At 63.5% G+C, this 81,456-nt stretch carries 73 protein-coding genes, 2 tRNA genes and 1 riboswitch; of the genes, 16 read left to right on the top strand and 59 right to left on the bottom strand.

Annotation, left to right across the window (positions count from 1 at the left end; all coding sequences use genetic code 11):
- From OOZ51_RS16385 to fabF, 6 genes are all read left to right on the top strand, one after another.
- Positions 1–183: hypothetical protein (locus OOZ51_RS16385; RefSeq protein WP_265980844.1), on the top strand; the 183-nt coding region annotated here is incomplete at its 5' end.
- Between the two features lie 190 nt (positions 184–373).
- A complete protein-coding gene (locus OOZ51_RS16390) occupies positions 374–1,618 on the top strand; it encodes a PucR family transcriptional regulator (protein ID WP_265980845.1) in 1,245 nt (414 codons plus the stop codon).
- Between the two features lie 88 nt (positions 1,619–1,706).
- Complete coding sequence (locus OOZ51_RS16395; RefSeq protein ID WP_265980846.1) at positions 1,707–2,636, top strand: ACP S-malonyltransferase; 930 nt, start codon at positions 1,707–1,709, stop codon at positions 2,634–2,636.
- Entirely contained in the window at positions 2,633–3,694 is a 1,062-nt protein-coding gene (locus OOZ51_RS16400) for a beta-ketoacyl-ACP synthase III (RefSeq protein WP_265980847.1), read from the top strand. Before OOZ51_RS16395 ends, OOZ51_RS16400 begins: the two co-directional genes overlap by 4 nt.
- A gap of 107 nt (positions 3,695–3,801) precedes the next feature.
- A complete protein-coding gene (locus tag OOZ51_RS16405; protein ID WP_184737393.1) occupies positions 3,802–4,047 on the top strand; it encodes an acyl carrier protein in 246 nt (81 codons plus the stop codon).
- 140 nt (positions 4,048–4,187) lie between these two features.
- A complete protein-coding gene (gene fabF / locus OOZ51_RS16410) occupies positions 4,188–5,423 on the top strand; it encodes a beta-ketoacyl-ACP synthase II (protein ID WP_265980848.1) in 1,236 nt (411 codons plus the stop codon).
- 137 nt (positions 5,424–5,560) lie between these two features.
- Here the strand turns inward: fabF and OOZ51_RS16415 are convergent, their stop codons facing one another.
- The 17 genes from OOZ51_RS16415 to OOZ51_RS16495 form a co-directional block, all read right to left on the bottom strand.
- On the bottom strand, positions 5,561–6,064 hold the full coding sequence (locus OOZ51_RS16415; protein WP_265980849.1) for a DUF3145 domain-containing protein: 504 nt from the start codon (positions 6,062–6,064) through the stop codon (positions 5,561–5,563).
- 272 nt (positions 6,065–6,336) lie between these two features.
- Positions 6,337–7,302, bottom strand: coding sequence for a tyrosine recombinase XerC (locus OOZ51_RS16420; RefSeq protein WP_416346400.1), 966 nt, complete (start codon positions 7,300–7,302; stop codon positions 6,337–6,339).
- 74 nt (positions 7,303–7,376) lie between these two features.
- Positions 7,377–8,519 carry a DNA-processing protein DprA gene (gene dprA / locus OOZ51_RS16425; RefSeq protein ID WP_265980905.1) on the bottom strand — a complete coding sequence of 381 codons (1,143 nt, stop codon included), beginning with the start codon at positions 8,517–8,519 and terminating at the stop codon, positions 7,377–7,379.
- A 137-nt stretch (positions 8,520–8,656) separates the two neighbouring features.
- On the bottom strand, positions 8,657–10,198 hold the full coding sequence (locus OOZ51_RS16430; RefSeq protein WP_265980851.1) for a YifB family Mg chelatase-like AAA ATPase: 1,542 nt from the start codon (positions 10,196–10,198) through the stop codon (positions 8,657–8,659).
- Complete coding sequence (locus OOZ51_RS16435; protein WP_265980852.1) at positions 10,199–10,555, bottom strand: YraN family protein; 357 nt, start codon at positions 10,553–10,555, stop codon at positions 10,199–10,201. It lies immediately after the preceding gene.
- A gap of 112 nt (positions 10,556–10,667) precedes the next feature.
- Entirely contained in the window at positions 10,668–11,012 is a 345-nt protein-coding gene (locus OOZ51_RS16440; protein WP_059387678.1) for a DUF2469 domain-containing protein, read from the bottom strand.
- 78 nt (positions 11,013–11,090) lie between these two features.
- Positions 11,091–11,846 carry a ribonuclease HII gene (rnhB, locus tag OOZ51_RS16445; protein WP_416346402.1) on the bottom strand — a complete coding sequence of 252 codons (756 nt, stop codon included), beginning with the start codon at positions 11,844–11,846 and terminating at the stop codon, positions 11,091–11,093.
- Entirely contained in the window at positions 11,846–12,781 is a 936-nt protein-coding gene (gene lepB / locus OOZ51_RS16450; protein WP_265980854.1) for a signal peptidase I, read from the bottom strand. The genes rnhB and lepB (OOZ51_RS16450) overlap by 1 nt, the downstream gene beginning before the upstream one ends.
- Complete coding sequence (gene lepB, locus OOZ51_RS16455) at positions 12,782–13,459, bottom strand: signal peptidase I (protein ID WP_265980855.1); 678 nt, start codon at positions 13,457–13,459, stop codon at positions 12,782–12,784.
- Between the two features lie 77 nt (positions 13,460–13,536).
- On the bottom strand, positions 13,537–13,896 hold the full coding sequence (rplS, locus tag OOZ51_RS16460) for a 50S ribosomal protein L19 (protein WP_265980856.1): 360 nt from the start codon (positions 13,894–13,896) through the stop codon (positions 13,537–13,539).
- Positions 13,897–14,185: 289 nt separating this feature from the next.
- Complete coding sequence (trmD, locus tag OOZ51_RS16465) at positions 14,186–15,037, bottom strand: tRNA (guanosine(37)-N1)-methyltransferase TrmD (protein WP_265980857.1); 852 nt, start codon at positions 15,035–15,037, stop codon at positions 14,186–14,188.
- Positions 15,038–15,598 carry a ribosome maturation factor RimM gene (gene rimM, locus OOZ51_RS16470; RefSeq protein WP_265980858.1) on the bottom strand — a complete coding sequence of 187 codons (561 nt, stop codon included), beginning with the start codon at positions 15,596–15,598 and terminating at the stop codon, positions 15,038–15,040. It lies immediately after the preceding gene.
- A gap of 129 nt (positions 15,599–15,727) precedes the next feature.
- Positions 15,728–15,970 carry an RNA-binding protein gene (locus tag OOZ51_RS16475; RefSeq protein ID WP_028267532.1) on the bottom strand — a complete coding sequence of 81 codons (243 nt, stop codon included), beginning with the start codon at positions 15,968–15,970 and terminating at the stop codon, positions 15,728–15,730.
- 1 nt (position 15,971) lies between these two features.
- A complete protein-coding gene (gene rpsP / locus OOZ51_RS16480) occupies positions 15,972–16,394 on the bottom strand; it encodes a 30S ribosomal protein S16 (RefSeq protein WP_184737373.1) in 423 nt (140 codons plus the stop codon).
- Positions 16,395–16,589: 195 nt separating this feature from the next.
- Positions 16,590–17,033 carry a hypothetical protein gene (locus tag OOZ51_RS16485; protein ID WP_265980859.1) on the bottom strand — a complete coding sequence of 148 codons (444 nt, stop codon included), beginning with the start codon at positions 17,031–17,033 and terminating at the stop codon, positions 16,590–16,592.
- A gap of 118 nt (positions 17,034–17,151) precedes the next feature.
- Positions 17,152–18,024, bottom strand: coding sequence for a VOC family protein (locus OOZ51_RS16490; protein ID WP_265980860.1), 873 nt, complete (start codon positions 18,022–18,024; stop codon positions 17,152–17,154).
- Positions 18,025–18,102: 78 nt separating this feature from the next.
- On the bottom strand, positions 18,103–19,197 hold the full coding sequence (locus OOZ51_RS16495; RefSeq protein WP_265980861.1) for an amidohydrolase family protein: 1,095 nt from the start codon (positions 19,195–19,197) through the stop codon (positions 18,103–18,105).
- A 93-nt stretch (positions 19,198–19,290) separates the two neighbouring features.
- A riboswitch (TPP riboswitch) is annotated at positions 19,291–19,398 on the top strand.
- Between OOZ51_RS16495 and thiC the strand changes: the two genes are divergently transcribed.
- Positions 19,394–21,223, top strand: coding sequence for a phosphomethylpyrimidine synthase ThiC (gene thiC, locus OOZ51_RS16500; protein WP_323054776.1), 1,830 nt, complete (start codon positions 19,394–19,396; stop codon positions 21,221–21,223). Its footprint overlaps the riboswitch before it by 5 nt.
- Here thiC and OOZ51_RS16505 read toward each other — a convergent pair whose 3' ends face one another.
- Both OOZ51_RS16505 and ffh read right to left on the bottom strand, forming a co-directional pair.
- Positions 21,224–21,973, bottom strand: a complete 750-nt coding sequence (locus OOZ51_RS16505) for an alpha/beta fold hydrolase (protein WP_265980862.1) — start codon at positions 21,971–21,973, stop codon at positions 21,224–21,226.
- A 44-nt stretch (positions 21,974–22,017) separates the two neighbouring features.
- The gene (ffh, locus tag OOZ51_RS16510) at positions 22,018–23,589 is read right to left on the bottom strand and encodes a signal recognition particle protein (protein ID WP_265980863.1); all 1,572 of its coding nucleotides are present in this window, start codon (positions 23,587–23,589) and stop codon (positions 22,018–22,020) included.
- A gap of 151 nt (positions 23,590–23,740) precedes the next feature.
- Between ffh and OOZ51_RS16515 the strand changes: the two genes are divergently transcribed.
- Complete coding sequence (locus OOZ51_RS16515; protein ID WP_265980864.1) at positions 23,741–25,141, top strand: glucose-6-phosphate dehydrogenase; 1,401 nt, start codon at positions 23,741–23,743, stop codon at positions 25,139–25,141.
- Positions 25,142–25,238: 97 nt separating this feature from the next.
- On the opposite strand, the gene OOZ51_RS16520 is transcribed toward OOZ51_RS16515, so the two are convergent.
- Positions 25,239–25,577: a P-II family nitrogen regulator gene (locus tag OOZ51_RS16520; RefSeq protein WP_028264639.1), complete on the bottom strand. Its 339-nt coding sequence runs from the start codon at positions 25,575–25,577 to the stop codon at positions 25,239–25,241.
- Positions 25,574–26,908 carry an ammonium transporter gene (locus OOZ51_RS16525; protein ID WP_265980865.1) on the bottom strand — a complete coding sequence of 445 codons (1,335 nt, stop codon included), beginning with the start codon at positions 26,906–26,908 and terminating at the stop codon, positions 25,574–25,576. Before OOZ51_RS16525 ends, OOZ51_RS16520 begins: the two co-directional genes overlap by 4 nt.
- Before the next feature lie 225 nt (positions 26,909–27,133).
- Between OOZ51_RS16525 and OOZ51_RS16530 the strand changes: the two genes are divergently transcribed.
- Positions 27,134–28,378, top strand: a complete 1,245-nt coding sequence (locus OOZ51_RS16530) for an MFS transporter (protein WP_265980866.1) — start codon at positions 27,134–27,136, stop codon at positions 28,376–28,378.
- 67 nt (positions 28,379–28,445) lie between these two features.
- Here OOZ51_RS16530 and ftsY read toward each other — a convergent pair whose 3' ends face one another.
- The 10 genes from ftsY to coaD form a co-directional block, all read right to left on the bottom strand.
- Positions 28,446–29,669, bottom strand: coding sequence for a signal recognition particle-docking protein FtsY (ftsY, locus tag OOZ51_RS16535; protein ID WP_265980867.1), 1,224 nt, complete (start codon positions 29,667–29,669; stop codon positions 28,446–28,448).
- 20 nt (positions 29,670–29,689) lie between these two features.
- Positions 29,690–33,283, bottom strand: coding sequence for a chromosome segregation protein SMC (smc, locus tag OOZ51_RS16540; RefSeq protein ID WP_265980868.1), 3,594 nt, complete (start codon positions 33,281–33,283; stop codon positions 29,690–29,692).
- 98 nt (positions 33,284–33,381) lie between these two features.
- Positions 33,382–34,449: a TolB-like translocation protein gene (locus OOZ51_RS16545; protein WP_265980869.1), complete on the bottom strand. Its 1,068-nt coding sequence runs from the start codon at positions 34,447–34,449 to the stop codon at positions 33,382–33,384.
- 41 nt (positions 34,450–34,490) lie between these two features.
- Positions 34,491–35,771, bottom strand: a complete 1,281-nt coding sequence (locus OOZ51_RS16550; RefSeq protein ID WP_265980870.1) for an MFS transporter — start codon at positions 35,769–35,771, stop codon at positions 34,491–34,493.
- Positions 35,772–35,999: 228 nt separating this feature from the next.
- Positions 36,000–36,437, bottom strand: coding sequence for a hypothetical protein (locus tag OOZ51_RS16555; protein WP_265980871.1), 438 nt, complete (start codon positions 36,435–36,437; stop codon positions 36,000–36,002).
- A gap of 61 nt (positions 36,438–36,498) precedes the next feature.
- Complete coding sequence (mutM, locus tag OOZ51_RS16560) at positions 36,499–37,476, bottom strand: bifunctional DNA-formamidopyrimidine glycosylase/DNA-(apurinic or apyrimidinic site) lyase (protein WP_265980872.1); 978 nt, start codon at positions 37,474–37,476, stop codon at positions 36,499–36,501.
- Positions 37,477–37,481: 5 nt separating this feature from the next.
- The gene (gene rnc / locus OOZ51_RS16565; protein ID WP_265980873.1) at positions 37,482–38,231 is read right to left on the bottom strand and encodes a ribonuclease III; all 750 of its coding nucleotides are present in this window, start codon (positions 38,229–38,231) and stop codon (positions 37,482–37,484) included.
- Between the two features lie 24 nt (positions 38,232–38,255).
- The gene (gene rpmF / locus OOZ51_RS16570; protein ID WP_028264646.1) at positions 38,256–38,459 is read right to left on the bottom strand and encodes a 50S ribosomal protein L32; all 204 of its coding nucleotides are present in this window, start codon (positions 38,457–38,459) and stop codon (positions 38,256–38,258) included.
- 32 nt (positions 38,460–38,491) lie between these two features.
- A complete protein-coding gene (locus OOZ51_RS16575; RefSeq protein ID WP_265980874.1) occupies positions 38,492–39,019 on the bottom strand; it encodes a YceD family protein in 528 nt (175 codons plus the stop codon).
- A 147-nt stretch (positions 39,020–39,166) separates the two neighbouring features.
- Positions 39,167–39,652, bottom strand: coding sequence for a pantetheine-phosphate adenylyltransferase (gene coaD / locus OOZ51_RS16580; RefSeq protein ID WP_265980875.1), 486 nt, complete (start codon positions 39,650–39,652; stop codon positions 39,167–39,169).
- A 105-nt stretch (positions 39,653–39,757) separates the two neighbouring features.
- Here coaD and OOZ51_RS16585 point away from each other — a divergent pair, with 105 nt between their 5' ends.
- Both OOZ51_RS16585 and OOZ51_RS16590 read left to right on the top strand, forming a co-directional pair.
- Complete coding sequence (locus tag OOZ51_RS16585; protein WP_265980876.1) at positions 39,758–41,014, top strand: aminotransferase class I/II-fold pyridoxal phosphate-dependent enzyme; 1,257 nt, start codon at positions 39,758–39,760, stop codon at positions 41,012–41,014.
- 2 nt (positions 41,015–41,016) lie between these two features.
- Complete coding sequence (locus OOZ51_RS16590) at positions 41,017–41,805, top strand: spermidine synthase (RefSeq protein WP_265980877.1); 789 nt, start codon at positions 41,017–41,019, stop codon at positions 41,803–41,805.
- A 61-nt stretch (positions 41,806–41,866) separates the two neighbouring features.
- Here OOZ51_RS16590 and rsmD read toward each other — a convergent pair whose 3' ends face one another.
- The 5 genes from rsmD to OOZ51_RS16615 form a co-directional block, all read right to left on the bottom strand.
- Entirely contained in the window at positions 41,867–42,433 is a 567-nt protein-coding gene (gene rsmD / locus OOZ51_RS16595) for a 16S rRNA (guanine(966)-N(2))-methyltransferase RsmD (protein WP_265980878.1), read from the bottom strand.
- Between the two features lie 51 nt (positions 42,434–42,484).
- A complete protein-coding gene (locus OOZ51_RS16600) occupies positions 42,485–44,764 on the bottom strand; it encodes an ATP-dependent DNA helicase RecG (protein WP_265980879.1) in 2,280 nt (759 codons plus the stop codon).
- Positions 44,754–45,800 (bottom strand): DAK2 domain-containing protein, encoded by a 1,047-nt coding sequence (locus tag OOZ51_RS16605; RefSeq protein WP_265980907.1) that lies wholly within the window; start codon positions 45,798–45,800, stop codon positions 44,754–44,756. Before OOZ51_RS16605 ends, OOZ51_RS16600 begins: the two co-directional genes overlap by 11 nt.
- A gap of 22 nt (positions 45,801–45,822) precedes the next feature.
- Positions 45,823–46,830, bottom strand: a complete 1,008-nt coding sequence (gene thiL, locus OOZ51_RS16610; protein WP_265980880.1) for a thiamine-phosphate kinase — start codon at positions 46,828–46,830, stop codon at positions 45,823–45,825.
- 111 nt (positions 46,831–46,941) lie between these two features.
- Positions 46,942–49,596: a hypothetical protein gene (locus OOZ51_RS16615; RefSeq protein WP_265980881.1), complete on the bottom strand. Its 2,655-nt coding sequence runs from the start codon at positions 49,594–49,596 to the stop codon at positions 46,942–46,944.
- A 269-nt stretch (positions 49,597–49,865) separates the two neighbouring features.
- On the opposite strand from OOZ51_RS16615, the gene OOZ51_RS16620 reads away from it, so the two are divergent.
- Positions 49,866–50,381, top strand: coding sequence for a DUF3515 family protein (locus OOZ51_RS16620; RefSeq protein ID WP_265980882.1), 516 nt, complete (start codon positions 49,866–49,868; stop codon positions 50,379–50,381).
- Between the two features lie 41 nt (positions 50,382–50,422).
- Here the strand turns inward: OOZ51_RS16620 and OOZ51_RS16625 are convergent, their stop codons facing one another.
- The 6 genes from OOZ51_RS16625 to leuC form a co-directional block, all read right to left on the bottom strand.
- The gene (locus tag OOZ51_RS16625) at positions 50,423–51,589 is read right to left on the bottom strand and encodes a D-alanine--D-alanine ligase family protein (protein ID WP_265980908.1); all 1,167 of its coding nucleotides are present in this window, start codon (positions 51,587–51,589) and stop codon (positions 50,423–50,425) included.
- A gap of 17 nt (positions 51,590–51,606) precedes the next feature.
- A complete protein-coding gene (locus tag OOZ51_RS16630) occupies positions 51,607–52,659 on the bottom strand; it encodes an NAD(P)H-dependent glycerol-3-phosphate dehydrogenase (protein ID WP_265980883.1) in 1,053 nt (350 codons plus the stop codon).
- Complete coding sequence (locus OOZ51_RS16635) at positions 52,656–53,429, bottom strand: lysophospholipid acyltransferase family protein (protein WP_265980884.1); 774 nt, start codon at positions 53,427–53,429, stop codon at positions 52,656–52,658. The genes OOZ51_RS16630 and OOZ51_RS16635 overlap by 4 nt, the downstream gene beginning before the upstream one ends.
- Before the next feature lie 11 nt (positions 53,430–53,440).
- A complete protein-coding gene (gene murA / locus OOZ51_RS16640) occupies positions 53,441–54,766 on the bottom strand; it encodes a UDP-N-acetylglucosamine 1-carboxyvinyltransferase (protein ID WP_265980885.1) in 1,326 nt (441 codons plus the stop codon).
- A 164-nt stretch (positions 54,767–54,930) separates the two neighbouring features.
- A complete protein-coding gene (gene leuD / locus OOZ51_RS16645; protein ID WP_265980886.1) occupies positions 54,931–55,533 on the bottom strand; it encodes a 3-isopropylmalate dehydratase small subunit in 603 nt (200 codons plus the stop codon).
- A 10-nt stretch (positions 55,534–55,543) separates the two neighbouring features.
- The gene (leuC, locus tag OOZ51_RS16650; RefSeq protein ID WP_265980887.1) at positions 55,544–56,998 is read right to left on the bottom strand and encodes a 3-isopropylmalate dehydratase large subunit; all 1,455 of its coding nucleotides are present in this window, start codon (positions 56,996–56,998) and stop codon (positions 55,544–55,546) included.
- Between the two features lie 112 nt (positions 56,999–57,110).
- Here leuC and OOZ51_RS16655 point away from each other — a divergent pair, with 112 nt between their 5' ends.
- Positions 57,111–57,830, top strand: coding sequence for an IclR family transcriptional regulator (locus OOZ51_RS16655; protein WP_028264661.1), 720 nt, complete (start codon positions 57,111–57,113; stop codon positions 57,828–57,830).
- 63 nt (positions 57,831–57,893) lie between these two features.
- Positions 57,894–58,460, top strand: a complete 567-nt coding sequence (locus OOZ51_RS16660) for a DUF1697 domain-containing protein (RefSeq protein WP_265980888.1) — start codon at positions 57,894–57,896, stop codon at positions 58,458–58,460.
- A 320-nt stretch (positions 58,461–58,780) separates the two neighbouring features.
- Here OOZ51_RS16660 and OOZ51_RS16665 read toward each other — a convergent pair.
- Positions 58,781–58,853: transfer RNA gene (locus tag OOZ51_RS16665), tRNA-Glu, on the bottom strand.
- A gap of 129 nt (positions 58,854–58,982) precedes the next feature.
- Positions 58,983–59,054: transfer RNA gene (locus tag OOZ51_RS16670), tRNA-Gln, on the bottom strand.
- A 332-nt stretch (positions 59,055–59,386) separates the two neighbouring features.
- Here OOZ51_RS16670 and OOZ51_RS16675 point away from each other — a divergent pair.
- Positions 59,387–60,850: a hypothetical protein gene (locus tag OOZ51_RS16675; RefSeq protein ID WP_265980889.1), complete on the top strand. Its 1,464-nt coding sequence runs from the start codon at positions 59,387–59,389 to the stop codon at positions 60,848–60,850.
- 38 nt (positions 60,851–60,888) lie between these two features.
- On the opposite strand, the gene OOZ51_RS16680 is transcribed toward OOZ51_RS16675, so the two are convergent.
- The 4 genes from OOZ51_RS16680 to OOZ51_RS16695 form a co-directional block, all read right to left on the bottom strand.
- A complete protein-coding gene (locus OOZ51_RS16680; RefSeq protein WP_265980890.1) occupies positions 60,889–61,602 on the bottom strand; it encodes an HAD family hydrolase in 714 nt (237 codons plus the stop codon).
- 12 nt (positions 61,603–61,614) lie between these two features.
- The gene (gene gltX, locus OOZ51_RS16685) at positions 61,615–63,138 is read right to left on the bottom strand and encodes a glutamate--tRNA ligase (RefSeq protein ID WP_265980891.1); all 1,524 of its coding nucleotides are present in this window, start codon (positions 63,136–63,138) and stop codon (positions 61,615–61,617) included.
- An 85-nt stretch (positions 63,139–63,223) separates the two neighbouring features.
- Positions 63,224–64,000 carry a fumarylacetoacetate hydrolase family protein gene (locus OOZ51_RS16690; protein WP_265980892.1) on the bottom strand — a complete coding sequence of 259 codons (777 nt, stop codon included), beginning with the start codon at positions 63,998–64,000 and terminating at the stop codon, positions 63,224–63,226.
- A gap of 72 nt (positions 64,001–64,072) precedes the next feature.
- Positions 64,073–64,855 (bottom strand): MBL fold metallo-hydrolase, encoded by a 783-nt coding sequence (locus OOZ51_RS16695; protein ID WP_265980893.1) that lies wholly within the window; start codon positions 64,853–64,855, stop codon positions 64,073–64,075.
- Positions 64,856–65,187: 332 nt separating this feature from the next.
- Between OOZ51_RS16695 and OOZ51_RS16700 the strand changes: the two genes are divergently transcribed.
- The gene (locus OOZ51_RS16700; RefSeq protein WP_265980894.1) at positions 65,188–65,763 is read left to right on the top strand and encodes an SGNH/GDSL hydrolase family protein; all 576 of its coding nucleotides are present in this window, start codon (positions 65,188–65,190) and stop codon (positions 65,761–65,763) included.
- Between the two features lie 110 nt (positions 65,764–65,873).
- Here the strand turns inward: OOZ51_RS16700 and OOZ51_RS16705 are convergent, their stop codons facing one another.
- The 11 genes from OOZ51_RS16705 to OOZ51_RS16755 all read right to left on the bottom strand — a co-directional run bounded on the left by OOZ51_RS16705 (position 65,874) and on the right by OOZ51_RS16755 (position 81,010).
- Positions 65,874–66,986 (bottom strand): branched-chain amino acid aminotransferase, encoded by a 1,113-nt coding sequence (locus tag OOZ51_RS16705; protein WP_265980895.1) that lies wholly within the window; start codon positions 66,984–66,986, stop codon positions 65,874–65,876.
- Positions 66,987–67,121: 135 nt separating this feature from the next.
- The gene (locus OOZ51_RS16710) at positions 67,122–68,186 is read right to left on the bottom strand and encodes a 3-isopropylmalate dehydrogenase (protein WP_416346401.1); all 1,065 of its coding nucleotides are present in this window, start codon (positions 68,184–68,186) and stop codon (positions 67,122–67,124) included.
- A gap of 68 nt (positions 68,187–68,254) precedes the next feature.
- Positions 68,255–68,965 (bottom strand): class F sortase, encoded by a 711-nt coding sequence (locus OOZ51_RS16715; RefSeq protein ID WP_265980897.1) that lies wholly within the window; start codon positions 68,963–68,965, stop codon positions 68,255–68,257.
- Positions 68,966–69,037: 72 nt separating this feature from the next.
- Positions 69,038–69,820, bottom strand: a complete 783-nt coding sequence (locus OOZ51_RS16720; protein ID WP_265980898.1) for a hypothetical protein — start codon at positions 69,818–69,820, stop codon at positions 69,038–69,040.
- Positions 69,821–70,285: 465 nt separating this feature from the next.
- The gene (gene metG, locus OOZ51_RS16725) at positions 70,286–71,845 is read right to left on the bottom strand and encodes a methionine--tRNA ligase (protein ID WP_265980899.1); all 1,560 of its coding nucleotides are present in this window, start codon (positions 71,843–71,845) and stop codon (positions 70,286–70,288) included.
- Positions 71,846–71,922: 77 nt separating this feature from the next.
- On the bottom strand, positions 71,923–72,678 hold the full coding sequence (locus OOZ51_RS16730; RefSeq protein WP_265980900.1) for an ABC transporter ATP-binding protein: 756 nt from the start codon (positions 72,676–72,678) through the stop codon (positions 71,923–71,925).
- The gene (locus tag OOZ51_RS16735) at positions 72,675–75,479 is read right to left on the bottom strand and encodes an ABC transporter permease (protein ID WP_265980901.1); all 2,805 of its coding nucleotides are present in this window, start codon (positions 75,477–75,479) and stop codon (positions 72,675–72,677) included. Before OOZ51_RS16735 ends, OOZ51_RS16730 begins: the two co-directional genes overlap by 4 nt.
- A gap of 210 nt (positions 75,480–75,689) precedes the next feature.
- The gene (gene serA, locus OOZ51_RS16740; protein ID WP_265980902.1) at positions 75,690–77,285 is read right to left on the bottom strand and encodes a phosphoglycerate dehydrogenase; all 1,596 of its coding nucleotides are present in this window, start codon (positions 77,283–77,285) and stop codon (positions 75,690–75,692) included.
- A gap of 185 nt (positions 77,286–77,470) precedes the next feature.
- Complete coding sequence (gene ilvC / locus OOZ51_RS16745; protein ID WP_265980903.1) at positions 77,471–78,496, bottom strand: ketol-acid reductoisomerase; 1,026 nt, start codon at positions 78,494–78,496, stop codon at positions 77,471–77,473.
- A gap of 97 nt (positions 78,497–78,593) precedes the next feature.
- Positions 78,594–79,106: an acetolactate synthase small subunit gene (ilvN, locus tag OOZ51_RS16750; protein ID WP_236811607.1), complete on the bottom strand. Its 513-nt coding sequence runs from the start codon at positions 79,104–79,106 to the stop codon at positions 78,594–78,596.
- A 2-nt stretch (positions 79,107–79,108) separates the two neighbouring features.
- Complete coding sequence (locus OOZ51_RS16755; protein ID WP_265980904.1) at positions 79,109–81,010, bottom strand: acetolactate synthase large subunit; 1,902 nt, start codon at positions 81,008–81,010, stop codon at positions 79,109–79,111.
- Positions 81,011–81,456 lie beyond the last annotated feature (446 nt).

An 81,456-nucleotide genomic window follows, 5' to 3' on the forward strand; every position in this document is an offset into this window, starting at 1 on the left:
GACACCCGCCAAGCCGCCCGACGCTACTTCAAAAACGACACCCACTCCATCGTCACCAAGGCCCTGCAGTTGCTCGCCCGCCGTGGCGAAGTGGACGCCCAGGCTCCGGCCCAGGCAATCGAGAAGTACCGTCTTCTCGATGTCAACGCCGGAACCACCGGCGGCGCAGGCGGCGAAAGCTAAGCCTCGAGCGAAGCGAATCAAAGTCATCAGGCCACGACGGCGGTCCACACCGAAAGGTGCGGGCCGCCGTCGGGCTTTAACAATCTCCGCACGGCGCTACACGGCCCGGCCACTCGCGTGACCCACACCAAACGCAGTTGTAGCCTTCGCACAAATGGAGCTTCTGGATGATGCGCCGTATGCTCAAGGAATGGCAGAGCCGATTCAAACCCCCGCGAAACGCAAAGCGGCTGCGCGCGCGGTAACACCTGAAAAGGCGGAGACCTTGAAGCGGCTCCGCGCCAATGTAGGGCAACTGTCCACCACCACCATGCGCAAGCTCGAGAAATCACTGCCTTGGTACAGCCGGTTGAGCTCCGACGAACGTTCAGCTCTGGGCTTGGTTGCCCAAAACGGAATCGCGGCTTTCGTGACGTGGTACGAACGGCCCAGCTCACCGTCGTGGATCCTGACGGATGTCTTCGGAAATGCTCCCACCGAGCTGACGCGCTCCATCAGCCTGCAAAAAGCCCTCCAGTTGATCCGGATCGTGGTTGAGGTAGTAGAGGACCAGGTGCCCGTGATCGCGCCTGAAGCCGATCAGCCTTCCTTGCGCGAAGCGGTCCTGCGCTACTCACGGGAGGTGGCTTTCGCGGCCGCGGACGTCTACGCCCGGGCCGCGGAATCGCGCGGTTCCTGGGACACCCGGCTCGAGGCCTTGATTGTCGACGCCATCCTCCGCGGCGAGAACACCGATGCCCTTCGCTCACGCATTGCAGCCCTCGGCTGGAAGGCCCAGGAACGCTTCACTGTGATGGTGGGAAATTCGCCGTCGGAACCGAGCGCAAGCTATGTGAGCGAGTTGCGCCGAACGGCCGGACGCTACGCAGAGGATGCTTTGGTTGGCATCCAGGGCGATCGCCTCATCCTTATTCTGGGAGGTGTTCAGGACCGTGATACTGCCTATTTGAAGCTCAGCGAACTATTCGCCCCGGGCGCGGTGGTCTATGGACCGGAGGCCGGCTCCCTGCTGGAGGCAAGCAGCTCTGCGCAAGCAGCCTTTGCGGGGCTCACCGCGGCCAAAGCTTGGCCCGCGGCTCCGCGACCGGTAGCCGCGGACGACTTGCTCCCGGAACGCGTAGTCTCCGGCGACGACGCCGCGCGCCGTTCCCTCATCAAGAACATCTACCGGCCACTGCTTGCCGCCTCCAACGGGCTCGTTGAGACACTGAGCACCTATTTGGAACTCGGCCATTCCCTCGAAGCAACGGCCCGCGAGTTGTTCGTACATGCGAATACGGTGCGGTATCGCCTCAAGCGCGTCTGCGACGTCACAGGGTGGGATCCGCTCCTGCCCCGGGAGGCTTTTGTGCTCCAAACTGCCCTGGTTGTGGGCAGGCTTTCGGCTCAGCCGAAGGCGACGTCGGAGCGTCACGGTTCCCGATCCGCGGGTTGAACCGTTGTAGACTTCCTACAAACTGACCCAGTGAGCTTGGTGTACGCAAACACCAGTAGTTCGCGCGGCAATTTGGAAAGCTGGTTACGTGCTTGCAATCGTCTGCCCTGGACAGGGCTCCCAGACCCCTGGATTTTTGGCCCCTTGGCTGGAGCTCCCTTCCGTAGAGGGCCATTTGGCCTCCCTGAGCGAAATCGCAGGCATCGACCTCAAGGCCCACGGCACCACCTCCGATGAGGAAACCATCAAGGACACCGCTATTGCGCAGCCCTTGATCGTCGCCGCCGGACTTGTGGCAGCGAAGTCGCTGTTCGACGTCGAACTCAGCACCCTTCCAGTCGTTTTGGCCGGGCACTCGGTCGGTGAGATCACTGCCGCGGCACTTGCGGGTGTCCTCAGCGAGGAAGAAGCCATGACGTTCGTCCGAGAGCGGGCCAACAACATGGCGGCCGCCGCCGCCGTCACCCCCACCGGGATGAGCGCCGTCGTCGGCGGGGACCCGGCTGAGGTTCTTTCTGCGATTGCGGCCGCGGGCGCAACTCCCGCGAACGTCAACGGCGCCGGGCAAACCGTTGCCGCGGGCACCTTCGAACAACTTCAGGCCCTCGCTGACAACCCGCCGGCCAAGGCCAGGGTCATCCCACTGAAGGTCGCCGGGGCGTTCCACACCTCCCACATGGCCCCGGCCGTGAAGGCGCTTGAAGCACTCCGGCCTTCGCTCAAGCCGCAGGCCCCCACGGTTCCCTTGCTCTCGAACTTCGACGGCCAGGAAGTGACGGACGGCGGCGCCGCCGTCGAGAGCCTGATCGCCCAGGTCTCGCGCCCGGTTCGCTGGGATCTCTGCATGGAGAACCTGGTCCAGCGAGGCGTCACCGGACTCATCGAACTGGCGCCGGCCGGCACTCTGGCAGGGCTCGCCAAGCGCGGCATGCCGGGCGTCAAAACCGTTGCTGTCAAGACCCCGGACGACTTGTCCGCGGCACTTGCCCTTTTCGCGGAACTGGAGGGAGAAGCATGAGCGCCCCAGTACTCAAGCAGGCGCGGGCCCGCGACTACTCACGCATCGCAGGCATCGGGGCATACCGCCCGGACATCATCGTCACCAATGACGACGTCTGCCAGTGGATCGACTCCTCGGACGAATGGATCCGCCAGCGCACCGGAATCGTGACCCGTCACCGTGCGGCGGCCAATGTCAGCGTCATCGATATGGCCGAGGGAGCCGCCCGCGAGGCGCTCAAGCGAGCGGGCATCGAGGCTTCGCAGCTGGGCGCCGTGATTGTTTCCACCGTTACGCACCCGTATGCCACACCGTCCGCAGCTGCCGCGCTCACCGACCGCCTGGGCGCAACGCCGGCACCGGCGTTCGACATCTCCGCGGCTTGCGCGGGCTACTGCTACGGCATTGCCCAGGGCGATGCCCTGGTCCGCTCGGGCGCAGCAGAATACGTTTTGGTGGTAGGCGCCGAAAAGCTCTCGGACGTCATCGACAACCACGAGCGAACCATCTCCTTCCTCCTCGGCGACGGAGCCGGCGCAGTGGTCATCGGTCCGTCCGAGACGCCCGGCATTGCCCCTTCCGTCTGGGGGTCGGATGGAAGCAAGTGGAACGCGATCGGCATGACGCATTCCCTCGACGACGTCCGCACCCTTGGCGAGACTGCTCGCCATTCGGATGAATCCGATGATCAGGCCATTATTTCCGCGGCACAGGATGTTTGGCCGACGCTCCGCCAGGACGGCCAAACGGTCTTCCGCTGGGCTGTCTGGGAAATGGCGAAGGTTGCCCAGCAAGCCCTCGACGCCGCCGGGATAGAAGCCTCGGACCTTGCGGCCTTTGTCCCCCACCAAGCGAACATGCGGATCATCGATGAGATGGTCAAGAAGCTCAAGCTCCCTGAGACCGTTGTGGTTGCGCGGGATATCGCGGATGCCGGCAACACCTCTGCCGCTTCCATTCCGCTGGCCACGCACCGTCTTTTGCAGGAGAACCCCGGACTCAGCGGCGGCCTCTCCTTGCAGATCGGGTTCGGTGCCGGCCTGGTCTTTGGTGCCCAGGTAATCGTTCTTCCCTAGTTTCGACTGCTTCACCCCCAATTGAATAGTTCTTTGAAACCCAAACCGTATCCGCGGTTTGCCCCCATTTCCGGCAGCAGCCGGCACAACAAGAAAAGGAGCCAACAATGGCTAGCAACGAAGAAATCCTGGCCGGCCTGGCTGAAATCGTGAACGAAGAGACCGGCCTCGCCACCGACGCCGTCGAGCTGGACAAGTCCTTCACCGAGGACCTGGACATCGACTCCATCTCCATGATGACCATCGTGGTCAACGCTGAAGAGAAGTTCGGCGTCCGCATCCCGGACGAAGAGGTCAAGAACCTGAAGACCGTCGGCGACGCCGTCAACTTCATCTCGAACGCACAGGCCTAGCCTGGCCTCAACTGTGCCGGACTTCGGGTGCGTCCTGTTGCATCCGAAGCCCGGCACGGCTGCTTTATCTCCTAGAGTTTTTTCCTGCCGCCCCAGTGAGAACAGCGCTTGGGTTGGCTGATCCGACAGAGAGTGATCGCATGGCACGCAAAGTAGTCATAACCGGTCTGGGCGCTACAACGCCCATCGGCGGCGACGTCCCCACGATGTGGAAGAACGCGCTCAAAGGGGTCTCCGGTGCCCACACACTCGAGGACGAGTGGGTTGCCAAGTATGACCTTCCGGTCCACTTTGCCGCCCGGTGCTCGACGCCGGCCCTCGAGGTTCTGAGCCGCGTTGAAGCCAAGCGCATGGACCCGTCCACGCAGTTCGGTGTCATCGCCGCCCGCGAGGCCTGGGCGGATTCCGGCATCACCGAAATCGACCACGACCGCCTTGCCGTGGCTTTTGCCACAGGCATCGGTGGCGTCTGGACGCTCCTGGATGCTTGGGACACACTGAGGGAAAAGGGACCCCGCCGGGTTCTTCCCATGACGGTCCCGATGCTCATGCCGAACGGCGTCGCCGCTGCGGTCAGCCTTGACCTCGGCGCCCGCGCCGGTGCGCACACCCCGGTTTCTGCTTGCGCATCCGGCACCGAAGCCATGCACCTCGGCCTGGAGCTCATCCGCTCGGGCAAGGCCGACGTCGTCGTCTGCGGTGGCGCAGAAGCCGCCATCCACCCGATGCCCCTCGCCGCGTTCTCCTCGATGCAGGCACTCTCCCGCCGTAATGACGATCCCGAGCACGCTTCGCGGCCATATGACCGCGACCGCGACGGCTTTGTCATGGGTGAAGGAGCGGGCGCCCTGGTCCTGGAAGCCGAAGAGCACGCGATCGCCCGCGGTGCGCGCATCTACGCTGAGCTCGCCGGCACTTCGGTCACGGCGGACGCCTACCACATCACGGCACCGGACCCGGAGGGCCTGGGCGCTACCCGCGCTTTGAAGGCTGCCATGTTCGATGGCCGCATTCAGGCCGAGGACGTCGTGCACGTCAACGCCCACGCCACCTCGACGCCCGTCGGTGACAAGCCCGAGTACACGGCGCTCCGTGCCGCACTGGGCGCCCACGTCGACAATGTGGCGGTCTCTGCCACCAAGTCGCAGATGGGCCACCTGTTGGGTGCCTCTGGGGCCGTGGAAGCCGTACTGACGGTGCTCGCGGTCTACGAACGCCAGGCTCCGTTGACCATCAACCTCGAAAACCAGGATCCGGAGATCCCGCTCGACGTCGTCACTTCTGCACGCAAGCTGCCTGCCGGTGACATCGTTGCGTTGAGCAACTCCTTCGGCTTCGGCGGCCACAACGCCGTCATCGCCGTCCGCAACGTCTGACAGCTTCCTGCCAGTTCGGCGCACAACCGGTGCACAAGAGGAGGGCCCCACCACGGTGGGGCCCTCCTCTTTGCTATGGAAATGCCGTCTTTGCTCCTTCGCGGCGGGGCTTAGCTGCGGAGCTTAGCCGGCGGAGCTTAGCCGACCTGGTGGAGCCAGCGGACAGGTGCGCCTTCGGCAGCGTGGCGGAAAGGCTCGAGTTCTTCGTCCCAAGCCTCGCCGAGCGCCAGGGAAAGCTCGTGGTAAACAGCCGCAGGGTCCCCTGCCGCCGACTCATAGGCGTAGCGAATGCGGTCCTCGGTCACCATGATGTTGCCGTGGACATCCGTGACGGCATGGAAAATGCCGAGCTCCGGCGTGTGGGACCAACGCGCACCGTCCACGCCTTGGCTGGGCTCCTCGGTGACTTCGTAGCGAAGGTGCGCCCACCCACGCAAGGCCGACGCCAGTTGCGCGCCTGTACCCGGGACTCCTGCCCATGACAATTCGGCGCGGAACATTCCGGGCGCGGCCGGTTGAGGGGTCCACTCTAGATCGGTCCGCTTGTCAACGACCGATCCGATGGCCCACTCGACGTGAGGGCACAACGCGGTAGGGGCCGAGTGCACAAACAAGACACCGCGGGTTGTTGCAACAGACATTCCATCCTCCATAGCTGTAGGTACGTCTTCCCCAACGACCTCTGCCTGGATGAAAAGTTTGCTGCGCGCGTGCCGCGCTGTTCCGGTTTCCCTAGCTTTCTATGATTTTTTCCGCAACGGAAAAACATTCAAGTTGAAGTTGAAAGTTCCCCGACATTGCTTTCATTTTGCCGTACGGACCGGAATTACGCCAGTGCGATTCCCGGATACACCGATTTCGCCTCTGCAGGGGCTCTTCAGACCGCTGCAGGGTTTCTCCAGACGGCGTTCTTTTAGGCACGCGGATGGGCCTGTTGATAGCTCTTGCGGAGCCGGTCCACCGACACGTGAGTGTAGATCTGGGTTGTTGCGAGACTACTGTGTCCAAGTATCTCCTGGACTGCGCGCAGATCCGCACCGCCGTCCAACAAATGGGTGGCAGCGGTGTGGCGCAGGGCGTGGGGCCCTGTTGCAGCGGTATCCCCAAGCTCCGCCAGGAGGTCATTGACCACGCTGCGTGCCTGGCGTTGGTCGACCCGGTTGCCCCTCGAACTGAGAAACAGGGCCGGCCCGCTCCGCTCGGTAACCAGCCGCGGACGGCCGCGACGGAGCCAGTCGTCGACGGCGAGCGCAGCCGGGACCCCGTAAGGGACAGTACGTTCCTTGTTGCCTTTGCCGAGCACGCGAAGGGTCCGACGATCGGGGTCGAGATCGTCGATGTCGAGGCCGGCCAGTTCGCCAACACGGATTCCCGTGGCGTAGAGCAGTTCGACGACGGCACGGTTACGCAGCGGCATCGGGGAACCATCCGCGGCCGCCTCGGTGAGGTTTTCGAAGATCCTGGCGACTTGCTGTTGGTGAAGCACTCCGGGAAGAGTCCGATCTCGCTTGGGGGCTTGGAGGCGAAGGGCCGGGTCCGATGCAATCAGTTCCTCCCTCAAAGCCCAAGAGGTGAATGCCCGGGCGGTGGCGGCATGCCGTGCCAGAGTCGCTCTCGAGCTGCCAGCTTCGCTTTGTGCACCCAGCCAGCGACGTAATGTGCCAAGTTCCAGAGCCGCGAGCTCCCCCACGCCCTCCGCGGCGGCAAAGCACAGTAAGTTCTCGACGTCTGCGATGTACGCCCTCACAGTGTGGGCCGATCTGGCCCGTTCGCCCTCCAGGTAACGCCGGAAGTCCTGAACAGACCCGGCGAGTGCTGCGGGGAGCGGTTTCTCTTGCACCTCTCCACTGTGCCAGCCGAGGGGCTGTGAGGGTGGCATCGCCACGTTCTGAGCCGAGAGGGAGATTCGGGTCGGCCGGATCCCGCTAAGCCCGCACCGCCTCGACCGTTTGCTCACCCCCGATTCCCTGACCTCTTCCAGGCGCCGCGCTCCGATGCTGCCAGTCCCAGCAATCCAAGCCGTCCAAGCCCTGCCCGCACCGACTCCGGGCTGAGTCCCGCAACCACGGCGAGCTTCTCCACTGAGCTAGTTGAACGGACTGGTAGGGCATCCAGCAGGATAAGGTCCTCAAGCGTGAGCCCGTCATGATCGGAAGGATCCGTTTCCTTGTCCTCGGCGAGCGCTTCACCGCTGGACCCGGCCAGTTCGGCAATCTCGCCGATATCCGTGACGCAAACAGCCCCGCCGTCCCTCAGAAGCCGGTGGCAGCCCGCCGAGTTGGCACTGTGGATGGATCCCGGAACCGCCGCGACGGCCCTGCCTATGGATTCGGCATGATGGGCAGTATTCAGCGCGCCCGAACGCCAGCGTGCCTCCACCACAACCGTCACACCCGCCAAGGCGGCGATAATTCTGTTGCGCTGGAGGAACCGGTAGCGAGTGGGCGCCGAACCTGGGGGAACCTCTGCGATGACCGTACCCTGGTTTGCCACGGCCCGCAGCAAATCCTCATTCCCGGACGGATAATACCTGTCCACTCCCCCGGCCATCACCGCGATGGTCGGCATGTGGTTGGTACCCCCGGTGAGCGCCCCACGATGGGCATGGGCATCTATTCCGTACGCACCTCCCGATACGACGGTATAGCCGCGCTGGCCCAACCCATACGCGAAGTCACCCGTGACTGAGGCCCCGTAACTCGTGCTGTCCCGTGAGCCGACAAGGGCCACGACGCGCCGCAGGGGTGGGAACTCCAATTCGTGTCCACGCCACCACAAGCACAATGGTTCGTGCAGGCCAAGGTCGGCCAACTGGGATGGCCACATCGGGTCGCCCGGGATGATCATGCGGCCACCCAGGCGCTGCATCGTGGCAAGATCCCGTTCGGGTGCCAGATCCGGGATCCTAGGCGCCCACCGACGCAGCGCGGAGGCCAATCCGGTCCATGCTGCGGAAACCCCGTTGTCGCCAAGCAAGGAAGCCACTTCCTGCTCAAGCTCAGGACCAGGCGCGAGCCCCCCGGTGGCTATCCTGAGAGCATCAACGGCTCCCGCGGCTTGCACCAACGCGAGTCCGGCCGCGTCCTGAGGCTCCATCAGCCTCGACAGCGCGGCCCGGGCCGGGCGTTCTTTCGACCGGTTCGGGCTTCCGATTCCATGCAAGGACGGAGCTGCGTCCGAGGGGGGCGTTTCGCATAGCGGCTGCGGGTGGTTCTCAGTCATAGCGTGTCCTTTCATGCGGCCGCAACCGCCTGCCGCAAGCCAAGGGCCTGCCCGATGTCGTCGTTGTGGGGCTGTTCCCTGTGGCCTAGATCCGCAAGTGTCCAAGCCAAGCGCAGGACGCGGTCGTAGCCTCTCGCGGTGAGGATTCCACGCTCCAGGGATGTGTCCAGAATCTTCGTGGTCGAGGAAGGGAGGCGTAGTTCGCCGCGCAGTACACGCCCGGGAACCTGCGAGTTGGTTTCCATCCCGAACCTCGCCAAGCGTTCGCGTTGCCGTGACCTGGCGGCATGGACTCTCCCTGCGACAGTAGCTGTGTCCTCCTCCGCGCCGGATTGGCCGAAATCTGCGAGGGATACGCGTTCTACTTGAAGCTGGATGTCCACCCTGTCCAATAGCGGTCCTGACATGCGCCCGAAGTAGCGCCGCCGCATCACTGGAGTGCAGGTGCAATCGACGCCCTTGCCGGTGGCTTTTCCGCACGGGCAAGGATTCGCTGCAAGGACCAGTTGGAAACGGGCAGGGTATGCCGCGGTACCGGCCGAGCGGTGGATGACCAGTTCACCGCTCTCCAGGGGTTGCCGCAGGGCGTCCAGAACGCGGCGTTCGTACTCGGGCGCCTCGTCAAGGAACAAGACGCCACGATGGGCCCGGGATGCCGCTCCAGGCCGTGGCAGGCCAGAACCACCGCCGATGATGGCTGCGGCAGTCGCACTATGGTGGGGGTTCTCAAAAGGTGGGCGGCGCAACAGCTGCACCGAGTCAACGTGGACAGCCGAGAGCGAGTGGATCGCTGTGACTTCCATGGCTTCCTGGTCGCCGAGATCCGGCAAGAGCCCCGGGAGCCGCTCTGCGAGCATGGTCTTGCCGGCACCGGGTGGGCCGCACAGCAGCACATGGTGTGCCCCGGCCGCCGCAACCTCCAGGGCACGGCGGGCATCGCCTTGCCCCGAGACCTCGCAAAGGTCTGGAACAACTCCGGCGCCGCTGTTGCCGTCGCCACTGGCTTCACCATCCGAGGGATCGTAGTCCAGGGCCAGGTCCTGGGGATCGGCCCCGAAATCAAAGGCCAGACGGGCCAAGGTCTTGTATCCACGAACCACCGCCCCAGGAACCAGCTTCGCTTCTGCGACGTTCGCTTGGGCCACCACAATCTCACGGTGCCCCGCCTGCACGGCAGCCATGACTGCCGGCAGGATGCCGCGAACCGGCCTCAACCTGCCATCCAGTCCCAATTCCGAGATGAAGACCGTGTCCTCGGCAGAACGGATGTCACCAGCAGCCCGCAGTACCGCCATGGTGATCGCAAGGTCGAACCCCGAACCACGCTTCGGCAACGAGGCCGGAATCAGATTGGCAGTGATCTTTCGACGGCTCAGGGGGATGCCGGAATTCTGGGCGGCGGAGCGAATACGCTCCTTGGCTTCGTTCAAGGACGCATCGGGCAAGCCCAGGATCACGAAGTTCGGGAGGGTCTGCCCAATGTCGGCCTCAACCTCCACGATGTAGCCGTTCAGGCCCAGCAGCGCTACCGAATAGCTTCTGCCCACGCCCATCTAGCCCACACCCCTGAGGTGTTCCAACTTCGGTTCGCCTACGCCGTCGTCGATGACTCCTACGACGTCCACCCTGCGACGCAAGGCGCGCAGCTCGTGGTCCCGGCACCATGACGAGGCCAAACGGTGCAGCCGAGCAAGCTTAGCGGCATCAACGGCTTCGAAAGGATGCCCGTAGGCCAAGTTCTTCCGGGTCTTCACCTCGGCAATCACCAAGATGTCGCCGTCGAGCGCCACAATGTCGATCTCGCCCTCCGGGCATCTCCAATTGCGATCGACAATTCGCATCCCCTGGGTTTCAAGGAACCCGGCTGCCAGCGTTTCACCGTGCTGGCCCAATAGGTCTTTGGCTTTCATAACCACCTCCGTTACCAGCGTGGAGGCGCGGAGAGTCCAAAGACAGGGAGGAGTTTGGCTATGTGGGAAACTCCGTCAAAGGGACTGTGTGGAGGAGAAGTTGGCGAGCCTCCTAGTTGCCCAGGTTGCCGAGATCACCAAGGTCGCCGTCCTTCGGCAAGGAAAGTTCCTCGCTCCGCGGCAGTTCTTCGACGTTGACGTCCTTGAACGTGATCACCCGGACGTTCTTGACGAAACGGGCCGAACGGTAGACGTCCCAAACCCAGGCATCCTGGAGCGTCAGGTCGAAATAGACCTCGCCGTCGGCACTGCGGGCTTGCAGGTCGACGTGGTTTGCCAGATAGAACCGTCGCTCGGTCTCGACAACGTAGCTGAACAACCCGACAACGTCACGGTATTCGCGGTAGAGCTGAAGCTCCATGTCGGTTTCGTAGTTCTCAAGATCCTCGGCACTCATAGTTCCATCTTGCACCATGGAGCGGACACACGCCGCAACGCTGGCACGGCCAGGGTCCGCCACAGGGAAAAGCGATCGCTAGAGCAGGTTCCAACTGGTCCGGTGGTACCGCGTAGGGCCTAAGGAACGGATGGCTTGCCGGTGCGAGGAAGTGCCGTAGCCCTTGTTCTCATTCCAACCGAAGGCGGGATATTCCTCGTGGAGATCAACCATGATGTGGTCCCTGGCTACTTTGGCCAGCACGCTGGCGGCTGCCACACTGAGACAGCTCATGTCCGCCTTCACCCGGGTGTGTACCGGCGCCTCACAGGCGGGCCCGGAAGGCTCGGCGTCGAACAACGAACCTTGGCTTTGCGGAGAGAGCCAGTTGTGGCTCCCGTCCAGCAGGACGAGGTCCGGACGCACGCCCGCGGCGAGGATCTCGAACCAGGCGCGTGTTCCGGCAAGGCGCAGGGCACCCACAATTCCCAGCGCATCGATCTCGGACGAACTTGCGTGGCCCACTGCGGAGCCAACCGCCCATTCGCGTACCAGCGGTTCCAGTCGCTCACGGTCTTCGGGCTTGAGCAGCTTGCTGTCGCGGACATCGGCGAGCAAACCGTGGTCCCGGAGGTCGACGACGGCGATCCCCACCGACACCGGACCGGCGAGGGCTCCGCGGCCTACTTCATCGACGCCGGCCAGGAGCGTGACTCCCGGGGACAGGAAACCCCGTTCAACGTCCAGGGTCGGAAAGCCGGCATGCTGTTTGGGCTTGGTCCCCACGGTCTTCCCCGCTCCAGCAGTCTGCCGTTTTCCAGCGGACGCAGCCGTCCTGGTCCCCGCGGGGGCCATCATTTGCTCGCTGGAGCCGTGGGCGAGGCCGTGTTCTGCGGCGACGGCGCGGGGACAGTGCGGAAGACATCGGAGTGGTTGTCGAGGATCTGCCAACGGTTGACAGGCCAGGCAATAACGGTGGCTTTACCCTCCACGTCGGCGATGTTGATGAACCCGCCATTGACAGCTTGGTGTTCGCGGGAGTCTGCCGAGTTGTTGCGGTTATCGCCCATAACCCAAATTTTCCCCTCCGGGACCACCACATCGAAAGACTTCGCCATCGGAACCTGGGCCGGGTTGATGTAGCTTTCGTTGAGAACCGTGCCGTTGACGCTGACCCTAGCGGAACTGTCACAGCATGAGACCCTGTCCCCTGGCAGGCCGATCACACGCTTGACGAGATGCTGATTGGTCTCATCCGGGAGCAGGCCGACAAAGACCAGGCCATCCTGGAACCACTTGAAGGGCCCGGGCGCCGTTTTCTGCGTGGGCGGCAGCCATCCCTGAGCGTCCTTGAAGACCACAACGTCGCCACGTTCCAACGCAAACGGCTTCGGGACGAGCAGGTTGACGAAGATCCGATCGTCAACGTCGAGGGTGTTGACCATGGACTCCGAAGGGATGAAGAAGGCACGGAACAGGAATGTCTTGATCAGGAAGGACAACACGACCGCGATGACCACTACGGTGCCGATTTCCTTGAGCCAACTGAGGAACGGACTGCCGTGGGTCTTGGCGACGGCATCGGGCTCATCGGTTTCGTCGGCGGCCCGCCGCGCGGCCCGGCGAGGAGACTCCTGTCCGGCCGGCAGCGCCCCCGCTTGGACCGTCGGCACCGAGGAGGCCGGGCCGGCGTCGTCCCCTGCAAGCTCCCTGGCGGGAGCGGACGGTCCGTCCAGGAGCCGGGCGTCGTCGTCGTGCCGTTCTGGCTTCCCGGGAGTTGTCTCCGGCATCTACTGTCCGTTCTTCGAGGTTGTACCGGCCTGCGCAGGGCGAGGCAGTTCTGCAAATCTATCAAGCGGCCAGATGATCCGGACCGGACGGCCGACGACACGCTCCAGCGGCACCATCCCTCCACCGGGTGCGCCCAGAAGACTACGCGAATCGGCCGATCGTGAACGGTGGTCCCCCAAGAGCCACAATCGGTCATTCGGGACGATGACGTCGAATTTCTGCTCGCTCGGCGTGTCGCCGGGATACAGATAGCCTTCCTCAAGCGGCTGACCGTTGACTGTGAGTTTGCCATCGGTGCCGCAACAGACAACGTGGTCTCCGGGAAGTCCGATGACGCGCTTAACGTAAGTGGTGTCACTTCCCGTCAATCCCAGCCAATGGCCCACGGCTGCCACCGCGTCGGCAAATGGGCCTTTGCCACTGTTGAGCGGGGCAAAAGTGCCCCTGCCGTCGAAGACCACGATGTCTCCGCGGCGGATGGGATCTGCGGAAAAATCGGACCTCGACACAAGGATGCGGTCTCCGGTGCCCAGGAGCGGCTCCATGGATTCAGAGGGGATGAAGTAGACGTCGATCCATAATGATCGAACAAGCCCGCTGATGGCCACGGCCAGGACAAATGCGAGCAAAACAAAACGCCAGCCCTGTTTCCGGGGCTGGCGTCTTGCGTGGTCCATGATTCGTTTCCTGTTGCGTTACGGATTTCTCCGGCGCAGGCCGGACACGAATCCAGGACCCGCTTGTGGTCGAAGACCTACTTGCCGGTGGCGAAGTCGCGCTTTTCCTTGATCTTCGCAGCCTTACCGCGCAGTTTACGCATGTAGTAGAGCTTGGCGCGGCGGACGTCACCCTTGGTGACGACCTCGATCTTGTCGATGATCGGGGAGTGAACCGGGAAGGTACGCTCTACGCCGACACCGAAGGAGACCTTGCGGACGGTGAAGGTTTCGCGAACGCCGTCACCCTGGCGGCCCAGGACGAAGCCCTGGAAAACCTGGACACGGGAGTTCTTGCCTTCGATGATGTTCACGTGAACCTTGATGGTGTCACCCGCGCGGAACTCGGGAACATCGTTACGCAGCGAAGCTGCATCTACGTTATCGAGGATATGCATTAATCCACTCCTGGTGAACGCCACAGGTCATCCACTTTGGGTCACGGCGGGCAAGCCCGGGGCGCGTGGCCGTCCGGAAATTACCGCCGAAGATTTTCAAAGTCCAGCACCACCACTGATTGGTGGTTCCGGGTTGTCAGGCTGTTGGCTACGCTCCCCCTGTGGCAGGCGCGAACCCAGTAGACACAAGGGTTAATTCTGCCATACCCCGGGAGTTCCGGCCAATCCCGCGGTTGCGGTCCGGTTTTCGCGGTCCAGCCGTGGCGAGCACTGCCCGACGGCGGCAGGCTCAGGCCGGGCCGTCGTCGTCAGGGCGGTGCCGCAATTGGCCGTTAACGACGTCGTACCCCAGATCCCCGAAAGCCGTGCGGTCCGCGCGGGTCAGGCGGCCGGCGTCGAACCCTGCCAGCAGATCCGGGCGGCGTTCCGCCGTACGGCGGAACTGTTCGTGGCGACGCCATTGGGCAATCTTGCCGTGATTGCCGCTCAAGAGGACGGCAGGCACGTCACGATCGCGCCATGATGAGGGCTTCGTATAGACCGGGTACTCCAACAGGCCGTCCGAATGGGATTCCTCCACCAGGGATTCGGGGTTCCCGACAACGCCTGGAAGCAACCGCCCGATCGCCTCGACCATGGCCAGGACTGCGACCTCGCCGCCGTTGAGGACGTAATCGCCCAGGCTGACCGGACGGACCGTGAAGTGTTCGGCCGCCCATTCCATGACGCGCTCGTCGATGCCTTCATAGCGGCCGCAGGCGAAAACGAGCCGTTCTTCCTCGGCGAGCTCGTAGGCAAGTGCTTGGTTGAAGCGCTCCCCCGCCGGTGACGGGACAATCAGGACCGGCTTCTTCGCGGACTCGTCCTGCGAAGGAACCCCTTCAGCCGCGGCACGTTCGCCTGCAGCAAGCCGCTCACCTGCAATGGACTCCAAGGCCTGGGCCCAAGGCTCGGGCTTCATCACCATTCCTGCTCCACCACCGTACGGAGTGTCGTCCACGGTGCGGTGCTTGTCCGTGGTGAAGGTCCGTAGGTCATGGACATTCAGCTCCAGGAGCCCATCCTGGCGAGCCTTGCCTATGAGGGAAAGTTCGAGGGGCGCCAGGTACTCCGGAAAGATGCTGACGACGTCGATGCGCATCTAGGCATCGTCCTTGTCTTCGGTGTCCTCGGCCTCATCGTCGGCGGATGAGTCCGTGTTCAGCTCGAAGAGGCCGGGCGGAGGCGTGAGCAGCACGTAGCCGTCCTCGACGTTGACCTCGGGCACGATCTCTTCGACGAAGGGCACCAGGATTTCCTTGCCATCCGCGTCTTCAATCACCAGCAGGTCCTGGACGGGCATGGTGTTGAGCCCGGTCACCTTGCCCACGGTCCGGGAGCCGACACGGACTTCAAGGCCGACGAGTTCGTGCTCGTACCAGCCCTCGTCGTCGTCCTCGTCCAGTTCTTCCGTCTCGATGAAGAGCTTCGCGCCGCGGATTTCCTCGGCCTGGTTGCGGGTGGAGATCCCTTCGAATCCGAGCAGGAGGATGTCTTTGTTCCACCGCGCGCTGCTGATGGTCAAAGGACCGGCTTTTGCGGGCTCCACCACGAATTCGGTCCCGGGGACAAAACGATCGCCCGGCGCGTCAGTGAGCACCTGGACGGTGACTTCGCCGCGGATTCCGTGGGGCTTGCCAATTCGGGCAACCTGGAGCTGCATGGGATTCCTCTGATTTCTTCGCTGGGACCGGATTCGGGACCAATGCTGGACTTTGCTCGTAAAACAATCCGGCCCCTCCACCATAATCTGGTGAAGGGGCCGGATCTAAGACAAGTATTGCTGGGCGCGTTACCGGCGACGGTCGGTGTCGACGACGTCGACCCTGACCTGCTCGCCGCCTGCCAATGCCGCAATCACCGTGCGCAAAGCGCGAGCGGTACGGCCCTGGCGTCCGATTACCCGTCCGAGGTCGTCCTGGTGAACACGTACCTCGAGGGATTCCCCGCGGCGGTTGTTCTTGGCACTGACCTTGACATCCTCAGGGCTGTCAACGATCCCACGGACCAGGTGCTCGAGCGCTTCTGCCAGCAATTTACTCAGCCTCGGTGGTCTCTGCTTCAGCGTCAGCGGGAGCTTCAGTTGCTTCCGACTGCTTGGCCTTCTTGGTGATGGCTTCCGGGATGATGACGGAACCCTTCTCCGGAGCAACGAAAGCAGGCTTGGCGACCTTGGTCTTCAGCGTGCCTTCCTGGCCCGGGAGACCCTTGAACTTCTGCCAGTCACCGGTGATCTTGAGGATCGCAGCAACCTGCTCGGTCGGCTGGGCGCCGACGGACAGCCAGTACTGTGCACGCTCGGAGGCGACCTCGATGTACGAGGGCTCTTCGGTGGGGTGGTACTTGCCGATCTCTTCGATCGCACGGCCATCGCGCTTGGAGCGGGAGTCCATGACGACGATGCGGTAGTACGGTGCGCGCATCTTACCGAAGCGCTTAAGGCGAATCTTTACGGCCACTTTTGTGGTCACTCCTGTTTCTGAAACGGGGTTGAGCCCGTCGTTCTGCACCCGTGGGGCGGGCCATACTTGAGGGTTCGAAGGACAAGATGCACACACGGAGAGAGGGGCCGCGCGGATCGAGTACCTGTCCATTGTGCCAGATGGCCGACTGTATTTCGAACTACGTGCCCGTGTGGCGGGTTTCCTGCGGAATTACTGCTCGGCTGACCAGACGTAAAGACCAGCGCGCTCGGCATTTTCGACGTCGCTGGCGAGTGCCGCCAACTGCTGGACATAAAGGCGGGACTGCTGGGCATCGAAGGGCATATCCTCTTGGGCTGCCCAGCGCTCGGCGACGTCGTCCAGGACACTGCCGTCACCCTCAGTCTCGTAGCTGAGAAGTTCGGACAATGCACGCACCATGGCTTCGGGAACACCGAGCAGCGCGTCACTGGTCACATCCACCAGGGCCAACTCGTAGTCAGCGCCGGCCGCGTGCACGGCAGTGCCTGCCAAGTCGCCGAGCTGTTCTACTTCGAAATCGCTGATTCCCGGGATCCGTACCGCGGCCCCGGAAACGTCACTGCCCTTCTCCAGGGCAGCGGCCCTCTTGAGTGCTTCATCGTGGGTGGCAACAAAGATTTCAGCAAAGCCCATGGAAACAACCCTCATTCATTCGTGCCGACGGAGCTTCGGCGTGGCCGAAAAGATGCGCCACGCCGTCGAGCCCAAGTCTAACGGCAGAGCGGAGCGAGGTTGGGGAGCAAATTGGACGCTAGCGGACAGTGACCCGCAGCCGGTTCCGCCACGGGTCCTCGAAGCGCAACTCCAACCCGGTGTGGCGGGCCGCAACACCGGCAACCTTGAGGCGGTCGGCGAGCGCGCCGACGTCGTCCCCTGACGGCACTTCAATCACAACCTCGCCCAGACCCAGCGTGTCCTTGCGCGGGCCCGCACCACGGCTATTCCAGACATTCATGGCCATGTGGTGGTGGTAGCCGCCTGCGGAGACGAACAACGCCTGCCCGTGCCAACCGGCGGTTTTCTCGAAGCCCAAGGTATCAACGTAGAAATCGTTGGCGGTCTGCACGTCGCCCACTTGGAGGTGGACGTGCCCGACGCCGGCGCCCGCCTCATGCTGGCCGGTCACCGCTGCTTCGTTCAGGTACTGCTGGAGGTAGCGCTGCGGCGGGAGGGGCAGGCTGTCCATGACAACCAAGCTGCCGTTCCATTCCCAGCCTTCGCGGGGCTTGTCGTAGTAGAGCTCGATGCCGTTGCCCTCGGGATCGGTGAAGTAGAAGGCCTCACTGACCAGGTGGTCGGCACTGCCGACGAATGCGTGGGGCTCGTACTGCGCGGCCGAGGCAACGGTGGCGGCGAGCGAGGACTGGTCCTCGAAGAGCAAAGCTGTGTGGAAGAGTCCAGCTTCTCCGCGGCCGGGGATCTGGAGTCCGGAGGCCGGGGCCAAGTGCACCAGCGGCTTGCCGACCCTGCCGAAGTAGAGTCCGCCGTCCTGTTCGGCGACGACGTCCAGCCCGAGGGCCCGCTGGTAGTAGTCGCTCATGAGCTTCATGTCCCCCACCTTGAGCATGACGGTACCCATGGTGAGTTCGGCAGGAAGGAGATCCTGGCTGGATGTGATGGTCATGTGAAACTCCCGGCTTTTTGTGGCGCCGCCCTTCGGCAACCTCTATCTATCTAAATTACTTGAAGCTTCAATTTATTCCTAATGCTTGCCGCTTCCTGAAATATGCCCCCTGAGTACGATTACCTTCGGTTTCAGCACGGCCTCCAGGAAGGCCCGCGGATCCTTCTCGTACAGCACGACGTCGGCACTGGCACCTTCGCTGATGCCGTCGGCACCCAGCCACTCGCGGGCGGACCAGCAGGCCGCGTCGAGGGCGGCGGCCGCCGGAAGTCCCGCCTGGTGCAGTTCCAGGATTTCCTCGCCGATCCGGCCGTGCTTGATGACGCTGCCGGCGTCGGTCCCGGCGAACACCCGAACTCCCGCCTCGAATGCCTCGGCGACGCGTTCATGCCTGCGCTCCCACAGTCTGGTCATGTGGGTGGCGTAACGCGGGAACTTCGCTTCCGCCTGCTTCGCGATGTCCGGAAAAGTCGCAATGTTGATGAGAGTGGGGACGATCGGCACATCCTGGTCCAGCAGCCGGGGAATATGGTGCGGCAGTAGACCGGTGGCGTGCTCGATGCAGTCGATGCCGGCGTCGAGCATGTCGTCGATAGTCGCTTCGGCGAAGCAATGGGCAGTCACCCGGGCACCTTCGTCGTGTGCCGCCGCGACGGCGTCCTTGACGATACCGCCCGGAAAGGACGGGCTAAGATCCCCGGCGGAGCGGTCGATCCAGTCTCCTACGATCTTGACCCAGCCGTCTCCGGACCGTGCCTGCTTGCGCACCGCCTCCACCAGATCCTCCGGCTCGACTTCCTCGGCCAGCCCGGGGATGTACCTGCGCTGCCTGGCGATGTGCCTGCCTGCGCGGACAATCCTGGGCATGTCCGTCCGGTGCTTCAGCCACCGCGTGTCGCTTGCGGATCCGGCGTCGCGGATCAACAGCGTCCCGGCGTCCCGGTCCTCCGTCGCCTGCAGGCGGGCGGTCTCTTCGTCCACTGCTCCGCCCTTGCCCAGTCCAACATGGCAATGCGCGTCGACAAGGCCGGGAAGCACCCATCCGTCCAGGACGACGTTCGGCGCGGCAGCAGGCCGCAGAAAGGTCAGCCGTCCGTCGACCGACCAGAGGCCGCGCTGTTCATCTTTCGGTCCGGTGAGGACGGCGCCGCTGAACTCGATGATTTCTGCCATGATTCCACCCTAAACTCCGACACCGTTGCCGGCTCGGTCACATCTGTCCTCGGTCACATCTGTCCTGGGCACCAACGGCTGTGGTAGCTTCGTTTACGACCACACGGGGGCCCTTGCAAGGGCTGAGATCGGGCTAACGCAGCCTGCGACCGTTGAACCTGTCCGGGTAATGCCGGCGAAGGAAGTGAGTAATCCTTTGAGCACCAAAGAAACACAGCTGAGCCCTACCCAAAACGGATCAGCGCAAGAGGTGACACAGTCCCTCAAGTCGCATTCCCTCGCATTCTTGGAGGACACCGAGACGGGAATCCGGGTTCCGGTCACCGAAATCGCCCTGGAACCATCCCCCAACGGCGAGGCCAACGCCCCTTTCCAGGTGTACCGCACCGCAGGGCCCGGGAGCGATCCCGTGGTCGGCCTCGAACCGTTCCGCAGCGAGTGGATCGAAGCCCGCGGCGACACCGAGCCATACAGCGGCCGCGAACGGAACCTGCTCGACGACGGCAAGTCGGCCGTGCGCCGCGGCGCCGCCTCCGCGGAGTGGAAGGGCGCACAGCCGGTGCCCCGCCGCGCCGTCGACGGCAAGACCGTGACCCAGATGCACTATGCCAAACAGGGCATCGTGACGCCCGAAATGCAGTTCGTGGCGCTTCGCGAGAACTGCGATGTTGAACTGGTCCGCAGCGAAGTCGCCGCCGGCAGGGCCATCATCCCCAACAACATCAACCACCCCGAATCCGAACCAATGATCATCGGCAAGGCCTTCCTCGTGAAGATCAACGCCAACATCGGCAACTCCGCCGTCACCAGTTCAATCGCCGAAGAAGTGGACAAGCTGCAGTGGGCCACGCAATGGGGCGCGGACACGGTCATGGACCTGTCCACAGGCGACGATATCCACACCACCCGCGAATGGATCATCCGCAACTCCCCCGTGCCGATCGGCACCGTGCCGATCTACCAAGCCCTGGAAAAGGTCAACGGCGAAGCCAACAAGCTCACCTGGGAAATCTTCCGCGACACCGTCATTGAACAATGCGAGCAGGGCGTGGACTACATGACCATCCACGCCGGCGTACTGCTGCGCTACGTTCCGCTGACCGCCAACCGCGTGACCGGCATCGTTTCCCGCGGCGGCTCCATCATGGCGGGCTGGTGCCTGGCCCACCACGAGGAAAACTTCCTCTACACCCACTTCGACGAGCTCTGCGAGATCTTCGCCAAGTACGACGTCGCGTTCTCCCTCGGCGATGGGCTGCGCCCTGGAGCGACGGCGGACGCGAACGACGCCGCGCAGTTCGCCGAGCTGGACACCTTGGCCGAGCTGACTATGCGGGCCTGGGAGTTTGACGTACAGGTCATGGTCGAGGGGCCGGGCCACATTCCGTTCCACTTGGTGCGGGAAAACGTGGAACGCCAGCAGGAACTGTGCAAGGGCGCCCCCTTCTACACCTTGGGTCCCCTGGTCACCGACGTGGCCCCGGGCTACGACCACATCACTTCGGCGATCGGCGCTACGGAGATTGCCCGCTATGGAACAGCGATGCTTTGCTACGTCACGCCCAAGGAGCACTTGGGCCTGCCAAACAAGGACGACGTCAAGACCGGTGTGATCACGTACAAGATCGCCGCCCATGCTGCCGACCTCGCCAAGGGCCACCCAGGCGCACACGAACGCGACGACGCCCTATCCAAGGCCCGCTTTGAGTTCCGCTGGCGCGACCAGTTCGCGCTCTCCCTGGACCCCGTGACGGCAGAGTCATTCCATGACGAGACGCTCCCGGCCGAACCAGCCAAGACGGCGCATTTCTGTTCCATGTGCGGGCCGAAATTCTGTTCCATGCGCATCAGCCAAGACATCCGCGATGAATACGGTTCAGCGGATTCCCAAGCAGCCATCGCCGAAATGTACAGCGGCATGCGCGAAAAGAGCGAGGAGTTCCTGGCATCCGGAGGCAAGGTCTACTTGCCCGAGCTCGAGGTTCCCGCGGGAAAACCGGGAGCGAAGTCAGGAAGCCTGAACTGATCAGGAAGCTTGGACTGATCCGGCGCGGCTGACGTCGGCAATGAAGGAACGGACTATCCGGTCTCCTTCGACTGAGTCATGAGGCCGGTGTCCTCCTGCCGCAACGCGGTGGAGGGCGCCGGTTTCCTGCAGGTAGCCGGCGATCTCTTCGTAGAGCGGTTCCCAACCACCGGTCAAGACAAGCGTGGGAACTCCCGGCACGATGTGCAGGGGGGCCTCCCAGGGCGGCGCCTGCAGCCGCAGGCGCCGAGCAGTACGCCGGGCCTCCGGGGTACTGAGGACTGCAGCCTCCGAGGAAAACGCCCGGCGGACGAACTCCCGTTGGTAATCGTCATCGCTGAGTTCGTGCCGGACCCGGAATAGGGGCTCCATGAGAGCCCGGTAGGCAGCGGTGGCGGGCAATTCAGCCGTCAAGGAAAGGCACGCCGGCTCCACCAGCACAAGGGAACGGACCAGATCCGGCCTCTCCACTGCGGCCAGCATGGCGGAAATCGCGCCTTGGGAATGCGCTACCACATGGCCACCACGAGCCGGGCCGGAGGATGATGCGGTCTCCCGCGCTCCCAGGCACTCCAGCACGATGTCCACATCGGCGGCGACATCGGATTCCAATGGCTCCGCCTGCGCATCGAAGCCGTGGCGTTTCAGGAAGAGTGCGTCGTACTCCAGCGCCATGCCGTGTTGCTTCGGCCAAGCGGCAGCGCCGAATGTGCCTGCTCCGTGGACGAACACAACGCGCTGCTTTTGCATTCATCCACCCTATGGCACGGGACTGACAACCTTGAGCGGGAGGGCTACTTGCCGCCGAGGAACTTGTCGAAGCCCTTGGGCAGGTTCAACTGAGAGGGATCGAAGTCGCCGCCGGTCTGACCGAATGCCGCGCCCGTGGGGACGGCGTTCGCCCGCTTGCTCTCGGCATCGCGCAGTTCCTGGGCCGCCTTGGCAGGGTTGCCGGAACGTGCCTTCTTCTTCGGCGCGCTCTTGCCACCCTTGCGGGAACCCCCGCCACCGAGGCCGGGCATACCCGGCATCCCGGGCATGCCGCCACCCTGCGCGAGCTTCTTCATCATCTTCTGGGCCTGCGCGAAACGCTCCAGGAGGCCGTTGACCTCGGAGACGTGCACACCGGAACCACGGGCAATGCGGGCGCGACGGGATCCGTTGATGATCTTCGGAGCCAGACGCTCGTGCGGGGTCATGGAGCGAACGATGGCTTCCACGCGGTCGATTTCGCGCTCGTCGAACTGCTCCAGCTGCTGGCGGATGTTCTGCGCACCCGGCATCATCATGAGCATCTTCTTCATGGAGCCCATGTTGCGGATCTGCTGCATCTGGGCGAGGAAGTCATCCAGGGTGAAGTCTTCCTGGTCGGCGAACTTCTTCGCCATCCGGGCCGCTTCGTCCTTGTCCCAGTTCTTCTCGGCCTGCTCGATCAGGGTGAGAACGTCACCCATATCGAGGATGCGGGATGCCATACGGTCGGGGTGGAACAGTTCGAAGTCGTCGAGGCCCTCGCCGGTGGACGCGAACATGACCGGCTTTCCGGTGACGGACGCGACCGAGAGAGCGGCACCGCCGCGGGCGTCGCCGTCGAGCTTTGAGAGCACGACACCCGTGAAGTTGACGCCTTCATCGAAGGCAACCGCCGTATTGACAGCGTCCTGGCCGATCATGGAGTCGATCACGAACAGCACTTCGTTCGGGATGATCGCCTGGCGGATACGGCGCGCCTGGTCCATCATCTCGGCGTCGACACCGAGGCGGCCTGCGGTGTCCACGATCACGACATCGTGCAGCTTCTGGCGGGCTTCGTCGACGCCGGCGCGTGCGACGGCGACGGGGTCGCCTGTGGGGACATCCAGGTCAGAGGTGGTACCGGGGTGCGGCGCGAAGACATGGACGCCGGCGCGCTCACCGACGATCTGGAGCTGCGTCACGGCGTTGGGACGCTGGAGGTCGGCGGCAACAAGCACTGGGCTGTGTCCCTGGGCCTTGAGCCACTTGGCCAGCTTGCCCGCGAGGGTGGTCTTACCAGCACCCTGCAAGCCGGCGAGCATGATGATGGTGGGGCCGGTCTTCGCCAAGCGGATACGGCGGGTCTCTCCGCCGAGGATCTCCTGGAGTTCCTCGTTGACGATCTTAACGATCTGCTGGCTCGGGTTCAGGGCAGCGGAAACCTCGGCACCCAAGGCCCGTTCACGGATACGCCCCGTGAACTCGCGGACCACGGAAACGGCAACGTCCGCGTCCAAAAGGGCACGACGGATCTCCCGGACGGTGGCATCGACGTCGGCCTCAGTGAGGCGACCCTTGCCACGGAGATTCTTGAAGGTTGCTGTCAACCGGTCAGAGAGTGAATTGAACACGCGCCGTGCACTTCTTTCAATGGTCTACGAATGGCGGCCGTTCCGGCGCACCAACATCTTGACGATTCCTGCCCCAAACAAATCTGACTCAACTGGGGGACTCGACTATCTAGGGTACCAAGACGCGCCTGCAAGATGGCATGCTGGCACAGTGACCAGCAAAACTACAGTCAAAACGTTGCTCATCCTAGGTGCCTCCGGAGACCTGACAGGCCGGTTGCTGTTGCCGGGCCTTGCCAGGCTTGTAGCCGGCGGGCTCGCGGACGGCCTCAAGCTTGTGGGAGCCGGCTCCGACCCCTGGACCCCGCAGCAATGGACAAAACGGGTGCATGACGCCTTTAAGGACGCTGGGAAGGACGCCGGTGCCGCAGGGAAGAAGGCAATCGCGGCCGTGGAGGACAACACCGCCTACCATCAGCTGGATGTCACGGCCGATGGCCAGCTCGCCACGCTGCTGGCCGGACTCGAAGCACCGGTAGCCGTCTACTTTGCCTTGCCGCCACACATCAGCCAAAAGGCCTGCGAAGTACTCAACGCCGCAGATCTGCCTGCCGGGACGCGCTTGGTGATGGAGAAGCCGTTCGGCTCCAGTTCGGAATCGGCCCGGGACCTCAACAAGACCCTTGCAGCCTTGGTCCCGGAGGACCACATCCACCGCGTGGACCATTTCCTTGGCAAAGCCACCGTCCTGAACATCCTGGGCTTGCGCTTCGCCAACAGGTTCCTCGAACCCGTGTGGAACCGGGACCACATCGAAAAGGTGGAGGTCATTTTCGACGAAGACCTCGCCCTCGAAGGGCGTGCGCGCTACTACGACAACGCGGGCGCCCTGAAGGACATGATCCAGAGCCATTTGCTGCACATCATGGCGCTCCTGGCCATTGATGCCCCCGCCACCATCGACGAGCGCGATCTCCGCGGCGCGATCGCAACTGTGCTGCGTGCGAGCAGCATCAGCGCGCCCTACCGGAAGACCACGCGCAGAGCCCGCTACAGCGCCGGCCGAAGCGGCGGGCATCCGGTTCCGGACTATGTCAAAGAGGAAGGCGTGGATCCTGCCCGGAACACCGAGACGCTCGCTGAAGTCGAAGTGTCGATCGACAACTGGCGCTGGAAGGGGGTCCCCTTCATCCTGCGCTCAGGCAAGGCCCTGGGCCGCGCGCGCAAGGAAGCCATCATCACCTTCCGGCCCGTTCCGCACCTGCCGTCCGGGTTCCAAGGCGTGGACTCCCCCAACCAGCTGCGCATCGGATTCGGTCCAGACACTCTGCAGCTCGACGTTGACGTCAACGGCCCCGGGGACATCTTCACGCTTGATCGCGTGACGCTCAACTCCGACCTGAACGCTTCCGATCTCCTGCCCTACGGAGAAGTCCTGGAGGGGGTCATCACCGGTGATCCCCTGCTTTCCGTCCGCGGAGACACTGCCGTGGACTGCTGGCGGATCGTTGAGCCCGTGCTCAAGGCCTGGGCCAGGGATTCAGTGCCGCTTGAAGAGTACGACGCCGGCGGCTCCGGTCCCGCGGACTGGCCCACCGCCGTCGGGGGCTGAGCCGGCCGGACTACTGACTGAGCTCCTGCGGAAGCAGACATGCAAGAGGGGGCCGGGTACCTTTCCAGGTACCCGGCCCCTCTTTGCGTTGGGTGCTTTAGATGGCTGCTGCGCCGCGCTCGCCCGTGCGGACACGGACTGCTTCGTAGACGTCCACGGTCCAGACTTTGCCGTCTCCGGCGCGGCCTGTGTTGGAGGAAGCGATCAGGACATCGAGGATGTCGTCGGCCTGCTCATCCGTGGCCAGGACCTCAACGCGGATCTTCGGAAGCAAATCCACGTTGTACTCGGCTCCGCGATACACCTCGGTGTAACCTCGCTGCCGGCCGTAGCCGCTGGCCGCGCTGACCGTCAGTCCCTGCACACCGTAGGCTTCGAGCCCCTCTCGGATGGCATCGAGCTTCTCCGGGCGGACGATCGCCGTGATGAGTTTCATGCCTGGACACTCTCCTTGCCTGATACGGCTGCTTCGTCAGTTGCTCCGGCCGATGCCTTGCCGGTGATGAGGTCGTGCAGGGGCTGGAAGCTGCCGCCGTGGCCGCCGACGCCGAACTCGTATGCCGTTTCGGCATGCAGGCTGAGGTCTGCACCGGCGATCTCCTGGCGTTCGGAGATCCGGAAGCCCATAAGCTTGTGGATCGGGTAGGCGATGATGAATGTCATGACGCCGGTGAAGACGATCGAGCAAAGCGCTGCGAGGGACTGCGCAACCAGCTGGGTGGTACCGCCGCCGTAGAACAGGCCGGCCGGACCCTGGGTCGGGGTGGCGAGGAAGCCGATGGCCACAGTGCCGACGATGCCGGACACCAGGTGGACGCCCACGACATCGAGCGAGTCGTCGTAGCCAAGCTTGAACTTCAGGCCGACGGCGAGAGCCGAGGCAACGCCGGCTGCGATACCGAGCGCAATGGCGCCCAGCGGGGAAACGTTGGCACAAGCCGGGGTGATGGCGACCAGACCGGCGACGACACCCGAAGCAGCTCCGAGCGAGGTCGGGTGGCCGTCACGGATGCGCTCCACAACAAGCCATCCGAGCATGGCCGCTGCAGGCGCGGCGAGGGTGTTGATCCAGATGAGGCCTGCCTGCTCCACCGTTGCTGCTGCGCCGGCGTTGAAACCGAACCAGCCGAACCAGAGGATCGCCGCACCCAGCATGACCAGCGGCACGTTGTGCGGGCGGTGGTTCGGGTCCTTGCCGAAGCCCTTGCGGTTACCGATGATCAGGACGAGGATCAGGCCAGCAACACCGGCGTTGATGTGCACCACGGTGCCACCGGCGAAGTCGATGACCGGAGCGAAAGTCTGGCCGAACCAGCCATCCTTGGAGAAGAGCCCGCCGCCCCACACCATGTAAGCCATCGGTGCGTAGACCAGGGTGGCCCAAATCGGGGTGAAGAGCGTCCAGGCCGAGAACTTGGCCCGGTCCGCGATTGCACCGGAGATCAGTGCCACAGTGATGATCGCGAAGGTGGCCGCGTATCCAACGTGGAGGAGGTCTGCGGGATCCGTGAAGTTGTGCAAGCCGAAGTGGCTGAACGGGTTTGCGAAGAGCTGGAAGAAGTTGTCAGTGTTGCTTGTGGACATCGACGCGCCCCACAAGACCCAGACGATGGTCACTGTGCCGATGGCGATGAAGCTCATCATCATCATGTTCAGGGCGGCTTTGGCACGGGTCATGCCGCCATAGAAAAATGCCAGGCCCGGGGTCATGAACAGCACGAAGGCTGACGCGACCAGGAGCCAAACGAGACCGGCGCTGAATTCCATGTCTACGTCCTCTCTGCTCTTTGTTGCGGACTTTGCCGCCTGTCCCAACGCATTTGCGTTCTATGTAAGAGTTTTGCGGGGCAGTGTTTCACCTGCGAAGGTTTTAGATTGCGGGGCTGTTACAAGAACTTCTCGAACGTAAATGGTGGATATCACCCTTGTTACGGATATGTTTCGTCAGTTCCACATTCCCCGCACCAACACGACCCGGAGGACCTCAACACGATGACCGCAAGCCCCAAATCCCGCGCAAACCAAGGGGCTCGGGCCACGAAGGCTGCCATGCCTCGGGACATCAAGGTGATGTTGGTGGCCGCGTTCCTGATCGCACTGGGTTTTGGCCTCGTAGCGCCCGTGCTCCCGCAGTTCGCCACCACATTTGACGTCGGAGCAACGGCGGCCGCCGTGATCGTGAGTATCTTCGCCTTCATGCGCCTGGTATTCGCTCCAGCCGGCGGCGCCCTGATGGGCCGCTTCGGCGAGCGCCCCGTGTACATCGCGGGGTTGCTGATTGTGGCGGCCTCCACGGCGGCCTGCGCCTTCGCCCAAAGCTACTGGCAACTGCTGGTGTTCCGAGGCCTCGGCGGGGCCGGTTCCGTGATGTTCACGGTCGCAGCGATGGGCCTGTTGATCCGCCTCGCTCCCCCGGAAAGCCGCGGGCGGGTCTCCGGCGCTTACGCTTCTGCGTTCCTGATAGGCAGCGTCCTCGGCCCCGTGGTTGGTGGACTGCTTGCCGGATTCGGGTTGCGCGTCCCATTCCTTGCTTACGCGGCTGCCCTGGTGCTCGCGGCCCTTGTCGTGCGCACGCAACTGAGGGGCAGTTCAAAGGGAGCGAGCCAGGGAAGCGCGGCGGGGCCGGCAATGCAACTGAAAGAAGCCCTGGGCGATTCTGCATACCGGGCCGCGCTGTTCTCGAGCTTCAGCAACGGCTGGGCGACATTCGGGGTGCGCATGGCCACTGTGCCATTGTTCGCCGTGGTTGTCCTGGCAGCGGGTGCCAGCTCGGCGGGCTGGGCGCTGGCAGTATTCGCAGGGGGCAACGCGCTGGCGCTGACCTTCTCCGGTCGCTTGGCCGACAGTTTCGGCCGCAAGCCCATGATGTTGCTGGGCCTGATCGTCACGGGCTTGGCCACTGCCACCATCGGCTTGACGAGCAGTCTTCCCGCGTTTTTCGCGGCTTCCGCTGTTGCCGGTTTCGGCTCGGGTTTGCTGAACCCTGCCCAGCAGGCCGCCGTCGGGGACATCATCGGTCGCGGCCGTTCAGGGGGAAAGGTACTGGCGGCCTTCCAGATGGCCTCCGATGCCGGAGCGATCGTCGGGCCTGTTCTGGTTGGCCTCCTGGCCGACGGTTTCGGCTACGGCTGGGCGTTCGGCGCAACCGGCGGCATCCTCCTGCTCTCCGCCGTCGGCTGGTCCGTGGCCCGCGAGCCGATGCAGCGCACACCGGAGCCAATCGACTCACCCAACTGACTCGCAGTTAATGTCGCTTTGAGGGCTTAAAACGACAACAAATGCGAGCCAGTTGGGCGGGATGCGGCTAGTTCAGGAGCGCGTCGACGAAGGCTTCCGCCTCGAACGGGGCGAGGTCGTCCGGGCCTTCGCCAAGGCCAACAAGCTTGACCGGGACGCCGAGAGCCTTTTGGATCGCGACGACGATGCCGCCCTTCGCGGTGCCGTCCAGTTTGGTGAGCACGATTCCCGTGATGTTGACCACCTCGGCAAAGACCTTGGCCTGGTTCAGGCCGTTCTGTCCGGTGGTCGCATCCAGCACCAGCAGGACCTCGTCCACTTCAGCCAGCTTCTCGATGACCCGCTTGACCTTGCTGAGTTCGTCCATGAGGCCGACCTTGTTCTGCAGGCGCCCAGCGGTGTCGATCATGACGACATCGACTTCCTGCTCGATGCCGGATTTGACGGCCTCATACGCGACAGAGGCGGGGTCCGCGCCGTCGACGTGGGACCTGACCGTCGCGACGCCGACGCGCTGCCCCCAGGTGGCAAGCTGTTCCGCGGCAGCCGCACGGAAAGTATCGGCAGCGCCCAGGAGGACGTCCTTGTCCTCTGCGACGAGAACACGCGCCAGCTTGCCCACGGTGGTGGTCTTGCCGACACCGTTGACGCCGACCACGATCATGATGGCGGGGTGGTCTCCCTTGCGGTCCACGTTCAGGCTGCGGTCCATGGTGGGGTCCACGAGCTTAATGAGTTCCTCCCGCAGGAGGGCTTTGACTTCTTCCGGGTTGCGGGTGCCTTGGACCTTCACCCGTTCACGCAGTGCATCCACCAGCTGCATGGTGGGCTCGGTGCCAAGGTCTGCAAGGAGCAGCGTTTCTTCGACTTCGTCCCAGACGTCTTCGTCGATCTTGTCGCTCGCAAGCAGCGCCAGGAGTCCCTTGCCGAGGATGTTGTTGGATTTGACCAGCCGCGCCCGAAGCCGGTTGAGGCGGCCCTCCACCGGCGCAGGGGTCTCCACCTCGATGAGTTCCAGTCCCGCGGCGTCGTCAGGAACGTCGGTCTCGGGAACGGCAAGGTCGGCGGGCTCGACGACGATACCGGGCGCCGGGCGTTCCCGCACGACACCGGCGGCGTCGTCGACAATCGTTCCGCCGCCTGCCGACCCCGTATTGGCAGGATCGTTGGCGTCGCGTGTTCCGGCGTACGTCGAGGAGGACTTCCGCGCCTTGAGCAGGACAGGAATCAGCCCTCCGACCACCACAATGGCAGCGACAATGGACAGAATAATGGGGAGGAGATCATTCACTCCCCTAGCTTCTCACAAAGCTAGACCTCGGCACCGAGCCTCTGGCTGATGACGGTAGACACCCCGTCGCCCCGCATTGTCACTCCGTACAGGGCGTCCGCGACTTCCATGGTCCGCTTCTGGTGGGTAATGACAATCAGCTGGCTGGACTCGCGCAGTTCTTCGAAGATCGTGATCAGCCTACCCAGGTTCGTATCGTCCAGCGCAGCTTCCACCTCGTCCATGACATAGAACGGGGAAGGCCTCGCCTTGAAAATCGCAACAAGCAGGGCGACAGCTGTCAGCGAACGTTCGCCGCCTGACAGCAAAGACAAGCGCTTGATCTTCTTGCCGGCAGGCCGTGCCTCAACCTCGATGCCGGTGTTCAGCATGTCGTCCGGGTCGGTGAGCACCAATTTGCCCTCCCCGCCGGGAAAGAGCCGCGCAAAGACGTGGTCAAACTGTTTGGACGTATCGGCGAAGGCTTCAGCGAAGACCTGCTGGACGCGGTTGTCCACTTCCTTGATGATGTCCAGAAGGTCTTTTCGGCTGGACTTGAGGTCTTCGAGCTGCGTGCTCAGGAATTGGTGCCGTTCCTCGAGTGCCGCAAATTCCTCAAGCGCCAAGGGGTTTACTTTGCCGAGCGCGGCGAGATCCCGTTCGGCCTTCCGCAGCCTTTTCTCCTGCTCAGCGCGGACAAAAGGAACACCCTCGACAACAGGGTTTCCGTCTTCGTCCACCGGGGCGCGAAGTTCGGCCCATTTGTCCGTGGCGGCAGCGGGCATCGGAACGGGCTGCTCCGGACCGAAGTCGGCCACGAGTTGCTCCGCCGACAGGCCAAGTTCTTCGATGGCGCGCGTTTCCAGGGCTTCGATCCTGAGCCTCTGTTGGGCTCGCGCGAGTTCGTCGCGGTGCACGGAATCCGTCAGTCCGGCCAGTTCCTGGGCCAAGGCGTCGTTACTGCTCCGGACATCGGCAAGTTCCCTCTCCCGCTGTTCGCGGACCGCCTCAGCGAGGTCTCGGGCGCGGGCGGCCAAGTCCACCGAAACGTCAACGAAGCGAACCGTCTGTTCGACGGCGGAGGCCACTGCCGAGGCCCGCTCGGCTTGGGCTTTGCGCCGCAGTGCCCGGCGCGCCGCCTCCTCACGGGCACGCCGTTCGCTTGCGGCGGCCCGTTCCAAGGATGCAGCCCGGTTGCTGGTTGCGGCGAGCTGTTCCTCGGCACTGCGCAACCCGAGCCTGACCTCCATCTCATGGGACCGGGCTTCGCTGGCAGCCCTCGACAACGCGTCCCGGTGCTCCGTGGAAGGCTCTTCTTCCTGGGGGGCTTCTTGTGCCGCGGCCAGCCGTTCCGCGGCAAGCTCAAGGGATTCCTCGGCGACGGCGATGTTCATTTCGGCCTTGGCCAAAGACTCCGCCAGGCGATCGCTTTCCGCGACGGCGCTGCGCAACTGGGAATTCAGGTGGCCAAGCCGTTCGGCCACGGCAGCCAGCCGGGCATCCGAGTCATGGAGTTTGTCCAGGGCAGCGTCCGCGCGTTCCTGCGCGTCGGCCCGGCGGGCTTCGGCCCCCGCCAGTGCGAACTTGCCACGTTCAAGACAGGTGGTGAGCTCCAGAAGCCGCGCTTCGGCGTCGTCCACTGCGGCTTGGACCTCAAGGAGCGACGGCGCCGTGGCCGATCCGCCGTCCACGGTCAGGGCCCGGAAGACGTCCCCTTCGAGGGTTACGGCGGTGAGTCTCGGGTTGCCGGCAATGAGGCTTGCCGCCGCGCCCAGTCCGTCGACGACGGCGGTGAGGGCCAGGAGGGCCACGGCACCACTCGCTTCAGGACCATCGGCCTGAACCAACTCAGTAGCCCAACGCGCACCGTCCGGCAGCGCCGGCACTTCCGGCAAATGAAGCTCGGGAGCGGCGGACGGTGCCGCGCCCGCCAGCAAAAGGGAAGCGCGTCCGGCGTCGGCGTCTTTCAGCAACTGCATCGCGGCGACGGCTCCCGCGCCGTCAGCCACGACGACCGCGTCGGAGGCGCTGCCGAGCGCCGCGGCCACTGCGGCCTCATAGCCGGGCTCGACTGTCAGAAGCGAGGCCAACGAACCCACGACCCCGGGGTGGCCCGAGGACAGGATCCGCGAAGAGCCATCCTTGCGGTTGAGTCCTAGTTGCAGGGCATCACGGCGGGCGATGAGGGCATCGCGTTCGCGGACTTCGTCCCGTTCGGCGGCTTTCAACGCCTCGATCTCGGCGTTGATCTCGTCGAGAAGGGCGGTGGCGCCCTCGTATTCGGCGTCGAGGCTCTCCTCGCCGTCTTCAACCCCGGCCACTTGTGACTCGAGGGCCGTGAACTCGCTTTGCGCGTGGCGACGACGCTCCTCACCGGCAGAAAGCGATTCCCTGAGCCTGCCTCGTTCGGCCTCGGCCGCCTCCGCCCGGGAACGCGCGGCAGCCAACTGTCCAACGAGTTTCGCGAGTCCCTCACGGCGATCGGCCGCCGCGCGCAGCACGGCTGTCAGGCGCTTGTCCTCGGCCGCGGCCAGGTTCTCGGCTTCCTGTTTGACGGCGGTGGCCTCGAGAAGAGCTGCCTGCTTCGCCAGGATGTCGTGCTCGAGTTCCGACTGTTCCTGCCGTACCCGGGCCGCCTGCCGGTCGAGGTGGTCCGGGTCGCGGCCGGAATCGGGGGCAGCATCTGTGGATCCGAGGAGACGGCGACGCTCCGTGGCGAGCGATCCCAAGGCTCTAAGCCGGTCCCTGGTGGCGGACAATTGATACCAATTGTCTCGGGCCGCATTGAGCCTGGGCGTCGCCTCAGCTGCGAGTTGCTCGAGACGGAGCTGGCGTTGGCGACCTGCGCCGAGTTCCGATTCAACTGTCTCGCGGCGTTCCTTCAACGCAGCTTCATCCGCGACATCTTTCTCCAAAGCTTTAGTAAGCTGCACGAGTTCGTCCGCCAACAGCCGGGACTTGGCATCACGGACGTCGAACTGCACGGTCTGGGCCCGGCGGGCGACTTCAGCCTGCTTGCCCAGGGGCGTGAGTTGTCGGCGGATTTCTGCCGTGAGGTCGCCAAGGCGTTGCAGGTTCGCCTGCATGGCTTCCAGCTTGCGGACAGTCTTTTCTTTACGACGCCGGTGCTTCAGGATGCCTGCGGCCTCTTCGATGAATCCCCTGCGGTCCTCGGGAGTGGCGTGCAGGACCCGGTCCAACTGCCCCTGCCCCACGATCACATGCATTTCCCGGCCCAGGCCTGAATCCGAGAGGAGTTCCTGGATATCCAGCAGACGGCATGGCGAGCCGTTGATGGCGTACTCGGATCCGCCGGTCCGGAAGAGCGTGCGGGAAATGGTGACTTCGCTGTATTCGATCGGCAAGGCACCGTCTGCATTGTCAATGGTCAGCGAAACATGCGCGCGGCCCAAGGGCGGCCGCCCCGATGTCCCGGCGAAAATGACATCTTCCATCTTGCCGCCGCGCAGGGTCTTTGCGCCCTGTTCGCCCATCACCCAGGCCAGCGCGTCAACCACATTGGACTTGCCCGAACCGTTGGGGCCGACAACGGCAGTGACGCCCGGCTCGAAGTCGAACGTCGTGGCCGACGCGAACGACTTGAATCCCCGGACAGTCAAACTTTTCAGATGCAAGGTGTTTCGGTTCTCTTTCAATGGCGGCAGTGGCTGCTTTACGGCCTAAATCTACCGCCCTCCCGCCGAATGGCCCGGATTGGCTGCGGCCGGGCGCACTACCGGACAACTGACGGAGACCATGCATGCTCAATGAAGAGGGCAGGCGGCGCGGACGGGTCGGTCCTAATCGACCAGATGTCGCTGTCAACTTCAGAGCCGTTACGGGGAAGACCGTATATCAGGGTGGAGTCATCCAGCCACTCAATCTGGTCGTCGATGCTCTGCTGCTCGGACAGCACGGTCTCCTTGCCCCTGGCGAGGTCCAGGACGGCGATACGGCGGTGGCCGGTCAGGGATCCCGTGTCACTCTTCTTATAGGCGATGCGGGTGCCGTCCGGCGATACCGAGGGGCATTCAATCCCGGAGCGGACCACAGTGAGCGTCCGCCCGGCGATGCTCCCCTTGACCAGCCAAATTTGGCCTTGGGAGGAGGCTGTGGCATAGAAGGCATCGGGCTGCCGGGGAACGAAGGTGACGCCCCAGATGTTCCTGTCGGTGGCCTTGATCCTGTTTCCGTCCAAAATCAGGGCGAAGCCTTCGAGGTTTCCGGTGACCGGGCCAGCCCGGTCCCGGATGACAGTTTCCGTGGAGAATCCGGCTGCGGAGTAGGCATGGCCGGATACGAAAACGGTGGAGGCCGTCAGCGAACCGTCGGCATTGGTCCGCGCCCGGCTGGGGATGCCTGGAAGAGGCCAGCTGGCCGTCTGCTTCCACTGGCTGTCGTACACCGAGGCCTGAAAGTTTGTAGCCAGCTCGTGTTTGGTCTGCAGGCAGAAGGTCACCTCGGACGTACCATAGACGCGGTCGCAGGCTATTCCGCTCAGTGCACGCGGGCCACCTGGGACCGTCAGCGGCACTGTCGCAGCGTCGCCGAAGCCCTGGCCCGGGGCGGTGTTGCGGAAGAGAACGAAAGGTGCCACCGGCAAGGCCTCGGACCTGGTGACTTCAACGGGCGGCGGCGCGGCTTGGCTCGCCTTGGCACCCTGGAATTCCAGAGCCGCATAGATTCCAGCGCCCGCGATGGCGGTCACGGTGACAACCAGCAGCGTTATGAAGCGCCGCCTGCTGATCATCAACCGATTCCCTGTTGATTCGCCGATCCGTTCATGAGTGGTGGACCGCATTGCGGCTCCCCGCTTTGCGGCCGGCTTCCGGCTGCGCCGAGTCAAGCGTCGGCCGCCTGTTTCTGTGACGCGCCCATCAGCACGGCCGTGGCAGCCAGCACCGCAGCCAACACGACGGCGGCTGTCAGCATGGCGGCTGATGCGCCGATGGCGAACCAGAGGATGCCGAAGCCAGCCGACGCCGCCATCCGGCACAGAGCGACGACGGTTTGCGCGGCGCCGATGCCGGTGGCCACTTTCTCCGGGCTGACCAGCCGGCTGGCCAACGCAGCCAGTACGCCGTCGGTTGCGGCGTAGAACAGCCCCAACAGCATCAGGCAGGCCACGGTGACACCGATCCCTCCGAGGGGTGCCGCGGCCAGCACATAGCAGGCAAGGAGCGCAACGTGGCCACCGAGGAACACCCGGACCCGGCCCCATCGGTCCGCGAGCCGCCCCATTGGAACCGCCAGGACGACGTATGCGACGTTGGTTCCCACATAGAGCAGGGGGAACCATTGCACGGCGAACGAGTCCCGGTCCTGCAGGACTAGGTAGATGAAGCCGTCCCCTACAGTCAGCAGGGCAAGCAGTCCGGCCGTCACGAGCAGTCGAGTGAGCCCGGGTTCCTTCAACTGGCGCCATCTGGAGGCAGTACGTGTGCGTGTCGGCGTTTCCGCCGCGCGGGCCATCCTCCGGTCCGGGACCACCAGGACCAGGACAGCGACGCCGATCACTGCGAATGCGAGCGAAACCGCAAACACCACTCCGAACCCGTTCGGGATGAGCAGCAGGATCAGGAACGCCAGCATCGGCCCGGTTGCGGCGCCGATGTTGTCCAGCATCCGGTGCACACCGAAAGATCTGGCCAGATGTTCCGGCTGGGCTTCCGCCGAGATCAGGGCATCCCGTGGCGCAGTGCGGATGCCCTTGCCGATCCGGTCGCCGGTGACGATCCCGATGAGCGACCAGAATCCGCCGGCGAACAGGAGCCCAGTCCGTGCAAGCATGGACAGACCATAGCCGGCCACGGCCACCCGCTTCGGGTGTCCGGTGCGGTCGGATGCCCAGCCGGCAGCAATTCGCACGACGGCGCTGGCGCCCTGGTTGAGCCCGTCAATGAACCCGTAAGCGATGGTGGAGAGCCCTAGGAACCCTGTGACGTATAGCGGGAGGATGGCCGAGACGGACTCGGAGGAAATATCTGTGGCCATGCTGACGATTCCGAGCCAGAGGATGACAGGCGACAACCGGAAGGCCACCCCCTGACCGGCCGGCAGTTTCGCGTCTGCCGTGCCGGGGTCCGTCTTACCGCCGGTGCGGTCAGCCATCGAAATGTACACAGGCGACCCCCTATCTCGTCTCCGAAGCCGTGGTGTCCGTCACGTCCGACTCACTGGCGATCCCGACAGCCTTGGCTTCCATGGCGGCAGTCTGTCACCGGGATCAAGGAATTGAGTAGCGTAGTACTACCTGTTTTACGTGCCCATCCCGGATTTCCGGGCCGCTACGAGCCACCGTTGCGCGGCTTCGGCTGGCTGACCGTGGGCGGCGTTCCTGATGCAGGTAATTCAGGGCTGTTGCCTGCGCCTGATCCCGGCACGCCCGATCAACGCCGCGGCCCTGGCCTCAAGGCTGTCCTCCACGAAGTTGTAGATCAGGGACGCGAGCCAAATCACCACGGTGGCTGCAACCCAGCCCCCGATTCCGTTGATCTGGAAGCCGCTGGAGAAGATGCTGGTGACGATCAGGATGCCGAGGGTTGCCAACAGGCCGGCGGCGGCGCTCAGGAGCTTTCCCGAACGCCTTGAGCGGGAAAGGAGACTGGCTCCGCCGATGGCGATCAGTGCAGTCATGCCGGGCTTGATCAGCAGCGTGGCAGCGGTGAAGACCACGACTGCCCAAAGGAATCCGCCACCAAGCCGTACTCCGGGGAGGATGGAAGCCGCCCAGAAGGTGATGGCATTGAAGAAAAATGCGATGCCTATCCGGATGACCCAGGCTCTCATGCCCACAGTCTGCCACCGTGGCCCGGTAATGGAAACGGCGCGGATTTCCGGGCGAAAAGCGCTACCAGCGGCCGTTGCGCGGCTTCGGCTGGCAGACGGGGCAGGTGTAGGAAGACCGGTTCATGAACTGCTCGCGTTTGATCACACCCGGCAGCCCGGCAGCGGCGCAGCGCCTGCATGGTTCGCCGGCCCGCCCATAGGCCTCGAGGGACCGGGCAAAGTATCCGGAAGCACCATTGACGTTGACATAGAGCGAATCGAAGCTCGTACCGCCAGCTGCCAGGGCGTCCAGCATGACTTCCCGGGCAGCATCCACAATCCGCACGGCGTCGGCCCGCCGGAGGGTCTCCGTCGGCCTGGCATAGTGGAGTTTGGACCGCCAGAGGGCTTCGTCGGCGTAGATGTTGCCTATCCCGGAAATGACGCCCTGGTCCAACAGCACACGTTTGAGCCCGGTCTTGCGGGCTTTGACCTTGCGGTAGAAATCGTCAAAGGAGAAGTGGGGATCCAGCGGATCGCGGGCAATGTGGGAGGCTTCTTCGGCAATTTCCGGAAGGGGCGTCTCGCCCTCGCCGCCGGGACCGCCGTCGCCCGTTGGCACAAGGGACGTGACAAACAGTCCGCCGAAGATCCGCTGGTCCACAAACCGCAATTGCTCGGGCATGCCCTCGGACTGGCTCAGGCTGATGCGGACTTTGAGGTGCTTCTCGTCCGGAACGCCGGGATCCTGCATGAGCAACTGGCCGCTCATCCCAAGGTGCGCCATGAGCGCGACACGGGGCAGCCGATCTGCATCGGTACTGCGGGCACCATCGGCGCCGCGAGGCTCGTCAGTCTGCAACGGCATCCAGAGGAACTTGCCCCGTCGGACGACGTCCAAAACCGTGGCATGCTCCAGGTTGCCGACGAAGTCTTCCGTGCCCAGCGCGTGGCGGCGGATGGAGCGCGGGTCCAGGACGTCCACGGACGTGATGGTCCGGCCCCGCACCCAGCGCGCCAAACCGCGGCGTACCACCTCGACTTCGGGGAGTTCCGGCATGGGACTCAGGCGCCGTGCGCGGAATCCGCCGGGGCGTCAGCCTTGCTGGTCGCTGCGACCTTGCTGCCCAGATTGACCTTGCTGTTCAGGGCGCGCCACGCATCTGCGGCAGCCTCCTGCTCGGCTTCCTTCTTGGAGTGGCCCGAGCCCTTGCCGTAAGCGGTGCCGCCGATCTGCAGCACTGCCTCAAAAGAGCGCGCGTGGTCCGGACCGGAGCCCTCTACCGCATAGTAGATGGATCCGAGCTGACGGCTGGCGGCAAGCTCCTGCATGCTGGTCTTCCAGTCAGTACCGGCCCCGAGGGCTGCGGCGTCCTTCAGCAACGGACCAACGAGTCGCATGACCAGCTTGCGCGCGGTCTCGATGTCATTGGACAAGTAGGTTGCGCCGATGAGCGCTTCCATGGTGTCCGCAAGAATTGAGGACTTGTTCTTACCGTCGGTGAGTCTTTCGCCCTGCCCGAGGTAGATGTATTCGCCGATCCCAAGGTCCCGGCCAATACCTGCCAGGGCGCGGGTGCTGACGACGGCCGAGCGTCGCTTGGCGAGCTCGCCCTCCGGCAGTGCCGGATTGTCCCGGTACAGGGAATCGGTCACGGAGAAGCCCAGAATGGAGTCGCCGAGGAATTCGAGGCGCTCGTTGGTGGGAATCCCGCCGTTTTCATACGCGTATGAACGATGTGTGAGAGCAAGACGAAGCGTCTCGGCGTCAATAGAGACACCGAGACGCTTCAGAAGCTCTTCAGTTGAAGACATCCTTTGTCAGCCTACGTGGCGGATTTAGACGTCTGCGACCTTGCGTCCCTTGTATTCAAGGAACAGCGCAGTGCCGGCAGAGTCGGTAACGACCTTTGCCTGGTGCGGCAGGCTGTAAACAACCTGGCCGTTTTCGATGGTCTTGACCAGGTTGGGGGCAGTTGCCTTCCACTGGGCACGGCGGGCGCGTGTATTCGCGCGAGACATTTTCCGCTTGGGAACAGCCACGGCTATCTCATTTCTCTCTTAGTCAACACTTACTAATCAGTTTGCCGGTCAGACTTAGCCAGTTCAGCTAGGGCAGCCCAGCGAGGATCCAGGACCTCGTGGTGGTGCCCCGGCTCGTCTTCCAGACGCACTCCGCATTCGGAGCAGAGGCCCTGGCAGTCTTCCCGGCACACCGGCTGGAACGGCAGCATAGTTACAACTGCGTCCCGCAACACCGGCTCAAGATCGATTAGATCGTGCTCGACTCGACGTTGCTCTTCATCGTCTTCTTCGTCCGAAAGCTCAATGCCTTCATAGAAGAAAAGTTCTTGCACATTGACCTCAAGGTCATACGCAAGGGGATCCAGGCATCGTCCGCATTCGCCCTTGACTTCAGCGAATACGGTTCCAGATACCAGAATTCCTTCGTGTACGGCCTCAAGCCTCAGGTCGAGCTCGATTTCCGAGCCTTCCTGAACACCAATGAGTGCCACACCAAGGTCACTTGGCGCGGGTACATGTTCAGTGAGCGTCCGCATGCTTCCTGGACTACGTCCGAGGTCCTTGACGTCCAGCGTCAAAGGCGAACTTGCATCTCGCTTAATGAGAACTCCTGTAGAACATATGACCGACGTACCATCTTAGCCTGAACGCGTGAACGGACTCAAACCGGGTCAAATTCATCGCGTTCTGCCCCGAGGTACCGATCTAGCTTACCCGCTGCTGGGCTACTCTGCAGACGACTCGCCAGCCAGGAGCCTCTTGAGCACGGACTTGGGCACGAAATCGGAGACATCGCCGCCCAGAACTGCGATCTCTTTGATCAGGGTGGAGGACAAATGCAGGTAATGGGCCTCCGCCGGAAGGAAAACAGTCTCGACGCCGGCTAGCTGGCGGTTCATGGTGGCCATGGGGAGTTCATAGTCAAAATCCGAGGACGAACGCAAGCCCTTCACGATCGCCGAAATCCCCCGATGCCTGCAATACTCAGCCAGCAGCCCCTCCCCCATGGGTTCCACGATGATCCCTCGGAGCGACGCCAGGGTCTGCCGCGCCATCTCCATGCGTTCTTCGAGGCTGAAGCGGTATTTCTTCGCGTAGTTGGTGGACACTGCCACGACCACTTCATCGAACAAGCCAGCAGCCCTTGCGATGACTTCCAAGTGTCCGTTGTGGATAGGGTCAAAGGAGCCAGGGCACACCGCGCGTCTCATGGTTCGAACCTACCGCATCCACTGCCGTGGGCACTATGGCGATAGCATGGCTGACATGCCGGCCCGGACGAGCCGGAAGCCATCACTCCAGGAAGGCAAGATACAGTGACGAGCCCGGCCCCTCTCAGCGCGAACACCCCCGGCGCCCCCTGGCAGCAGGCTACCGGCACCGCCCCGTGGCAACGGGCCGCAAGCGGCGCCAACCTGCTTTCCGCTGACGGCAGCCTGGGCGTGACCATCTTCGAAGAGATGACAACCCTGGCAATATCCACCGGGGCCATCAACCTGGGCCAAGGATTCCCGGACGAGGACGGTCCCGCGGAAATCAAGGCAGCGGCACAAGCAGCCATCTCGGCGGGGGCCAACCAGTACGCACCGGGCAAGGGCATCCCTGAACTTCGTGAGGCCATCGCCGCTCACCAGGACCGCTTCTACGGACTGACTCCGGACCCGCAGACCGAGGTCATCGTGACCACCGGGGCCACCGAGGCCATCGCCGCGTCATTGCTCGCATTCATCGAGCCCGGCGATGAGGTCCTGACATTCGAACCGTTCTATGACTCGTATGGCGCCATCATCGGGCTCGCCGGCGCCAAGCATGTGACCGCTCCCCTGCTCGCGCCCGATTTCCTCCCGGACCTGGACGCCCTGGAAACGGCCTTCAGTGAGCGCACCAAGGTTGTTCTCCTCAACAATCCGCACAATCCCACAGGTGCGGTCTTCCCGCGCGAGGTGCTGGAACGCGTGGTCGAACTCGCCCGGAAATACGATGCCGTGATCCTCAGCGACGAAGTCTACGAACACCTGACTTTCGGTGTGCAGCACATTCCGGTCGCAAGCATCCCCGGTGCTGCTGAACGAAGCGTGACCATCTCCTCGGCCGGAAAGACGTTCTCCTTCACTGGCTGGAAGATCGGCTGGCTCAGTGGTCCTGAACACCTCGTCGCAGCGATCCGCACCGTCAAACAATTCCTCAGCTACAGTTCCGGCACTCCTTTCCAGAGCGCGATAGCCGTGGGCCTGGCCTTGCCGGACGGGTTCTACACGGCCATCGCCTCCACTCTCCAGGCCAAGCGGGACATCCTGGCCGAGGGCCTGCGGGCCGCCGGCTTCGGCGTCTACACCCCGCGGGGTACATACTTCATCAACGTGGACACTGCACCGCTGGGTATCGACGACTCCGTGGACTTGGCGCGGCGGCTTCCGTCGCTTGTTGGGGTGGCCGCCATCCCCGTCCCCGTTTTCTGCCACCCCGAAGGCGCGGAGAGGACCCGCAGCCTCCTTCGGTTCGCCTTCTGCAAGAAGACCGAGGTACTCGAAGAAGCCGCCGCAAGGCTGGCCACCCTGCGGGACAAGCTGTAACTGTGCCTACCGGGCAAGCTCACGAGGGACGGCGGTTCCTGCGGACCACCGGGCAGCATGCCGCGATCGAAGCCGACCCGTTGATCGCGGGCGCCTACATCTTGCGAATCGGCGACGCCGAGCAATCCCATGTCAATCTCGCGGAGCCCACAGAGATCTTCTACGAGTACTTGCGCAGGATCGGCCACCTGGTGGATCTAGCCGCGCCTGGCGGGCAAGCTATCACGGCCCTTCACCTCGGTGCCGGGGCGCTCACCTTGGCCCGGTACATCGAGGCGACGAGACCCGGTTCGGAACAGCATGCCGTCGAACTCGAACGCGAGCTACTGGATTTCGTGCTCCAGAAACTGCCCCTGCCGGACGGTACCCGCTTGGCTACGCACATAGGCGACGCGCGTGAAACCCTTGCGGAGCTGCCCTCGGAACTCGCGTTCGACGTCGTGATCCTGGACATCTTCTCCGGTCCCGAGGCTCCGGCCCATATTGCCTGCAGGGAGTTCTACGAGGAAGCCGCAGCACGGCTCCGGCCGGACGGCGTGCTCATTGTCAATGTCGGCGATGAAGCGGCCTTGACCTTGGTGCGGAGCCAGGTCGCTGCGATGCGCGAGGCGATGCCCGATGTTGCAGCCTTCGCCGAGAGTGGCATGTTCGCCGGCCGTTATCCCGGCAACATCATCCTCGTCGGAACGCGCTGGCCATGGCCAGCCCTGTGGACAGCAGAACTTTTGGCCCGCGGACCGCACCCCTCGGCCGTCTTGAGCGGAGTGGAACTGGACCGCCTTTCGGGCTAGCGCCGCCTTTCGGGCTAGCGCCGCCTTTCGGGCTAGCGCCGCATCTCCGGCCAGGGACCCGCTAGACGGGTTCGGCGAACCAGAGCTTCGTTTCGCCATACTTCTTGTCGGCGAACCGTTCGAGGGTGTCCGGCCAGTCCGGTTCCGGAGAACGCGAGGAACGTTCGACCACGACGACGGCACCTTCGTCCAGGTGGAAGGCAAGCTTGGCGAGGACAGCCTTGAGGGAAGGCTCGTCCAAGGGGTACGGCGGATCCAGGAAGACCAAGTCCCAGAGGGCATCGTCCGCAGCGCGCTCCAGGAAAGATTCCACCTTGGAACGGTGGACGGAGACCGTCCTGCGTCCCAGCACCTGGTTGGCCATGTCCGCGTTTCGCTGGCAGACCTCGGACGCGCGGGCATCAAACTCCACGAGTTCGGCGGTGCGGGCGCCCCGGCTGGCACTTTCGATACCGAGTGAACCCGAGCCGGCGTAAAGGTCAAGGACGCGGGCATCGTCGATGGCGTCGAGCGCCTCGAGCCGCGAGAACAAGGCCTCCTTGACGCGGTCAGTCGTGGGCCGGGTGGCATTTCCCGGAACGCTGACCAAGGGGTTGCCGCCCACCACGCCGGCAATGATCCGGCTCACGGGCGCGCTCCCAAGGCGTTGCACCCGGGGGTACCGCCGGGCGTGGATTCCTTAGCCGCGTTCAAGGAACGCCTCCTTTTCGGGATTGAGATATTCGTCGATTGCCGCGGCGAGTGCTTGTTGGCCTTGCAGCCCTGGATCGTTGGCCACGAGCAGCTGGGCATCGGTGCGGGCACGGGCGATCACATCCTCATGCTCCAGGACCCGCAACAGCTTGAGGGTGGAGCGCCCACCGGATTGCGAAGCGCCCAGGATGTCACCTTCGCGACGCAGCTTGAGGTCTTCCTGGGAGAGTTCGAAGCCGTCGGTGGTGGACGCAACGGCGTCCAGGCGCCTGCGGCTCGGATGGCCGGGCTCGAGCGAGGTGACCAGCAGGCACGTGCCCGGCAGACCGCCCCGGCCAACCCGCCCGCGCAACTGGTGAAGTTGCGAAATGCCGAAGCGGTCAGCATCCAGGATCACCATGAGGGTGGCGTTATGGACGTCCACGCCAACCTCGATCACCGTGGTGGACACCAGCAGCTGGGTCTGGTTGGCAGTGAACGAGGCCATGGTTTCAGACTTGAGCGCCGCGTCCTGTCGTCCGTGAAGGGGTTCCACCCGGACGCCGCGCAAGGCGGGTTCCTGGCTGAGTGTCTCGACGACGGCGGTCACCGAGGCGAGCTCGCGAGCGGGACCCTCGTCCGAAAGTTCGGCGTCGCTAGGTTCCGCTTCGCCGGGGCTGAAGTCGCCGTCGTCGTCGTCTCCGATCTTGGGACAGACCACGTACACCTGATGCCCGGCGTCGATCTCTTCCCGCGAGCGTTTCCAGATCCGCGCCGCCCAGCCCGGGTTTTCCGCGAGCCCCACCACGTGGGTGGAGATCGGTGCCCGGCCTGCGGGAAGTTCGTCCAGCACGGACGTTTCGAGGTCGCCGAAGACCGTCATGGCAACGGTGCGCGGAATCGGAGTGGCGGTCATCACCAACAGGTGGGGCGGCCGGTTCGCCTTGGCTCGGAGCGCATCCCGCTGCTCCACGCCGAACCGGTGCTGCTCATCCACGACGATCAGCCCGAGGTCCTGGAAGGAGGTCTTGTCGCTCAGCAATGCGTGGGTACCGATCACAATGCCGGCATTGCCCGAGGCGGCGTCCAGCATGGCCTGCTTGCGGGCGGCCGTAGGCATGGAGCCTGTCAGCAACGTGACCTGGACCGATCCCGGGCCGCTCCCGGGGTTGCTGTCCAACAATCCGGCCCCGCCCAGCATTCCAGCGCCACCGAACAAACCGTCGCGGGCCAGCGGACCGAGGGTTCTCCGGATGGAATCGAAATGTTGTGCCGCGAGGACTTCGGTGGGGGCAAGCAACGCCGCCTGTCCGCCGGCATCCACCACCTGCAGCATTGCGCGCAAGGCCACAATCGTCTTCCCGGACCCGACTTCACCCTGCAGTAGCCGGTTCATCGGCGAGTCCAGTGCCAGCTCCTGGGAAAGCGTCTTCCCGACGGCGGCCTGGCCGGCAGTGAGCGTGAACGGCAACTGCCGGTCGAAGGAGGCAAGGATGCCATCGGGCACGGGCCGTCGTGCGGTCGCCTCTTCCGCCGCCAGTTGGGCCCGACGCCGTGCCAGCGCGGTCTGCAACACCAAGGCTTCCTGGTAACGGAACCGGTCCCGGGCACGCTGCCAGTCTGTTGCCGTTTCCGGCGAATGGATCAGCCGATATGCCTGCCCTACCTCGAGGAAATTCTCCCGGGAGGCAATTTCCGAAGGGAGTGGATCTTCAATGCTGTCCACATCGATAGTGTCCAGGAGGGTGGTGATGACCTTGTGGATGGACCAGCTGGTGAGCTTCGCTGTGGCGGGATAGACGGGGATGGGCATGGCCGCGAGCTTCTCCGGATCAACGGAACCGGCCAACTCGGGGTCCTCGTCCAGCACCATGAAGTCCGGATTGGTCATGCCCAAGGAGCCGCCATAGCGGCTGACCTTGCCGGAGAACATGACGCGGCGCCCCGGCTGGAGTTCACTGCGGGCACGGAAGCCATTGAAGAAGCTGATCTTCAAGGTTCCGGGAATCTGCTCGCCGCCGGCCTCGTCAGTGACCACCACGTCGGTCAACGACCCGCGCCTTGCCCGCATCTGCCGGGTGGAGTTGGACAGCACCCTGGCGATAAGGGTGGCTTCTTCATCCAGCGGCAGTTTGCTGATGGGGGTCAGCTCCCCGCGGCTCAGGTAGCGGCGGGGAAAATAGTTCAGCAGCTCCCCGACCGTGTCCAGGCCGAGGTGCTTCTCGATGACGGAGGCGGAGCGCTTGCCGATCCTTCGTTCGAGCGGAAGCTGGAGCTCAGGATTCATGCCCGTGCTGGCCTGCCGGGAGGCCAGGGTCGCGCGGCATCGACAGCTGGCTGACGGAGATGTCGGTGGGGTCGCCGAGTGAGCGAATGATTGCGACTGCGGGTTCCGCGTCCGGTACGTGGACATGCACGCGCCAGCGGTAGCTGGTTTCTACCGTGTCATCGTCATCATCGTCGTCGTCCCCGGCATCGTCCCGTCCTGCCGGGCTGCCCACAGGGCTCGCGCTGCCCACCTGACTCATGATGACGGAGTCGCCAAGTTCGTCCAATCGCTGGCGCAGCGTGGCAGCGGCCAGCGGTGAAAGACTAATAGTGCACATGACTTCGACGCCGTCGTCATCAGGCATTCCCGCATGGATGTGCGGATCCTGCAGGTCATAGCCGTGGAGGCCGTCCAATAGCTCATCCTGGAGTTCTTCGCCGAGCACGGCCGAACGCAGGCAGTCGAGGATCAACAACATACCCACGCCGCCCGCGTCCACCACATGGGCCGCATGCAGCGGGGCGAGCTGGTCCTCGGTGCGTACCACCGCATCCAGCGCGGCATTGACCGCGGCATCGAGGGCCAGTCCCAGTGCCTGGTTGCTGTCATCGCCATTGTGTGCGGTATCGCATTCACCCGCGGCCCTTGCAGCAGCCTCCAGAACGGAAAGCATGGTGCCCGGCACAGGCTCGCTCAAGGCAGACCACGCCCGGATCTGGGCACGGTTCAGGGCGATAGCAAGGAGCGGCGCGCTGAGGCGGGTGTGGCCGGCGAGCGGCTCAGCCGCCGCACACAGAAAGACGGCGAAGAGTGTTCCGGAGTTCCCGCGCGCCTGTTCCATGGCCGCCCGGCCTGCATTGGCCAGAACAGCACCGACGTCGTTTGTTGGTTCGTCCCGGCCGGAACCATCAACAAATGCCGCGGCGGCGGCGCGGACAGTGAGGTACAGGTTGGTGCCGGTATCGCCATCTGCCACCGGAAAGATGTTGATGGCGTTGAGGCGATCGCTGTGATTCCCGAGCGTAGTCTCCGCCTTGCCCAGCCACCGCTTCATGGCGTGCGCATTGGCGGCAATCTTAGTCTGCAAAGTGATCCCATCCCACGGTGTCAGCGGGCATTCCCGCTATCCGGACGCCGCTGTGCTGCCCTTCGGCAACGGCCTGGATCGAGCCTATCGCAGTGAAGCCGGAAGGTAGCTGAACATTTGCTGGAAAAGTCGCCAGCAGACCGTGGTCCTCTCCACCGCCGAGAATCCAGTCCATGGGATCGAGGCCAAGGAGGGCCGAGGCAGCTTCCAAGGGGGTGGCGAGCGCCTTGAGTGCTATGGGGTCGAGATCGAGCCCGACACCGCTGGCGTCGGCGAGCCGGACGCCGTCGCGCAACAGCCCATCTGAGACATCCATCATGGCGGTTGCTCCGGCTTTGGCACCCAGCGGACCTGCCGCAAGCGGCGGCTGCGGCCGGCACTGGCTGTCCATGAGTGCGCGTTGGGCGGGATCCAGCGTACCGACGGGAATGGTGCTTTCAAGGAGGGCCAAACCGGCGGCAGCGCGGCCGACAGTTCCAGCAAGGGCCAGGACATCCCCGGGCCGGGCACCGGAACGCAGCACGGCGGGAAGCCCGTGCATTGTTCCTATGACCGCGACCGTCACGGCGATTTCACTGCCACGGCCCAAGTCTCCCCCGGCAACCGAACAGTCGGAAGCCCCCAGACCGACGATGCCGGCCGTCAACCCATCTGCAAAGTCCTCGACCCACTGCACGTGAGTGCCGGGCGGCATGGTCAGGCTCACGACGAGGGACACCGCCGTACCACCCATCGCGTTGATGTCGCTGAGATTTTGTGCCGCCGATTTCCAACCGACGTCATATCCAGTGGTGCGGTATCCGTTGTTCCATTCCAGGCGGAAGTCCTGGTCCTGGGTCTGGGTGTCAATGGAAACAAGGGTCTTGCCATCCGGAGCGGCGACGACGGCGGCATCGTCACCCGGCCCGAGCAGCACACTGCTGCTGTGGTGCAGGCGCGGAAAAATACGCGCGAGGAGCTCCGCTTCGGAGAGCTCCGCGACAGTCTGTTGTTCCATGGACACAGCTCTACGCTATCGCGAACCGCCGACAAAGAAGGGCCCGTCCACGGCAGCCGGGGCTTGACGGGCCCTTCAGGCGGCGTGACGTGCATAACGAGGAAGCGGCCGCTAGTACTGAAGAGATTTGCAACCCAGCATGCTGTCGCCCGCCGACAAGGGGCTGACTGCGAGGCCATAGGCACAAACCTTGTAGCTTCCCGGTTGCTTGAGCGGAAGGCTCACGTTGAAGCCGTGATCGCCTGGGACCTGCATCACGCCGTTGACATCCGAGCGCGGCACACTCGCAGTAAACGGATAGCCAGAGGTGGTGCCGTCAGGCGCAGTGACGTAAAGGTGCACCGGAATAGACGCGCCAGGCGTGCCCGGATCCAGTGTCCATCCCAACGCGGCGATGACGGACGACGTGCCGCTGCGGGCGACCGCAACGCCGTCCAAGGATCCGATCGGAGCCGCAGCGGACATCACTTGGAATGTCTTGCAACCGAGCATTGTGTTCCCGGCCGACAACAAACTGACGGCGAGGCCATAGGCACAGACCTTGTAGGTTCCGGGCTGATCGAGCGGAAGGCTCACTTTGAAGCCGTGATCGCCTGGCACCTGCATCACGCCGTTGACATCCGAGCGCGGCACATTCGCAGTAAACGGATAGGCAGTGGTGGTTCCGTCGGGCGCCGTGACGTACAGGTGCACCGGGATAGAGGCGGCAGGCGTGCCCTGATCGAGTGTCCATCCCACGGCAGTGATGGCGGACGATCCGCCGCTGCGAATCGGCGTCACGCTCTCCAAGTATCCGACCGGGGACGCGGCTAAGACCACTTGGAGTGTTTTGCAACCGAGCATGGTGTTTCCGTCCGACAGCGGACTGACCGCGAGCCCATAGGCACAGACCTTGTAATTCCCAGGTTGGCTGATCGGAAGGTCCACCTTGAAGCCATGATCGCCTGGGACCTGCATCACGGAATTCACGCCCGGGTATGGAGCGTTAGCCGTGAACGGAGAGGCAGCGGTGGTCCCATCAGGCGCCGTGACATAGAGATGTACCGGAATGGACGCACCAGGCGTCCCCGGATCGAGCGTCCATCCTTCCGCCCTGATGGCAGCCCCGGATCCGTTGGGAACCACTGCGATGCTGTCCAAATACCCGATCGGTGAAGGCGTTCCTTCGATGGTCAGTTCCCGGCAACCCAGGCCGATATTTCCCTGGCTGCCAATGGCGTAGACGCAGACCTTGAATGTCCCTGCCACTGTGACCTCGAAGTTCGAGGAGAATCCATGATTGCCGGGCACCTTCATGATCTGGTTGACATCCGGCCTCGGCAGGTCGGCCGTAACTGCATGCCCGTTGTCCTGAACCCCGTTCGGCGGTGTTATGTACACGTGAACCGGGGAGGAAGGCGCGGGATTCGCTCCGTCATAGGCCCAGCCATTGACATTGAGGACAAATTTGTCCCCCGACCGCGTCAGCGTGGCTCCATCCAGGTTGCCGACGGCAGGAAGGCGGTAAGGCCGAATAGTCACGACCGCGGCACTGTCAGTCAGGGACTCGACCGTCACCGTGGTTCCGGCATGCGTAGTGAAGGTGGATCCTGCCGGCCAAGTCTCCTTGGTGTTGTAATTCCCGGCAAACGGAAAGGTCGAGAAGGGCAGCTCAATCGTGCTGGCTCCCCCACCTCTCTGCACAACTTTGACGCCTCGATTCCCCCCCACGGCAACGGCCGAGTCATAGCCCACCGGTGTGCGGAGCTCCAGGTAGTAAACCTCCCCGGAAACAGCGTCCGTGAACTTGACGGCCCGGGCAGCACTGCTTCCGGCCCACGGTGACAAGGTGAAGCTTCGCGATGAGCTCACGGCACCGGCGTCGACAATTTCATCTCCGCGGCCAAGCTGGAAGGCGTCCCAGTTCGGTGAGCTGATGGCCGGCTTTTCGTAATATCGCGAGATGCCCATGATGTCGAGGCTGTCGCCGTACGGCCGGATGCTGCAGCTCGGATCGGCGAATCCGGAATACGGGCCCGGCGCCACGTCCGAAACGCCACTGCCGCACTGCAGGCTGTTGGCGTGATCCAGCCCCAAGGTGTGGCCGAACTCGTGGGTTAGCACAGGGTTGGTGAGTGGACTTATTTGCGGGATGACAATCCTGCCGCCGATCATTCCGTTGCTGTACGTCATGCCCGCCGCGCCGTTGTTCAAGCTACTGGGAACAAAGATCACCAAGGCCCGCTGGGCGGTTTGGGACCAACCGAGTTCGCCGGAAACAATATCGGCAATCTGGCCAGGCTGCTGCGTGGAAAGCGCCGACGAGCGGAAGCGTGCTGTGCTCGCGACCACCGAGATGCCCACTCTGTTGTTTGTCATGGCTAACCAATAGGCGTCGGCTGACGAGATCGCAGCCAGTGCCGAAGCCATCGGCACAGCGCTGTCCGTCTGCGCGGCCGTCTTGTCTGCGAGCTGGACCGTGACCACGGTCGCCTGTATCTTTCCGGTGGGCAGCGCGGCTATTGCATCCGCTGCGGCCACCGGCGCGCCCTGTTTACCGGACGGCGTCGGGGAACCCATCGATCCGGGTGTTCGAACGACGTCGTTTGGCGGCGCAGGATCAACCGGGGCCGAAACACGCGGGACGCTAGCGGGTTGGGCCTGAATCTGCGGGACCGACGACGGAGATACAAGGCCCGCAACTGCGGCGGTTGCAGGAGTCGCCAGCAGGTTAGCGGCCAGCACTACAGCGACGAAGACTGGAGCGGCACGGAACAGTGGTCGCATATTTTTTCTCTCTACCCCATTTTGTGACAAGCACGCTGTCAGGCGATTCGTCTCATCGACCGGGTAGACCCTGGACAGGTCGAACCACTGGACCTTGAGGGACAGCGTCAGACGTCATAATGCCCTATCTCATGGCCTCTGCGCCTGAGCCTCGCAGGCAGTCTCCCAAAATTTCACCCTATGTATGCCCAGGGGACCTCCCCTTGCTTCGCCGATCCTGGCAGTCGCCTTCGCCGATCCGGGGGCCGCCGCCGCGATAGGCTTGATCAATGCGACAAACGAAACCCGCTGTGTACGTCCGCGCCCTTTGCTCCCTGACGGCCGCTGCGGTTTCGGTTCTTAGCCTGGCCGCCTGCTCCCCCGTCGTCGACGTCAAGCCTGCCGCTGATGCCGCGAACGCGGCCTGCGCGCCCATGATGGTGGCACTCCCGGACACCATCGGCGATGCCGCCCTGCGGAAGACCAACAGCCAAGCGTCGGCCGCATGGGGCGACCCTTCTGTCCTGATCCTGCGTTGCGGGGTCAACGTGCCCGGCCCCACCACGGACCGCTGCGTCACGGTGAACGACGTCGACTGGGTCATCAAGGAAGGCGACCCGGTATGGACACTGACCACCTACGGGCGCGAGCCGGCCACGGAAATCCTCATGGACCCGAACAAGATCAGCTCCGCCACGGTCCTTGCCGATTTGGCACCTGCCGCAGCGAAAATCAAGGCCGTGCGCAAGTGCGTTGGCCAGCCCGAGCTGCTGCAGAACCTGCCGACAAGCACCCCTGGGAAGTAGCAGGCTCAACGCTGGAACCGCTTTTCAGCGCCGACCGGTTTTCAGCGCAAGCCGGTTTTCCGATTGAGGGCCAGGTAGATGAGTTCGTCGATCAGCTCGGCGTAGCTCATCCCGGAAGCCGCCCACATCTGCGGATACATGCTCTTGGGCGTGAACCCGGGCATCGTGTTGATCTCGTTGATGATGAGCTCGCCGTCCGGGGTGTAGAAGAAGTCCACACGGCTGAGGCCTTCAGCACCGACGGCATCGAACGCTGCGGAAGCAAGCTCACGCACGCGGGCGATGGCCTCGTCTGGAATATCAGCCGGGCAGCTCAAGGCAGCGGCGCCGTCTTCCACGTACTTGGCGTTGAAGTCATAGAACTCGTGCTCGCCTGGAGCGACGGCAATCTCTCCGGGCATCGAGGTGCGCGGCGCCGCAGTACCGCGTCCTTCAAGGACGGCGCACTCGATTTCCCGGCCAACAATGCCGGCCTCGATCACCAGTTTGAGGTCGTGCCGACGTGCCTCCTCGACGGCGGCATCCAACCCGTCCATGGAATCGACTTTGGAAATCCCCATCGAGGAACCGGCGCGAGCGGGTTTCACGAAGACCGGGAAGCCGAGGCGGTCCACGCGCTTGCGCACGGCTTCAGCGTCGTTGATCCATTCGCGGTCCGTGACGGCAACGTAAGGTCCCACGGTAAGGCCGGCAGCCTCGAAAACGACCTTCATGAAGTGCTTATCCATGCCGACCGCGGATGCCAAAACTCCGGCTCCCACGTACCGGGTGTCCGAAAGCTCCAAGAGTCCCTGGACCGTTCCGTCTTCGCCCCAAGGCCCGTGCAGGAGCGGGAAAACGACGTCCACGGAACCGAGTTCCTCGGGTACGGCGTTCGGTGCCGTGACGATCAACTGGTGGGATCCGCCCACCTCGGCAAGCGTGACGGTCTTCCCGGACGGTGCCACCTCGGGCAGGGCCGCGGCGCTCAAGGACCACTTGCTGATATCAGCGGAAGGGATCACCCACTGGCCGGACTTGGCGATCCCGATGGGGACGACGTCGTACTTGCTCCTGTCGATGGCGCCCATGACTCCGGCAGCCGTCACGCAGCTGACCGCGTGCTCGCTCGAGCGGCCTCCAAAGAGCACTGCGACGCGCGGCCGACGACGTTCGGAGGGTTTTGCGGAAGCAGCAGTTCCAGAGGACTCAGCAACTCCGGCAGGCAAGGATTCTTCGGTCACAGTCAGTAATCGCCTTCGGACTTCAGGGAGCGGGCCAGGAGTCTGGGCCCAAGTTCATCAACGGATAGTTTGCCTTCAAGGACGGCCACCACGGCCGCCGTGATCGGCATTTCGACACCGAGCTTTCCGGCTAGTTCGTAGACAGCGTACCCGGACTTGATACCTTCCGCGGTCTGCGTCATGCGCTCTGTAACCTGGTCGAGGGTCAGGCCTTCACCGAGCAAACGGCCCGCCGTATGGTTGCGGGAGAGCGGCGAAGAGCAGGTCGCCACAAGGTCGCCCAGTCCAGCAAGACCTGCCATGGTGCGTGCCTCGCCCCCCAGGGCAAGGGCAAGCCGCGATGTCTCCGCGAGGCCGCGGGTGATCACCGAGGCCTTCGTGTTATCACCCATCTGCTTGCCTTCGCAGATGCCGACGGCGAGGGCGATGACGTTTTTCACGATGCCGCCGATTTCGACCCCCACCACGTCATTGCTGGTGTAAGGGCGGAAGTACGGCGCGGTGCAGCAGTGCGCAATTTCGGCAGCAGTCGCCTCGTCGCTGCATGCCACCACGGAAGCCGTCGGTTCTTGCCGCGCGATTTCCATGGCCAGGTTGGGCCCTGAAACCACGGCAACCCGCTCCTGCGGGATGTCGAGTTCCTCGGAAATAACCTGGCTCATGCGTGAGTCGGTACCGAGTTCAAGGCCCTTCATGAGGGAGACGACAATGGCGTCCGGAGCCACGAGTGGCTTCCATTTGCGCAGTTGCAGCCGAAGCGATTGTGCCGGTACAGCGAGAATGACGATCCCGGCACCGGCAAGGACCTCGGATACGTCCGTTGACGCCGTGATGCAATCGGGCAACGCGATGTCCTTCAAATACTGCGCATTGCGGTGCTCCGTGTTGATCTGGGCAACCACTTCGTCCCGCCGGCCCCAAATGCGGATGCTGCGCTCCGTGCCAGTGGCTATTGCCGCATCCGCCAGGACCTTGGCGAACGTGGTGCCCCAGGATCCAGCGCCAAGAACGGCGACTACCGCCCTATTGGACACGGGTACGCCGTCAGCAGTCACTGTTGTCCGTCCGCGCCGTTGGTGCCGGTTTCCTCAGTCGCTTGGAACCGACCGTGCTTGGACTGGTTGTGGGCTGCAGGATCCCAGCGTTCCGCAGGGGGTTCTTCCCCCCGCAAGGTAGACAGGAGTTCCGTGATGGCGCCCATGATGATGTCGGTCGCCTCTACCAAGGTGGCGCGGTCCAGGGCCCGACCCTGGAATGCACTGAGGTCCACCGGATCGCCCACCAGGATGCGGGAGGTCTTCCGGGGGAAGACATACAGACGCTTGGCATACCGCGGGAAGACTTCATGGGCGCCCCAATGGGCAATGGGAACTACGGGCGCACCCGTCTGGATCGCCAGGCGCGCGGCTCCCGTATGGCCCTTCATCGGCCACAAATCCGGGTCGCGCGTCAGGGTGCCCTCCGGATAGATAATGATGGCACCTCCGCCGTCCACCACCTCCTGGGCGGCTTGCAGCGAGCGGTTCGCTCCCGTCGTCGAGCGTTCCACCGGAATCTGGTTCGCTGCGCGCAACAGGCTACCCAGGACGGGGACCTTGAAAAGGCCCGACTTCGCAAGGAAATGCGGTGGACGCTTCATGTTGTAAAGCATGTGCCCCACCACAATGGGATCGATCTCGGTGCAATGGTTCGGGGCGGCAATAAAGCCACCTGCGGGGAGCTTTTCAGTCCCCTCCCACTTCTTTGCCATGAGGATGTTCATGAGCGGGCGCGCAATTCCCGCGAGAACAGCGAACATGGCACGGCTCTGGGCCGATTCCTTCAAGGTGTCCCCCGTTACTTGGAGTCGGTGAGGTCGAAATCGGCGCCCAGGCCGGCAAGCTTTTCAGTGAAGCGCTCGTAGCCACGGTTAATGATGTCGATCCCGGTCACCCTGGACGTGCCGGTCGCGGCAAGCGCCGCAATAAGGTGGCTGAATCCGCCACGGAGATCTGGGATATCGATGTCCGTACCCCTGAGCGGGGTCGGTCCCGAGATGACGGCGGAATGCAGGAAATTGCGCTGGCCGAACCGGCACGGCACACTTCCAAGGCATTCACGGTGGACCTGGATCGTGGCACCCATGCGGGTCAGCGCATCGGTAAAGCCAAAGCGGTTTTCGTACACGGTTTCGTGCACGATCGACACGCCTTCAGCCTGGGTCAGGGCGACTACCAGGGGTTGCTGCCAGTCGGTCATGAATCCCGGGTGCACATCAGTTTCAAGGACGAGCGGGCTGAGCTTGCCGCCAGGGTGGTAGAAGCGGATGCCGTCCTCGCGGATATCCATGCCGCCACCTACCTTTCGGTACGTGTTCAGGAAAGTCATCATGTCTCGCTGCGAAGCACCCTCGACGAAGATATCTCCACGGGTCACCAAAGCAGCGGAAGCCCACGACGCCGATTCGTTGCGGTCAGGCAGGGCGCGGTGGTTGTAACCGCCAAGGTCCTTGACGCCTTCGATCCTGATGGTGCGGTCCGTCTGGACGCTGATGATAGCGCCCATCTTTTGAAGTACAGCGATAAGGTCGATGATTTCGGGCTCGGTGGCGGCACCGCTGAGTTCCGTGATGCCCTCGGCGCGGGCGGCGCTCAACAGGACCTGTTCCGTGGCTCCCACCGAAGGGTACGGGAGGGAGATCTTTGCACCGTGGAGTCCCTTTGGAGCGGAAATGTGGATGCCGCCCGGGCGCTTTTCGACAACGGCGCCAAACTGGCGGAGCACGTTGAGGTGGTAATCGATGGGCCTGTCACCGATCTTGCAGCCGCCGAGGTCCGGAATGAACGCTTCGCCAATGGCATGGATCAGGGGCCCGCACAGCAGGATCGGGATGCGGGAGTCACCCGCGTGGGCGTCGATCGCGGTGCTGGACGCTGTCTTGGCGTTCTTGGGATCCAGCGTGAGATCGCCAGAGACGGGGTCTTTCTGAACAGTCACGCCATGGAGCTGCAGCAGGCTGGTGACGACCTCTACGTCCTTGATTTCCGGGACGTTCCGCAGCACCGAGGGTTCGTTGCCGAGGAGCGAAGCGACCATGGCCTTGGGAACAAGGTTCTTGGCACCTCTGACGGTGACGCGGCCGGTCAAGGGGACGCCGCCGCGGATTGTCAGGACACTACTCATCTATACCGGTTTCCTCACGAGTTGACGCCCCCATACTTACGAAGGCTCCACCTAAGCATAAAAGCTGACGTTACCGATTCGAAATGGAGCACGCCCCGAAGTGCTTCCGCCCACAGAAAAGGACCGGCACGGATCTTCGTCCAGACCGGTCCTTTCCTGCTGACCTACTGGATCCGTGCCGGCAGGGTCTTCGGTTTGAAGGAGGCTCTCGTGGCCTCGTAGGCCGTGATTTCTTCCTCGTGCTGAAGTGTCAATCCAATGTCGTCCAAGCCCTCCAGGAGGCGCCAGCGGGTGTAGTCGTCGATCTCGAACGGCGCCACGACGTTGCCGCATTCAACGGTTTTGGAGACAAGGTCAACCTTGACTTCCGTGCCCGGCGCGTTTTCAAGCACTTTCCAGATGAGCTCGATATCGTCTTGGGCAAGCTCGGCAGCCAGGAGGCCCTGCTTGCCCGAGTTGCCGCGGAAGATGTCCGCGAAACGGGAAGACAACACGGCTTTGAATCCGTAGTCCTTCAGCGCCCAGACTGCGTGTTCGCGGGACGAACCGGTGCCGAAATCGGGGCCCGCCACCAGGACGGATCCAGCGGTGAAGGGCTCCTGGTTCAGGATGAAGGACGGGTCCTTGCGCCACGCTGAGAACAGTGCGTCCTCGAAGCCGGTCCGGGTAATCCGCTTGAGGTAGACGGCAGGAATGATCTGGTCCGTGTCCACATTGCTCTGGCGCAACGGGACACCGATGCCGGTGTGGGTTGTGAACTTTTCCATGGGGATCCTCCTAGGCGGCGTCAGTGGTGGTGGATGCGGAGACGGAGGCGGGCTCCAGGTCCGACGGCGAGCTCAGCGTCCCGCGCACGGCCGTGGCAGCGGCCACTACAGGCGAGACCAAATGCGTGCGGCCGCCCTTGCCCTGGCGTCCTTCGAAGTTGCGGTTCGAGGTGGATGCGCAGCGCTCCCCTGGTTCGAGCTGGTCCGGGTTCATGCCCAGGCACATGGAGCAGCCGGCGAATCGCCACTCGGCACCGAATTCCTTGAACACCTGGTCCAGTCCCTCGGCTTCGGCCTCGAGGCGGACGCGTGCTGACCCCGGGACCACCAGCATCCGTACCTTCGGGTCCTTTTCCCGGCCGCGGATAACATCGGCTGCGGCACGTAGGTCCTCGATGCGGGAGTTGGTGCAGGAACCGAGGAACACCGTGTCCACCCGAATGTCCTTCATCGGCGTACCGGCCTCGAGGCCCATGTACTGCAACGCGCGTTCGGCAGCCAGCTTGGCATTTTCGTCGCCGAAGTCCTCGGGGAACGGAACCGCTTCATTGAGCGAAATACCCTGGGCCGGGTTGGTCCCCCAGGTTACGAACGGCTCCAAGGTATCGGCGTCGAGGTTCACCTCGACATCGAAAGTGGCGTCGTCGTCGGTGTGCAGCGTGTTCCAGTATTCGACGGCTGCGTCCCATTCCTCGCCCTGGGGCGCGTGGGGACGGCCGTACATGTAGTCGTAGGTGGTCTGGTCCGGAGCCACCAGGCCCGCGCGGGCGCCGGCTTCAATCGACATGTTGCAGACGGTCATGCGGGCATCCATGGAGAGTGCTCGGATGGCCGATCCACGGTACTCCAGCACGTAGCCTTGGCCGCCACCCGTGCCGATCTTGGCGATGACCGCCAAGATGATGTCCTTTGCAGACACGCCCGGACGCAGGGTGCCCTCAACGTTGATCGCCATGGTCTTGAACGGCTTGAGGGACAGCGTCTGGGTGGCCATGACGTGTTCCACCTCGGATGTGCCGATGCCCATGGCCAGCGCGCCGAAAGCGCCGTGCGTGGAAGTGTGGGAATCGCCGCAGACAACCGTCATGCCTGGCTGGGTGAGTCCCAGCTGCGGGCCGACCACGTGCACAATGCCCTGTTCGGCGTCGCCGAGCGAGTGCAGCCGCACCCCGAACTCCTGGCAGTTGTTGCGCAAGGTCTGGATTTGCGTGCGGCTGGTGAGATCGGCAATCGGCTTGTCGATGTCCAGGGTGGGAGTGTTGTGGTCCTCGGTCGCGATGGTGAGGTCCGGCCGGCGCAGTTTGCGGCCGGCCAATCGGAGACCCTCAAAGGCCTGCGGCGAAGTCACTTCATGCACGAGGTGCAGGTCGATGAACAGAAGATCGGGCTGGGCGTTGGCTCCTTCGCCTTCGCCCTTGCGCACTACATGCGCGTCCCAAACTTTCTCGGCCAGTGTCTTTCCCACGGCCTGCTCCCTTCACTGCGGTTGGCTTGACTACTTCCACTGAACATCAGCGATCCAAACTGCGCCAGCGAAACAACTTGCATCTCAGATATTGAGACGGCAATATCATTACATGGACAATTCTAGTGGAGTCGGCGTCATCGATAAAGCGGCCCAGGTGCTCGACGCACTCGAGGCGGGACCAACCACCCTCGCTCAACTTGTGGCCGCAACCGGGCTGGCCCGTCCCACGGTGCACCGGCTGGCACTGGCGCTGGTCCACCACCGCCTCGTGAGCCGTGACATCCAAGGGCGCTTCGTCTTGGGAAGCCGCCTCGTTGAGCTCGCCTCGGCGGCCGGCGAAGACAGGCTCATCGCTTCGGCCGGTCCTGTCCTCATCCAGCTCCGGGACGCCACCGGAGAAAGCGCTCAGATCTTCCGCCGGCAGGGCGACTGGCGCGTGTGCGTCGCTTCGGCCGAACGCCCGATCGGCCTGCGCGACACCATTCCCGTCGGTACCCAGCTGTCCATGAAGGCCGGGTCCGCCGCCCAAATCCTGCTGGCGTGGGAAGACCACGACCGCCTTCTGGACGGACTTCAGAATGCCCGGTTCACGCCGACGGTCCTGGCGGGAGTACGACGTCGGGGCTGGGCTCAGAGCTTGGGCGAACGCGAGCCTGGTGTCGCCTCAGTCTCCGCACCGGTGCGCGGCCCTTCCGGCCGGGTCATTGCTGCGGTGTCCATCTCGGGCCCCATCGAGCGCCTGACCCGCCAACCAGGGCGACTCCATGCCGAGGTTGTCTGCAATGCCGCGCGGGTGCTGACGGAGGCCCTGCGCAAGAACAACGACTGATCCCGCTCTCCACCACCCTCTCGGCATAGAAGGGCGCCCGTCACAGGCATGTAGGGTGGGCGCATGAACAGCTTTGCGGTGTTCCTGCGTGGGATCAACGTTGGCGGGATCAACATCAAGATGGCCGATCTCAAAGTGGCCCTCAAGGCATACCCCTTCACGGGGGTCAAGACCCTGCTGGCCAGCGGCAACGTGGTCCTTCAGAGCGATCTGGACGCGGCCGAAGTCAAAGAGCAGTGCGAGAAATGCCTGAGGGACGCATTCGGTTATGACGCCTGGGTAGTGGTCCTGACCGCAGAACGGGTTGCCGAACTTGTGGAAGCCTGCCCCTATCCCGCCGACGACAAGACCACGCACAGCTACATCACCCTAGCTTCGGACACGACCATGTTGGACGAACTGTTCGACGCCGGCACAGCCCTCGGCACGCCGGGACAGGGCGGCGTCGAGCAGGTCCGCTTGGGCCCCGAGGCTTCGGCCTGGCTCGCCCCGGCAGGAGGCACGTTGGATAGCCCCTTCAGCAAGCTCTCTTCAAAGGCCCGCTACAAGGCAAGCACCACCACCCGGAACTTGCGCACGCTCATCAAGGTCAGGGACGCAGCGGGAGCCCTCCAGGGGGACAGCGCTTAGGGGCCTCCGCGCCGTCCGTACCCTTTTTGATGTGGGAAAACGCTTACGACACGGCGAGTCACGTCATGCCGAGGCTTTAACTCGGCAAACAGGGTCAGGACGGCATGGCCTGGAGCCGAGATCTCTTCCCTGAATTGACTACCCCGTACTGTCGTCCCCTCCATTGATATGGGAAAGCGCTCGCGACACGGCAATTCGCGGCATTTCGAGGATTTCGCGCGGCAAACAAGGGGAAGACGATACGGCCTCCGGCACCAACTCCTCCGGCCTGCGCACAAAAAAGAATCCCCGGAACTTATCGGTTCCGGGGATTCATGTTGTGACCCCAGCGGGATTCGAACCCGCGTTACCGCCGTGAGAGGGCAGCGTACTAGGCCGCTATACGATGGGGCCTTGTACTTCATTGAACACCGCTTCCGGCATTCAAGCTGAATGAGTATTTCATACATTCAACATTGTTTCAAATCGGCGAACCGCTTCAAAACTTCCAAATTACCACGCAAATACATGGACTATTCAGAGCTGGGATACCAGGACTCGAACCTAGAATGACGGTACCAGAAACCGTAGTGTTGCCAATTACACCATATCCCACTGGTGCTTTTAGGCCGGATTCGATGGCGTAAACCTTCGCTCCGTGCCCCTCAGCACGAGTAATTACTTTACCCGAGACTCTCGATGCGCACAAATCGAGCGCACGGTCACGCGACCGGCACCGCCCTACGCTCAATGATCCGCCAATGGGAGCAAAAAACCCTTGCAAACCCCGGACCTTAAGTTTACTCTCGGTAAGTTACCACTCGGTAACCAACGCCAAACACTTGTTTCGTGGCACAGCCACAGGTCACGTCGCCTGTTAGCTGCGTCACATGGGGGGATCCCCGGCAGCAGCGTCGCCGTCGGGAAGTCATCGAGAGGAATTGCCCATGACACGGAACCCTGCCATCGCCACCAGAACACGCAGCCGGGCCCAGATGATCGCCATCGGTGCGCTGGCCCTCCTACTGATCGCTCTCCTCGGGTTCTACACATTGGTCATTGGGAAGATCGCTGCAGGATCCGAGCAGCTCAATGACGGCGCAGGGCAGGCATCAGCCGGCGCCGGACAGCTCAAGGACGGTGCGGCAAGGCTTGCGGGAGGAGCCGCGGAAGCCGGGACTGGCGCGGCCAAACTGGCTGATGGCGCGTCGAAGGTCCAAACCGGAATCCAGGGCAAACTGGCCCCGGGAGCCCAGCAGTTGAAGGATGGGGCCGACAAACTGGCTACAGGGGCGGTGAAGATCCAGAACGACGTCAACGCCAAGCTTGCGCCGGGAGTCTACAAGGTGGACGACGGCGCGCAGAAGCTTTCGGCCGGGGCTGTGCAGCTCTCCGCGGCCCTGACCCCGACGCCGGCCGGTAACGCCGAAAACAATCTCGCCGACGGCGCCACGCAGCTCAACAATGGGGCGGTCCAGCTCAACAGCGGCGCCGCACAGCTCGACGCCGGGGCTGCCCGACTCGACGCGGGTACCGCGAGTCTGGCGGCTGGCACTGATCAGCTCAAGGGCTACCCGGGTGCCGGAAACGATCCCACCAAGGGAACAGGAACCGCAGCATTGGCCCAGGGACTGCAGCAGCTCGCCGATGCCGCCAACGGAGTCCAGGGAGTGGTGCCCCTCGCAGTGCTGAGGGCCCAGATCAATGCCCTCAACGACGGCGCACATCGCCTTGATGCCGGAGCCGCGCAATTGCAGGCGGGAGCAGGCCAGCTCCAAGCCGGGGCGGGGCAACTGCACGACGGCACCGGAAGGCTCGCCGACGGCACGGGGAAACTGGCGGCAGGAACCGGAAAGCTGACGGCCGGCTTCGCGACGCTCGCCCAGAAGCTCAACAGCCAGGACCCGGCCTCTCCTGGCGTGGTTCTGGGAACCCAGATGCTTGCCGATGGAACGGCAAAGATCCGCGTGGGCATGGACGGCGTTCCGGGCGACCCGGAGCATCCGGGGCTCCTCAAGGCCACGGCCAGCATGACGGATGGAACGTCACGATTGGCGTCGGGCACGGAATCGCTGATGGCGGGCATCAAGGGCAGCCCCGCCGATCCCTCCTCCCCCGGTCTTCTGGACGGCTCCACGGCACTGGCCGCGGGTGCCTCGAAGTTGTCCGAAGGAAACGCCAAACTGGCTGCGGGCTCGGCCCAGCTGTCTACCGGAGCCGACAAACTCGCGGACGGGAATGCCCGGATCGCGGCGGGCACGGCAGAACTCCATCAGGGGGCCGCGGCGGTATCGCCGTCGAGCATGGCTGAAAAGTCAGACACCGGTGCGGCGCTCGGACTTGTGGGGGTCCTGGGTGCCGGCTCCGTGGGCGCGTTTGTTTTCCTTCGGAAGTTCCGGCTCGGCGTGTAGTCGCCGAAGCCAGCCACCGTTCAGGCGAACGGCAAGGTTCAGGCGAGCAGCCGCGACAGGGAATCTATTTCGTGGCCGGAAAAGTCGGACATCGCCTCACCTGTGCGGTTCAGCCAGACGCCTTGCAATCCGGCCGCGGTGGCGCCGTCGGCGTCGAGCAACCGGTTGTCGCCGACGAAGAGCGTCTCGGCCGGAATCGTGCCCAGGCGGCGGACCCCCTCGAGGTATATGGCGGGGTCCGGCTTGGGCACACCAACGGTGTCCGTTCCCACAAGCACCGTGATCCGCGCGAGTCCTGCGCTGTCGAGTTTGACCCGCTGGTAATCGTGGACGTTATTGCTCACGGCGCCATAGGGAATGCCGGCGGCATCCAAAACGTCAAGCACGGGAAGTACGTCGCTGAAGGCCCTCACATAGCTGGGCTGCAGGCGGGAGTAGTCGCTGAGCCATGTGTGGGAGTCCTCGCCGCCAAGTTCGACGCCGAAATGCCCTAGCGCCGCGCGGCCACGCAGGAGTCGCTGCTCGTTGAACGTTAACTCGCCTGCGAGGTAGCGGTCATAGAAATGCGTCGTTTCGTGAGTGAATATCCGTCCGAATTTCTCCCACCCGGCCTTGTCCAGGCCGGGCAGGAGATGTTCGCTGACGTCACGCAGCGCCGTGGTCATGGCGTATTCGAGATCCACCAGGGTGTCGTCAATATCGAAGAGGACACCCCGGACCGTGCCGAAGGATTCCTGAAGTGCGCTGATCACGGCGAGCCTGGACTAGCCACGGAACGCGCGCAAGCGGGTGAGCGAGGAGTCCTTGCCCAGGATGACCATGGATTCAAAAAGCGGTGGCGAGATGCGGCGGCCGGAAATGGCCGTGCGCACGGGTCCGAACGCAAGGCGCGGCTTGATGCCGAGGTCCTCCACCAGGGCCTGCTTGAGCGCCGTCTGGATGCTTTCTGCGGTCCAGTCCTCCACGGGTTCCAGGGCGGCCAACGCAGCGTCCAACACCTCGGCCAGGTTTTCGGGAAGACCCTTGCGGGCATCGTCCGCGACGTCGATCTGGCCGTCCTGCTTGAAAAGGAAGGCGAGCATCTCGGGTGCCTCGCCCAGAAGGGTGATCCGTTCCTGGACCAGCGGCGCGGCCTCTTCGAGAATCTCTTCCTGGCGCGGGGTCAGGATCTCCCCCACGAAACCGGCAGCACGGAGGTAGGGAACGAGCCGCTCGCGGAAGTCATCAGGGGTGAGCATACGCACATGCGTGCCGTTGATCGCTTCGGCCTTCTTGATGTCGAAGCGCGCCGGGTTGCCCAGGACATCGTGGATGTCGAAGTTGGCCACGAGCTGCTCCACGGTGAAGATGTCCTCGTCGGCGCTCAGGGACCAGCCCAGGAGCGACAGGTAGTTGAGCAATCCCTCGCGGATGAAGCCTCGCTCGCGGTGCAGGAAAAGGCTCGATTCCGGATCGCGTTTGGACAGCTTCTTGTTCCCCTGGCCCATGACGTACGGAAGGTGGCCGAACTCCGGCATGTATTCGGCGACGCCGATGGCGTACAGCGCACGGTAGAGGGCGATCTGACGCGGAGTCGAGCTAAGCAGGTCCTCGCCGCGCAGGACGTGCGTGATGCCCATGAGGGCGTCGTCGACCGGGTTCACCAAGGTGTACAGCGGTGCACCATTGGCCCGCACCACGGCAAAGTCTGGCACGGAGCCCGCCTTGAACGTGATCTCCCCGCGCACGAGGTCATTGAAGGTCAGGTCTTCGTCCGGCATACGCAGGCGCAGCACGGCCTGGCGGCCCTCGGCCTTGTACTGGGCGAGTTGCTCCTCCGTCACATGGCGGTCGAAGCCGTCGTAGCCGAGTTTGGGATCCCGGCGGGCAGCCCGATGCCGGGCTTCGATTTCGTCAGGAGTGGAGTACGACTCATAAATGTGACCGCCGGCCTTGAGCTTGGCGATGACGTCCTGGTAGATGTTGCTACGCTGCGATTGACGGTACGGTTCATGCGGTCCACCGACCTCGACGCCCTCGTCCCAATCGATGCCGAGCCACTTCAGCGCATCAAGCAGCTGATGGTAGCTTTCCTCGCTGTCGCGGGCCGAGTCAGTGTCCTCGATACGGAAAATCAGCTTGCCTCCGGTGTGCCGGGCGTAGGCCCAGTTGAAGAGGGCCGTACGGATCAATCCGACGTGCGGGGTTCCCGTGGGCGAGGGGCAGAACCGGACGCGGACCGGGGTTTCGGCGTTCACCGCAGGAATTGACGAAGAAGATGAAGAGTTCGACGCAGCAACAGTAGTCATAATGGTTCCAACTTTACCGCCTGCTCCATGCCTGTTTTCGCCTGCTGCTTGACCGGCGCCGAGCAGCAGGCGGACCGTCACGCCTTCAGCGGCGGACTACCGGATTGGACAAGCGGCCGATGCCTTCGATCTCGATCTCGTAGCGATCGCCCTCCTGGACCAGGCCGACGCCGGCCGGAGTACCGGTCATGATGACGTCGCCGGGCAGCAAAGTGAATGCTTGCGAAACGATCGCCACGAGTTCACGCACGCTGCGGATCATCTGATTGGTGCTGCCGTCCTGGCGAAGTTCGCCATTGAGCCAACCCTTGATGGCCAAATCCTCGGGGTCGAGCTCGGTCTCGATCCACGGACCCAGGGGTGCGGAGGTATCGAAGCCCTTGGCACGCGCCCACTGCAGATCCGTTTTCTGGACGTCGCGGGCCGTGAGGTCGTTTCCGCAGGTATAACCGAAAATGACATCGTCCACGCGGTCTTCGGGCACGTCCTTGCAAATGCGGCCGATGACGACGCAGAGTTCCGCCTCGAAGGAAACTTCCTCTGAGAACTCGGGCAACACAATGGGGTCGTTTGGGCCAACGACGGCCGTGTTCGGCTTCAGGAAGAGCAGGGGATGCTGCGGAACTTCATTGCCCAGTTCCCGGGCGTGATCAGCAAAGTTCCGGCCGACGCCGATCACCTTGCTGCGCGGAATGATCGGTGCCAGCAGGCGCACGTCTTCGAGCTTGTGGCGGACCGAGGTCCGTTCGACGCCGTTGAAGAAAGGATCGCCGTGAATGACAGTGATGACTTCACTGCCGGGCTCACCTTCGACGACGCCGTAGACGGGATCAGAATCAACAACAAACCGAGCGATACGCATGGTTTCTAGCGTACAGTCCGCAAGCGGTCGGTTAGCGCGGCCGGTACGCGCCCCAACTGCGGACAGTGTCCGCTAACTGCGCAGATAGTCCAATTGCGCGGCAACCGAGGTTTCCGCGGCCCAGCGCACGGAAGGATCGACGTCGGGATACACGGCATCGGTGACAGCCTGGACCTCGGCCTCCGCCCCGAGTCGTGCGAGGGCCTCACGGATCTGGTCCAGGCGCATCTCCCTGTGGGCGCGATACTCCCGGCACACGGCGTCCACCGCCGGCAGGACCGGCCCGTGCGCGGGCAACAGAGTTGCCGGACCAAGCCCTTCGAGCGTGTCGAGGCTCGCGAGGTAATCCCCTAGCCTGCCGTCGGGATAGTCCAGGACCGTGGTTCCGCGTCCCAGTATCGTGTCGCCGCTGAGCACAGAGCCGTCAGGCCCGTCGCCGGGAAGATGGAAGCACACTGAATCAGAAGTGTGGCCCGGCGTGGCCAGGACGTGGATCTCCACCCCGGCTGCCTTGATAACCTCGTCACCGCGGAGCGGCTCGCCACCGTGGCAGTGCGCCGGGTCCGCCGCACGGACGGGTGCGCCGGTGAGTTCGTGAAAGCGCGCGGACGCCTCGGTATGGTCCTTGTGGCGGTGGGTGATAAGAACTAGCTCAACCGTTCCGCTGGCGGCCAGGACGGCGAGATGCATCTCGTCGAGCGGCCCGGGATCAACGACGACCACTCCGGTAGCGTCCGGGGCGGCAATGACGTAGGAGTTGGTTCCATCGAGGCTCATCGGCCCCGGATTGGGTGCCAACCGTGAGCGGGTGAGGAAACTGGTGTTCTGGAAAAAGGCGTCATTGACCGGATTCACGATTCCATCTTGGCACATGTCACAAGGCCGGCTGCCCAAGTTGGAGCAGTTGCACAGCGAGCAAAGCCGGCACACGACGTAGCATGGTGCCAAGGCGTCAGCACAAGCCCAGTCGATGAACGGATCGCCGGCAGGGCTGATTTACAGCTCGGATTGCCTTGAATGGATGCAGAGGAGTGGTCGAATTGTTGCGGACTCAAATCCCTCGAAGAGGACTTCTCTGGACCACGACGGCGATCGCAACCGTTTGCCTTTCCGTTCTCGCCACCCTTAATGCTTGTTCGTCCGACGCCGGACCCCGCGCTGCCGCGTCCGCAAAACAGCCAACAGTCGTGATCATCGGAGATTCCCTCAGTACCGGACACGGCACGTCACCCGCCGACGCGTGGCCGAACCTCATCGAGAACGATCCTGTTTTTCAACAGTTCCAGGCAACCATCGTCAATGCGGCACAGGATGGAAGCGGTTATGTCAGCGTCGGCGACGACGGATCGACCTTCGGTTCCCAAGTGGACGGGGCAGTAACGGACTCCACGCGTTTGGTGGTGTTCTTTGGCTCCGAAAATGACATGGGTGCTGCCCCGGGAGAGACCCAAGTTGCAGCCGCTCGGGCCTTTGCGTCGGTCAAGGTCCGGGCTCCCCGCGCCGACGTCCTGGTGATTGGTCCACCGTCGTATACGAGTACGCCGGAATCGGAAAGACTCGAGATACGGGACCAGGATAAAGCCGCCGCCCAGCAAGCAGGCGCCAGATTCGTGGATCCGATTGACCTCGGCTGGATCATGGAGGATACCGAGAACCTCATCGGGCCCGACGGCGACCACCCCTCCGAGGCCGGTCAGAAGTACCTGCAGGCCAAAATGGAAGCACTCATCGAACCACTGATTCAAAGGCCCCAGCCCCAGTAACCCCAGCCCCTGGCCTCCGGCCAGCCGACTGTTCCCCGGTGAAACGCCGACGGCGGCCTTCCCACCGAAGTGGGAGGGCCGCCGTCGGGCATTGCGGAAGCCGCCAAGCCTTACGCGAGGCGGGTGAGCCAGCCGTGCTTGTCCTCAACCGTTCCGGTCTGGATGCCGAGCAGCTCCTGGCGGATCGCCATGGTGGTCTCGCCTGCCTTGGCGTCCTCGGAGCCGATGAACTCGGTCTTGTCCTTGAGCACGCCGATGGGCGTGATGACGGCCGCGGTTCCGCAAGCGAAGACCTCGGCGATCTCTCCTGTTGCCACGCCTTCCCGCCACTCGGCGAGGGTGATCTTACGTTCGGAAACCTCGCGGCCCATGTCCTTGGCCACCTGGATGACGGAGGACCGGGTCACGCCTTCAAGGATGGTTCCTGTGAGCGCCGGAGTGACCAGCGAGCCGTCCTTCATAACGAAGAAGACGTTCATGCCGCCGAGTTCCTCGATGGCGTCGTCATTGAAGTGGTCCAGGAAGAGGACCTGCTTGCAGCCGTTCTCCTCGGCTTCCATCTGGGCGATCAGGGAGGCAGCGTAGTTTCCACCACATTTGGCAGCACCGGTGCCGCCACGGCCGGCGCGGGCGTATTCACGGGAGATCCAGATGGACACCGGCTTGAGCTCGCCGCCGAAGTAGTTGCCGGCCGGAGACGCGATGACCCGGAACGAGACCTCGCGGGCGGCGCGGACACCCAGGAATGCCTCTGTGGCGATCATGAACGGGCGCAGGTAAAGGGCTTCGCCGTCGCCCGACGGAACCCATTCCTTGTCCGCCTGCACAAGTTCGCGGATGGCGCCGAGGAAGTATTCCTCGGGCAGTTCCGGGAGAGCCAAGCGGCGGGCCGACTTGTTCAGGCGGGCGGCGTTGGCCTCGGGACGGAAAGTCCAAATGGAGCCGTCGGCGTGGCGGTAGGCCTTTAGTCCTTCGAAGATCTCCTGGCCGTAGTGCAGCACTGCCGCCGAAGGATCCAGGGAAATCGGCCCGTAGGCCTCGACGCGGGCACTGTGCCAGCCGCCCTTGCCCTCGGTGTCAACGCTGTAGTCGACGATGACAGTGTTGTCGGTGAAGTAGTCGCCAAATCCCGGGTTTGCCAGGATCGTCGCACGCTCCTCAGCAGATTTCGGGGTCTCCGAGAGCTGCTGGCTGAATTCGACGCCATGGGCAGTCTGAGTCATGTTTCCTCCAGTCGGCCACCTGGCAGTGCGAACCATCTCTTGGAGGATATGGTTCAGCGACGGACCACGGCAGCAGGTAAATAATTCAAGTAAAGCTTACGCCCGGGTGCAGACCCTAAAGTGCCAGTACAGGCCCTAAAGTGCGGCTGCGATAGCGTCGCCGATGGCCGCGGTGCTGCGGGTTTCGCCGCGGCGGCTTTCGATGTCAGCCACGACGGCGGCTTCGATCCTGCGGGCGGCTGTGGTGTAGCCGAGGTGGTCAAGCAGCAGGGCTGCGGACAGGATGGCGGCGGTTGGATCCGCTTTCTGCTGGCCTGCGATGTCCGGGGCGGATCCGTGGACGGGTTCGAACATGGAGGGCGCGGTGCGGTCCATGTTGATGTTGCCCGAGGCCGCCAGGCCGATGCCGCCGGTGATTGCCGCGGCGAGGTCCGTGATGATGTCGCCAAAGAGGTTGTCGGTGACAATGACATCGAAGCGGGAGGGGTCGGTCACCATGAAGATCGTGGCGGCGTCGATGTGCAGGTAGTCGTGGGTGACCTCGGGGAATTCCTTGGCCACGGCCTCAACGGTGCGCTTCCACAAGTGGCCTGCGAAGACCAGGACGTTGTGCTTGTGGACGAGGGTGACATGCTTGCGCGGACGCTCGCTAGCGCGGCGGAAGGCGTCCCGGACTACGCGCTCGACGCCGTGGGCCGTGTTAAGGGATACCTCGGTGGCGACCTCATGGGGGGTCCCTCCGCGCAGCGTACCGCCGTTGCCGACGTACGGACCCTCGGTGCCTTCGCGGACCACGATGAAATCGATGTTGCCGGGGTTGGCCAGTGGGCTGCCCACCGTGCCATAGAGCCGCGAGGGGCGCAGGTTCACGAAGTGGTCCAGGCTGAAGCGGAGCTTGAGCAGCATCTCGCGTTCGATGATGCCTGAAGGAATGCGGGTGTCCCCCGGGGCCGCGCCGACAGCGCCGAACAGGATGGCATCGCGGGTGCGCAGATCGGCCAGGACCTCGTCGGGGAGGGTTTCGCCGGTTTCAAGCCAGTGCTGGGCCCCAAGCTTGTATTCGGTCTGCTCCAAGGTGACGCCTTCTTCGGCGGCAACCTTTTCCAAGACCTTGAGGGCTTCGGCAATGACTTCGGGGCCAATGCCGTCGCCGGGAATGACGGCCAGGTTGATCGTTGCGGCGGGTTGCGTTGCACTCATGTTTTCAGACTGCCAAGGCATCCACATTCTGGTCAAAATCGTCTCAGCATTTGAACTCTCGGGAGCAGTTACCGGCCGGGAACGGGTGAAGCAACCACGGCGACATTCTTGCCCCAGAGATCCTGTGTGTAGCAGCTGATCAGGACCAGGCGGTTGGGCACCGCCGTCCAGATGGGACTGTCCTTCAAAGTCGATTTTGTGTACGTCGTGACGGACTCGACTTTGTATGTCATCGCTCCCGTTGCCGTGGCAACTTGGAGCTCATCCCCCGGGGCTGCTGCGTAGCTGAGATGGTTGAACGGCGCGTCGAGGCCTTCCCAACTGTGCCCGATCACGTACGTGGTATTCGTCGATCCCGCCCCCGGGGTTCCGAACGGACTGAGCCAATATCCATCCATCGTCTCCGGCGGCTCAATGCTGTGCCCGCCAGTTTCAGCGGGATCCGGTTGCAGCGGGTGAACCGCCACATTCAGGCCAGCCGCCGGGTAGGTAATCTGCAATGGAGCCGACGCCGCAGGCAGCGGCATTCCCGCCCTGGAGGCAGGTGCGCCCACTTCCGCGTGGTTCGCGGCGGGCTTGATCGGGGGAGCCGACGACGAAAGCAGCGGCGTTCCTGCGTCGAAAGCGGCAGGATTCCCTGGGCCGGATGCACCGTAGACCAGCCAGGACGCAAGCAGCCCCCCGACGCAGATCGCCAACAGGAGAAGATCCCTGGAACTGATCACCAGGCCACGGATGCCGGCTGTGCGAGGCTGCCGCGCGTAGCGGTGACGTGCCATGATCACTCCCGGAGACGGTTAAACAGGTGGATGGGTGCCGCGCATCGTATTGCGGCACCCACCGGGGTTTGCCTAGCGCTCGGCCTTCCGGGCCCGCACACCGCTCCTCAGGACTACAAACGCGGCCACTGCACTGAAGAGACCAGTCAGGCCGGCTAGCCAACCGGGGATCCCTGCGTCCGCCTTCCCGCCAACGGCCGTCTGGACGTTGTAGCCCACATTCGTTATCGCGGCGTCCGGCGCGGCTGCGGCACCGGACGCAGCCGGAATGACAACTGCAGGCACGGGCGCTGCCGGAGCGGCGACGGGTGGAACCACAGGGGGAACGACACGAGTGACGACCGGTGGGGCCACCGGTGGAGCCACCGGCGCCACCTGCTCCACAGGACCCACCGGGTTCACCGGCGGGCTGGTCACCGGCGGACTGACCACCGGATCCACCGGATCCACCGGCGGACTGGTCACCGGCGGACTGACCACCGGATCCACCGGCGGGCTGGTCACCGGCGGACTGACCACCGGATCCACCGGCGGACTGACCACCGGATCCACCGGCGGGCTGGCCACTGGCGTGCTGACCACCCGGCAGCCGGCGTTAAGGATGGCGATGTTTTCCGGGGTGAGGTTTTGCCCGTTGGGCATAAGGGCGCCTGCGTTTGCAGGAACAATATCGTTGGTGTCGGCGACATGCGCGGACAACGCCGCCAAGCTGATCGTCACTGCGACGTATGGGTTCGACGCCGAATGCGTGGCGTGGCAGATGGTGATCTTGTCTGAGGGCGCAGCGTTCGCCGACACCGTGGCACCCAGCAATCCCAGGCCCACGACCCCCATAGTCGCAATAGTCCGTTTCATTTCGGTCCCTCCAACCACATAAGGTTCGAGCTGACCAGACCTTGCGGAGTAACCGTCTTCGAGACCCTGGAAAGACAAGTACGGGAACCTCAACCAGCGAGATGAATCTTGACAGTTACTCCCCAGAAAGTGTCATCAGTTCGCTTGCTTTTCAGGCTAGGTTTCGTTCTCCTGATTAACGCGAGTGACGGGTACGCGTTAACATGCGGGAGCCAGTGCGCTTTGTCCCGGCTACTACCTGCTCCGGGTGGGTCACCACTTGTCAACGCGATGGCACCACTCGGAAATCCAGCGGCCCGCCGGATCCGCCTCCTGACACCGACCGGTCATGGAACGGGAAAGGAACACCCCCTCACCCGGTGAGGTGAGGGGGTGTCACGCACCGCAAAATGAGCGAGCGTTCCGGGAAAGGGCCGTATAGGTGCGCGAGCGTTTGGTCTTACGGCACCAAAAGTGAGCGAGCGTCTAAGTCTCGGCGGGCTCCTCGTAGCGGGGGAAGACCGGGGCCGGCGCCGGGAGCTGGGTGCCGGGGACGATCGGAGTTCCGATGGCAGCGAACTGGCGGGCCTCGCCTTCGGGCTGTCCCAGCGCCTCAAGCAGCTTGGCTGCCGACGTCGGCATGATCGGTTGGGCGAGGATCGCTACGATGCGGACAACTTCCAACGTGACGTACAGAACCGTGTTCATGCGCTCGACGTCGGTCTTGCGCAGCACCCACGGGGCCTGCTCGGCGAAGTAGGCGTTGGTGTCACCGAGCACGGCCCAGATTGCCTCGAGGGCACGGCTGAATTCCTGCTTCTCGAAAGCAGCGCGGGCCACGTCCAGCAGTCCGCCGGCCTGGGCCAGCAGCGCGGAATCCTCGGCCGACAAATCGCCGGGAACGGGAACCTTGCCTTCGCAATTCTTGGCCACCATGGACAGCGAACGCTGAGCCAGGTTGCCGAAGTTGTTGGCAAGGTCGGCGTTCATGCGGCCCACGATTGCCTCGTGGTTGTAGCTGCCGTCGGCGCCGAAGGGCACTTCGCGGAGGAAGAAGAAGCGCACCTGGTCCAGGCCGTACTGCTCCACGAAATCCTTCGGAGCCACCACATTGCCGAGGGATTTGGACATCTTGACGCCATTGTTGGTCAGGAAGCCATGGATCATGACCCTCTTGGGCAGTTCCAGGCCGGCGCTCATCAGGAACGCGGGCCAGAAGATCGCATGGAACCGGGAAATATCCTTGCCAATGACGTGGACGTCCGCCGGCCAGAACTTACGGAACGCCTCCGATTCGGCATCGGGGTAGCCGACCCCCGTCAGGTAATTGGTCAGGGCATCAACCCACACGTACATGACGTGCTTGTCGTTCCCCGGTACCGGGACACCCCAGTCGAAAGTTGTCCGGCTGATGGACAAGTCCTGCAGGCCCTGCTTGACAAAGCTGATGACTTCGTTGAAGCGGTACTGCGGGGCGCCGAATTCCGGCTGCTCCTCGTACAAAGCCAGCAACTTATCCTGGTAAGTGGACAACCGGAAGAAGTAGCTCTCCTCCGCGGTCCACGTCACTTCGGTGTCGGTACCGCGCGAGTAACGGACGCCGTCGTCCTTCAGGACAGTCTCATCCTCGGTGTAATAGGCTTCGTCGCGGACCGAATACCAGCCCTCGTACTTGGACAGGTAGATGTCCCCCTTGGCTTCCATCTTCTTCCAGATGGCCCGGGAGGCAGCGTAGTGATCTTCATCCGTGGTGCGGATGAAGCGATCGTACGAGATGCCCAAGGCAGCGTGTGCGGCCTTGTAGATTTCGGCATTCCGGTCCACGAGTTCCTTGGGGGTGATGCCTTCCTTTTCCGCCGCCTGGGCAATCTTCATGCCGTGCTCGTCCGTACCGGTCAGGAACATCACGTCGTAGCCGTCGAGGCGCTTGAACCGGGCCATCGCGTCGGTGGCAATGTACTCATAGGCATGGCCGATGTGCGGCTCGCCGTTCGGGTACGTAATGGCAGTGGTGATGTAGAACGGGGGTTTTTCTGGAGACGTCACTCTACGAAGTTACCTTCTCTTGGAGATGGAAAGACCGGACCGGCCGCATATGACGGCCGGTCCGGAAGCATCGGCTACTAGATCAATTCAGTCAGCGTATCGCTGAGCCGGACCAGCTCGTGGTCGTGCGACGCCACCAGCACGGCAATACCGTCGTTGGTGGTGTCCTTCAGGATGCTGATGATGCGGTTGGCAGAGGTACGGTCCAGGCTGGCCGTGGGCTCGTCCACCACCAGGACGCGGGTGCCCAGGATCAGGGCGCGCGCGATGGCAACACGCTGGCGCTCACCGCCGGACAGCTGCGCCGGACGGTGGCGCATGCGCCGGCCCAATCCGACCAGGTCCAGCAGGTCCTTGGCCATTTCGGTGCGCTGCTCCACTTCGCCGTCGGGAACGGCCGGCAACAGCACGTTCTCCAAAGCACTCATGCCATCGATCAACGCACCGCCCTGGTCCACGTACCCGATCAGGGCGCGGCGGCGGTCGGCGATTTCGTCGTCGCCCATCTTCTCGAGGGAGTCGCCTTCCCAGAGGACCCGGCCCGACGTCGGAAGCGTGAGTCCCGCGCCCACCGTCAGGATGCTGGTCTTGCCTGAGCCGCTTCGCCCCGCGATGCAGTGCATCTCGCCGGCATGGAGGGTGAGGCTGAAGTCCTCGACGACCGTGACCGGCTCGGCCCCACCCTTGTCCCCGCCATAGCGGATGGTGATGTTGCTCAACTGCAGGGGCGTAGCGTGGTCCGCCGCCCTGACGATGGTGTTGGCGCGCGTCTGGAACGACTCGTCGGCGGATTCCGTGGTCGAGGTCAGATCGGGATTGAGATTGTCAGTCATTTGACCACTTTCGTTGCAATGGGAATCCAGCAAAGTACGGCCAGCACTCCGGCCAAGGCGGCCCATAGTGCTGCATAGGGAGCGAGCAGCAGGCCTATGCCCAACGCCCCTAGGACGCCCAGGATCAGGGCCACAGCGCCGACCAAGGCATTTTCGAAGAATCGGACCTGGCCCAGCATGTCCGGGTTCCAGCCCATGGCCTTGAGCGTGCTGAGTTGCTCGCGCCTGGCCTGGAGTTCGAACCGACCTGTGACCAAGGTCAGCACGAGGCCCACGAGAACCCCGCTGACTGCCAGGATGACACTCGGCAGGGCGACGGCGGCTGACGCCAGTCCGCTGAGGGCGCTTGCTCCCGCTGCGCGTGGGATGTCGATGAGCAAGGCGATCAGGGCACCAACGGCCGCTCCGAACACGCCCACGGCTACGGCCAGCGACACTGAGCTGAAACGGTGGGTGACCAGTTGGCGGTACGCAAACGTTAGCGGCGAATCCACGGCGATGAGGCGTTCATCGTGTTGTGGTTCCTGGTCCACGACGTCCCGGTGCCGCAATTGCTGGGCCGCGATGTAGGCGGCAGCAGAGTAAAGCACCAACACAGACGCGGAAACAATGACCGTTGCCAGGTTCCAGCTCAGAAGGCTCAACGCAATGCCTGCCAGGGCAACGATCGCCGCACCGATACCGAATTCCTCGAGGACCCAGCTGCGGATCTTCCTTTGGGTCCAGCCCATGGCCCGAAGGATCCCGGCTTCGCTTCGTCGTTGACGGATGTAGCTGACGGTGGAAGCGCCTGTCAGCAAGGTGGCTCCGCACAGCGCCAGGAAGAGAAGGGTGATGTTGGTGCCGGTCAGCGAGCCGGAGACGGCATCTGCCGCATCCTGCCGGACCCACGACTGCTGGACCGTGCCGAGTGCGGACTCCTTGCCGGCGTCGTCCTTGGAGTAACCGGGGACGAAGATGTTGGCGTCCTGACGCGCAGAACCGGCCACAACCGTTGCTTCGAGTCCCAGGTCGCGGATCCGGGCTGCGAGCTTGTCGACCTCCGGCTGAGCCTGCTTCCAGTTGCCGGCGGCACTTGCGCGAACCCGGACGGCATCGATCACGTTGGCGTTGGTGTTGTATCCGCGGGCCGCGGCAAGGCCGTAGTAGTCGGTGATGGCACCGGCAGACTGGCTCACCAAGCCCGTGGCGCTCAGCGAGGGCTTGAGGCCTTTGGCCGCGGTGTCATTGCCTGAGGCGTCCTTCTGGAGCGTCATCGGGGCGGGGTCGTAGCCACCCAAGGGCAGCTTATTGACGTCGCCTGCTGCTTTCTGGATTTGGGCAGGATCAAATGTCCCGTAGACCATCGGCAAGGGAGTGGCTGGCTTGGATCCGGTAGGAAGGTTCTCACGGTACGAGCGCTCATCGACGGGCTTGCGTTGGGCCTGGTCCACGATCGCCCCAAAGGCCGACTTTTCGGGCAGCTTGTTGACAGTCACCCAGTCACCCGGCGTGGCGGACTTGCCGACGGCGCCATTCGCGGAGGTGTCGCCATCCTTGTACTTGGGTGCGGCCGCGAAGTCCGTGCTCCACTGGGCAGGCTGGTACAGGCCTTGGCTGAAGTTGCCGGTGTTACCGAGCAACTGGCTGTGGTCGGTGGATCCGGGCCACTGCAGGGCGAACGGCGACTTTGACACGAAGGGCAGGTAATCCTTGTCGAGGGAACGCGAGACAGTGCCGACGTCATTGACGACCTTGCCGGAATCATCGATTTCCTGGATCTTCACCGAATACTTCAGGTCAAGGGAAGTTCCCTGCCGGACGATCAAGGGAATGGCCTGCGAGGCATCCGTGATCTGGCCGGACAACTTGGCCTGCTGGTACTGCGTCATGAGGGGCGCCCAGTATTTGAGCTTGACGCCGAGGAAGTCCGGGCCCTGTTCGAGCTCTTGCTGCGTGGGGCTCTTGGCGAAGAGTTGCTCAAAATAGCGTCCGATGGCGCCAGCGTTGCGGGTGTCGGCCGGCGGTGCCTTTTGCAGAGGTGCAAGGAAGTCGCCGGCCGAGCCGAGGAGGGCACGTTCTGCTGTCGGGTCGACCGCAACCACGGATTCGGTGACCTGGGGAGCCATGGGAAGCGCCACCGAGAGGTTGAAGAGGTTGTGCTCGGAGCCACCTGCAGGTGCAGGGAACTTGATCCCGGTCTCCCCTGCCGGGCCGGCAATGCGGATGCTCTTGCCCCCGGCGGTCTGCTGCTCAATGACTTGGCCCTTGCCCAGGGCGCCTTCAGCGCTGGTCTGGAAGAGGGTTTGCTGGGACACTCCGTCGGAGCTCACGGCAGAGGCTGTCAGGCGGTACTTCTTGGGCTGGGCGGGAAGGACGGATTCCGGCGCGGGCCACTTCTTGGTGTCAGTTCCTGTGGGGTCTCCCGCAGTGGCACCACCAGCCAGCCCTGCGTTGTAGCCGAGGTAATCCATCGCATCAAGCCGCGGGGTCTCCAGGTTCTGCGTCACCCGGGAGACGAGGCTGATGGGCGCTGCAACGGACGTGCCACCCAGCCCACGGATCTTCTCGAGTTGCTGGAAGCTGATGCCACCCTGGCCGTTGGCGATGTCCGGCTGGATGAGTGCCCCGCCAGCTTTGTTATTCCCGGCTTTGGCTTGCACCAGGATGTCGTACAGGCCCCGTGAGTTCTCATCCACCGTCCGGTTCAGCGCGGCCTGCGACTGGCTCTGGATGAATACGGACAAGCACATGGCGACGATCAAAATGGCCGCGGTCAACAGCAGCACGCGGCTTCTGATGAACCTCTGGACGGCGTTCATAGGGCTCCCTGAGTCCTGGATTGCGGGTGCGCACACGGCTCTCCCTGAAACCATGCCGAGGCAATAGGAATCCATTGGGTGTGTGCAAAAGGTATTGGCCGGCCTGCCGCCGGATCCGAATTTCGGACCAAGCCATTGTAGGCAGACCGGCCAATGATATGTGGCCGATGTGAACTGCGGCACACGATTCTAGCTCAAACGGTTCGGATTCTAGTCCTCCAGATCCACTTCACGAACCATGTCGGCGCCGATGCCGGCCTTGATTGCTTCAAGGACCTGCTGCGGCACGGAAGTGTCGATCGTCAGCAGCGCCAGGACCTGGCCGCCTTCACTCTGGCGGGCCACCTGCATGCCGCCGATGTTGATGTTGTTCATGCCGAGGATGTGGCCGATGGTGCCAATGACGCCCGGACGGTCAGCGTAAGAAACAACCACAAGGTGCTCGCTGATCGGGATTTCGACGTCGTAGCCGTTGACGCCCACAAGCTTCTGGACCTGCTTGGGCCCGGTGAGGGTGCCGGCCACGGAGATCTGGGAACCGTCGCTGAGTGCGCCGCGGATGGTCAGGACGTTGCGGTAGTCCTCAGCCTCCGACGTCGTGATCAAGCGGGTGTTGATGCCGCGCTGCTCGGCGATGACGGGTGCGTTGACGTAAGAGACCTGCTCGGTCACGACGTCGGCGAACACGCCTTTGAGGGCGGCGAGCTCGAGGACCTTCACGTCCAGGCTTGCGATTTCGCCCGCAACTTCGACGTCGATCTGCGTCAGGGACGCGTGGGTCAGTGCTGTGAAGATCCGGCCGAGCTTTTCGATGAGCGGAATTCCGGGCCGAACCTCGGAGGCGATCACACCGCCGGCAACGTTGACGGCGTCGGGCACGAGTTCGCCGGCAAGGGCGAGGCGCACAGACTTTGCCACGGAAACCCCGGCTTTTTCCTGGGCTTCATCGGTGGAGGCACCCAGGTGGGGGGTCACGATGACGTTGTCCATGCCGAAGAACGGCAGGTCGGTGCTCGGCTCCTTGACGAACACGTCGATACCGGCGCCGGCGATCTGACCGTCTTCCAGGGCCTCGTGAAGGGCTTCCTCGTCGATCAGGCCACCACGGGCCACGTTGACCACGTAGGCCGTTTCCTTCATCTTCTTGAAGGCATCGGCGCCCAGCATCCCCACGGTTTCCGGGGTCTTGGGCATGTGGATGGTGATGAAGTCAGACTTCTCCAGCAGTTCGTCCAAGGTGACCAACTTGACGCCGAGCTGGGCTGCCCGGGCCGAGGTGATGTAGGGGTCGTAAGCCAGGATCTCGGTTTCGAAACCCTGGAGGCGGGCAGCCACGAGGGCGCCGATGCGTCCAAGGCCGATGATGCCGATCTTCTTTTCGAAGAGCTCGATTCCCGTGTACTTGGACCTCTTCCACTCGCCGCCCTTGAGGGCGGAGCTGGCCTGCGGGATGTGGCGGGCAAGGCTGAGGATGTGTCCGACCGTAAGTTCGGCTGCGGACACAATGTTCGACGTCGGGGCGTTGACCACCATGACACCGGCTTGGGTTGCGGCCTTGATGTCCACGTTGTCCAGGCCGACGCCGGCGCGGGCGATGATCTTGAGGTTCTTGGCTGCGGCAATTGCCTCGGCGTCCACCTGGGTGGCTGAACGCACCAGGATGGCGTCGACGTCGACGATTGCGGAGAGCAGCTGGGAGCGGTCCGCACCGTCGGTTTGGCGGATCTCGAAGTCCGGACCAAGGGCCTCGATCGTGGCGGGCGAAAGTTCCTCAGCGAGGAGTACTACTGGCTTGGTGCTAGTCACCGGTGACCTCTTTAGCTCTCTTTTTCAGGTGGGGTTTTGGTGAAACGATTCTTTGACGACGAAGGCCGGACCCGGTATACCGGGTCCGGCCTCCATGCCGGGCGGCTTCATTTCGAGCCTATCCCGAACGGCGTTCTGTGTTGAATTGCTACGGCGTCTGCCGCGGCGTCAACGGGTGCCTCTTATTAGCGGGCTGCAGAGCCTTCGACGTAATCCTCGTCCTGCTGCTGCCAGGAGAACAGGGAACGCAGTTCCCGGCCGACACCTTCGATGGGGTGCTTCTCTGCCTTGGCACGCAGCTCCTTGAACTCGACTGCACCGTTGTCCTGGTCGTCAATGAAGCGCTTGGCGAACGCGCCGGACTGGATGTCGGCGAGGACGCCGGCCATGTTTTCCTTGACGCGGGGATCGATAACACGCGGGCCGGAGACGTAGTCGCCGTACTCTGCGGTGTCGGAAACGCTCCAGCGCTGCTTGGCAATACCGCCTTCCCACATGAGGTCAACGATGAGCTTGAGCTCGTGAAGCACCTCGAAGTAGGCGATCTGCGGCTGGTAGCCAGCCTCGGTCAGGGTCTCGAAGCCGTACTGGATCAGCTGGGAGACACCGCCGCACAGGACGGCCTGCTCGCCGAAGAGGTCGGTTTCGGTCTCCTCGGTGAAGGTGGTCTTGATGACACCGGCGCGGGTGCCGCCAATGGCCTTGGCGTAGGACTTGGCCAGATCCCAAGCGGAGCCGGTGGCGTCCTGCTCCACGGCGATGATGTCCGGAATACCGCGGCCGGCTTCGAACTCGCGGCGCACGGTGTGGCCCGGAGCCTTCGGTGCGATCAGGATGACGTCAACACCCTCCGGTGCCTCGATGTAGCCGAAGCGGATGTTGAAGCCGTGTGCGAAGGCCAGGGCCTTGCCGGCGGTCAGCTTGTCCTTGATGGAGTCGTTGTAGATCGAGCGCTGGTGCTGGTCCGGCGCCAGGATCATGATGACGTCGGCCCATTCGGCGGCGTCGGCAACGTTCTTGACCGTGAAGCCTGCGTCCTCGGCCTTGGCGATCGACTTCGAGCCTTCCTTGAGCGCGATGACAACCTCGACGCCGGAATCGCGCAAGTTCAGCGCGTGGGCGTGGCCCTGGGAACCGTAGCCGACAATGGCAACCTTGCGGCCTTGGATGATCGACAGGTCTGCATCGTCGTCGTAGAACATTTCAGTCACTTGCGTAACTCCTTTGAGTGGATTTCTTTGTAGATATTGTCTGTAGTGCGTTGTTGGGCGGCTACGCGGTACCTAAGACGGTGTCTTACTCAGTGTCTTAGGCGCTGCGTAGAGCCCTGTCACTCATGGAGCGGGATCCCCGTCCAACGGCCAAGGTGCCGGACTGCACGATTTCGCGGATGCCGAATGGCTCGAGCACAGAAAGCAGCGCCGCGAGCTTTTCCGGGGTACCGGTTGCCTCGATAACCACCGAGTCCGTGGAAACGTCAACCACTGAGGCACGGAACAAGTCTGCAGCTTGGGTGACTTGCAGGCGTGTCGCGGCATCCGCACGTACCTTGACCAGGATGTGGTCACGTTGCACGGAAGATTCTGGGGTCAGCTCGACAATCTTGATCACGTTGATCAATTTGTTGAGCTGTTTGGTGACCTGTTCGATGAGGTCGCCGTCGGCGTCGACGACGACGGTCATGCGGGAAATCCCGGAGACCTCGGTGGGGCCGACGGCGAGGGAGTTGATGTTGAAGGCGCGCCGGGCGAAGAGGCTGGCCACGCGGGTCAGCACGCCGGGCTTGTCTTCGACCAGAACGGACAGTGTGTGACGGCTCATGGCTAGTCCTCCTCTTCCCATTCCGGGGTCATGTTGCGGGCAACCTGGATCTGGTCGTTGGAGACTCCGGTGGGGACCATCGGCCACACCATGGAGTTCGGGCTGACCACGAAGTCGATGACCACAGGGCGGTCATTGATTTCCAGTGCCTTCTGGATGGTGGCGTCGATGTCCTCGTCCCGCTCGCAGCGGAACGCGGCGCAGCCGTACGCGTCCGCCAGCTTGACGAAGTCCGGGATACGGACGGTGTCGTGGCCGGTGTTCAGGTCGGTGTTGGAGTAGCGGCCTTCATAGAAGAGGGTCTGCCACTGGCGCACCATGCCCAGCGAAGAGTTGTTGATGATGGCAACCTTGATGGGAATCTTGTTGATGGCGCACGTGGCCAACTCTTGGTTGGTCATCTGGAAGCAGCCGTCGCCGTCGATCGCCCAGACCACGCGGTCCGGTTCACCGACCTTGGCACCCATGGCTGCCGGCACGGCATAACCCATGGTTCCGGCGCCGCCGGAGTTCAGCCAGGCATGGGGACGCTCGTACTTGATGAATTGGGCGGCCCACATCTGGTGTTGGCCAACGCCCGCAACGTAGATGCCTTCCGGACCCGTGAGCGCACCGATGCGTTCGATGACCCGCTGGGGGGCACTGAGTCCATCTTCGGGTTCGGTCCAACCCAGGGGGTAGGTATCGCGGAGGTTGTTGAGGAATGCCCACCAACTGTCGAGATCCGGGGTGCCGGATAGTTCGAAAGCGGTCCGGACGGCCTCGGTCAGTTCCGGAATGATCTCCTTGACGGAGCCCACGATCGGAACGTCGGCCACGCGGTTCTTGGAGATCTCCGCGGGGTCAATGTCCGCGTGGATGACCTTTGCATGCGGAGCGAAGGTGCTGAGGACCCCCGTCACCCGGTCATCGAAGCGCGCACCAAGGGTGATCAACAGATCGGACTGCTGCAGTGCGGTGACCGCCGAGACGGTGCCGTGCATGCCCGGCATGCCGACGTGCTGGGGGTGGGAATCCGGGAACGCTCCCCGGGCCATGAGAGTGGTCACCACGGGCGCGCCCGTCAGCTCCGCGAGTTCGCGCAGCTCGGCCGAAGCATGTGCCTTGACCACACCGCCACCTACGTACAAGACGGGCTTGCTTGCCGCGGCGATCAGACGGGCCGCTTCGCGCACCTGCTTGTTGTGGCCGCGGACCACTGGGCGGTAGCCCGGCAGATCGATCTTGGGCGGCCAGGAGAAGGTCATGGTGCCTTGCTGGGCGTTCTTGGCGATGTCCACCAGTACCGGTCCAGGACGGCCTGTGCTGGCGAGGTGGAAAGCCTCGGCCATGACGTGCGGAATGTCGTTGGGGTCCGTCACCAGGAAGGAGTGCTTGGTGATCGGCATGGTGATGCCGACGATGTCCGCTTCCTGGAAGGCATCCGTGCCAATGACGGAAGCCGATACCTGGCCGGTGATGGCGACGAGCGGCACGGAGTCCATGTGGGCATCCATGATGGCGGTAACGAGGTTGGTGGCACCGGGGCCCGAGGTGGCGATGCAGACGCCAACCCGTCCGGTAACCATGGCGTAGCCTTGGGCTGCGTGGCCGGCTCCCTGTTCGTGACGGACCAGGATGTGATTCATCTTGGAGGCCATCAAAGGGTCATAGGTGGGGAGGATCGCGCCACCGGGCAAACCAAAAATATCGTCCACGCCGAGTTCTTCGAGCGAGCGGACAATAGCTTCCGAGCCGGTCATCACCGTTGGGGGTACAACGTTGTTCGGCCCGAGTACAGGAGAGAGAGTTGCAGCATTGTCGACGACGGCGTCAGCCGGACGGTCGACCTTATCCGGAGCTTTGGGGGCTCCAGCGGACTTTGCAGCCATCAGCGAGGGGCTGATCGGCGATCCTTTGCTCATCGGACTCTTCCTTTGGGGATCTTCAATTAGTGAAAGTTACTGCTTGGGTACTGCGTTCGTGCGGGTTCTTGCTGAATGCGCTGTCCCCCGCGGGAAATAAAAAAACCCCTCAGCCTTGCGGCTCTTCGAGGGGTTGCGCGTGACGGTTCGTTACCAGTCGGGCTAGGAGGCCACGCGCTTGGTAAGTACGACAGTGCCCACGGTGGCGCCGACAGTAACGAATGCGATCATGCGTTCAGTGTTCCCTCTTTGTGAGATAAGTGTCAAACGATGAAGATGTCATCTCACTATGTGGACCTCTTTGTCCACGGATTGGTCCTACCCCGGCCCCTCACCCAAGTGACTCGCAGTTGTTGTCGTTATGAGACGGGCAAAGTCAACTGGTCAGAGCAACGCTCGGGTTTAGGCTGCCTGCAGCAGCTGGTTGAGCCGGTTGGCTGGGGTTT

Source organism: Arthrobacter rhizophilus, from assembly GCF_026241105.1.
In the GTDB taxonomy this organism is placed as follows: Bacteria; Actinomycetota; Actinomycetes; order Actinomycetales; family Micrococcaceae; genus Arthrobacter.

Coding starts and splice junctions, on each gene's coding strand:
- murA (WP_265980885.1), bottom strand. CDS start 54,766: ATGAGTAGTGTCCTGACAATCCGCGGCGGCGTCCCCTTGACCGGCCGC.
- OOZ51_RS16710 (WP_416346401.1), bottom strand. CDS start 68,186: ATGAGTGCAACGCAACCCGCCGCAACGATCAACCTGGCCGTCATTCCC.
- fabF (WP_265980848.1), top strand. CDS start 4,188: ATGGCACGCAAAGTAGTCATAACCGGTCTGGGCGCTACAACGCCCATC.
- rnhB (WP_416346402.1), bottom strand. CDS start 11,846: ATGGCCCCCGCGGGGACCAGGACGGCTGCGTCCGCTGGAAAACGGCAG.
- OOZ51_RS16755 (WP_265980904.1), bottom strand. CDS start 81,010: ATGAGCAAAGGATCGCCGATCAGCCCCTCGCTGATGGCTGCAAAGTCC.
- gltX (WP_265980891.1), bottom strand. CDS start 63,138: ATGACTACTGTTGCTGCGTCGAACTCTTCATCTTCTTCGTCAATTCCT.
- OOZ51_RS16495 (WP_265980861.1), bottom strand. CDS start 19,197: ATGGCAGAAATCATCGAGTTCAGCGGCGCCGTCCTCACCGGACCGAAA.
- OOZ51_RS16615 (WP_265980881.1), bottom strand. CDS start 49,596: ATGCGACCACTGTTCCGTGCCGCTCCAGTCTTCGTCGCTGTAGTGCTG.
- OOZ51_RS16420 (WP_416346400.1), bottom strand. CDS start 7,302: ATGCCACCCTCACAGCCCCTCGGCTGGCACAGTGGAGAGGTGCAAGAG.
- OOZ51_RS16485 (WP_265980859.1), bottom strand. CDS start 17,033: ATGGGCTTTGCTGAAATCTTTGTTGCCACCCACGATGAAGCACTCAAG.
- OOZ51_RS16620 (WP_265980882.1), top strand. CDS start 49,866: ATGCGACAAACGAAACCCGCTGTGTACGTCCGCGCCCTTTGCTCCCTG.
- OOZ51_RS16505 (WP_265980862.1), bottom strand. CDS start 21,973: ATGCAAAAGCAGCGCGTTGTGTTCGTCCACGGAGCAGGCACATTCGGC.
- coaD (WP_265980875.1), bottom strand. CDS start 39,652: ATGAGACGCGCGGTGTGCCCTGGCTCCTTTGACCCTATCCACAACGGA.
- OOZ51_RS16545 (WP_265980869.1), bottom strand. CDS start 34,449: ATGCGGTCCACCACTCATGAACGGATCGGCGAATCAACAGGGAATCGG.
- OOZ51_RS16390 (WP_265980845.1), top strand. CDS start 374: ATGGCAGAGCCGATTCAAACCCCCGCGAAACGCAAAGCGGCTGCGCGC.
- OOZ51_RS16675 (WP_265980889.1), top strand. CDS start 59,387: ATGACACGGAACCCTGCCATCGCCACCAGAACACGCAGCCGGGCCCAG.
- OOZ51_RS16605 (WP_265980907.1), bottom strand. CDS start 45,800: ATGAAGCGGTGGCTGGGCAAGGCGGAGACTACGCTCGGGAATCACAGC.
- OOZ51_RS16555 (WP_265980871.1), bottom strand. CDS start 36,437: ATGAGAGCCTGGGTCATCCGGATAGGCATCGCATTTTTCTTCAATGCC.
- OOZ51_RS16400 (WP_265980847.1), top strand. CDS start 2,633: ATGAGCGCCCCAGTACTCAAGCAGGCGCGGGCCCGCGACTACTCACGC.
- OOZ51_RS16690 (WP_265980892.1), bottom strand. CDS start 64,000: ATGCGTATCGCTCGGTTTGTTGTTGATTCTGATCCCGTCTACGGCGTC.
- mutM (WP_265980872.1), bottom strand. CDS start 37,476: ATGCCGGAACTCCCCGAAGTCGAGGTGGTACGCCGCGGTTTGGCGCGC.
- rnc (WP_265980873.1), bottom strand. CDS start 38,231: ATGTCTTCAACTGAAGAGCTTCTGAAGCGTCTCGGTGTCTCTATTGAC.
- OOZ51_RS16525 (WP_265980865.1), bottom strand. CDS start 26,908: ATGGAATTCAGCGCCGGTCTCGTTTGGCTCCTGGTCGCGTCAGCCTTC.
- leuD (WP_265980886.1), bottom strand. CDS start 55,533: ATGGAAAAGTTCACAACCCACACCGGCATCGGTGTCCCGTTGCGCCAG.
- OOZ51_RS16715 (WP_265980897.1), bottom strand. CDS start 68,965: ATGGCACGTCACCGCTACGCGCGGCAGCCTCGCACAGCCGGCATCCGT.
- OOZ51_RS16730 (WP_265980900.1), bottom strand. CDS start 72,678: ATGACTGACAATCTCAATCCCGATCTGACCTCGACCACGGAATCCGCC.
- OOZ51_RS16520 (WP_028264639.1), bottom strand. CDS start 25,577: ATGAAACTCATCACGGCGATCGTCCGCCCGGAGAAGCTCGATGCCATC.
- OOZ51_RS16435 (WP_265980852.1), bottom strand. CDS start 10,555: ATGAAAGCCAAAGACCTATTGGGCCAGCACGGTGAAACGCTGGCAGCC.
- thiL (WP_265980880.1), bottom strand. CDS start 46,830: ATGGAACAACAGACTGTCGCGGAGCTCTCCGAAGCGGAGCTCCTCGCG.
- OOZ51_RS16660 (WP_265980888.1), top strand. CDS start 57,894: ATGAACAGCTTTGCGGTGTTCCTGCGTGGGATCAACGTTGGCGGGATC.
- OOZ51_RS16415 (WP_265980849.1), bottom strand. CDS start 6,064: ATGTCTGTTGCAACAACCCGCGGTGTCTTGTTTGTGCACTCGGCCCCT.
- OOZ51_RS16405 (WP_184737393.1), top strand. CDS start 3,802: ATGGCTAGCAACGAAGAAATCCTGGCCGGCCTGGCTGAAATCGTGAAC.
- OOZ51_RS16430 (WP_265980851.1), bottom strand. CDS start 10,198: ATGGGCGTGGGCAGAAGCTATTCGGTAGCGCTGCTGGGCCTGAACGGC.
- OOZ51_RS16735 (WP_265980901.1), bottom strand. CDS start 75,479: ATGAACGCCGTCCAGAGGTTCATCAGAAGCCGCGTGCTGCTGTTGACC.
- dprA (WP_265980905.1), bottom strand. CDS start 8,519: ATGGAGCCTCAGGACGCGGCCGGACTCGCGTTGGTGCAAGCCGCGGGA.
- OOZ51_RS16530 (WP_265980866.1), top strand. CDS start 27,134: ATGACCGCAAGCCCCAAATCCCGCGCAAACCAAGGGGCTCGGGCCACG.
- OOZ51_RS16440 (WP_059387678.1), bottom strand. CDS start 11,012: ATGAGTGCCGAGGATCTTGAGAACTACGAAACCGACATGGAGCTTCAG.
- OOZ51_RS16490 (WP_265980860.1), bottom strand. CDS start 18,024: ATGACCATCACATCCAGCCAGGATCTCCTTCCTGCCGAACTCACCATG.
- trmD (WP_265980857.1), bottom strand. CDS start 15,037: ATGCGCATCGACGTCGTCAGCATCTTTCCGGAGTACCTGGCGCCCCTC.
- rplS (WP_265980856.1), bottom strand. CDS start 13,896: ATGCATATCCTCGATAACGTAGATGCAGCTTCGCTGCGTAACGATGTT.
- OOZ51_RS16720 (WP_265980898.1), bottom strand. CDS start 69,820: ATGAAACGGACTATTGCGACTATGGGGGTCGTGGGCCTGGGATTGCTG.
- ilvN (WP_236811607.1), bottom strand. CDS start 79,106: ATGAGCCGTCACACACTGTCCGTTCTGGTCGAAGACAAGCCCGGCGTG.
- OOZ51_RS16655 (WP_028264661.1), top strand. CDS start 57,111: ATGGACAATTCTAGTGGAGTCGGCGTCATCGATAAAGCGGCCCAGGTG.
- OOZ51_RS16705 (WP_265980895.1), bottom strand. CDS start 66,986: ATGACTCAGACTGCCCATGGCGTCGAATTCAGCCAGCAGCTCTCGGAG.
- lepB (WP_265980855.1), bottom strand. CDS start 13,459: ATGGACCACGCAAGACGCCAGCCCCGGAAACAGGGCTGGCGTTTTGTT.
- lepB (WP_265980854.1), bottom strand. CDS start 12,781: ATGCCGGAGACAACTCCCGGGAAGCCAGAACGGCACGACGACGACGCC.
- OOZ51_RS16600 (WP_265980879.1), bottom strand. CDS start 44,764: ATGAATCCTGAGCTCCAGCTTCCGCTCGAACGAAGGATCGGCAAGCGC.
- rimM (WP_265980858.1), bottom strand. CDS start 15,598: ATGCAGCTCCAGGTTGCCCGAATTGGCAAGCCCCACGGAATCCGCGGC.